105 protein-coding genes and 4 pseudogenes (1 of these 109 running past the window's edge) are annotated in these 111,572 nt (G+C 64.3%); 63 read left to right on the plus strand and 46 right to left on the minus strand.

Annotated features, from left to right (window positions below; translation table 11 throughout):
• Positions 1-180 precede the first annotated feature (180 nt).
• Complete coding sequence (locus tag B2U07_RS13215; RefSeq protein WP_197858528.1) at positions 181-522, plus strand: PilZ domain-containing protein; 342 nt, start codon at positions 181-183, stop codon at positions 520-522.
• Between the two features lie 114 nt (positions 523-636).
• Here the strand turns inward: B2U07_RS13215 and flhA are convergent, their stop codons facing one another.
• The 7 genes from flhA to B2U07_RS13250 are packed head-to-tail and all read right to left on the minus strand — an operon-like array spanning position 637 to position 6,905.
• Positions 637-2,733, minus strand: a complete 2,097-nt coding sequence (flhA, locus tag B2U07_RS13220) for a flagellar biosynthesis protein FlhA (RefSeq protein WP_275547787.1) — start codon at positions 2,731-2,733, stop codon at positions 637-639.
• Between the two features lie 3 nt (positions 2,734-2,736).
• A complete protein-coding gene (gene flhB / locus B2U07_RS13225; protein WP_197858530.1) occupies positions 2,737-3,870 on the minus strand; it encodes a flagellar biosynthesis protein FlhB in 1,134 nt (377 codons plus the stop codon).
• A complete protein-coding gene (gene fliR / locus B2U07_RS13230; RefSeq protein WP_275547786.1) occupies positions 3,863-4,657 on the minus strand; it encodes a flagellar biosynthetic protein FliR in 795 nt (264 codons plus the stop codon). The genes flhB and fliR overlap by 8 nt, the downstream gene beginning before the upstream one ends.
• A gap of 3 nt (positions 4,658-4,660) precedes the next feature.
• The gene (locus B2U07_RS13235; RefSeq protein WP_275547785.1) at positions 4,661-4,933 is read right to left on the minus strand and encodes a flagellar biosynthetic protein FliQ; all 273 of its coding nucleotides are present in this window, start codon (positions 4,931-4,933) and stop codon (positions 4,661-4,663) included.
• Between the two features lie 12 nt (positions 4,934-4,945).
• The gene (gene fliP / locus B2U07_RS13240) at positions 4,946-5,698 is read right to left on the minus strand and encodes a flagellar type III secretion system pore protein FliP (protein WP_197858533.1); all 753 of its coding nucleotides are present in this window, start codon (positions 5,696-5,698) and stop codon (positions 4,946-4,948) included.
• A complete protein-coding gene (fliN, locus tag B2U07_RS13245; RefSeq protein ID WP_197858534.1) occupies positions 5,698-6,069 on the minus strand; it encodes a flagellar motor switch protein FliN in 372 nt (123 codons plus the stop codon). Before fliN ends, fliP begins: the two co-directional genes overlap by 1 nt.
• Positions 6,066-6,905 (minus strand): FliM/FliN family flagellar motor switch protein, encoded by an 840-nt coding sequence (locus B2U07_RS13250; protein ID WP_197858535.1) that lies wholly within the window; start codon positions 6,903-6,905, stop codon positions 6,066-6,068. The genes fliN and B2U07_RS13250 overlap by 4 nt, the downstream gene beginning before the upstream one ends.
• 479 nt (positions 6,906-7,384) lie before the next feature.
• Between B2U07_RS13250 and B2U07_RS13255 the strand changes: the two genes are divergently transcribed.
• The 19 genes from B2U07_RS13255 (at position 7,385) to B2U07_RS13350 (ending at position 25,334) form a co-directional block, all read left to right on the plus strand.
• The gene (locus tag B2U07_RS13255; RefSeq protein ID WP_275547784.1) at positions 7,385-8,794 is read left to right on the plus strand and encodes a sigma-54 dependent transcriptional regulator; all 1,410 of its coding nucleotides are present in this window, start codon (positions 7,385-7,387) and stop codon (positions 8,792-8,794) included.
• Between the two features lie 13 nt (positions 8,795-8,807).
• Positions 8,808-9,143, plus strand: a complete 336-nt coding sequence (locus tag B2U07_RS13260; RefSeq protein WP_275547783.1) for a flagellar hook-basal body complex protein FliE — start codon at positions 8,808-8,810, stop codon at positions 9,141-9,143.
• 19 nt (positions 9,144-9,162) lie between these two features.
• Positions 9,163-10,857 carry a flagellar basal-body MS-ring/collar protein FliF gene (fliF, locus tag B2U07_RS13265; RefSeq protein ID WP_275547782.1) on the plus strand — a complete coding sequence of 565 codons (1,695 nt, stop codon included), beginning with the start codon at positions 9,163-9,165 and terminating at the stop codon, positions 10,855-10,857.
• Positions 10,832-11,896 (plus strand): FliG C-terminal domain-containing protein, encoded by a 1,065-nt coding sequence (locus B2U07_RS13270; RefSeq protein ID WP_197858539.1) that lies wholly within the window; start codon positions 10,832-10,834, stop codon positions 11,894-11,896. The genes fliF and B2U07_RS13270 overlap by 26 nt, the downstream gene beginning before the upstream one ends.
• Position 11,897: 1 nt before the next feature.
• Complete coding sequence (fliH, locus tag B2U07_RS13275) at positions 11,898-12,590, plus strand: flagellar assembly protein FliH (RefSeq protein ID WP_275547781.1); 693 nt, start codon at positions 11,898-11,900, stop codon at positions 12,588-12,590.
• A gap of 16 nt (positions 12,591-12,606) precedes the next feature.
• Complete coding sequence (gene fliI / locus B2U07_RS13280) at positions 12,607-13,923, plus strand: flagellar protein export ATPase FliI (RefSeq protein ID WP_013717781.1); 1,317 nt, start codon at positions 12,607-12,609, stop codon at positions 13,921-13,923.
• On the plus strand, positions 13,920-14,345 hold the full coding sequence (locus B2U07_RS13285) for a flagellar FliJ family protein (RefSeq protein WP_197858541.1): 426 nt from the start codon (positions 13,920-13,922) through the stop codon (positions 14,343-14,345). The genes fliI and B2U07_RS13285 overlap by 4 nt, the downstream gene beginning before the upstream one ends.
• Before the next feature lie 78 nt (positions 14,346-14,423).
• Positions 14,424-14,702, plus strand: a complete 279-nt coding sequence (flgM, locus tag B2U07_RS13290) for a flagellar biosynthesis anti-sigma factor FlgM (protein ID WP_161867928.1) — start codon at positions 14,424-14,426, stop codon at positions 14,700-14,702.
• Entirely contained in the window at positions 14,699-15,145 is a 447-nt protein-coding gene (flgN, locus tag B2U07_RS13295) for a flagellar export chaperone FlgN (RefSeq protein WP_275547780.1), read from the plus strand. The genes flgM and flgN overlap by 4 nt, the downstream gene beginning before the upstream one ends.
• A 781-nt stretch (positions 15,146-15,926) precedes the next feature.
• Positions 15,927-16,478, plus strand: coding sequence for a chorismate--pyruvate lyase family protein (locus tag B2U07_RS13305; protein ID WP_275547779.1), 552 nt, complete (start codon positions 15,927-15,929; stop codon positions 16,476-16,478).
• Between the two features lie 197 nt (positions 16,479-16,675).
• Entirely contained in the window at positions 16,676-17,566 is an 891-nt protein-coding gene (ubiA, locus tag B2U07_RS13310) for a 4-hydroxybenzoate octaprenyltransferase (protein ID WP_275547778.1), read from the plus strand.
• Between the two features lie 87 nt (positions 17,567-17,653).
• On the plus strand, positions 17,654-18,343 hold the full coding sequence (gene phoB / locus B2U07_RS13315; RefSeq protein WP_003242584.1) for a phosphate regulon transcriptional regulator PhoB: 690 nt from the start codon (positions 17,654-17,656) through the stop codon (positions 18,341-18,343).
• A 36-nt stretch (positions 18,344-18,379) separates the two neighbouring features.
• Complete coding sequence (phoR, locus tag B2U07_RS13320) at positions 18,380-19,699, plus strand: phosphate regulon sensor histidine kinase PhoR (RefSeq protein ID WP_275547777.1); 1,320 nt, start codon at positions 18,380-18,382, stop codon at positions 19,697-19,699.
• A 62-nt stretch (positions 19,700-19,761) separates the two neighbouring features.
• A complete protein-coding gene (locus tag B2U07_RS13325) occupies positions 19,762-21,102 on the plus strand; it encodes a hemolysin family protein (protein ID WP_197858546.1) in 1,341 nt (446 codons plus the stop codon).
• A 230-nt stretch (positions 21,103-21,332) separates the two neighbouring features.
• The gene (locus B2U07_RS13330) at positions 21,333-22,088 is read left to right on the plus strand and encodes an outer membrane beta-barrel protein (RefSeq protein WP_275547776.1); all 756 of its coding nucleotides are present in this window, start codon (positions 21,333-21,335) and stop codon (positions 22,086-22,088) included.
• 256 nt (positions 22,089-22,344) lie between these two features.
• The gene (locus B2U07_RS13335) at positions 22,345-23,493 is read left to right on the plus strand and encodes an NAD(P)/FAD-dependent oxidoreductase (protein ID WP_275547775.1); all 1,149 of its coding nucleotides are present in this window, start codon (positions 22,345-22,347) and stop codon (positions 23,491-23,493) included.
• 188 nt (positions 23,494-23,681) lie between these two features.
• Positions 23,682-23,954 carry an HU family DNA-binding protein gene (locus B2U07_RS13340; protein WP_003242571.1) on the plus strand — a complete coding sequence of 91 codons (273 nt, stop codon included), beginning with the start codon at positions 23,682-23,684 and terminating at the stop codon, positions 23,952-23,954.
• A 149-nt stretch (positions 23,955-24,103) separates the two neighbouring features.
• Positions 24,104-24,499: a helicase gene (locus tag B2U07_RS13345; RefSeq protein WP_296277115.1), complete on the plus strand. Its 396-nt coding sequence runs from the start codon at positions 24,104-24,106 to the stop codon at positions 24,497-24,499.
• Positions 24,500-24,581: 82 nt separating this feature from the next.
• Positions 24,582-25,334, plus strand: a complete 753-nt coding sequence (locus B2U07_RS13350; RefSeq protein ID WP_275547774.1) for a hypothetical protein — start codon at positions 24,582-24,584, stop codon at positions 25,332-25,334.
• A gap of 18 nt (positions 25,335-25,352) precedes the next feature.
• Here the strand turns inward: B2U07_RS13350 and B2U07_RS13355 are convergent, their stop codons facing one another.
• The 3 genes from B2U07_RS13355 to B2U07_RS13365 form a co-directional block, all read right to left on the minus strand.
• Complete coding sequence (locus B2U07_RS13355) at positions 25,353-26,759, minus strand: aminoacyl-tRNA deacylase and HDOD domain-containing protein (RefSeq protein WP_296277116.1); 1,407 nt, start codon at positions 26,757-26,759, stop codon at positions 25,353-25,355.
• A gap of 91 nt (positions 26,760-26,850) precedes the next feature.
• Positions 26,851-28,926 (minus strand): ATP-dependent DNA helicase RecG, encoded by a 2,076-nt coding sequence (gene recG / locus B2U07_RS13360; RefSeq protein WP_275547772.1) that lies wholly within the window; start codon positions 28,924-28,926, stop codon positions 26,851-26,853.
• A gap of 8 nt (positions 28,927-28,934) precedes the next feature.
• The gene (locus B2U07_RS13365) at positions 28,935-29,864 is read right to left on the minus strand and encodes a hydrogen peroxide-inducible genes activator (protein WP_017360510.1); all 930 of its coding nucleotides are present in this window, start codon (positions 29,862-29,864) and stop codon (positions 28,935-28,937) included.
• Between the two features lie 251 nt (positions 29,865-30,115).
• Between B2U07_RS13365 and B2U07_RS13370 the strand changes: the two genes are divergently transcribed.
• The gene (locus tag B2U07_RS13370; protein ID WP_275547771.1) at positions 30,116-30,973 is read left to right on the plus strand and encodes an NAD-dependent epimerase/dehydratase family protein; all 858 of its coding nucleotides are present in this window, start codon (positions 30,116-30,118) and stop codon (positions 30,971-30,973) included.
• A 1-nt stretch (position 30,974) separates the two neighbouring features.
• Positions 30,975-31,774 (plus strand): annotated as a pseudogene (locus B2U07_RS13375) (AraC family transcriptional regulator).
• On the opposite strand, the pseudogene B2U07_RS13380 reads toward B2U07_RS13375, so the two are convergent.
• A pseudogene (locus tag B2U07_RS13380) lies at positions 31,737-32,314 on the minus strand (AAA family ATPase). The pseudogenes B2U07_RS13375 and B2U07_RS13380 overlap by 38 nt on opposite strands.
• A 78-nt stretch (positions 32,315-32,392) precedes the next feature.
• On the opposite strand from B2U07_RS13380, the pseudogene B2U07_RS13390 reads away from it, so the two are divergent.
• Positions 32,393-33,010: pseudogene (locus tag B2U07_RS13390) on the plus strand (LysE family translocator).
• 37 nt (positions 33,011-33,047) lie between these two features.
• Here B2U07_RS13390 and B2U07_RS13395 read toward each other — a convergent pair.
• The 6 genes from B2U07_RS13395 to B2U07_RS13420 form a co-directional block, all read right to left on the minus strand.
• The gene (locus B2U07_RS13395; protein WP_296277117.1) at positions 33,048-33,773 is read right to left on the minus strand and encodes a hypothetical protein; all 726 of its coding nucleotides are present in this window, start codon (positions 33,771-33,773) and stop codon (positions 33,048-33,050) included.
• A gap of 56 nt (positions 33,774-33,829) precedes the next feature.
• Positions 33,830-34,210, minus strand: a complete 381-nt coding sequence (locus tag B2U07_RS13400; RefSeq protein WP_296277118.1) for a RidA family protein — start codon at positions 34,208-34,210, stop codon at positions 33,830-33,832.
• A gap of 68 nt (positions 34,211-34,278) precedes the next feature.
• Positions 34,279-36,390, minus strand: coding sequence for a bifunctional GTP diphosphokinase/guanosine-3',5'-bis pyrophosphate 3'-pyrophosphohydrolase (spoT, locus tag B2U07_RS13405; protein WP_143501953.1), 2,112 nt, complete (start codon positions 36,388-36,390; stop codon positions 34,279-34,281).
• 63 nt (positions 36,391-36,453) lie between these two features.
• Entirely contained in the window at positions 36,454-36,717 is a 264-nt protein-coding gene (rpoZ, locus tag B2U07_RS13410) for a DNA-directed RNA polymerase subunit omega (protein WP_003242550.1), read from the minus strand.
• 150 nt (positions 36,718-36,867) lie between these two features.
• Positions 36,868-37,488 carry a guanylate kinase gene (gene gmk, locus B2U07_RS13415; protein WP_296277119.1) on the minus strand — a complete coding sequence of 207 codons (621 nt, stop codon included), beginning with the start codon at positions 37,486-37,488 and terminating at the stop codon, positions 36,868-36,870.
• A 147-nt stretch (positions 37,489-37,635) separates the two neighbouring features.
• Complete coding sequence (locus tag B2U07_RS13420; protein ID WP_296277120.1) at positions 37,636-38,499, minus strand: YicC/YloC family endoribonuclease; 864 nt, start codon at positions 38,497-38,499, stop codon at positions 37,636-37,638.
• 175 nt (positions 38,500-38,674) lie between these two features.
• Here B2U07_RS13420 and rph point away from each other — a divergent pair, with 175 nt between their 5' ends.
• From rph to B2U07_RS13435, 3 genes are read left to right on the plus strand one after another with little or no spacing between them, the layout of a single operon-like run.
• Positions 38,675-39,394 carry a ribonuclease PH gene (gene rph / locus B2U07_RS13425; protein WP_296277121.1) on the plus strand — a complete coding sequence of 240 codons (720 nt, stop codon included), beginning with the start codon at positions 38,675-38,677 and terminating at the stop codon, positions 39,392-39,394.
• 27 nt (positions 39,395-39,421) lie between these two features.
• A complete protein-coding gene (locus B2U07_RS13430) occupies positions 39,422-39,793 on the plus strand; it encodes a DUF4870 domain-containing protein (protein WP_296277122.1) in 372 nt (123 codons plus the stop codon).
• A gap of 59 nt (positions 39,794-39,852) precedes the next feature.
• Positions 39,853-40,542 (plus strand): tetratricopeptide repeat protein, encoded by a 690-nt coding sequence (locus tag B2U07_RS13435; protein ID WP_232106471.1) that lies wholly within the window; start codon positions 39,853-39,855, stop codon positions 40,540-40,542.
• 242 nt (positions 40,543-40,784) lie between these two features.
• Here the strand turns inward: B2U07_RS13435 and B2U07_RS13440 are convergent, their stop codons facing one another.
• Positions 40,785-41,564 carry an exodeoxyribonuclease III gene (locus B2U07_RS13440; protein WP_197858561.1) on the minus strand — a complete coding sequence of 260 codons (780 nt, stop codon included), beginning with the start codon at positions 41,562-41,564 and terminating at the stop codon, positions 40,785-40,787.
• An 81-nt stretch (positions 41,565-41,645) separates the two neighbouring features.
• Between B2U07_RS13440 and pyrE the strand changes: the two genes are divergently transcribed.
• Together pyrE and B2U07_RS13450 are read left to right on the plus strand one after the other, a co-directional pair.
• Positions 41,646-42,287 carry an orotate phosphoribosyltransferase gene (pyrE, locus tag B2U07_RS13445; RefSeq protein WP_013717752.1) on the plus strand — a complete coding sequence of 214 codons (642 nt, stop codon included), beginning with the start codon at positions 41,646-41,648 and terminating at the stop codon, positions 42,285-42,287.
• 20 nt (positions 42,288-42,307) lie between these two features.
• Positions 42,308-42,910, plus strand: coding sequence for a DUF4124 domain-containing protein (locus B2U07_RS13450; protein ID WP_197858562.1), 603 nt, complete (start codon positions 42,308-42,310; stop codon positions 42,908-42,910).
• A gap of 11 nt (positions 42,911-42,921) precedes the next feature.
• Here B2U07_RS13450 and B2U07_RS13455 read toward each other — a convergent pair whose 3' ends face one another.
• From B2U07_RS13455 to ltrA, 6 genes and pseudogenes are all read right to left on the minus strand, one after another.
• Positions 42,922-43,368, minus strand: coding sequence for an acyl-CoA thioesterase (locus B2U07_RS13455; RefSeq protein WP_296277123.1), 447 nt, complete (start codon positions 43,366-43,368; stop codon positions 42,922-42,924).
• 222 nt (positions 43,369-43,590) lie between these two features.
• Positions 43,591-44,496, minus strand: a complete 906-nt coding sequence (gene argB / locus B2U07_RS13460; protein WP_197858564.1) for an acetylglutamate kinase — start codon at positions 44,494-44,496, stop codon at positions 43,591-43,593.
• A gap of 24 nt (positions 44,497-44,520) precedes the next feature.
• Positions 44,521-45,915: a phosphomannomutase/phosphoglucomutase gene (gene algC / locus B2U07_RS13465; RefSeq protein ID WP_296277141.1), complete on the minus strand. Its 1,395-nt coding sequence runs from the start codon at positions 45,913-45,915 to the stop codon at positions 44,521-44,523.
• Positions 45,916-47,147: 1,232 nt separating this feature from the next.
• Positions 47,148-47,603, minus strand: a complete 456-nt coding sequence (gene dut, locus B2U07_RS13470; protein WP_296277124.1) for a dUTP diphosphatase — start codon at positions 47,601-47,603, stop codon at positions 47,148-47,150.
• A gap of 2 nt (positions 47,604-47,605) precedes the next feature.
• Entirely contained in the window at positions 47,606-48,814 is a 1,209-nt protein-coding gene (coaBC, locus tag B2U07_RS13475) for a bifunctional phosphopantothenoylcysteine decarboxylase/phosphopantothenate--cysteine ligase CoaBC (RefSeq protein ID WP_275547762.1), read from the minus strand.
• A gap of 207 nt (positions 48,815-49,021) precedes the next feature.
• A pseudogene (gene ltrA / locus B2U07_RS13480) lies at positions 49,022-50,756 on the minus strand (group II intron reverse transcriptase/maturase).
• A gap of 1,137 nt (positions 50,757-51,893) precedes the next feature.
• Between ltrA and radC the strand changes: the two are divergent.
• The 3 genes from radC (at position 51,894) to rpmG (ending at position 53,359) form a co-directional block, all read left to right on the plus strand.
• On the plus strand, positions 51,894-52,568 hold the full coding sequence (radC, locus tag B2U07_RS13485; RefSeq protein WP_197858567.1) for a RadC family protein: 675 nt from the start codon (positions 51,894-51,896) through the stop codon (positions 52,566-52,568).
• 388 nt (positions 52,569-52,956) lie between these two features.
• Complete coding sequence (rpmB, locus tag B2U07_RS13490) at positions 52,957-53,193, plus strand: 50S ribosomal protein L28 (RefSeq protein WP_003242523.1); 237 nt, start codon at positions 52,957-52,959, stop codon at positions 53,191-53,193.
• Between the two features lie 10 nt (positions 53,194-53,203).
• Complete coding sequence (gene rpmG, locus B2U07_RS13495) at positions 53,204-53,359, plus strand: 50S ribosomal protein L33 (protein ID WP_003464575.1); 156 nt, start codon at positions 53,204-53,206, stop codon at positions 53,357-53,359.
• Positions 53,360-53,619: 260 nt separating this feature from the next.
• On the opposite strand, the gene B2U07_RS13500 is transcribed toward rpmG, so the two are convergent.
• Both B2U07_RS13500 and B2U07_RS13505 read right to left on the minus strand, forming a co-directional pair.
• Positions 53,620-56,499 carry an EAL domain-containing protein gene (locus B2U07_RS13500; RefSeq protein WP_296277125.1) on the minus strand — a complete coding sequence of 960 codons (2,880 nt, stop codon included), beginning with the start codon at positions 56,497-56,499 and terminating at the stop codon, positions 53,620-53,622.
• 158 nt (positions 56,500-56,657) lie between these two features.
• Positions 56,658-57,716: a fatty acid desaturase gene (locus B2U07_RS13505; protein ID WP_296277126.1), complete on the minus strand. Its 1,059-nt coding sequence runs from the start codon at positions 57,714-57,716 to the stop codon at positions 56,658-56,660.
• A gap of 103 nt (positions 57,717-57,819) precedes the next feature.
• On the opposite strand from B2U07_RS13505, the gene B2U07_RS13510 reads away from it, so the two are divergent.
• From B2U07_RS13510 to B2U07_RS13535, 6 genes are all read left to right on the plus strand, one after another.
• Positions 57,820-58,833: an AraC family transcriptional regulator gene (locus B2U07_RS13510; protein ID WP_296277127.1), complete on the plus strand. Its 1,014-nt coding sequence runs from the start codon at positions 57,820-57,822 to the stop codon at positions 58,831-58,833.
• Positions 58,830-59,906, plus strand: a complete 1,077-nt coding sequence (locus tag B2U07_RS13515) for an FAD-dependent oxidoreductase (protein ID WP_197858571.1) — start codon at positions 58,830-58,832, stop codon at positions 59,904-59,906. Before B2U07_RS13510 ends, B2U07_RS13515 begins: the two co-directional genes overlap by 4 nt.
• A gap of 414 nt (positions 59,907-60,320) precedes the next feature.
• The gene (locus B2U07_RS13520; protein ID WP_419096346.1) at positions 60,321-61,826 is read left to right on the plus strand and encodes a methyl-accepting chemotaxis protein; all 1,506 of its coding nucleotides are present in this window, start codon (positions 60,321-60,323) and stop codon (positions 61,824-61,826) included.
• A 436-nt stretch (positions 61,827-62,262) separates the two neighbouring features.
• Positions 62,263-63,630 (plus strand): glutamine synthetase family protein, encoded by a 1,368-nt coding sequence (locus B2U07_RS13525; RefSeq protein ID WP_296277129.1) that lies wholly within the window; start codon positions 62,263-62,265, stop codon positions 63,628-63,630.
• A 214-nt stretch (positions 63,631-63,844) separates the two neighbouring features.
• On the plus strand, positions 63,845-65,152 hold the full coding sequence (locus tag B2U07_RS13530) for an NAD(P)/FAD-dependent oxidoreductase (RefSeq protein WP_296277130.1): 1,308 nt from the start codon (positions 63,845-63,847) through the stop codon (positions 65,150-65,152).
• Positions 65,153-65,244: 92 nt separating this feature from the next.
• Positions 65,245-66,240, plus strand: a complete 996-nt coding sequence (locus tag B2U07_RS13535; protein ID WP_296277131.1) for a LysR family transcriptional regulator — start codon at positions 65,245-65,247, stop codon at positions 66,238-66,240.
• Here B2U07_RS13535 and B2U07_RS13540 read toward each other — a convergent pair.
• Positions 66,237-66,698: a RidA family protein gene (locus tag B2U07_RS13540; RefSeq protein ID WP_296277132.1), complete on the minus strand. Its 462-nt coding sequence runs from the start codon at positions 66,696-66,698 to the stop codon at positions 66,237-66,239. The two genes, B2U07_RS13535 and B2U07_RS13540, sit on opposite strands and share 4 nt — an antisense overlap.
• Before the next feature lie 262 nt (positions 66,699-66,960).
• Between B2U07_RS13540 and B2U07_RS13545 the strand changes: the two genes are divergently transcribed.
• From B2U07_RS13545 to B2U07_RS13560, 4 genes are all read left to right on the plus strand, one after another.
• Positions 66,961-67,647, plus strand: a complete 687-nt coding sequence (locus B2U07_RS13545) for a hydrolase (RefSeq protein WP_197858577.1) — start codon at positions 66,961-66,963, stop codon at positions 67,645-67,647.
• 65 nt (positions 67,648-67,712) lie between these two features.
• The gene (locus B2U07_RS13550; protein WP_296277133.1) at positions 67,713-68,291 is read left to right on the plus strand and encodes an antibiotic biosynthesis monooxygenase; all 579 of its coding nucleotides are present in this window, start codon (positions 67,713-67,715) and stop codon (positions 68,289-68,291) included.
• 137 nt (positions 68,292-68,428) lie between these two features.
• Complete coding sequence (locus tag B2U07_RS13555; RefSeq protein WP_296277134.1) at positions 68,429-70,270, plus strand: amidohydrolase; 1,842 nt, start codon at positions 68,429-68,431, stop codon at positions 70,268-70,270.
• A 77-nt stretch (positions 70,271-70,347) separates the two neighbouring features.
• Positions 70,348-71,970, plus strand: a complete 1,623-nt coding sequence (locus tag B2U07_RS13560; RefSeq protein ID WP_296277135.1) for an MFS transporter — start codon at positions 70,348-70,350, stop codon at positions 71,968-71,970.
• A gap of 87 nt (positions 71,971-72,057) precedes the next feature.
• Here the strand turns inward: B2U07_RS13560 and B2U07_RS13565 are convergent, their stop codons facing one another.
• Positions 72,058-72,963, minus strand: a complete 906-nt coding sequence (locus B2U07_RS13565; protein WP_197858580.1) for a LysR family transcriptional regulator — start codon at positions 72,961-72,963, stop codon at positions 72,058-72,060.
• 155 nt (positions 72,964-73,118) lie between these two features.
• Here B2U07_RS13565 and ycaC point away from each other — a divergent pair, with 155 nt between their 5' ends.
• Positions 73,119-73,748 carry an isochorismate family cysteine hydrolase YcaC gene (gene ycaC / locus B2U07_RS13570; RefSeq protein ID WP_017360479.1) on the plus strand — a complete coding sequence of 210 codons (630 nt, stop codon included), beginning with the start codon at positions 73,119-73,121 and terminating at the stop codon, positions 73,746-73,748.
• Positions 73,749-73,816: 68 nt separating this feature from the next.
• Here ycaC and B2U07_RS13575 read toward each other — a convergent pair whose 3' ends face one another.
• Positions 73,817-75,805 (minus strand): alkaline phosphatase family protein, encoded by a 1,989-nt coding sequence (locus tag B2U07_RS13575; RefSeq protein ID WP_296277136.1) that lies wholly within the window; start codon positions 75,803-75,805, stop codon positions 73,817-73,819.
• Between the two features lie 55 nt (positions 75,806-75,860).
• Complete coding sequence (locus tag B2U07_RS13580) at positions 75,861-76,544, minus strand: Crp/Fnr family transcriptional regulator (protein ID WP_296277137.1); 684 nt, start codon at positions 76,542-76,544, stop codon at positions 75,861-75,863.
• A 124-nt stretch (positions 76,545-76,668) separates the two neighbouring features.
• Between B2U07_RS13580 and B2U07_RS13585 the strand changes: the two genes are divergently transcribed.
• A complete protein-coding gene (locus tag B2U07_RS13585; protein ID WP_197858586.1) occupies positions 76,669-77,193 on the plus strand; it encodes a DUF962 domain-containing protein in 525 nt (174 codons plus the stop codon).
• Between the two features lie 80 nt (positions 77,194-77,273).
• Here the strand turns inward: B2U07_RS13585 and B2U07_RS13590 are convergent, their stop codons facing one another.
• Together B2U07_RS13590 and B2U07_RS13595 are read right to left on the minus strand one after the other, a co-directional pair.
• A complete protein-coding gene (locus B2U07_RS13590; RefSeq protein ID WP_296277138.1) occupies positions 77,274-78,020 on the minus strand; it encodes a hypothetical protein in 747 nt (248 codons plus the stop codon).
• A 130-nt stretch (positions 78,021-78,150) separates the two neighbouring features.
• A complete protein-coding gene (locus B2U07_RS13595) occupies positions 78,151-78,939 on the minus strand; it encodes a helix-turn-helix domain-containing protein (RefSeq protein WP_296277139.1) in 789 nt (262 codons plus the stop codon).
• A gap of 122 nt (positions 78,940-79,061) precedes the next feature.
• Between B2U07_RS13595 and B2U07_RS13600 the strand changes: the two genes are divergently transcribed.
• The gene (locus B2U07_RS13600; protein WP_296277140.1) at positions 79,062-79,463 is read left to right on the plus strand and encodes a hypothetical protein; all 402 of its coding nucleotides are present in this window, start codon (positions 79,062-79,064) and stop codon (positions 79,461-79,463) included.
• A gap of 7 nt (positions 79,464-79,470) precedes the next feature.
• Here B2U07_RS13600 and B2U07_RS13605 read toward each other — a convergent pair whose 3' ends face one another.
• Both B2U07_RS13605 and B2U07_RS13610 read right to left on the minus strand, forming a co-directional pair.
• Positions 79,471-80,208 (minus strand): sulfite exporter TauE/SafE family protein, encoded by a 738-nt coding sequence (locus B2U07_RS13605; protein ID WP_275547745.1) that lies wholly within the window; start codon positions 80,206-80,208, stop codon positions 79,471-79,473.
• The gene (locus tag B2U07_RS13610; protein ID WP_275547744.1) at positions 80,205-80,564 is read right to left on the minus strand and encodes an antibiotic biosynthesis monooxygenase family protein; all 360 of its coding nucleotides are present in this window, start codon (positions 80,562-80,564) and stop codon (positions 80,205-80,207) included. Before B2U07_RS13610 ends, B2U07_RS13605 begins: the two co-directional genes overlap by 4 nt.
• Positions 80,565-80,649: 85 nt before the next feature.
• On the opposite strand from B2U07_RS13610, the gene B2U07_RS13615 reads away from it, so the two are divergent.
• Positions 80,650-81,342, plus strand: coding sequence for an ArsR/SmtB family transcription factor (locus B2U07_RS13615; RefSeq protein ID WP_275547743.1), 693 nt, complete (start codon positions 80,650-80,652; stop codon positions 81,340-81,342).
• Between the two features lie 146 nt (positions 81,343-81,488).
• Here B2U07_RS13615 and B2U07_RS13620 read toward each other — a convergent pair whose 3' ends face one another.
• From B2U07_RS13620 to oscA, 5 genes are all read right to left on the minus strand, one after another.
• A complete protein-coding gene (locus B2U07_RS13620) occupies positions 81,489-82,481 on the minus strand; it encodes a sulfate/molybdate ABC transporter ATP-binding protein (RefSeq protein ID WP_275547742.1) in 993 nt (330 codons plus the stop codon).
• Positions 82,482-82,522: 41 nt separating this feature from the next.
• The gene (gene cysW / locus B2U07_RS13625) at positions 82,523-83,389 is read right to left on the minus strand and encodes a sulfate ABC transporter permease subunit CysW (RefSeq protein ID WP_275547741.1); all 867 of its coding nucleotides are present in this window, start codon (positions 83,387-83,389) and stop codon (positions 82,523-82,525) included.
• Between the two features lie 10 nt (positions 83,390-83,399).
• Positions 83,400-84,212 carry a sulfate ABC transporter permease subunit CysT gene (gene cysT, locus B2U07_RS13630; RefSeq protein ID WP_275547740.1) on the minus strand — a complete coding sequence of 271 codons (813 nt, stop codon included), beginning with the start codon at positions 84,210-84,212 and terminating at the stop codon, positions 83,400-83,402.
• A gap of 98 nt (positions 84,213-84,310) precedes the next feature.
• Positions 84,311-85,312, minus strand: coding sequence for a sulfate ABC transporter substrate-binding protein (locus B2U07_RS13635; RefSeq protein WP_275547739.1), 1,002 nt, complete (start codon positions 85,310-85,312; stop codon positions 84,311-84,313).
• An 88-nt stretch (positions 85,313-85,400) separates the two neighbouring features.
• Positions 85,401-85,580: a sulfur starvation response protein OscA gene (gene oscA, locus B2U07_RS13640; RefSeq protein ID WP_197858597.1), complete on the minus strand. Its 180-nt coding sequence runs from the start codon at positions 85,578-85,580 to the stop codon at positions 85,401-85,403.
• A gap of 243 nt (positions 85,581-85,823) precedes the next feature.
• Between oscA and B2U07_RS13645 the strand changes: the two genes are divergently transcribed.
• Together B2U07_RS13645 and B2U07_RS13650 are read left to right on the plus strand one after the other, a co-directional pair.
• A complete protein-coding gene (locus B2U07_RS13645) occupies positions 85,824-86,405 on the plus strand; it encodes an RBBP9/YdeN family alpha/beta hydrolase (RefSeq protein ID WP_275547738.1) in 582 nt (193 codons plus the stop codon).
• A gap of 184 nt (positions 86,406-86,589) precedes the next feature.
• The gene (locus tag B2U07_RS13650) at positions 86,590-87,414 is read left to right on the plus strand and encodes a sigma 54-interacting transcriptional regulator (RefSeq protein ID WP_275547737.1); all 825 of its coding nucleotides are present in this window, start codon (positions 86,590-86,592) and stop codon (positions 87,412-87,414) included.
• A 132-nt stretch (positions 87,415-87,546) separates the two neighbouring features.
• Here B2U07_RS13650 and modC read toward each other — a convergent pair whose 3' ends face one another.
• From modC to modA, 3 genes are all read right to left on the minus strand, one after another.
• Entirely contained in the window at positions 87,547-88,671 is a 1,125-nt protein-coding gene (gene modC / locus B2U07_RS13655) for a molybdenum ABC transporter ATP-binding protein (RefSeq protein WP_275547751.1), read from the minus strand.
• Entirely contained in the window at positions 88,671-89,351 is a 681-nt protein-coding gene (gene modB / locus B2U07_RS13660; protein ID WP_181563196.1) for a molybdate ABC transporter permease subunit, read from the minus strand. The genes modC and modB overlap by 1 nt, the downstream gene beginning before the upstream one ends.
• 227 nt (positions 89,352-89,578) lie before the next feature.
• A complete protein-coding gene (gene modA / locus B2U07_RS13665) occupies positions 89,579-90,331 on the minus strand; it encodes a molybdate ABC transporter substrate-binding protein (protein ID WP_275547736.1) in 753 nt (250 codons plus the stop codon).
• Positions 90,332-90,615: 284 nt separating this feature from the next.
• Here modA and B2U07_RS13670 point away from each other — a divergent pair, with 284 nt between their 5' ends.
• The 4 genes from B2U07_RS13670 (at position 90,616) to argE (ending at position 94,352) form a co-directional block, all read left to right on the plus strand.
• Positions 90,616-91,977 (plus strand): flavin-containing monooxygenase, encoded by a 1,362-nt coding sequence (locus tag B2U07_RS13670; protein WP_275547735.1) that lies wholly within the window; start codon positions 90,616-90,618, stop codon positions 91,975-91,977.
• A complete protein-coding gene (locus B2U07_RS13675) occupies positions 91,977-92,408 on the plus strand; it encodes a RidA family protein (RefSeq protein ID WP_197858603.1) in 432 nt (143 codons plus the stop codon). Before B2U07_RS13670 ends, B2U07_RS13675 begins: the two co-directional genes overlap by 1 nt.
• Positions 92,409-92,419: 11 nt before the next feature.
• The gene (locus tag B2U07_RS13680) at positions 92,420-93,094 is read left to right on the plus strand and encodes a DUF1028 domain-containing protein (RefSeq protein ID WP_275547734.1); all 675 of its coding nucleotides are present in this window, start codon (positions 92,420-92,422) and stop codon (positions 93,092-93,094) included.
• 100 nt (positions 93,095-93,194) lie between these two features.
• Positions 93,195-94,352 carry an acetylornithine deacetylase gene (gene argE / locus B2U07_RS13685; RefSeq protein ID WP_275547733.1) on the plus strand — a complete coding sequence of 386 codons (1,158 nt, stop codon included), beginning with the start codon at positions 93,195-93,197 and terminating at the stop codon, positions 94,350-94,352.
• A gap of 307 nt (positions 94,353-94,659) precedes the next feature.
• On the opposite strand, the gene B2U07_RS13690 is transcribed toward argE, so the two are convergent.
• Positions 94,660-95,577, minus strand: a complete 918-nt coding sequence (locus B2U07_RS13690; protein ID WP_197858606.1) for a LysR family transcriptional regulator — start codon at positions 95,575-95,577, stop codon at positions 94,660-94,662.
• 501 nt (positions 95,578-96,078) lie between these two features.
• Here B2U07_RS13690 and B2U07_RS13695 point away from each other — a divergent pair.
• From B2U07_RS13695 to B2U07_RS13725, 7 genes are all read left to right on the plus strand, one after another.
• Positions 96,079-97,572, plus strand: a complete 1,494-nt coding sequence (locus B2U07_RS13695) for an aldehyde dehydrogenase (RefSeq protein ID WP_275547732.1) — start codon at positions 96,079-96,081, stop codon at positions 97,570-97,572.
• Positions 97,573-97,637: 65 nt separating this feature from the next.
• Positions 97,638-99,062: an APC family permease gene (locus B2U07_RS13700; protein ID WP_275547731.1), complete on the plus strand. Its 1,425-nt coding sequence runs from the start codon at positions 97,638-97,640 to the stop codon at positions 99,060-99,062.
• 59 nt (positions 99,063-99,121) lie between these two features.
• A complete protein-coding gene (locus tag B2U07_RS13705) occupies positions 99,122-100,504 on the plus strand; it encodes an aspartate aminotransferase family protein (protein WP_275547730.1) in 1,383 nt (460 codons plus the stop codon).
• A 249-nt stretch (positions 100,505-100,753) separates the two neighbouring features.
• Positions 100,754-101,740, plus strand: a complete 987-nt coding sequence (locus tag B2U07_RS13710; RefSeq protein WP_275547729.1) for an ABC transporter substrate-binding protein — start codon at positions 100,754-100,756, stop codon at positions 101,738-101,740.
• 126 nt (positions 101,741-101,866) lie between these two features.
• Positions 101,867-102,670: an ABC transporter permease gene (locus B2U07_RS13715; RefSeq protein ID WP_275547728.1), complete on the plus strand. Its 804-nt coding sequence runs from the start codon at positions 101,867-101,869 to the stop codon at positions 102,668-102,670.
• Positions 102,658-103,491, plus strand: a complete 834-nt coding sequence (locus B2U07_RS13720) for an ABC transporter ATP-binding protein (RefSeq protein WP_275547727.1) — start codon at positions 102,658-102,660, stop codon at positions 103,489-103,491. The genes B2U07_RS13715 and B2U07_RS13720 overlap by 13 nt, the downstream gene beginning before the upstream one ends.
• Before the next feature lies 1 nt (position 103,492).
• A complete protein-coding gene (locus B2U07_RS13725; protein ID WP_275547726.1) occupies positions 103,493-105,079 on the plus strand; it encodes a GMC family oxidoreductase in 1,587 nt (528 codons plus the stop codon).
• A 7-nt stretch (positions 105,080-105,086) separates the two neighbouring features.
• Here the strand turns inward: B2U07_RS13725 and B2U07_RS13730 are convergent, their stop codons facing one another.
• A complete protein-coding gene (locus tag B2U07_RS13730; RefSeq protein ID WP_275547725.1) occupies positions 105,087-106,013 on the minus strand; it encodes a DMT family transporter in 927 nt (308 codons plus the stop codon).
• A gap of 101 nt (positions 106,014-106,114) precedes the next feature.
• Here B2U07_RS13730 and B2U07_RS13735 point away from each other — a divergent pair, with 101 nt between their 5' ends.
• Positions 106,115-107,026, plus strand: coding sequence for a LysR family transcriptional regulator (locus B2U07_RS13735; protein ID WP_275547724.1), 912 nt, complete (start codon positions 106,115-106,117; stop codon positions 107,024-107,026).
• Between the two features lie 286 nt (positions 107,027-107,312).
• On the opposite strand, the gene B2U07_RS13740 is transcribed toward B2U07_RS13735, so the two are convergent.
• Positions 107,313-108,086: an AraC family transcriptional regulator gene (locus tag B2U07_RS13740; RefSeq protein ID WP_275547723.1), complete on the minus strand. Its 774-nt coding sequence runs from the start codon at positions 108,084-108,086 to the stop codon at positions 107,313-107,315.
• 104 nt (positions 108,087-108,190) lie between these two features.
• On the opposite strand from B2U07_RS13740, the gene B2U07_RS13745 reads away from it, so the two are divergent.
• From B2U07_RS13745 to B2U07_RS13755, 3 genes are all read left to right on the plus strand, one after another.
• Positions 108,191-109,408, plus strand: a complete 1,218-nt coding sequence (locus B2U07_RS13745) for an MFS transporter (protein ID WP_197858617.1) — start codon at positions 108,191-108,193, stop codon at positions 109,406-109,408.
• A gap of 29 nt (positions 109,409-109,437) precedes the next feature.
• Positions 109,438-110,085, plus strand: a complete 648-nt coding sequence (locus B2U07_RS13750) for a DUF998 domain-containing protein (protein ID WP_275547722.1) — start codon at positions 109,438-109,440, stop codon at positions 110,083-110,085.
• Between the two features lie 129 nt (positions 110,086-110,214).
• On the plus strand, positions 110,215-110,520 hold the full coding sequence (locus B2U07_RS13755) for an NIPSNAP family protein (RefSeq protein WP_275547721.1): 306 nt from the start codon (positions 110,215-110,217) through the stop codon (positions 110,518-110,520).
• Between the two features lie 30 nt (positions 110,521-110,550).
• On the opposite strand, the gene B2U07_RS13760 is transcribed toward B2U07_RS13755, so the two are convergent.
• Complete coding sequence (locus tag B2U07_RS13760; protein WP_275547720.1) at positions 110,551-111,180, minus strand: class I SAM-dependent methyltransferase; 630 nt, start codon at positions 111,178-111,180, stop codon at positions 110,551-110,553.
• Positions 111,181-111,355: 175 nt separating this feature from the next.
• On the opposite strand from B2U07_RS13760, the gene B2U07_RS13765 reads away from it, so the two are divergent.
• Positions 111,356-111,572 carry the 5' portion of a hypothetical protein gene (locus tag B2U07_RS13765; protein WP_197858621.1) on the plus strand. The gene runs 68 nt beyond the window's last position, so 217 of the gene's 285 nt are visible here — the first part of the coding sequence; it begins with the start codon at positions 111,356-111,358; its stop codon lies off the right edge, out of view.

Genomic DNA, 111,572 nt, shown 5'->3' on the forward strand with positions numbered 1-111,572 from the left:
AGCAGAGCTCGCTCCTACAGGTGAAACAGCGTCTTAGGATTTAACTATCTGCACTTCGTGGTCGTCTTGCTGTGATGAGTCACAGGCTATCAATTGGCGATTACGTTTCGAATGATCTCGATTGATAACGACTGATCCTCGCGATCCCATCAGACGTGGCGAGCACTAAGGCATTCTCCTATGCGTCAATCGAGTCGAATTACCTTCCGTTCCACCTTTCGCATCAAGATCAGCGATCGAGATAGCGACACCCTGATCGGTTATGCCGGCGACGTTTCCGAGTGCGGGATGAAACTGCTGACCGACACCCCGGTAGAGCCGGGAAGCGAGCTGAAGCTGCGTGTGCGTATGCGTGACCGGCAGGGGGAGATGCGCCAGGTGGACGTGGATATGACTTGTCAGTGGTCGCAGGAGAATATCCGCACAGGCTTTTTCGAGGCTGGGCTCGCTCTGCAGGGGGATTCGGCCGAGTACGTCCGGCTGATCGAAGGGATGCGCAAGGTGCGAAAGGAGAAAGCTTAGGCGGGGCCAAAGCCGGTAACGCGGAGAGGAGGACGATCTGCTGCTGTAGCGATCTTTCTGAGAGGCAGGCAAGGCGCGGTGGATGCGAGAGCGCATCCACCTTTGGTGAATCGGTTAGCCCAGGGTGCCGAGAATATTTACACCTACTCGGTCAGGGATCTCGTTCTGCGACAGCACATGCAACCCTGGACTGAAGACCCGGGCGTAGCGGGCCAGCAACGGGCGTAGCTGCGGCATCACGGTCAGTATCGGGGGATGGCCGTCCTTGCGCAGTTTCTCCTTCACCACCGGCATGGTGTTCTGCAACTGGTTTAGCAGGCTCGGTTCCACCGGGATGTTATCCAGACTCACCGGGCCGGCCTGCTGGGCGATGGCCAGAGCATTGAGCAGGGTGTTCTCCAGCGCATTCTCAAGGATGAACACCGACAGCTCCTGACGCTCGCCGGCGATCATGCCGACGATGCTGCGTCGTAGCGCATAGCGCACGTCGGATGCCAGCAGCACCGGGTCCTTGGTCGACTCGCTGGCTTCCAGCAGCGTGGTGGCGATGGTGACGATATCCTTGAGCGGCACCTGCTCCTGCAGCAACTGGCGGTAGACGCGGTGCTGCTGGGTATAACTGAGCTGGTTCTTCAGGCTCTCGGCCAGCTTCGGCGCCTGAACCTGCAGGCGCTGCATCAGGTGGTCGACGTCATCGTGCTTGAACACGTCCGGCAGGTGCTCGCGGATTACCTTGTTCAGGTGCGTGGCGATCACGCTGGCGCAGTCGATCACCTGGTAGCCGAGGTTCAATGCCCGCGCCTTGTCCTCCGGCTGAATCCACACCACTTGCATGCGGTAGGCCGGGTCGACGCCCAGGATGCCGTCGATCTCGCCATAGAGCTCTGGTGAGGGAATGGCCATCATGCGGTCGGCGTGCAGCTCGGCACCGTCGATCTTCTCGCCGTTGATCTGGATACTGTACTGCGAGGCCTTCAGGCGCAGGCTGTCGCGGATATGCACTTCCGGCAGGAGGAAACCCAAGCTTTCCGAAAGAGTCTGGCGTACGCCACGCACGCGCTGGGTCAGCGGCGCGCCGGCGGCTTCGTTGACCAGACCCACCAATTTGTAGCCCAGCGACACGGACAGACGCTCCACCAGCGGAATGTCTTCCCACACCATGTTTTGCGCGCGTTCCTGTTCCATCGCCTTGCCCAGGGCTTCCACTTGCTCCAGGCTCGCTGCTTCTTTCGGCGGGCCATTGCGCGCTACCATCCAGGCGACGAAGGCCACCAGCGCGGCGAAGCTGATGAAGGCCAGGTGCGGCATGCCCGGCACCAGAGCCAGGACGAAGAGGATGCCGGCTACGGTGTAGAGCAGTGCCGGTTGGGCCAGCAACTGACGGTGTACCTGATCGGTAATCTCCGAGGATTCGTTGATCCGCGTGACGATGATGGCCGCCGCGGTGGACAGCAGCAGCGCCGGAATCTGCGCGACCAGGCCATCACCGATGGTGAGCAGGGCGTACTGCTGGAAGGCCTGACCCGCCCCCAGGTCGTAGACGAACAGGCCGATGGCGAAGCCGCCGAACAGGTTGATCAACAGGATCAGGATGCCGGCGATGGCATCGCCACGGACGAACTTCGAAGCACCGTCCATGGCCCCGTAGAAATCGGCTTCCTTGGCCACTTCCGAACGGCGGCGCTTGGCCTCGTTCTGTTCGATCAGACCGGCATTGAGGTCGGCATCGATGGCCATCTGCTTGCCCGGCAATGCGTCGAGGGTAAAGCGCGCGGTGACCTCGGAGATGCGCTCACCGCCCTTGGTGACGACGATGAAGTTGATGATCATCAGGATCACGAACACCACCAGGCCGACTATGAAGTTGCCGCCGATCACCACTTCACCGAACGACTCGATCACCTTGCCCGCCGCACCGGTACCGGTATGGCCTTCGAGCAGCACAACGCGGGTAGAGGCGACGTTCAGGCACAGGCGCAGCAGGGTGGTGATCAGGATCACCGTGGGGAACAGGGAGAAATCCAGCGGGCTCTTCGACGACACGCTGACCAGCAACACGAGGATGGCCATGGCGATGTTGAAGGTGAACAGGGCATCGAGCAGCACGGGTGGCAGCGGCAGGATGACCATGGCCAGGATCGACAGGATCAGCACCGGTATGCCGATACGGCCGCTGCGGAAGGTGGGCGCGAGTTGCTGCAGTAGGTTCATGAATCAGCCCCTGTTGGCCAAGCTGTCGGGAATCGGAAGGTTGCTCGCCAGTTGCGGCTTGCTTCTGCGGCCCTGGCGCCAGGCCTTGAGCTGCAGGATGTAGGTCAGCACATGGGCCACCGCGGTATACAGCGGCGCCGGGATCTGCTGGTTGATCTGGGTGGTGAAGTAGATGGCGCGTGCCAGCGGCGGAATCTCCACCACTTCAAGCTCATGCTTGGCCGCCATCTGGCGCATATACAGGGCGGTCTCATCGACCCCCTTGGCCAGCACGAAGGGCGCGGCGGCCTTCTTGCTGTCGTACTTGAGCGCCACGGCGTAGTGCGTCGGGTTGACGATGACCACGTCGGCGTTCTTGATCACCTTGCTGATCTGCCGCTGCAGCATCTGCCGCTGCAACTGCTTGATGCGCGCCTTGACCTCGGGGCGGCCCTCCTGATTCTTGTGTTCCTCCTTGCGCTCCTGCTTGGTCATGCGCAGTTTCTTGAGGAAGAAATAGCGCTGCAGCGGGATGTCGATAAAGGAGAACACGACGAAGATCAGCATCAGGCACAGGGTCAGATTGAAGGTCAGGTCAAAGGCTGCCGAGACCGCCTCGAGCACGCTGCTGCGCTGCAACGCGATCAGGTCCGGGAGGGCTGCGCGCACCAGAACATAGCCAACGCCGAGCAGTACCAGCACCTTGAGCACCGACTTGAGCAGCTCGCTCCAGTTCTGTGCCGAGAAGATCCGGCCGAGGCCGGTGATGGGGTTGAGCTTGCTGAATTTAGGCGCGAAGTTCTTTGCGGAGAATACCCAGCCGCCGGGTACCAGCGACAGCACCACGACCAGCAGGGAGGTGAGCAGCAGCGGTGCCAGCAGCTTGATGAACACCAGCATGTTGTAGCCAAGCAGGGTGTCGAGGTCATCCAGGCCAATCTCGCTATGGCCGAACTGGATATAGGACAGGCGGAAGCTGTCGCTGAGCCCTTCGAGGAACAGCCCGGCGCTGAACTTGAGAATGAACAGCGTGGCGATCAGCGAGATGGTGGTCGACAGGTCCTTGGAGCGCGCGACCTGGCCATCGTCCTTGCTCTTCTTCAGCTTGTGCGCGGAGGCCTCTTCCGTTTTTTCCTGACCGCTGTTCTGCTCAGACATCGCCGCCCTCGCGCAGGATCACGCCCATGCCGTTGAGCAGCTCGCGGGTCAGATGCAGGTAGCTGTCGGGCAGGTTCGGCAGGGTCAGGTAGATGCACAGCAGGCCCATCAGGATGCTGATGGGGAAGCCCAGGGAGAACAGATTCATCGCAGGCGAGATGCGGTTGAGCAGGCCGAAGCAGAACTGCACCAGGGTCAGGCAGAACACCACGGGCAGGGTTACCAGCACCGCCGCTGCCAGCACCCAGGCGAAGGCCTGGATGAAACTTTGCGCGCCCAGGTAGTGCAGGCCGCTGCCCACCGGCCAGAACAGGAAACTCTGATACAGCACGCTGACGGTGACCAGGTGGCCGTCGATGGCGAAGAACAGCAGCACCAGCAGGATGAAATACAGCTGGTAGATGATCGAAGACGACGACACGCCGTTCACCGGGTCGTTGTAGCGCGCCATGCTCATGCCCATCTGCGTCGACACCACCTCACCGACCAGCATGAAGATGGTGAACACCAGTTGCAGGGTCAGGCCCAGCAGCACGCCGAAGGCGATCTGTTCCAGAGCGGTCATCAGGCCTTTCAGCGATAGCGGATCGATCTGCGGCATGTCCGGCAGTGCCGCACCGAGGGCGACCGTCAGCGCCAGGGCGAGGAGGATGCGTACGCGCACCGACACCGCCTTGTGGTTGAACAAGGGCGCCATGCTGAGCAGCGCGACAATGCGGCAGAACGGCCACCAGTAGGCCTGTAGGCTGGTCAGATACTGGCTGGCATGGAGCACGGGTTCGGACATGCTTCAGCCCACCAGGTGACCGGCCTGCTTGAAAGTTTCGATGAACAGATCCCCCAGGGTGCGCAGGATCCAGTGGCCGGAGAACACCAGCATCGCCAGGGTGATCAGCAGGCGCGGGAGGAAGCTGAGCATCTGCTCGTTGATCTGCGTGGCCGCCTGGAAAATGCTCACCAAGAGGCCGCCGAGCAGGCTCGGCACCACCAATACGCAGACGATCAGGCCGGTAATGTAGACGGCATGGGCCACCAACTCGGCGGCGTGTTCGGGCGTGAACATCGCAAGGCCTCGCTAATAGGGCTGGATACTGGTGGTGAGGGTGCCGACCAGCAGCGTCCAGCCGTCCACCAGAACGAAGACCAGCAGCTTGAACGGCAGCGAGATCATCATCGGCGACAGCATCATCATGCCCATCGCCATCAGCACGCTGGCCACCACCAGGTCGATCACCAGAAAGGGCACGAAGATCATGAAGCCGAGCTGGAAGGCGGTCTTCAGCTCGCTCAGTACGAAGGCCGGCAGCAGCAGGGAGAAGTCCAGTTGGGCGAGGTCGTCGGGCATTTCCTCGCCGGCCAGGGCGACCAGGGTTTCCAGCGAGTTCTTGCTGGTTTGCGCCAGCATGAACTGGCTGATGATGCGCTTGCCTTCGCCCAGGCCCTGCTCGAGGCTGATCTGGTCTGCCTCGAACGGCACGTAGGCCTCCGTGTACATCTCCTGCCACACCGGGCGCATCACAAGCAGGGTGAGGCAAAGGGCGATGCCGATCAGCACCGGGTTGGGCGGGCTCTGCTGCAGGCCGATGGCCTGACGCAGAATCGCCAGGACGATGATGAAGCGGGTGAAGCAGGTCATCATCATCAACATGGCCGGGAGAAAGCCCAGCAGCGTCATGATCAGCAGGATCTGCAGCTTGACGCTCAGAGTCTGGCCGTCTTCGGTGTCGTTGAAGTTGAACAGGGTGATGTCGCCGCCCGCTGCCTGAGCCAGCAGCGGGCAGCACAGGGCCGTCAGCAGCAGGCCAAGTTGCAGCAGCCGGCGCAGCATCACACGCCCAGCCCGCTGAGGCCGCTACCGGACAGCTCGACGATGCGCAGGCCGTAGTTGCCGTTCATCACCACCACCTCGGCCTTGGCGAACAGCGCACCGTTGACCTTCACGTCCAGCGGCTCGCCGGCCAGCTTGTCGAGGGCGATCACGCTGCCGGCGTCGACATCCATCAGCTCCTTGAGGGTGATCTCCGTGGAGGCCACCTCCAGGGTGACGTTGACCGGGATCTTGCCGAAGAAGCTCAGGTCCTGCTGCGGCAATGCGGCGGGCGCCTGCTCGGGCAAGGAGTCGCTGACGGCCTCGTCGAGATTGAGGCCGGCGTCGTTGATCAGGCTGTCGAAATCGTTATCGGAAATGGGGCTGCTCATGGGGTCTTCACGCTCTCAAGAGAAGTCAGGAACAAGGAGCCGTCGTCTTCGAAGATGGCGCCGCGAAACAGCTTCTGCTGGTTGATCTGTACGTCGCAGCGCTCCAGCAGGCGCATCGGCAGGATGTCGCCGGGACGCAGGGCGAGAACCTGCGACAGGGGCATCTGCAGGCTGGCCACCACGCAGTCCAGGCGCACCGGCAACTGACGAATCTGATTGAGCGAATTACCGCTCTGGGCCACCGCAACCGGAGGCGTCAGGCGGCTGGTCAGCTCGTCGACCAGCTGTGTGTCCAGGTAGATGAAGATCGATGCCTGGCTGCCAGTGATATGGCTGGTGAAGTTGAACTCCGCCACGTACTCCCAGGCGGCCTCTTCATAGGCGTTGTCATAAGGTTCGAGCTTGCCGAAGGTCTGGCCGGCGAGGATCGAGCGGGCGAACAGCTGGCTCACGTCCAGGCCCAGGCGCGTACGCATACGCTGCTCCGAGGTGCTCACCGGTGGCGCTTCATGGTTGGGTAGGCAGGTGCCACCGTAGTAACACTCCAGCGCTTCGGTCAGCAGAGGGCGGTCCATGGCGAAGCCGACCTTGCCCAATGGCGAGCGATAGAGGCACTCGGCTTCTTTATTCACCTGCTCGTGAACATCCACCCGCAGCAACTCGAGATTGATTCGATAGTTGCGCAAAAAGTAATCACTGATGATTCGCGGATATTTGCTGGAAAGCTCGCGAATATAGTGCGGAATCTTGTGATAGTGCCGGCCAAGTTTCTGCGGTTTCAACCGGGTCAGACTGTCGGCGGGCACGCCATGAAGGACTTTTTTAATCCCCGTCATGTTGTGGGCTGTATTCCTGGTTGTAACTGCGCGAGCACCCACGAGGCATTCGAAGGGCGTGCAGAGGACGTTTTGATATGCCGGCAGGCCGCAGCAGCATCGCAGGGGCCATGGCGTCGAAAATCATCCGGGCACAGCGCTGCAGCCCAGTGATGACGAGAGGAAGTCTAGGCGGAGGGAGGGTGGGAAATTAAATCAATAGATATCAAATGCTGTTTTTGATGGCTGCTTGCCAGCATTGATAGGAAATAACAGCAAGTAATTCGGCGATTTTCTGTGCGCTTGTTAACGTCCGCGCCGTGATCCGTCGCGCATATAGATGCCACGCAGAAAAGTGCTGCTGAGTTGACCCATAAGGGCGACGGAAAGTTTCAAAAGATTAAGGGGCCCTGTGAAAAAAATCTGTCATCTGCTTGGCAGTTTTGAACACGCGGTCGAACGCCGCCGCCTGGCTCATGAAAGACAACGGGTGATTTACCTTGCAGCATTCAACTCAAACGGTAAGTTACGCCTGCGACGAGCTGTTCGATGAACAGCTGGGGCAGCAACATATAGTCGTGATCGGTCAGGCCGACGCCGCCAGCGAGCGCCTGCTTACCGGCGGCCTGCAGCGCCAGGGTTTCCCTGTTCGACGTTTTGCCAGTTGCCTGGAGCTGGATCCGGCCGTACTGGAAGATGCCAGTCTGGTGCTGGTGTTCGTCAGCAGCCTGGCCGGCAACACGCTGTATGCGCAGGTGGGCGCCATTCTGCGTCAGGCCGGCCGGGTCGGCGTGGTGCCGGTGGTGGAATATGCTGACCAGGAGAAAGCCGCCGCGCTGCTGGAGCTGGGCTGCGTCGATTATCTGCTGGCGCCTTTCAGCGAAGCCCAGCTCAGTGCCTTGCTGCGTCGCCAGGAGTCGGCCAGCTCCGGCGAAGAGGGTTTCGTGTCCTGCTCGCAGGCCGGCCGCCGCCTGCTGGCCATGGCCCAGCGCGTGGCCATGACCCGTGCGCCGATCCTGATTACCGGCGAGACCGGCACCGGCAAGGAACTGATGGCGCGCTACATCCACCGCTTCTCGGCGCAGGATGACGCGCCCTTCATTGCCGTGAACTGCGCGGCGATTCCCGAGCAGATGCTCGAATCCATTCTCTTCGGCCATGAGAAGGGCGCCTTCACCGGCGCCGTGAGCGCCCAACCGGGCAAGTTCGAACTGGCCAATGGCGGCACGCTGTTGCTCGACGAAATCGGCGAGTTGCCGCTGGGGCTACAGGCCAAGCTGCTGCGCGTGCTGCAGGAGCAGCGCGTCGAGCGCCTGGGTGGGCGCCGCGAAATCGCTCTGGATGTGCGCATCATCGCTGCCACCAACCGTGATCTGCAGCAGGAAGTGGCCGAGGGGCGCTTCCGTGCCGACCTGATGTTCCGCCTCGACGTATTGCCGCTGCACATCAGTCCGCTGCGCGAGCGCAAGGAGGACGTGCTGGCCCTGGCGCGCCGTTTCATTCGCCAGTACGCGCCGCAGGACGCGCGCCATGAACTGCTGACCGAAGATGCCTGCCGCGCGCTGCTGGCGCATGACTGGCCGGGCAATGTGCGCGAACTGGAGAATTGCCTGCAGCGTGCGCTGATCCTGCGCAATGGCCTGTACATCCAGGCCCAGGACCTGGGCCTGAGCGTTGCCGCCAGCAGCGCGGCAGAGCTGGCGCCACGCCTGCAGCCACAGGTGCTCGAGGGCGGCAAGGCAGCCTTGCGCGCCAGTGGCAAGTGGGCCGAGTACCAACATGTGATCGACACCATCCGCCGTTTCGGCGGGCACAAGACCAAGGCCGCCGAAAGCCTTGGCATGACCCCGCGCGCACTGCGCTATCGCCTTAACGCCATGCGCGAGCAGGGCGTTCAGATTCCCGTCTAGGAGAAACAAAAGGATGAATCCGATTAGCCAGGTGCAGCAGGACCTGCTGGGCCGCATGGAGCAGATGAAGAACCTCGGCGAAGCGTCGCCGATCAAGCCTGCGCAGGCCTTCGTCGGGCAGCCTGGCGAGGGCGGTTTCGCCACCGCTTTCGATCATGCGGTACGTGCGGTCGACGCACAGCAGCATCGCTCCGGCGAGCTGATGGCGGCCGTCGACAGTGGGCAGAGCGATGACCTGGTGGGCGCGATGATCGAGAGCCAGAAGGCCAGCGTTTCCTTCAGCGCGTTGATGCAGGTGCGCAACAAGCTCTCCAGCGCCTTCGACGACATCATGAAGATGCCGCTGTAAGCGGATCGGGGACTGACGCGTGCTGCAGACTATAAGAAGCAAGCTGCCCGAAACCGGGCTGAAACTCGACCCACGCATGACCCTGATCGGCCTCGCGCTGATCGCCGCCTTGCTGGCGGTTGGTGTGGTGTTCTACCTCTGGCGTGACCAGGGCTCTTTCCGCCCGCTGTACGGAGCCGGCGAGGCCTACCCGGCCGCCGAGGTGATGCAGGTGCTTGATGGCGACGCCATCAGCTACCGCCTGCATCCGCAGAGCGGTCAGGTGTTGGTACGCGAGGATCAGCTCGGCCGCGCGCGCATGCTGCTGGCGGCCAAGGGCGTGCAGGTCAAGGTGCCGGCCGGCTACGAGCTGTTCGACAAGGACGAGCCGCTGGGCACCAGCCAGTTCGTCCAGGACGTACGCCTCAAGCGTAGCCTGGAGGGCGAACTGGCGCGCACGGTGATGGCGCTCAAGGGCGTAGAAGGTGCCCGCGTGCACCTGGCGTTGCAGGAAAGCAGTTCCTTCGTGGTCGGCAAGCGCGAGCCGGGCAAGGCTTCGGTGATGCTGCAGCTGGCACCTGGTTACAAGCTGGCGCCGGAGCAGGTCAGCGCCATCGTCAATCTGGTGGCCGGCAGCGTGCCGCAGCTCGAGGCCGGCAACGTGCAGGTGGTCGATCAGTACGGCGCGTTGCTGTCGCGCGGCATCGATACCCTCGGCGGCCCGGTGCAGAACTGGCAGGTGGTCGATGACTACCAGAGCAAGGCGGTGGCCAATGCCGAAGCGGTGCTGGCGCCGGTGCTCGGTGGCGGCAATTATCGTATCAGCGTGTCGGCCGACATCGACTTCAGCCAGAAGGAAGAAACCTTCCAGGCTTATGGCGAGAACCCGCGGCTGCGCAATGAAGTGCTGCGTGACGAAAGCGTGCTCGACCAGCTGGCGCTTGGTGTGCCCGGTTCGCTGGCCAATCAGCCGCCGCAACCGGCCCCACCGGCCAATCAGGCCGCCAACCAGCAGGCGCAGGCGGGTGCTCAGGCGGACAACGCCAACCAGGCGGCGACCTCGCTGCGCAAGGAATCCAACCGCCAACTCGATTACGACCAGAGCATTACCCACGTCAAACATGCGCCGTTCAGCCTGCGTCAGCAGAGCATCGCCGTGGTGCTCAATGCCGCGGTGGCGCCGGAGGGTGGTTGGACGCCAGAGGCGCGCGAGGAGCTCGCGGCGATGGTCAAGAGCGCCGTGGGTTTCAACCAGGCGCGCGGCGACCTGCTGACGCTGAGCGTCTTCCCCTTTACCGATGCCAGCATCAATGGCGCGGGCGAGGACCTGCTGCCCTGGTGGGAAAACACCAAGGTGCACGACCTGGCCAAGCTTGGCGTGTTCGCCCTGATCAGTCTGCTGTTGTTGCTGATGGTGGTGCGTCCTGCGGTACGCAGCCTGAGCCAGCGCAACCAGGCGGCGCTGCCGGCGGTGGCCGAGGGCGATGATCAGCTGGCGCTGCATGCCGAGCGTGCGGCCGAGCGCCTGCTGGCCCGCGTTGGCGACGATGCGCCGGGGGCCACCATCCTCGGTGAACTCAGCCCTTTGTCGGAGATTCGCCTGCCGGCGCCTGGCTCGGGCCTGGAGCTGCAGATCGAACACCTGCAGATGCTGGCCAAGAACGATCCCGAGCGCGTCTCGGAAGTCATCAAACAATGGATAGGACGCAATGAGCGAGACCTCAACCCAGCCTGACGGCCGCGGTGGTTCCACCGCCAAAGAAATGCGCCTGCGCGTGCAGAAGCGTTCGCTGAGTTCTTCCGAGCAGGCCGCGATCCTCATGCTGAGCATGGGCGACGAGATTTCCGCCGGCGTGCTCAAGCACTTTTCGCGCGAGGAGATCGTCAGCATCAGCCAGGCCATGGCGCGCCTGTCCAACGTCAAGCAGCCGATGGTTTCCGATGTCATCGGCCGTTTCTTCGAGGACTACAAGGAGCAGAGCAGCATCAAGGGCGCCTCGCGTGGCTATCTCGATGGCATGCTTAGCAAGGCGCTGGGCAGCGAGATCACCCGTTCGCTGCTCGACAGCATCTACGGCGAGGAAATCCGCGCCAAGATGGCCAAGATGGAGTGGCTCGATCCGAAGCAGTTCGCCGCGCTGATCGCCAAGGAGCACGCGCAGATGCAGGCGGTGTTCCTCGCCTTCCTGCCGCCGGGCATGGCCAGCGACGTACTCGAGTGCATGCCCAAGGAGCGCCAGGACGAGCTGCTTTACCGCATCGCCAACCTCAGCGAAGTAAACAGCGACGTCATCGCCGAGCTGGAGCAACTGATCGAGCGCAGCCTGGCGGTACTCAGCACCCAGGGCTCGCAGGTGCGCGGAATCAAGCAGGCCGCCGACATCATGAACCGCTTCAAGGGCGACCGCGGGCAGATGTTCGAGCTGCTGCGTGCTCATGACGACCAGCTGGTCGAGCGCATCGAGGATGAAATGTACGACTTCTTCATCCTCTCGCGGCAGAACCAGGACGTGCTCCAGGCGCTGCTCGAAGCCGTGCCGCTGGAAGAGTGGGTGGTCGCCCTCAAGGGCGCCGAGCCCGAGCTGGTGCGCGCCATTCAGGGCGCCATGCCCAAGCGCCAGGCGCAGCAGATGGAGTCGATCAATCGCCGCCAGGGCCCGGTGCCGTTGAGCCGCGTCGAGCAGGTGCGCAAGGACATCATGGCCGTGGTGCGCGAAATGTCGGCCAACGGCGAGCTGCAGGTGCAGCTGTTCCGCGAACAGACGGTGGAATGAGATGACGGTCAAGGTAATCAAGGGCGACGCCCGCCAGTGGCGCGCCTACCGCTTCCCGCCGCGCAACAGCCAGCCGGCAGTGGACTGGAGCGGCGATGCCGCCGGTCTGCAGCGGGCCATGGCCGACGGCTTTCAGCAAGGCATCGAGAAGGGCTACCAGGACGGCCTGCAGCAAGGCGAGGAGGCCGGGCGCCAGGCCGGCTTCGAGCAGGGCCGTGACGAGGGGCTGAAACTCGGGCGTGAGGAAGGCCGCGAGGAGGGCCGTCGCGAATTCGAACTGGCTGCGCAGCCGCTGCAGCAGATCAGCGAGAAGGTCGAACAGTACCTCGGCGAGCTGGAGCACAAGCGCCGCCAGGAGTTGCTGGAGCTGGTGAAGAAGGTCTCGCAGCAGGTGATCCGCTGCGAACTCACGCTGCATCCGACCCAGTTGCTGGCGCTGGTCGAGGAAGCCCTGGCGAGCATGCCGGGCGAGTCCGAAGACGTGCAGGTACTGCTCAGCCCCGAGGAATACGCGCGGATCAAGGCCGTGGCGCCGGAACGTGCCGCCGGCTGGAAGCTGGTGGCCGACGAGCGCCTGGCGCTGGGCGAGTGCAGAGTAGTCACGCCGCAGGCCGAGGCCGACGTGGGCTGCCAGCAGCGTCTGGATGCCTGCATCGATACGCTGGCCGAGCACATGCACCTGGCCGAAGCCTGAGCGGGAGCGAACGCGGATGCTCGACTACAAACTCGACGAAGCGCTGCGCTCGCTCGACGGTGTGCAGCTGGCCAAGGTGGCCGGCCGCCTGGTGCGGGTTTCCGGCATGCTCCTGGAAAGCCTCGGCTGCCAGCGCAGCACCGGCCAGCGCTGCCGCGTCGAGCAGGCCGACGGCAGCCTGCTGGATGCGCAGGTGGTCGGCTTCAACCGCGATATCACCTATTTGATGCCATTCAAGAAGCCGGTCGGCCTGGCCGCCGGCTCGCGGGTATTCCCGGCCAAGGACGAGGCGTTGCTGCAGATCGATGAGTCCTGGCTTGGCCGTGTGGTCAATGGTCTTGGCGAGCCTTTGGACGAGCGCGGCAAGCTCTCCGGGCGCGACCCGCTGCCGGTCGAGCTGCCTTCGGTCAATCCGCTCAAGCGGCGCCCGGTGGAGGCCGCGCTGGATGTCGGCGTGCGCGCCATCAACGGCCTGCTGACCCTCGGCAAAGGCCAGCGTGTCGGCCTGTTCGCCGGTTCCGGGGTAGGCAAGAGCGTGCTGCTGGGGATGATCACCCGACAGACCAAGGCCGATGTGGTGGTGGTCGGGCTGATCGGCGAACGTGGTCGCGAGGTGCAGGAATTCATTCTCCATTCGCTCGGCGAGGAAGGCTTGCGCAAGGCGGTGGTGGTGGTGGCGCCGGCCAACGAGTCGCCGCTGATGCGCCTGAAGGCCACCGAGCTGTGCCATAGCATCGCCGCCTATTTTCGCGACCAGGGCCAGGACGTGCTGCTGCTGGTCGATTCGCTGACCCGCTACGCCATGGCACAGCGCGAGATCGCCCTGGCGCTCGGCGAGCCGCCAGCGACCAAGGGCTATCCGCCGTCGGTGTTCGGCATGCTGCCGGAACTGGTGGAGAGCGCCGGCAACGGCGAGAGCGGCAGCGGCAGCCTCAGCGCCATCTACACCGTGCTGGCCGAGGGCGATGACCATCAGGACCCGATCGTCGATTGCGCGCGCGCCATCCTCGACGGCCATATCGTGCTCTCAAGGCGCCTGGCGGATGTCGGCCACTACCCGGCCATCGACATTTCCGCCTCGGTCAGCCGCTGCATGAGCCAGGTCGGCGAGCCTGCGCACCTGGCTGCCGGGCGCCAGTTCAAGGAGTTCTACAGCACCTATGAAAAGATCAAGGAGCTGATCCCGCTGGGTGGTTACACCCCGGGCATGGACGCCAAGACCGACCGCGCCGTGCAGCTGGCGCCCAGCCTCGAACGCTTCCTGCGCCAGGAGGTCGGTGCCAGCGCCGAGCTCGGCGCCAGCATCGCCACCTTGCAGAGCATCATCAAATGAAAGAACAGCTGGAAATGCTCGGACGCCTGGCCAGCCTGCGCGGCAGCAAGGTGCAGCAAATGCTCGGCCGGGTCAGTTATCAACAGAACCTCTGCCAGCGCTACCGCAACAACATCACCGGCCTCAGCCGCTTGTGCGGCTTCACCGTGCCGATGACCACGCCTCTGCAGCGCGACAATCAGCAGCGCTACAAGGCGACCCTGTACAAGATGGTCGAACTGCAGCGTCGCGAGCTGGCGCTGGCCGAGGAGAACCTGGCGCGTATTCAGCGCGAGCTGCTGGCGGCGATGCGCAGCGAGAAGGTCATCACCCAGTTTCTCGAGGGCAAGATGGGGCAGTGGCAGGAGCAGCTTGCCCGCCAGGAGCAGAAGATTCAGGATGGTCTGGCCGCGCAGGCCTGGTGGCGCACCCAGGTCAGCTAATTTTCATTCGACGTGTTTAAGTTCTTGCCGTGCCCGGTCGCTCTTAGGCCATAACACCACGCGAGTTGGATTCGAATCATGGAAATCAGCAGGCATCTCAAGCCCAGCCTCAACCTGCCCAGCGACGCTCCGGCGCAGGTGCAGAGCGCCCGTCCGCAGCCAGGCGCCAATGCCCGCACCAGCACCAGCCAGGAACCGCGTCTGGAGCAGTTGCAGGACGCCCTGCGCAGCCTGCCGGACGTCGATCTGGACAAGGTCGCTCAGCTCAAGGCCGCCCTGGCGCGCGGTGAACTGAGCAGCGATCCGGCCGCACTGGCCGGCAGCATGCTGACCTACCACAGCGGTAGCGATGCGTGACCACTGCGCGTGAGCAACAGCTGTTGCAGATCGTCGAGCAGGACCTGCATCAGGACTGCGCCGACTATCTGACCCTGCGCGGTCTGATGCAGGAGCTGTATCAACAGTTGCTCAAGCGAGACAGCAGGCAGATCGACCTGCTCAACGAACAGATCCTGCCGCTGGTCGACCAGGCCAAGGCGCGCGCGGAACGCCGCAGCAAGGTGCTCGCCGCCTTCCAGCTGGGCAGTGGCAACAGCGCCATGCAAAAGCTGCTGGCGCGTTATCCACAGGCCCAGCGCAAGCACCTCGAACTCACTTGGGAACAGCTCGGCCAACTGGCCGGCCAGTGCAAGCGTCTCAACGAGCGCAACGGCAAGCTGCTGGCTATGCATAACGAGATTCTCGAGCAGTTGCTCGGCGAGCCGGGCGCCGGCCAGCTGTACACACCGCAGCCGTATTGAGCACTCAGCACCTCCTTGGCCCTTGTTGGAGCGGACTCGTCCGCGAGCTTTAGGCAGGCCAGCATTCGCGGACAAGTCCGCTCCCACGGCCTGGCGCCTGTATCTCCAGCGACGAACTGAAGGCACCTGCCGCAGCTGCTGGCGCGTTATCCACAGGCCCAGCGCAAACACCTCGAACTCACCTGGGAGCAGCTCGGCCAACTGGCCGGCCAGTGCAAGCGTCTCAACGAGCGCAACGGCAAGCTGCTGGCTATGCATAACGAGATTCTCGACCAGTTGCTCGGCGAACCGGGCGCTGGCCAGCCGTACACACCGCAGCCGTATTGAGTACTCAACACCTCCTCGGCTCTTGTGGGAGCGGACTCGTCCGCAAGCTTTAGGAAGGCCAGCATTCGCGGACAAGTCCGCTCCCACAGTCTGGCTCCTGTACCTCCAGCGGCGAACTGAAGGCACCTGCCGCAGCTGCTGGCGCGTTATCCACAGGCCCAGCGCAGACACCTCGAACTAGCGCAACGGCAAGCTGCTGGCCATGTACAACGAGATTCTCGACCAGTTGCTCGGCGAGCCGGGCGCCGGCCAGCTGTACACACCGCAGCCGTATTGAGTACTCAACCCCTCCTCGGCTCTTGTGGGAGCGGACTCGTCCGCGAGCTTTAGGCAGGCCGGCATTCGCGGACAAGTCCGCTCCCATGGTCTGACGCCTGTACCTCCAGCGGCGAACTGAAGGCACCTGCCACGCCGTGCTAGACTCGCGCGCTTTCGATCCGTGGTGATTCCTCCCGTGCCTCACGCTGCTCTCGCTCATCCGCCGCGCTGGCTGACCTGCGCCCAGTTGCATCCGCAGCCGGCTGCCGGTGTGCGCGACTGGTTGTTCAACGAAGACTCGCTGACCCGCCGCCTCACCGCGCTGTCGCATGACGGCTTCTCCGTCACGCCGCTGCAGGAAGGCTGGCAGCGCCTGCGCAGCGACGAATGCGCGCTGATCGGCGTCGCCGAAGGCAGCCAGGGCTGGGTGCGCGAGGTGTACCTGCGTGGTCACGGGCAGCCCTGGGTGTTCGCCCGCAGCGTCGCCGCGCGTAGCGCGCTGGAAGGCTCGGGGCTGAACCTGGCCGAGTTGGGCAGTCGCTCGCTGGGTGAGCTGCTGTTCAGTGACCGTGCCTTCGACCGCGGCGAGTTGCAGGCCTGTCGTTATCCGGCTGCCTGGCTGCCACCGGAGGTGCGCGAAGAGCGCCTGTGGGCGCGCCGCTCCTGCTTCAGCCGTGGTGCGCTCGGCGTGCTGGTGGCCGAGGTGTTTCTGCCGGCGTTCTGGCTGGCGGCGGGCATCGAGGCCTAGAGTTCGCAATACCGTCGCTCAGGCATGTTGGCCCATGGCGTGCTGCTTCGCGACGACTGCATGGATGCAAGGTAGAGCGACGCAGCAAGCCAAAGCCGAGTACGCCCTGGGCGCCTGTGGCAGTGAGCATCGCCGCTAAAGCGCCTCCCACACGCGCTTGCCCGTATAATCCGCGCAACCTGCACGGAGACGCTTCGATGTACACCCGCCTGCTGCAATCGACCACCCGCCTGCACCCGCGCGCCTGGGACTTCATCCAGCTGATGCGCCTGGAAAAGCCGATCGGCATCTACCTGCTGCTGTGGCCGACCTTGTGGGCACTGTGGGTGGCGGCCGAAGGCGTGCCGAGTGCGAAGAATCTGTTCATCTTCGTCGTCGGCGTGATCCTGATGCGCGCCGCCGGTTGCGTGATCAACGACTATGCCGACCGCAACTTCGACGGCCACGTCAGCCGCACCCAGGCGCGCCCGCTGGCCAGCGGCAAGGTCAAGCCGCGCGAGGCGCTGGTGCTGTTCGCCGTGCTGGTGGCGCTGAGCTTCGTGCTGGTGCTGTTCACCAACGCCACCACCATCTGGCTGTCGTTCGGCGGCCTGGCCCTGGCCGCCTGCTACCCGTTCATGAAGCGCTACACCTTCTACCCGCAGGTGGTGCTTGGTGCGGCCTTCTCCTGGGGCATGCCGATGGCCTTCACCGCCGAGACCGGCAGCCTGCCGCCTGAAGCCTGGCTGCTGTACATCGCCAACCTGCTGTGGACCGTGGCCTACGACACCTACTACGCCATGGCCGACCGCGAGGACGATCTGAAGATCGGGATTAAATCCACTGCCATCCTCTTCGGTGACGCCGACCGCCTGATCATCGCCAGCCTGCAGGGCCTGGCGCTGCTCTGCCTGTTGCTGGCTGGCGCACATTTCGAGCTGGGCCTGTACTTCCACCTCGGTCTGCTGGTGGCCGCCGCATGCTTTGCCTGGGAATTCCATGTGACCCGCCGCCGCGAGCCACTGGTGTGCTTCAACGCCTTCCTGCACAACCACTGGGCGGGGTTGGCGATCTTTGTCGGAATCGTGCTGGACTACGCATTGCGCTAGGCACTGCCGCTTACCTGTCATATCGCTGCAATAATTCCGTTATCTAATGCGGCGCAGACAGAGAAACGAATAGAGGCTAAGGCCCCCATGGTTGGCAAGAACATCCTGATCGTCGATGACGAAGCACCGATCCGCGAGATGATCGCGGTGGCCCTGGAGATGGCTGGCTACGAGTGCCTGGAAGCGGAGAATACCCAGCAGGCCCATGCCGTGATCGTCGACCGCAAACCCGATCTGATCCTGCTCGACTGGATGCTGCCCGGCACCAGTGGCATCGAGCTGGCCCGGCGCCTGAAGCGCGACGAGCTGACCAGCGATATCCCGATCATCATGCTCACCGCCAAGGGCGAAGAGGACAACAAGATCCAGGGCCTGGAAGTCGGCGCCGACGACTACATCACCAAGCCCTTCTCGCCACGCGAACTGGTGGCGCGTCTCAAGGCCGTGCTGCGCCGCGCAGGGCCAAGCGACAGCGAGGCGCCGATCGAAGTGGGCGGCCTGCTGCTCGACCCGATCAGCCATCGCGTGACCATCGACGGCAAGCCCGCCGAGATGGGCCCGACCGAATACCGTCTGCTGCAATTCTTCATGACCCATCAGGAGCGCGCCTATACCCGCGGCCAACTGCTCGACCAGGTCTGGGGCGGCAACGTCTATGTCGAGGAGCGCACCGTCGACGTGCATATCCGCCGTTTGCGCAAGGCCCTCGGCGATGCCTACGAAAACCTGGTGCAAACCGTGCGTGGGACTGGGTATCGTTTCTCCACCAAGGGTTAATCGCTGGCGCGAATTTGCGCCAGCCGCTCGACAAGGATGCGCTCCATCGTGAATCAAGACTGGCGTGGCGCCGTGGTGCGTCGGCTGTTGCTGCTGGTGGGTGCTTGCCTGCTGCTCGGTTTCCTCACCGGCGAGTACGCCTGGGTGCTGGCCCTTGGTCTGGCCATTCACCTGGGCTGGACCCTCAGCCAATTGCTGCGCCTGCACAAATGGCTGCGCGAGCACAAACCCGATGAACCGCCACCGGATGGCTACGGCCTGTGGGGCGAGGTGTTCGACAGCATCTATCACCTGCAGCGTCGCAACCAGAAGGCCCGCGGCCGTCTGCAGGCGGTGATCGATCGCGTGCAGGAGTCCACGGCGGCGCTCAAGGACGCCGTGGTAATGCTCGACAGCCAGGGCAATCTGGAGTGGTGGAACCGCGCCGCCGAGACCCTGCTGGGCCTCAAGACACCGCAGGACAGCGGCCAGCAACTGGCCAACCTGGTGCGCGACCCGCGTTTCAAGGAATACTTCGAGCGCGGCAGTTACACTGATGCGCTGGAGATTCCCTCGCCGGTCAACGACCGTCGTCGCCTGCAATTCCATATCACTCGCTACGGCAATCGCGAGCACCTGCTGCTGGTGCGCGACGTCACCCGTCTGTATCAGCTGGAACAGATGCGCAAGGACTTCGTCGCCAACGTCTCCCACGAACTGCGCACGCCGCTGACGGTGATTGCCGGCTATCTGGAGACCCTGCTGGACAATGTCGAGGCGGTCAATCCGCGCTGGCTGCGGGCGCTGCAGCAGATGCAGCAGCAGGGTGCGCGCATGCAGACCCTGCTCAACGATCTGCTGCTGTTGGCCAAACTGGAAGCCACTGACTACCCCTCGGACAACCAGCCGGTGGCGGCCGACCTGATGCTCTTGTCAATCAAGAATGATGCCCAGGCTCTTTCGGGCGATCAGCACCACCGCATCAGCCTAGAGGCCGATCCACACCTCAAGCTCAAGGGCAGCGAGGCGGAGCTGCGCAGCGCCTTCTCCAACCTGGTGTTCAACGCCGTGAAGTACACCCCGGCCGGTGGCGACATCCGCATTCGCTGGTGGGGTGACGAGAAGGGGGCGCACCTGGCGGTCAGCGACACCGGCATGGGCATCGACGCCAAGCATCTGCCGCGTCTGACCGAGCGCTTCTATCGCGTCGATTCCAGCCGCGCCAGCAACACCGGCGGCACCGGCCTCGGCCTGGCCATCGTCAAGCATGTGCTGCTGCGCCACCGCGGCAATCTGGAGATCAGCAGCGTGCCCGGCAAGGGCAGCACCTTCACCTGCCATTTCGCTGCGGCGCAGGTGGTGCAGCGCGCGCGCTGAGTGCTTGCATTCGCCACGACGAAGCTCCAACCTCTAGCGATCATTGGCCAATCCGAACCTTCATGGACCCCTCCACGAGTCTCCCCGCTTCTGCCTACTTTGCCGATTTCGGCCTCATGCTGTTCGCCCTGTTCCTGGTACTGCTCAACGGTTTCTTCGTCGCCGCGGAGTTCGCCATCGTGCGCCTGCGCGCGACCAAGGTCGATGCCCTGGCCGAGGCCCACGGCTGGCGCGGGCACATCCTGCGCACCGTACACAACCAGATGGACGCCTACCTCTCGGCCTGCCAGCTGGGCATCACCCTGGCCTCGCTGGGCCTGGGCTGGGTCGGTGAGCCGGCCTTTGCAGAATTGCTCACGCCGCTGCTGGTGGCGGTGGGCGTTGAGTCACCTAAGCTGATTCACGGTATCGCCTTCTTCACCGCGTTCTCGATCATTTCCTACCTGCACATCGTCATCGGCGAGCTGGCGCCCAAGTCCTGGGCCATCCGCAAACCGGAGCTGCTGTCGCTGTGGACAGCCGCGCCGCTGTACGCCTTCTACTGGCTGATGTATCCGGCGATCTTCGTGCTCAATGCCAGCGCCAACGCCATCCTGCGCATCGCCGGGCAGGGCGAGCCGGGGCCGCACCACGAGCACCACTACAGCCGTGAAGAGCTCAAGCTGATTCTGCATTCCAGCCGCGCCACCAGCGACAACGACCAGGACCTGCGCGTGCTGGCGTCGGCGGTCGAGCTGGGCGAACTGGAAGTGGTGGACTGGGCCAACTCGCGTGAAGACCTGATCTTCCTCGAGCTCAACGCTGGTCTGGACCAGGTGTTCGCCACCTTCCGCCGGCATAAGTACAGCCGCTACCCGATCTTCGACGAGAGCAAGGGCGAGTTCGTCGGCGTGCTGCACATCAAGGATCTGCTGCTGCATCTATCGCTGCTGGAGATGCTGCCGTCGGCGCTGAAGCTGGGGGACCTGATGCACCCGTTGGAGCGCGTCAGTCGGCATATGCCGCTGTCGCAGCTGCTCGAACAGTTCCGCCAGGGCGGCGCGCACTTCGCCCTGGTCGAGGAGGCCGACGGCAAGGTGATCGGCTACCTGACCATGGAGGATGTGCTGGAAGCGCTGGTGGGCGATATCCAGGACGAACACCGCAAGGCCGAGCGCGGCATTCTCGCCTACCAGCCGGGCAAGCTGCTGGTGCGCGGTGACACGCCGCTGGCCAAGGTCGAGCGGCTGCTCGGCGTCGACCTCGACCATATCGAGGCCGAGACGCTCGCCGGTCTGATCTACGAGACCCTCAAGCGCATGCCTGAAGAAGAAGAGGTGCTGGAAACCGATGGCCTGCGCATCATCGTCAAGAAGATGAAGGGACCCAAGGTGGTCCTGGCCAAAGTGGTCAAGCTGGACTGACGCCGCAGGGCGCCAGGCGACGGCGCCGCTGCGGTGAAAGGCCTCATGGCGATTGATCGCTGAGTCGGAACTTGACGACAAGTTCATGGACGTTAGCTGCTCGTTCAGCGCCTGTTCAGCTTGGCGACCGCTCATCGGGCGGGGCGAATCACTCCCTACAGGCTCAGTCTAGGTACTTGCGTCCCACCTCGCGCGGGGACGTTATCCACTCAATTGCCAAGGAAATCGTCATGCAGCTGTCCAGCATAACCCCCAAAGCAACACTCGCCCTTTGCCTGGCGGGCGCCTCGCAGGCCTATGCAGACTCGGTCACCGACCCCATCTCCACCTTTGGTGTCATCGCTTCGCACAATCAGTACAAGCTCACCGTGGACGATGAAAGCGACAAGGAACGCCTCAACCAGGGCGGCCTGTTCTACCACTTCGGCAACAAGCTGACCGGGCAGGAAGGCTTCATCTACCAGGCGGGCATCGAAGGCCAGTACCGTGACAAGGACGATGTGGAATACAAGTCCGCGCGTGCCGATATCGACCTCGGCCTGCGCGCCGCGCTGAGCACCAACAATTATGTCGACGTGATCGTCGGTGGTGGCTACGACTGGGGCCGCATCGAGCAGGACGACGTCGGACCGTTCGACAGCAACGTCAAGCTGACCAGCAAATCGCCCTTCGCCAAGGCCGGGCTCGGCTACAACTACCTGACGCCGGATTACACCCTGCGCCTGGAAGTGGGTGCTCGCTATTCGATCGACGCCGAAGCGCGCCTGAAGATCGATGGCGACAGTGATTCCGTGGACCTCAAAGACAAGGTCAATCCCTACGGTGAACTGACCGTGCTGTGGAACAAGGGCATCAATAACCTGCCGATCAGCACCAGCCTGTACTACACCCAGACCCGCTATGAGCTCGACAGCAACAGTGCCGTCGCCGAGCGCAGCAAGCTCAAGCAGGAGCAGGTCGGCCTGCGCGTCGGCCTGGCGTTCTAAGCCAAGCCGCATTCTAGAAACCGCCCGCGCTGTCGGGCGGCTCTACCTTCGCTACCGCGCCACTTCTGGCCAGTTGCTGCCTGATCCAGTAGGGTGTGGTGGCGCCACTTCCAGTGAGATCTCTCAGTCGACTGACCCAGGCCTGCAACGACTGCGGCCCAGTTCACTTCGAGCGTATCGAGCGCACCTGAATCTTTTGAATCAATGGTGACGGCCAGCGGGCCGTTGCGTTGTTTGTGTAGCGAGGAATCACAGCATGAGTGCACCAGTCGTCATCGTCGGGACCGGCCTGGCCGGCTACAACCTGGCCAAGGAATGGCGCAAGCTCGACACGCAGACGCCCCTGCTGCTGATCACCGCCGACGACGGCCGTTCCTACTCCAAGCCAATGCTGTCCACCGGCTTCGGCAAGAACAAGGATGCCGATGGCCTGGCCATGGCCGAAGCCGGCGCCATGGCCGAGCAGCTCAACGCAGAGATCCGCACTCATACCCGCATCACCGGCATCGACCCCGGCCACAAGCGTCTGTGGATCGGTGAGGAGGCCGTGCCTTATCGCGATCTGGTGCTGGCCTGGGGTGCCGAGCCGATTCGCATCCCGGTGGAAGGTGATGCCCAGGACGCGGTGTTTCCGATCAATGACCTGGAGGACTATGCGCGCTTTCGGAGCGCCGTGGCCGGCAAGCGGCGCGTGCTGATTCTCGGCGCGGGCCTGATCGGCTGCGAGTTCGCCAACGATCTGACTGCCGGCGGCTACCAGGTCGAGTTGCTGGCGCCCTGCGAGCAGGTGATGCCAGCTCTGCTGCATCCGGCTGCGGCATCTGCCGTGCAGGCTGGCCTGGAAGATCTGGGCGTGCGTTTTCATCTCGGCCCGGTGCTGGCCAGTCTCGACCGCCAGGGTGACGCGCTGCAGGCCACGCTGTCCGATGGTCGCCTGATCCCATGCGATGCTGTGGTTTCCGCAGTCGGACTACGCCCGCGCACCGCACTCGCTGCAGCAGCCGGTCTGGACATCAACCGTGGCGTGATGGTCGACCGCCACCTGCGCACCTCGCACGCCAATATCTATGCCCTGGGAGATTGCGCCGAGGTCGATGGCCTCAACCTGCTTTATGTCATGCCGCTGATGGCCTGTGCCCGGGCATTGGCCAAAACCCTGGCCGGCGAGCCGACAGCGGTGGGCTACGGGCCGATGCCGGTGACGGTCAAGACGCCGGCATGCCCGCTGGTGGTCTCGCCGCCGCCGCGTGGTAGCCAGGGAGAGTGGACCGTCGAAGGCAGCGGCCGCGATATCAAGGCGCTCTGCCGCGAGGCTTCCGGCGCACTGCTCGGTTATGCGCTGACCGGCGCCGCGGTGCAGGAGAAACTGGCCCTGAACAAGGAGCTGCCTGCGCTGCTGGCATGATTGCCTGCCGTTCTGTCGGATACGCCACGAATTTGCCTGGTTAAAGTGGCGGGCGAGACTGGCGCGGCGCGATGCGGCATGCCATTCTCCCAAGGGTCTGCCGCAGCGCAGAGCTGTTGCGGCGCCTTGGGCGCTGTTCTGGAAGAACAGCACGGACACAACAACAAAAAACCGTCAAAGAGGCATCTATGCGCAAACCGGAACTCGCCGCCGCCATCGCCGAAAAGGCTGATCTGACCAAGGATCAGGCCAATCGTGTACTCAACGCCGTACTGGAAGAAATCACCGGTGCACTGAACCGCAAGGACAGTGTCACCCTGGTTGGTTTCGGCACATTCGTTCAGCGCCACCGTGGCGCCCGTACGGGCAAGAACCCGCAAACCGGCCAACCGGTGAAGATCAAGGCCAGCAACACCGTTGCCTTCAAACCGGGCAAGTCCCTGAAAGACGCGGTCAACTGAGCCCGCTGCCCGGAGCCGCTCGGCTCCGGGATCCCCTACGCAGTCTGCTTACCTCACCAGCCATCGCAGGCATGCTTTCGCCAGGCTGTAGTCTTGCTGAAAAACCACTACAATGCGCGCCCATCATCTTCGATCACGAGGGCCTGTGCATGAAATTCCGTTTTCTTTTGTGGATGCTGGGCCGCCTGATGGCCAAGGCCAGCCGTGAAAATCCGGCATTCCGCCAGCAGCTCGAAGGTCGCGACATGGTCTTTCAACTGCATCCCCTGGATGGAAAGGTCGCCCGCCACTTCATCGTGGCCGGTCAGCGCGTCACCAGCAAACGCGGTGTGGCTCAAGAGCCCGCTTTCGCCATTGGTTTCAAGGACGCCGTCTACGGCTTCGAAACCATGACTGCGAAGAACAAGCAGCTGGCCTTCATGCAGGGTATCCAGAACAAGGACATCCAGATCCAGGGCAATCCGGCGCTGGTCATGTGGTTCCAGGGGCTTACCAAGTACCTGATGCCAAAGAAGAAGACCGAGGCACCCAAAAAGGCTGCCTGATAAGCACCAATTCGCGTCGCGGCTGGCCGCGACGCTGCGCTTTGGTTAGGCTGCCAGGCACGTTCCTGTGGAAAGCCTGAGCATGCGCCTTTTCCTCCTGCCCCTGCTGTTGCTGGCCGCCGTCACGGCGCGAGCCGAGCCAGCCTCCGCCAAGACCCTGTTGCCGTTGTTCGAGCTGGCGGGCATCCATCTACTCTGCGAGCAGAGTGCGCCGCTGCTGCAGCGCGGCCAGGGTGATGCCGAACAGAAACGCCTTGCGCGACTGTTCGCGAGCGAGGCGTTTTGTCTCGATTTGGCTAAACGGGTCGGATCCCGTTTCGATGCTACGCAAGCCGAGCAGGCTCATGAGCGTCTCGACAGTCCACTGGCGCAGCGCTTCACCGCTGCCGAGAGTGCGGTTGGCGAGCAGCCCGAAGGCCTGGCTGAGTATCGCCAACGGCTGCAGGCGCAACCGCCACGAGGCGCGCGCCTGGAGTTGATCAAGCGGCTCGATGCGGCTGCGCGCACCACCGAGTTGGCCAGCCTGCTGCGTTACGAAGTCGGCAAGACCCAGGCACTGCTGGCGCTAAGGGCGCGGGGCGAGAATCTCGCTGAGGCCGAGCTGCAGGCGCAGACGCAGAAGCAGGCCGATGCCATTCGCCAGTCCAGCGAGCAGGCAGTGGAAACCTTCATGTTCTATGCCTATCGGCAGATGCCCAGCGATCAACTCGCCGAGTATGCGGCGCTGTACGAGCACGCCAGCGTCAGCCAACTGCTCGCCATCAGCCTGGAAGTGGTGCCGCAGCTGTTCGCCGAGCGTCGTGAACAACTGCGCAAGCGGGCCGGCAAGCCGTAATGATCGAGCCGGGCGCTGTCAGAGTGGATGCTGATACTGCGCCGCCAGCTCGCGCAGGGCGACCTCGGCACTGAGCACCTTGCTGACTGCGTCTTCGGCTTTTTCCCGGCTCACGCCCAGGGCCTCGAACAGGTCATCTGGAATATCGCTCTGCGGCCCGGCGCCGATGCCACGGTTACGCAGCAGGCTGACCGCCAGGCACACCAGATTGGGGAAGGCCGCGCTGTCACCGGCATAGGACGGGTCGTGCTGGAAGCGCAGGGCGCTGGACAGCTCCTCCGGCATATCCCAGTGGCGCATCAGCCAGGCACCGATCTGCTCGCGGGTGATGCCCAGCAGGTGCTGCTCGATATGGCTGTGCGACAGATGCGGGTTGACCTCCAGATGACGGCAGATCAGCGAAAAGTGCGGCGGGAAGACGTGCGCCAGGACCAGATAACCGAAGTTGTGCAGGAGGCCGGCAAGGTAGGTCAGGCCGGCTTCCGGGCGTTGTGCGCGCGGCATGGCGCGGGTCAGGCCTTCGATCACCGCGGCGGTGTAGATCGCCTGTTGCCAGTAGGGCGTGGCGTGTTGCGGCTGGTCCTTGGGCAGGCTCAGGGTCTTGCCCAGGGCCAGGCCTAGCGCCAGGTTGATCACCAGGTCGAAGCCCAGCACGCGGACGATGGCATCTTCCACCGAGCGAATCCTGCCGGGCGCGGCGTAGTAGGGCGAGGCGGCCCAGCTGACCACCTGGGCCGCCAGTGCCGGGTCGGTCTCGACCACACCGGTGATATCGTCCACCGTGGCATTGGGATCGACCCGCAGCTTGATGATCTTCTGCGCGGTTTCCGGCAGTGGCGGAATCTCGATGGTTTCTTCCAGGCGCTGCTGGATGCGCCGCGCGGTAAAGGCCTGCACGGCCTGGGTAATCTCCGCGCGGTCATCATGCGGGCGATCCAGATTCGGTTTGATCGCGCTAACCGGCTCACCGAAACGCGCGGCGCTGGCCTTGCTCAGCAGCGTCTTGAAGGCTTCGGTGGGGACTTCCAGCAACACGCCGGGCTGGCCGGAGTCGATCAGTAGGCTGGGTACCTGCAGCAGGCGCTCTTCATAGAGGCAGGGCGAACTGGTCAGCGGTGGCAGGCCAGGCAGGGCGGCCAGGTTGTGCTTGCCGAGCATGCGCTCCAGGCGCTCGGGTTTGACCGCAGTGAGCTGACGCCCGGTCAGTTCCGCCAGACGCGACAGATCCAGCAGGTGGCTGCGCGGGTAGAGCACCAGCAGCGCGCCGACGGCATCGTCCACCAGTACGGCCTGCAGGCGCGCCTCGCTCGGCTGGCCTGGTCGCTCCGCACGCACCTGGTAGGGTACGGCGAGTTTCTCCAGCAGTTGCACGATCACGGCGGGCGGTTGCGCAGTGGCGTTGGCGGCGAGGGCAGCTTCAGTCATATCGATATCCAGCGTTGGCGCATATGCCTCGGAGTATAACCAGCGAGGATTTGCGCAATGGTTCGTGGCGACGGTTGTCCTGTGAACAGGTTCACACTTGACCGTATTGCTGGCCATGACGCAACCAGCGTTCCAGCAATGGAGCCACATGTTGTGGCCAATGTTCCAGAAGTGCCTGCGCGGCATCGCGAACCGCAGGTAGCAGATCGGCGTCGCGCATCAGATCGGCGACCTTGAACTGCAGCAGACCGGTTTGCCGGGTGCCGAGCATTTCGCCGGGGCCACGCAGTTCCAGGTCTTTCTCGGCGATAACGAAGCCATCGGTGGTTTCACGCATGATCGCCAGGCGTTCGCGGCCGAGCTGCGACAGCGGCGCGTGGTAGAGCAGCACGCAGTGGCTGGCCGCACTGCCCCGACCAACCCGGCCGCGCAACTGGTGCAACTGGGCCAGACCGAGGCGCTCGGGGTTCTCGATGATCATCAGGCTGGCGTTGGGCACGTCGACGCCCACCTCGATCACCGTGGTGGCCACCAGCAGCTGCAGGTGACCCTGCTTGAACTCGTCCATTACCGCGGCCTTCTCGGCCGGTTTCATGCGTCCGTGGATCAGCCCGACGCGCAGCTCGCCGAGCGCGGTGGAGAGTTCCTCGAAGCTGGTTTCCGCAGCCTGGCAGGTGAGCTCTTCGGATTCTTCGATCAGGGTGCACACCCAGTAGGCCTGGCGGCCCTGCTGGCAGGCGTTGCGCACCCGTTCGACGACCTCATCGCGGCGGCTGTCGGCGATCACCAGGGTATTGACCGGCGTGCGTCCGGGCGGCAGTTCGTCGAGGATCGAGGTGTCCAGATCGGCGTAGGCGCTCATCGCCAGGGTGCGTGGAATGGGCGTGGCGGTCATGATCAGCTGATGCGGGCTCAAGCGCCCGTCGATGCCTTTCCGGCGCAGGGCCAGGCGTTGCTGCACGCCAAAGCGATGCTGCTCGTCGATGATCACCAGGGCCAGGCGCTTGAACTTTACTTCCTCCTGGAACAGCGCGTGGGTGCCGACCACCATCGGGCAGCCGCCGGCGATCTGTTCCAGTGCGGCGGCGCGGGCCTTGCCCTTGAGCTTGCCGGCCAGCCAGGCCACTTCCAGGCCAAGTGGTGCCAGCCATTTGCTGAAGTTGAGGAAGTGCTGCTCGGCAAGAATTTCAGTGGGCGCCATCAGCGCCACCTGATAATCGGCTTCCAGCGCCTGCAGCGCGGCCAGGGCGGCGACCACCGTCTTGCCGGCGCCGACGTCGCCCTGCACCAGCCGCAGCATCGGCTCGCTTTGCGCCAGGTCGTATGCAATCTCGGCGCTGACGCGCTGCTGCGCGCCGGTGGGGGCGAAGCCGAGGTTGGCCAGGTATTGCTGCGGCAGCTTTTTCGCCGGCGGCAGCGCCGGCGCCTGTTGCGCGCGCACCTGTTCGCGCAGGCGCTGCAGGGATAACTGGTGAGTCAGCAGTTCTTCGAAGGCCAGGCGGTGTTGCGCCCAGTGACGACCCTCGGCGAGTTCTTCGACATCAGCGTCTGGCGGCGGCCTGTGCAGGTAGCGAATGGCCTCATCCAGGGGCGCCAGGCGATAGTCGCGGGCCAGCTCGTCGGGCAGCCAGTCCGGCAGGCTGCGCGGGCCGAGCCGCGCCAATGCCTGCTGGCTGAGCTGGCGCAGGCGCTGTTGGGTCAGGCCTTCGGTGGTCGGGTAGATGGGCGTAAGGCTCTGTTCCACCGGCGCCGCTTCGTCACCGCTCTGTGCGCGGTACTCCGGGTGGTAGATCTCCAGGCCGGTGGCGCCGGGGCGTACTTCACCGTAGCAGCGCAGGGCGGTGCCGCGCTTGAGGCCTTCCTTCTGCGCCTGGCTGAAGTGGAAGAAGCGCAGGCTCAGGGTGCCGCTGCCGTCCTGCAGGCGCACCAGCAGGCTGCGCCGGCGGCCCATGACCACGTCGGCACCTGCGACGATGCCTTCGACCACCGCATCCTGCCCGGGGCGCAGCGCGCCGATGGGGGTGATGCGGGTGCGATCCTGGTAGCGCAGCGGCAGGTGGAACAGCACGTCCTGCAGGTTTTCCAGGCCGACCTTGGCGAGTTTTTCCGCCAGCGCGGCGCCTACGCCTTTCAGCTCGGTGACGGAAACCGCTGACAGCTCGCTCACTTCCGGCCTCAGGCGCTCTTGGTCTGCGGGCTGCGGGCGACCGAGCAGAGGCGGATGGAGTCGGCCAGTACTTCGATGGCGTTGGGCCGCGGGAAGCTGGCGCGCCAGGCGATGGCCACGGTACGGAACGGCACTGGCGCGCTGAGCGGACGCACTTCGATCACGCCAGGCGCATAGTGATGGCTGTCCACCGCCGAGAACGGCAGGATCGACACGCCCAGGCCGGAGGCGACCATATGGCGGATGGTTTCCAGCGAGCTGGACTCCACCGTGGTGTGCTTGCCGTGGTCATCACCGCCCTTGCGCAGGGTCGGGCAGGCTTCCAGCACCTGATCGCGGAAGCAGTGGCCTTCGCCGAGCAGCAGCAGGCTCTTGTCGTTGAGCAGCTTGGTGTCGATGGTTTCCATCGCCGCCCAGGGGTGGCCGGCTGGCAGGAGAGCGTAGAACGGCTCGTCGTACAGCGGCTTGGTCAGTACATCGGCTTCCTGAAAGGGCAGGGCGATGATGATGGCGTCCAGCTCGCCGGTGCGCAGCTTGTCGCGCAGGATGTGGGTGAAATTTTCCTCGATGTACAGCGGCATGTCCGGAGCGACCCGGTGCAGCTGCGGAATCAGGTGCGGGAACAAGTAGGGGCCGACGGTGTAGATCGCGCCGATCTTCAGCGGCGCGGCCAACTGGTTCTTGCCGGCCTGGGCCAGCTCGCGAATGCCCTGGGCCTGCTCCAGCACCTTCTGCGCCTGGGTGACGATGCCTTCGCCGACCGGTGTCAGGCGCACGGCGCTCTTGCTGCGCTCGAAGATCAGCACACCGAGCTCGTCCTCCAGCTTCTTCACGCCGACCGACAAGGTCGGCTGGCTGACATGGCAGCGCTCGGCGGCGCGGCCGAAATGCTGTTCCTGGGCAAGGGTGACGATGTAGCGCAGCTCGGTGAGGGTCATAGTGTTTATCCATTAAGTTGCCGCCAAGCATAGCCTTTGCAAACAGATGAACCAACCGCGCTAATAGGCTGTTGCAAAACTATCTCGACTTTCTCGTTTGCGGCGCCCTTTTCCCTACAGCCGATGCGGTCCGCTAACTGCCTCGGCTCGGGTGTCCTGCTTCGCTCTACCTCTGCATCCATGCAGTCGTCGCCGAGGTTTTCAAGCGGCCTGTTACACTGCCCGTTCGCTTAAAAGTCAGGGAGAAAAGCATGTCGGGATGCAACAGCCTGCTGATCGCCGGGTGCGGGGACGTCGGTACCCGTCTTGGTCTGCGTATGGCCGAACAGGGCTGGCGCGTGCTGGGCATGCGCCGCAACGTGGCCGCGCTGCCGGCAGCCATCGAAGCGCTGGAGGGCGATCTGCATGCCGATGCCTGCCCGCGAGATTGGCCGCAGGGTCAGCTGGACTATCTGGTGTACTGCGCGGCGGCGACCCAGCACGATGAAGCGGGCTACCGCGCCGCTTATGTCGATGGCCTGCGCCGCGTGCTGGGCTGGCTGGCGCAGCATGGCCAGCGACCCCGGCGCATTCTGTTCGCCTCCAGTAGCGGCGTATACGGGCAGCAGGAGGGCGAATGGATCGACGAGGACTCTCCGGCCGAAGCCCAGAGTTTTTCCGCCGTGATCATGCGTGAGGCCGAGCGTGTGGCACTGGAAAGCGGCCTGCCGGCGACCACGGTGCGCCTGACCGGCCTCTACGGCCCCGGTCGCGAATGGCTGCTGAGCCAGGTGCGCGGCGGCTATCGGGTCAGCGAGACGCCACCGCTCTATGGCAACCGCATTCATGTCGATGACGCAGCGGGGCTGCTCGCCACGCTGCTGCAAGCCGACGCTGCGGGCATGCCCCTGGCTGATTGTTACCTGGGTGTCGACGACGAGCCGACGCCGTTGCACGAAGTGGTGGGCTGGTTGCGTGAGCAACTGGGCGTCAGCCATTGGAGCGATGAACAGCGCGTGCGCCGAGCCGGCAGCAAGCGTTGCAGCAACGCCCGCGTCCGTGCGCTGGGTTGGGCGCCGCAGTATCCCAGCTATCGCGAGGGTTATGCGGCGATCCTCGCCGAGCGCTGAGGTGGGCGCCAACAGCCTGTTGGCCAGCCCTGGTTGCCGGGCGTCGAGCTGTTTCACGCCGATTTCTCCGGGCAGGCGTTCGGCCGGCACAGCCACGATGCCTTTGCCATCGGCGCCATCGTGCAGGGTGTCGGGGGCTACCAGTGCCGTGGTCAGCGCTATGCGCTGCCTGCCGGCACCCTGTCGCTGATGAGCCCGGACGAGGCGCATACCGGGCACGCCGAGTCTGCGCGGGTGGTCTATCGCATGCTTTATATCGAGGAGTCGCGTCTGCCCGCGCTGCTCGGCCGCAAGCGTCTGCCCAATGGCTTCAGTACGCTCAACCCGCATGACGACGGTCAGGTCGCGACAGGCCTGGCGCGGCTGGCGGGCGAGTTCGAGCGGGGCGATGCGCTGGCGCTGGAGAGCGAGTTGCTGGCGCTGTTGGAGCTGGTGTTCGTGCGTCACGGCGGCTTGCGCCAGGCGCGGCCGGCATCACGCGACAGCGGAGTGATAGCGTATTTGCGTGATTACCTGGAAGCGCACTACACCGAGGCCGTCAGCCTGGAGCAACTGGCCGCGCTGGTGCAGCGTCATCCACGTCACCTGATCGAGGCGTTTCGTCGTGCCTATGGCGTGCCGCCGCATACCTATCTGCTGCAGCGCCGGGTGCGTGAGGCCAAGCGCAGGTTGATGAAGGGGCAGGCGCTGGCCGAGGTCGCGCTGGGCCTGGGCTTCTACGACCAGGCGCATTTCAACGGCGTTTTTCGCCGCTTTACCGGGGTCACGCCGGGGCGTTTTCGTGAGTTAGCGAAGGGTTGAGACCGCTGCACTGCAGCACGAAGTCGCGACGCTGCGCCAGGCTCATCCGCGGTACCTCGATGAGTTGATAACCGGCTTCTACATAAACCTCACGCATCACCGCGCAGGTTCGTTCGGCCTCGGCCGCATCCTGGCGGCGCTCGTTGTCGTTGCAGTAAATCTGCGACCAGTGCGGCAGCAAGAACACCTGCCTGTGGTAACGCAACTGGCGCACCGCTTGCAGTAGATGTTGGCCGACCGGCAGGTCGTTCAGGCGCAGGTAGCCGATGATATCGACCAGGCTACGGTCGAAGAACACCGGACCTTTCATCGTCAGTGCCTGGCGGTGAGCCCTGAGCTCCCAAGCCAGCATCAGTTCGGCGAACAGGCTCGGGTCGCGCCAGGGAAGCCCCGCGCCTGCGATGGACTGCTGATCGCGGATATCGCCCGACCGGCCTCCTCGGCGACGCTGTAGTCCGCCTGGGCCAGGACCGCCAGCAAGCTGCTCTTGCCGCTACCGGGGCCGCCGGTGAGGATATGCAAAGGTGGGTGACAGGGCATGTGGTGGGCTCCTCTGAGTTTTTTCCAATACAGCGCTACCGGTCATTGTCGACACTGCCTCCGCCAAACGGAGGTCCCATGTTCGCGTTGTTTATGCTGGTTGCCGGTACCCATTTCGCTGCCTTGCTGTCGCCGGGCCCGGACTTCTTTCTGTTGATTCGTACCGCGCTGACGAAAGGGCGGCGGCAGGCCGACGGTTGTGCCTGCGGCATCGCCCTGGCCAATCTGCTGAGCATGCTACTGGTGTTGTTCGTCATGGCGTTGTTGCCCGCCGAGGGCAGTTGGCTGTGGCGCGGACTGCAGGTTGTCGGCGGGCTGTATTTCGCCTGGATCGGCCTGCAGGCGCTGGCCTCACGGCGGGATCTGGTCCTGCCGCAGGGTGATCAGCTGAGGCTGGGCGGGGTGTGGAAGGGCATGCGTCAGGGTTCTTCTGGCCAGCAGCCTCAACCCCAAATTACCGCTGTTCTACGCCGGGCTGTTCGGGGTGCTGCGCGAGTCGGCGATGCCGGCATGGGGGTGGGCCTGGCGATGCTGTGGATGACCCTGGTGGTGCTGTTCTGGGATCTGGCGCTGGTGCGCCTGCTCGATCAGGCGCGTTGGCGCAGCTGGTTGCAGCGTAGGGTGCGCTGGCTGGACCGTGGCTGTGGCGGCTTGCTGCTGGCGCTGGGTGGCTGGTTGTTGCTGGGTGCCTTGTAGCGTGGCGCCGCTCCTTTTTCCGGGCGGCGCATTGCGATCAGCGGCGCTTGAGCAACCAGCGCTGCGGGCCGGGCTGGTACTCGGGCATTTCGTCGAACTGGGCGCGGTTCTGCGCTTCGAAGATGCGCAGCTGATTGCCTTCGTGAACGAACAGCCAGGGGCTGCCCTGCTCGCCGGCCTGCAGCCAGATGCTATCATGTTCGCCGCTCATGGCCGCGCAATCACCCGCCAGGCACAGGGCGAAGCGTTCGGCGCCAGGCAGGCCCTGGACTTGACCGTCGCTGTTGAAGCGCACCAGGCCGCCCTGGCCGAGGCCTTCTTCGATCAGCCAGTCGCCGCCCAGGTAGTCGCGGTACAGCGCCTGTTCGAAGCTGCTGCCCAGCGCTTTGGACTCGCCGGAAACACGGGCGAAGTGCTGTTCGGGCCAGTAGCCGCTGGCGATCTGCACCAGTTCGCCGTTCTGAATGGCAAGCTGCTCCTTGTAGTTGCCATAGAAGGTTACCTGCCAGCGGCCTTCCCCTGCGCTCTGCAGCCTGCCCTCGGCCAGTTCGAAGCCGTTGCTGTAGCTGGCCTGACGTTGTTCGGGGTCGATCTGCCATTCGAGGTTGGGGCCGTAGGCGAGCAGGGCTTCGCGCAGGCGACCGCTTTCGCGTGCGGCATCGATGGCCGCCTGGTTGATCCAGGTTCCGCTCGGGTCGTTGTTCGGCGCGCTGGCGCAGCCGCCGAGCAGGGCGGTCAATAACAGCAGAGCAAGCAGACGCATGGCGATCTCCATGCCGGGGAAGGGGAGAGCGGGGCCACGTGCCCCGCTCGAACGACTTATTCGATGACCAGGATGGCGTCCATTTCCACCTGTGCACCCTTCGGCAGGGCGGCCACACCGATGGCGGCGCGCGCCGGGTAGGGTTGCTCGAAGTAGCGGCCCATCACCTCATTGACCTTGGCGAAGTGCGAGAGATCGGTGAGGAAGATGTTCAGCTTGACGATGTCCTTGAACGAGCCGCCGGCGGCTTCGGCAACGGCCTTGAGGTTCTCGAACACCTGCACGGTCTGTGCTTCGAAGCCTTCGACCAGCTCCATGCTCACCGGATCCAGCGGAATCTGGCCGGACATGTAGACGGTATTGCCGGCCTTGATCGCCTGGGAGTAGGTGCCGATGGCGGCGGGGGCCTTGTCGCTGTTGATGACGGTCTTGCTCATGAATCGCTCCTTGTGAGAACTGGCTGGGTCGAGCGCCCAGCCTACAGGCTGGAAATAGGGGAATTGTGTCAGGCGCGTACTCGGGTGATACGCATCACGCCCTTGAGCGCGCGCAGTTTCTTGATCACCCGGGCCAGGTGCACGCGGTCATGCACGCTGACCACCAGCTGCACGACGCTGATGCGGCCGTCGCGTTCGTCCATGCTGATCTTCTCGATGTTGCCATCGGCGGCATTGACGCTGCTGGCCAGCAGGGCGATCAGGCCGCGCTGGTGCTCCAGTTCGACGCGCAGTTCGACGTTGAATTCGCCGGTGACGTCCTTGGCCCAATTGAGCTGGATGCACTTTTCCGGGTTGTGGCGGATGTCGACGATGTTCCGGCAGCTCTCCATGTGCACCACCATGCCCTTGCCGGCGGACAGGTAGCCGACGATGGGGTCGCCCGGAATCGGCGTGCAGCACTTGGCGTAGCTCATCACCAGGCCTTCGGTGCCACGGATCGCCAGCGGCCCTTCGCTGCTCGGCAGGGTCTCGTCGCCACTCTCGGCCAGCAGACGACGGGCCACGACATAGGCCATGCGATTGCCCAGGCCGATGTCTTCGAGCAGATCCTCGATGACTTCCTGGCGGTATTCGCCGAGCACCGCCTGTACGCGCTCGGGGGCAATCTTCTCCAGGTGCGTGTCGAAGCTGGCCAGGACCTTGTTCAGCAGGCGTTCGCCGAGGCTGATGGATTCCGAGCGGCGCTGCTGCTTGAGGGCGTGGCGGATGTGCGTGCGCGCCTTGCCGGTGACCACGAAGTTGAGCCAGGCCGGATTCGGCCGGGCGCCCGGCGCGGTGACGATTTCCACCGTCGAGCCGCTTTCCAGCGCCTGCGACAGCGGTGCCAGGCGGCGGTTGATGCGGCAGGCGATGCAGGTATTGCCGACGTCGGTATGCACCGCGTAGGCGAAGTCGACCGCGGTGGAGCCTTTCGGCAGCTCCATGATGCGGCCCTTGGGCGTGAACACGTAGACCTCGTCCGGGAACAGGTCGATCTTCACGCTCTCGATGAATTCCAGCGAGTTGCCGGCGCGCTGCTGCAGTTCCAGTACACCCTTGACCCACTGCCGTGCACGGGCATGGTTGCCCTTGGGCACTTCGTCGTCGTTGGACTTGTACAGCCAGTGCGCGGCGATGCCGTTGTTGGCCATCTCTTCCATCTCGCGGGTGCGGATCTGGATTTCGATGGGCACGCCATGCATGCCGAACAGCGTGGTGTGCAGCGACTGGTAGCCGTTGGCCTTGGGAATCGCGATGTAATCCTTGAAGCGCCCGGGCAGCGGCTTGTACAGGTTGTGCACGGCGCCGAGCACGCGGTAGCAGGTGTCGACCTTGTCGACGATGATGCGGAAGGCGTAGACGTCCATGATCTCGTTGAATGCCTTACGCTTGCCGCGCATCTTCTGGTAGATGCTGTAGAGGTGCTTCTCGCGGCCGATCACCTCGCCTTCCATGCCTTCGCGTTGCAGGCACATCTGGATCGATTCCTCGATCTTGGCCACGATTTCCTTACGGTTGCCCCGAGCGCGGCGCACGGCGGCGCGGATGCGCTCGGAGCGCATCGGGTGCATGGCCTTGAAGCCCAGGTCTTCGAATTCCACGCGCATGTTGTGCATGCCCAGTCGGTTGGCGATGGGCGCGTAGATTTCCAGGGTTTCCTTGGCGATGCGCCGGCTTTTCTCGTGCGGCATGGCATCGAGGGTGCGCATGTTGTGCAGACGGTCGGCGAGCTTGACCAGAATCACGCGGATGTCGCGGGCCATGGCCATGGCCATCTTCTGGAAGTTCTCGGCCTGCGCCTCGGCCTTGGTCTCGAAGTTCATCTGGGTCAGCTTGCTGACCCCGTCGACCAGTTCGGCCACGGTCTCGCCGAACTGCGCGTTGAGCGCTTCCTTGGCGATGCCGGTGTCTTCGATGACGTCGTGCAGCATGGCGGCCATCAGGCTCTGATGATCCATGTGCATGTCGGCGAGAATGCTGGCCACGGCCAGCGGATGGGTCACGTAGGCTTCGCCACTGCGGCGGCGTTGGCCATCGTGCGCCTGTTCGGCGTAGAAGTAGGCTCGGCGAACCAGGTTGACCTGATCATGGCCGAGGTAGGCCGAAAGTCGGTCGGCGAGAGCGTCTATGCCAGCCATGGGAGACTCTCCCGTTGGCAGCTGTGGCCCCGCGCCGCGCGACTTCGACCCGGCATCATCGACTTACAGAGGCTCGTTGGCCTCTTCCTCGAAGGCAGCGAACAGCGGTTCTTCTTCGACGATGTCTTCCTGGGCGACGACTTCATAGTCCACCAGGCCGGCAGCGATTTCGCGGAGAGCCACTACGGTGGGCTTGTCGTTTTCCCAAGCCACTTTCGGCTCTTTGCCGCCGGTGGCCAGCTGGCGCGAACGCTTGGTCGCGAGCATGACCAGTTCGAAGCGGTTATCAACGTTGTCCAGGCAATCTTCGACGGTAACGCGAGCCATGGTGTTCCTCGTAACTTGTGCGGATAAGCTTGGCCCGAGCGGGCGAGCGGACTGGATATTGTAAAGCAGCTTCAAGCTTCAATCTACAAGTAGGAGCCAAGCCGGCCTTGCTTTTACTTGCAGCTTGTGGCTTGAAGCTTGCGGCTGCTCTTATGCCAGCAGTTCGCTGAGCAGGCCGGCATGGCGCTGCTGCTGCTGAGTCTGCGCCAACTGGTTGCTGCGGAAGATGGCTTTCAGATCGCTCAGGGCGTGATTGAAGTCATCGTTGATCACCAGGTAGTCGTACTCGACGTAGTGGCTCATTTCGCTGACCGCCTCGCGCATACGGCGCTCGATGATCTCGCCGCTGTCCTGGCCGCGGTTGGTCAGGCGATGGCGCAGCGCTTCCTGGGTCGGCGGCAGGATGAAGATGGACTTGGCCTGAGGCATCAGTTTGCGTACCTGCTGCGCGCCCTGCCAGTCGATCTCCAGGATCAGGTCGAAACCTTCGGCCAGGGTCTGCTCGACCCACTTCTGCGAGGTGCCGTAGAAGTTGTCGAAGACCTGGGCGTGCTCGAGGAACTCGCTGCGCTCGATCATGGCGCTGAACTGCGCATGGTCGACGAAGTGATAGTTGACTCCGTCCTGCTCGCCCGGCCGCATGGCGCGCGTGGTGTGCGAAACCGAGACGCGAATCAGCGGTTCGCTTTCGATCAGCGCCTTGACCAGGCTGGTCTTGCCGGCGCCCGAGGGTGCGGAAACGATATAGAGGGTGCCGGTGGTGATGGCCATGAAAACATCCTGAGAAATCTTGCGGGATTTTAAAACGTAGCGAGCGACGGCTAGGCAAGGCGAAATCAGGTGAGAAAGCGGAGTTTACGGCTGTAAATGAGCATTTCGAACCTGATTTCAACGCGGCATAGCCTAGCGCAGTAGTTTTTACTCGATATTCTGAACCTGCTCGCGCATCTGCTCGATCAAAACCTTCAGGTTGACCGCAGCCTGCGTGCTGCGCGGGTCGAAGGCCTTGGAACCGAGGGTATTGGCCTCGCGGTTGAGCTCCTGCATCAGGAAGTCCAGGCGCCGCCCGGCAGCTCCGCCGGCCTTGAGCACGCGACGCACTTCGCTGACGTGAGTGCTCAGGCGATCCAGTTCCTCGGCTACGTCGCTCTTCTGTGCCAGCAGCACCAGTTCCTGCTCCAGGCGTTGCGGGTCGAGCTCGGCCTGCATCTCGGCGAAGCGGGTTTCGATCTTCTGGCGCTGGCCGGCGAGCATCTGCGGCACCAACTCGCGCAGGGCAGCGACTTCATCGAGGATGCTGTCGAGGCGCTCGTTGAGCAGCTTGGCCAGCTCGGCGCCTTCGCGGGCGCGGCTGGCCTTGAGTTCGCCCAATGCCTGGTCGAACAGCTTCATTGCGGCGGCGTTGAGCGCCTGCGGATCGTCCGAGTCGGCCACCAGTACGCCGGGCCAGGCCAACACTTCCAGCGGGTTGAGCGGCGCCGGTTGCTGAATCAGCGCAGCGACCTGCTCAGCGGCAGTGATCAGCTGGCGCGCGCGCTCGCTGTCGACCTGCAGTTGCTTGCCGGCACTCTCTTCGGCGAAGCGCAGGGTGCATTCCACCTTGCCGCGCGACAGACCCTGGCGCAGGGCTTCGCGCGCCGCGCCTTCGAGATCGCGGAACGCCTCGGGCAGGCGCAGATGCGGCTCGAGGTAGCGGTGGTTGACCGAGCGCAGTTCCCAGCTCAGTGTGCCGTGGGCGGTTGCCTGCTCGTTGCGGGCAAAGGCCGTCATGCTGTGAACCATGGGATACCTCGCGAAAGTCAGCTCGAAAAACGCAGGATTGTAGCTCACGGCGCCTGCCCATTTCATGTGCAGGCGATCAGGCCTGCCGTCAGTCGCTGCCAATTCGGCATGTCGCCGCGGTCGACCGCCCCCTATAATGCGCAGTGTTTTTATTTAATGAAGTAGGTATCGCTCAATGAAACGTCCCAGTGGCCGCGCCGCCGATCAGTTGCGCTCGATTCGCATCACCCGCAACTACACCAAGCATGCCGAGGGTTCGGTGCTGGTCGAATTCGGCGATACCAAGGTGATCTGCACCGTCAGCGTCGAATCCGGCGTGCCGCGTTTCCTCAAGGGCCAGGGCCAGGGTTGGCTGACTGCCGAATATGGCATGCTGCCGCGCGCCACCGGCGAGCGTAATCAGCGTGAGGCCAGCCGCGGCAAGCAGGGTGGCCGCACTCTGGAAATCCAGCGCCTGATCGGCCGTTCGCTGCGCGCCGCGCTGGACATGAGCAAGCTGGGCGAGAACACCCTGTACGTCGATTGCGACGTGATCCAGGCTGACGGCGGTACCCGCACTGCCTCCATCACCGGCGCCATGGTGGCGCTGATCGATGCGCTGAAAGTGCTGAAGAAGCGCGGTTCGCTCAAGGGCGAGCCGCTCAAGCAGATGATCGCTGCCGTATCGGTCGGCATCTATCAGAGCGAGCCGGTGCTGGATCTGGACTACCTGGAAGATTCCGCCGCCGAGACCGACCTCAACGTGGTGATGACCAATGCCGGCGGCTTCATCGAGGTGCAGGGCACGGCTGAGGGCGCACCGTTCCAGCCTGACGAATTCAACGCCATGCTGGCGCTGGCGCAGAAGGGCATGAACGAGATCTTTGAACTGCAGAAGGCCGCACTGGTCGACTGAAACCCTTAGCGAGCAAGGAGCATCAGGATGAACGACGATATGCAAAGCCCGCTTCCGACGCCCAGTCAGGAAGCGCGTCAGTGGGCCATGTTGTGCCACTTCGCCGCGTTTCTCGGCCTGGTGTTCCCCTTCGGTAATCTGCTCGGCCCGCTGATCATCTGGCAGATCAAGAAGGATCTCGATCCCTTCGTCGACGCCCAGGGCAAGGAAGCGTTGAACTTCCAGATCAGCGTGGCGCTGGCAGCGATCGTCTGCTTCATCCTGATGGTGGTGGTGATCGGCTTCCCGCTGCTCATGCTGCTGGGTCTGGCAGCGCTGGTGCTGACCATCATCGCCGGGATCAAGGCCAACGAGGGCCAGGCTTATCGCTACCCGTTCAGCTGGCGGCTGATCAAGTAATTCAATCGAGTTGGACGGCGGGGGCGACCTCCTCCGCCATGCCAGGGAAGGACAGTTTGATGAAAGTGCGAATGTTGATGCTGGCTCTGTTTCTGACAGCGCTAGTCGGCTGCGGTGATGCTGCTAGGACGCTAGCCGAGCAGGCGAAACTGCAGGCCTTGAGGGTCGAGGCTGCGCAATTGCACGACGCGGGGCAGTCGCGGCAGGCGATTGCCAAGTTCGAAAAGGTAGTCGACAGCCCGGTCGCAACGGATGCGGAGAAGGCTCATGCGCTGCGCTTCATCTCGCTGGGCTATTACGAGCTGAATGACTTTCCGCGCTCGGGCGAGTACGCGGCCAAGGCTGCAGCCTACTATCCGCAGGGTTCTTACGATTACCTGGTGAATATGGCTGACGCCGACCTCATGCAGGGCAAGGTGCCGGAAGCCGCCACCAAGCTCGAGCAGGCACATGCGCTGGAGCCCCGCGGTCTGGCAGCCAATAACGTGCTGGGCCTGCTCTATCTGGGCGATAACGGCGAGCAGTACTCCGATCATCGCAAGGCGCTTGCCTATAACCGGGCTGCTTTCGAGATCGAGCCGGGTCGTATTACCGGGATCGCCCTGGCGCGCAACTATGTAGCGTTGCATGAGTACGAGCAGGCTCGTGCCCATCTGCTCGATCTGAGCCAGCGCTATGCCGATGATGCGTACATACGCAACTTGCTGGTGCAGACCGAGAACGGTTTGACGCCGGATCGCGGGCAATAAAACCCCACGACAAGCCTAATGTCAGCCAGATAAGAAAAACACCAGTGATGCTGTGCAGAATCGCAGCATTTTCACTTGACTAGGCAGCGGCGGATGCCCTGCGTGAATCAAAGCGTTATCGCGGACAAGTCCGCTCCCACGGTCAGCGTTTGCAGCGCTGGTAAGGTTGGTGGGAGCGGACTTGTCCGCGAAGCCTTGTGTCCTGGATGACGACAGGCATCATACGCTTTCGTACCTGTCGATCAGACGCTGAGAATCCAGTCGTAATCGACGATCAGCGGCGCATGCTGGGAGAAGCGCGGCTGGCGAGGCAGACGTGCGCTGCGCACGCTGCGGCGCATACCGGGCGTCAGTATCTGGTAGTCGAAGCGATACCCCAGATTGAGCATTTCCGCCTGCTCGCTATCCGGCCACCAGCTGAACTGGTCACCTTCGCGGCTGACTTCACGCAGGGCGTCGACATAGCCCATGTTGCCAACCACCTCGTCCATCCAGGCGCGCTCGGGCGCCAGGAAGCCCGGTGATTGCTGGCAGTCACGCCAGTTCTTCACGTCCATTTTCTGGTGCGCTACATGCAGCGAGCCACAATAGATGTACTCGCGACGCTTGCGGCGTTGCTTGTCCAGATAATGGGTGAAGTCGTCCATGAACTTGAATTTCTGATTCAAGCTCTCGTCACCGTCCCGTCCGCTTGGCAGCAGCAGGGTGGCGATACTTACCTTGTCGAAATCGGCCTGCAGGTAGCGCCCGTAGCGATCGGCCATCTCGAAGCCGAGGCCGCTGATCACCGCCTTGGGTTGCAATCGCGAGTAGAGTGCCACGCCACCTTGGCTGGGCACTTCACCGTCGCATGCATAGAGGAAATAACCATCCAGCTGGAAGGCTTGGTCGTCCATTTCAAAGGCAGAGGCACGGGTGTCTTGCAGGCAGATCACGTCGGCATTCTGGGCTTGCAGCCAGCTGAGCAGACCTCGCTCGGCCGCAGCCTGAATACCATTCACGTTCACACTGATGATCCGCATAAATGGCCCCCAAAAACACGTGCGTGTATGATACCCGAGCTCACCTCAATTAGCTAAATCCGTGCCGTCCGGGACTTTTTCATGCAAGCGTACCAGCGCGATTTCATTCGCTTTGCCATCGAACGCGGGGTTCTGCGTTTCGGTCAGTTCACCCTCAAGTCCGGGCGTACCAGCCCCTATTTCTTCAACGCCGGCCTGTTCGACAGCGGCCTGGCGCTGGCCCAGCTGGGGCGTTTCTATGCCGCGGCCATCGTCGACAGCGGTATCGATTTCGATGTGCTGTTCGGCCCGGCCTACAAGGGCATCCCGCTGGCCGCGACCACAGCGGTGGCGCTGGCCGAGCATCATCAGCGCGATCTGCCCTGGTGCTTCAACCGCAAGGAAGCCAAGGACCATGGCGAAGGCGGCACCCTGGTCGGCGCACCGCTCAAGGGGCGCGTGCTGATCGTCGACGACGTGATTACTGCCGGCACCGCCATTCGCGAAGTGATGCAGATCATCCAGGGTCAGGGCGCTCAGGCCGCCGGCACCCTCATCGCGTTGAACCGTCAGGAGCGTGGCCAGGGCGAGCTTTCCGCGATTCAGGAAGTCGAGCGCGACTTCGGCATGCCGGTAGTGAGCATCGTGTCACTGGAACAGGTACTGGAATATCTGGCAGGGGATGCTGAACTGAAGCAATATCTGCCGGCTGTCGAAGCCTATCGCGCCGAGTACGGAATCTAGCCCTAGCACAAGGTAGTCCTATGCCTGCACCGCTCCTGACCCGCTGTACGCTGCTCTGTAGCTTGCTGCTGCCGTTGTCCGGAATGGCTGCCGAGCTGTATCGCTACGTCGACGACAAGGGCGTGACGGTGCTCAGCCGTCAGGGCGTACCGCCGGAGTTCATCGGCAAGGGTTATGAAGTGCTCAATGACCAGGGGCGTGTCGTGCGGGTGATTCCGCCGGCGCCGACGCCGGAAGAATTTGCCCGCATGCAGGCGGACAAGGCGCGCGCCAGCAGCGATGCGCAGCTATTGCGCCTGTACACCAATCTCGATGACGTCGACCGCGCCCGCGAACGCAAGCTGGCCGAGCTCGACAGCGTCACCAGCGTGGCTCGCGGCAATCTGCAGTCGGTGCGCACTCAGCAGGCCAACCTGCAGAGCCAGGCCGCCGATCACGAACGTGCCGGGCGCCCGGTGCCGGAGCATTTGCTTGTGCAGATCAACAACCTCAAGGAAGAACAGCAGCGTCTGCAGCGCGACATCGCCCGCTACAAGGAGACGCGTACCCAGGCCGAAGCGGGTTTCGCCGCTGATCGCGCACGTCTGGCCGAGCTGTTTGGCGAGCCGCAGAAAAAGCCTTAAGGCTCGGTCATTCAGCTCTGCGGCTGAGCCTTCTCGAAACTTTCGATCTTTTCCCTGAGCCACTGCGGCAGCGGTGCGCTGCTGCGTGTCGCGCCGTCGGCATGCACGTAGACGATTTCGCCGCTGGTCAGCAGTTCATCGTCACGCCAGATGCCGAGGGCAAAAGTCAGGCTGGAGCGGCCCAGGCGAGCGCTGCGGATACCGATCTGCAACTGGTCGTCGAAGCGCGCCGGTGCGCGGTATTCGAGCAGCGTGCGGATGGCGAAGAAGTCGCCGCCATCCTGTGCCAGATCAGCTGGGTAGGCGACGCCGAGGGCGCGGAAGTATTCGGTAATGGCGACGTCGGCGTAGGTCAGATAGTGGCCGTTGAAGACGATGCTCTGCGGATCGACCTCGGCCCAGCGCACGCGCAAGGTGTGAAAGAAGGTGAACTGGCTGGCTTCGGGGAGGCTGCTCATGGGCGGTCCTTTATCAAGGTTGCCTGGCGAGCGTGCTGGTTGGGCGGGATTGCGGCAAGTTCGAGTCGCCACATGGATGGGGGGAGATAAGCGGGTTCGATGGCTGGTGGCGCTGGCCGGCTCTCACCCTAGTCGTGTGGCGGTCGCAAAGCCCTCTCCCGCCCTGCGGGCACCCTCTCCCTGAGGGAGAGGGTCATCAGAAGGCCGCGTGGCGGCCGCTGTTCAGGGGCGCTTGCGATTGCTGATCATGGTGCCGTTGCCAACATCGGTGAAGATTTCCAGCAGCACGGCGTTAGGCACGCGACCATCGATGATGTGCGAGCTGGTCACGCCACCCTGCACCGCTTCCAGCGCGCATTTGATCTTCGGCAGCATGCCGCCGTAGATGGTGCCGTCGGCGATCAGCTCGTTGACCTGCTCGGTGTTCAGACCGGTCAGCACGTCACCCTGCTTGTTCATCAGACCGGCGATGTTGGTCAGCAGCATCAGCTTCTCGGCTTTCAGCGCTTCGGCCACCTTGCCGGCTACCAGGTCGGCGTTAATGTTGTAGGACTCGCCATCCGGGCCGACGCCGATGGGCGCGATGACCGGGATAAAGTCGCCCTTGACCAGCATGTTCAGCAGGTCGGTGTTGACCCCGGTGACCTCGCCGACATGGCCGATGTCGATAATCTCGGGCTGGGTCATCTCCGGCGTCTGGCGGCTGACCTTGAGCTTGCGCGCGCGGATCAGGCCGGCGTCCTTGCCGGTCAGGCCGATGGCGCTGCCGCCGTGCTGGTTGATCAGGTTGACGATGCTCTTGTTGACCTGGCCGCCGAGCACCATCTCCACCACGTCCATGGTGGCGGTGTCGGTGACGCGCATGCCGTCGATAAAGTGGCTTTCGATGGACAGCCGCTTGAGCAGATCACCGATCTGCGGGCCGCCGCCATGTACCACCACCGGGTTGATGCCGACCGCCTTCATCAGCACGATGTCGCGGGCGAAGCCCTGCTTGAGCTCCTCGCTCTCCATGGCGTTGCCGCCGTACTTGATCACCAGGGTCTTGCCGACGAAGCGGCGGATGTAGGGCAGGGCTTCGGATAGTACCTTGGCAACCTGGGCGGCGGCGTCACGCTCGAGGGTCATGCAGGGGGCTCCTGGAACAATCGATCAAAAGGGCAGTTGCAGGTCGGGGGCGACCTTGAGCAGTTGGGCGCGGAAGACATCCTGGATGCGCTCCAGCTCTTCCTGGGAGTCGGCCTCGAAGCGCAGTACCAGCACCGGCGTGGTGTTGGAGGCGCGGATCAGGCCCCAGCCCTTGGGATAGTCGACACGTACACCGTCGATGCTGGTGATGTTCGCTTCGCCCCATTGGCCTTCACGCTGCAGGCGTTCGATCATGCCGAACTTGGTCTGCTCGGTGACCTTGATGTTGATTTCCGGCGTGGAAATGTCGCTGGGGAAGGCGCTGAACACCTGCTCGGCGTTGCGTTTCTCCAGGCTGAGAATTTCCAGCAGGCGCGCGGCGCTGTAGATGCCGTCGTCGAAACCGTACCAGCGCTCCTTGAAGAAGATGTGGCCGCTCATTTCGCCGGCCAGCAGGGCGCCGGTTTCCTTCATCTTCTTCTTGATCAGCGAGTGGCCGGTTTTCCACATCACCGGGCGGCCGCCGTAGCCGCTGATCAGCGAGGTCAGGCGGCGGGTGCATTTGACGTCGAAGATGATGTCGGCGCCCGGGTTGCGCGAGACCACGTCCTTGGCGAACAGCATCAGCAGGCGGTCGGGGTAGACGATGTTGCCGGTGTTGGTCACCACGCCGACGCGGTCGCCGTCGCCGTCGAAGGCCAGGCCCAGGTCGGCATTCTCGGATTTGACGCGGGCGATGAGGTCGACCAGGTTCTCCGGCTTGCCCGGGTCCGGGTGGTGGTTGGGGAAGGTGCCGTCCACTTCGCAGAACAGCGGAATCACGCTGCAGCCCAGCGCCTCGATCAGTTGCGGAGCGATCACGCCGGCGGCGCCGTTACCGCAGTCGACCACCACCTTGAGCGGCTTGGCCAGGGCGATATCGTTGCGGATGGTCTTGAAGTAGCGCGGCAGCACGTCGACCTGCTGCACGCTGCCGACGCCAGTGGCCAGGTCGTTGTCGTCCAGGCGGGTTTTCAGCGCCTGGATCTGCTCGTTGGCCAGGGTGTCGCCGGCGATGATGATCTTGAAGCCGTTGTAGTCCGGCGGGTTGTGGCTGCCGGTGAGCATCACGGCCGAACGGCCCTCGAGCACGTTGGCGGCGAAGTACACCACCGGGGTCGGCACCATGCCGATGTCGGTGACTTCGCAGCCGCAGTCGAGCAGGCCCTGGACCAGTTGCTGCAGCAGCTCGGGGCCGGACAGGCGGCCGTCACGGCCTACGATGACCTTGGATTCGCCCTGGGCGAGGCTCTGCGAGCCGATGGCGCGGCCGATCCAGTAGGCGTATTCGGCGGTCAGGGTGTCACCCACCACGCCACGGATGTCGTAGGCGCGGAAAATATCGGCGGGAAGTTTCGGGGCGCTTTGGCTAGTGGTCATTGCGGGGCTCTGCTCCAGTCCCAGGAGATCCTGGTCTTCATCGAGAATGTCGATATCGAGGATATCGGTGTCCTGAAACAGCGGGTCGACCAGCTCGGCGGGCTTTGTGACCGGCTGAGCGGCTGGGGCCGCGGCTGTTCCTTTAACGGGGGTACTGCTGCCTTCAGGGCTACTGCGGCGCGGCAGGCGCGCCAGACTCTGGGCCAACGTATCGAGTGCCGGTACGCTGAGGCTGAAGGCTTTGACGTTCTTGCCGGCAGAGAGTTCTTTCAGCATTTGTCCGAGCTGCTGGGCATCGAGGTTGACGCGCCGCTGCAAAGCACCCTGCACCAGGATCAGGCCGATCAGGGCACCACCCAGGGCCAGCAGGAGCGCCAGGCCGAGCATGGTCACTGGAACGCTACCCTGAACCAGGGCTGGACCGGGGGTAAAGCTGATCTTCCAGTGTGGATTGCCGGTGGCGAAGGTCTGCGCCGCGCCGTCGCCCGCCTGGCCGCGTTGCAACAGCACCTGCTCGGGGGTGTTGGCGAACTGCTGGATCAGCTGCACCTGGCCATATTCGGCAGGCAGGGCCGGCAGAGCCGCGAGCATGCGTTGCAGGTCGAAGGCCAGCAGAAGCGTGCCCTGTGCCGGCTGGCTGTCGCCGACGCGCAGGGCCACGGCGCTGTAGGCCAGCCAGCGTTGGCCGACCCGGTAGGCTTCGACAGCTGGCTGCTGGCCGCTTTCGGCGCGGCGCAGCATGTCCAGCCCGGCGAAATTCATCGGTGCAGTGCGGCTGGTGTTCTGTACGGCTTCGCCACGACGGTTGAGATGGGCATCGATTACGCCGTCCCGATAACCCAGGCTGCGTTCGGCCTCGCTGATCTGAAGACTGTCGCCGCTTTGCAACGCCTGCAGCAGCTGCGGGTTACGCGCGGCGGCCAGGCTGTCCGCTTGCAGTTGCTTGAGCGCCTGCTGCACGGCGGCAGCCTGATTGCTGCCGAGGGCCTGGGTCAGCTCGGCCTGGCGAGACTGGCTGCTGGTGCTATCGGCAAACCACAGCAACGCGCCGCCGGCACCGACGCCGATCAGCGCAGCCAGCAGGCCTGGCAGCAGCGTCCCCAGCGAGGGACTGGTCGCCTTGCGCTTGGGCTGGTCCGCTACCAGGCTGGCAGCGCTATCGACTTCCTTGGCAGTACGCTTGAAGAGTTTCACGTAGGCGCTCCTCGGCGGTTCGTCCTGTGGGGGGAGGGTCAGTGGCTACCGGAATGGCCGAAGCCGCCAGCGCCTCGTTGGGTCTCATCGAACTGCTCGACCAGCTCGAAATGTGCCTGCACCACCGGCACCAGCACCAACTGCGCGATGCGCTCGCCGATGGCGATGGTGAAAGGCGCCTGGCCGCGGTTCCAGCACGACACCATCAGCTCGCCCTGGTAGTCGGAGTCGATCAGGCCGACCAGGTTGCCAAGCACGATGCCATGTTTGTGGCCAAGGCCCGAGCGCGGCAGGATCATCGCCGCCAGGCCGGGGTCGCCGATATAGATCGACAGGCCGGTGGGAATCAGCACGGTCTGGCCCGGCTCGAGGACAATGTCTTCCTTGAGCATGGCGCGCAGGTCGAGGCCGGCCGAACCGGGCGTGGCGTATTGCGGCAGCGGGAAATCCTGGCCGAGGCGAGGATCGAGGATCTTGGCTTGCAGAGCGTGCATGGTCAGTTCTTGTTCAGTCGTTCGGCGATAAGGGTGATCAACTGGCGGGCGATCTTGCCCTTGCTGGTCTGGGCGAAGCTGAATTGCTGCAGCCCGCGGTCGATCACGGTGATGGCGTTCTCTTCACTATTGAAGCCGATGCTGGGGTTGGCCACATCATTGGCGACGATCAGGTCGAGATTTTTGTCGCGCAGCTTGCGCGAGGCGTATTCGAGCAGGTTCTCGGTCTCGGCAGCGAAGCCCACGCTGAAGGGGCGATCCTCACGGCCGGCGATGGTGGCGAGGATATCCGGGTTACGCACCATTTGCAGGAGCATCCCTTCGCCGCTGGTGGGGTCTTTCTTCAATTTGTGCTGCGCGACCACTTCCGGGCGGTAGTCGGCCACGGCGGCAGCGGCGATCAGTACGTCGCAGGGCATGGCGGCTTCGCAGGCGGCGAGCATATCGCGGGCGCTGACCACGTCGATGCGACTGACCCGATCCGGCGTCGGCAGATGCACCGGGCCACTGACCAAAGTGACCTTGGCGCCGGCCTCGGCAGCTGCTTCGGCCAGGGCGAAGCCCATCTTGCCGGAGCTGTGGTTGGTGATGTAGCGCACCGGGTCGATGTTTTCCTGGGTCGGGCCGGCGGTGATGAGAACGTGCAGGCCTTCGAGCGCCTGACGCTGGAAGCAGTCGGCGGCCAGGTTGGCCAGGTCATTGGGTTCGAGCATGCGGCCGAGGCCGACGTCGCCGCAGGCCTGGCTGCCGGAGGCCGGTCCGAACAGGCGCATGCCGCGCTGCTGCAACAGATCGAGATTGGCCTGGGTGGCCTCGTCGCGCCACATTGCCTGGTTCATCGCCGGCGCCAGGGCGATCGGCGCGTCCGTGGCCAGCACCAGGGTGGTCAGCAGGTCGTTGGCGATGCCCTGGGCCAAGCGCGCGATCAGGTCGGCGGTGGCCGGTGCGATGAGGATCAGGTCGGCCCAGCGCGCCAGCTCGATATGGCCCATCGCCGCTTCGGCGGCCGGATCGAGCAGGTCGAGATGGACGGGGTGGCCGGACAGCGCCTGCAGGGTCAGCGGGGTGATGAATTCTCGTCCGCCCTGGGTCATCACCACGCGGACTTCGGCGCCCTGATCCTTGAGGCGGCGAACCAGTTCGGCGCTCTTGTAGGCAGCAATACCGCCCCCCACGCCGACGATGATGCGTTTGCGATACAGCCGCTGCATAGGCTTGCCTTTTATATACCGGTGGATGTGCGCCACGTGACCAACGCCTCCCCAGGCCGGCCCCGTGTAAAGTCGGGTAGGGATAGGCCATTGCTGGCCCATCCCCCCCTAAGAACCGTACGTGCGGCTTTCACCGCATACGGCTCAAGCCTACGTGAAACCAAGTAGCTTGGCCGGCAACGTACGGAGGTGCGTCGGATTCTACAGCTATAAACCACTAAACCGTAGAGGTGTATCTTTTTGCTGGCTATGAAGCCGCGCGTGGCAGTTGGGATGAAGCAGTACACGGTTGTGCAGATTGTCCGAACCGCCGTCCACACGCCTGATGACGTGATGGTCATGCCATCCGGTTTCCTTGCTCACCGTTTGCCCGCACGAGGCGCAAACACCCCGCTGTCTGCGGAAGAGACTGAGAATTTGTCCTCGATAACGCAGTTTGTGCTGCATTCGCTGGACTCTCAGTGCCTCCCACTTCAGTTCGTGTTCCACGTCGTAAGGGTTGTAGTCCCCCGGAAGACGTTTGTGGCGCACGATTGCGGTTTTCGCCATCTGGTACAACTGGCGATATTGTTCTTCTCCTTTGCCATTTTTGTAGGGGTACGCAAACACCCATTTCTGCCCGCTTATGGATCGGAAGTATTTATTCCTGATCCAGTCAGCTGACTTCCTCGAATGCCTACGTTTCACCCACCTCCAGATTCGCCAAAAGATCAGGTGATCCAGCTTGCTGAAGGTTTGTTTCGCTACGACCGGGGAGTGATATTGCGCCCACCCCTTCAGTACCGGGTTCAGTTGGCCGATTAACGCTTCCTGCGTCATGGCCCCGCTGCTTTTGATGATCTCGCGTACTTTTCGGTAAAACGCCGAGGCGTTCTTCTTTGAGGGCTTGATCAGCAGCTTGGCCTTCCTGCGTGTTGATTTCGGCACGTACTTCCTGAAATTCCAACCCAGGAAATCGAATCCCTGGTGAATGTGCGTGATGTGCGTTTTCTCCCGGGACAGCTCAACCCCTCGTACCGACAGGAATTGCTCTACCCAGGGTTTAACCTCTTCCTCCAACAGCTCTTTCGAGGCTGCCAGGATCACGAAGTCATCTGCATACCGTACACATTGCACCTTGGTCTTCTCGGCCTTCTTGATTCCCAGCTTCTTCGCCAGATGGCGTTTCAACTGAGTTTCCAGACCGTTCAGGGTGGCGTTGGCCAGGCAGGGGGGAAATGATCCCGCCCTGCGGTGTCCCGGCTTCCGTAGCCATGAGTTGTCGCCGGTCGATGACCCCGGCTCTCAACCATTTGCGCAGCACCTTAGTGTCCATCGGGACATTTCGGCACAGCCACTCGTGATTGATGTTGTCGAAGAAGCCTTTGATGTCCCCCTCCAGAATCCAGGTCGGCGCCACGGTGGGCGACAACAGGTGGAAGAGTTCAACCATGGCGTCAGCGGTCGAGCGGTCAGGCCGGAAGCCATAACTTTTCGGATCGCTGGTGCTTTCTATTACAGGCTCCAACGCTTGCAGATACAGCGGTTGCATGGCCCGATCCAACATCGTCGGGATACCCAGTGGGCGCTTTTCCTGCTTGCCGGGCTTCGGTATCCAGACCCGCCGGAGCGGTTTGGGCCGATAGCCTCGTTGTTTCGACAGACGTTTCACGGCATGGAACTTGGCTAGGGGTGTACCCCAGGTTTCTCCATCGACGCCCGGAGTCTTGCGACCCCGGTTCTCCGTGACTCGCCTTACAGCCAAGCAGCGACCGTAAAACGAGCGGGTCAGCATCCGTTGCAGGCGTTTAACCCTGCGCCAGTTACCTTCCCGTGTTGCCTGCGCAATCTTCAGCTGCGTTCTCCGAACGGATTGTTGAACTTTGGCCCAATCGAGATCGTGCCAGTTCGCCCCTCCGCCTGAGGACGCAGACGCTTCCGGCGTTGCTGGTTGCGTTTTCATACAGTCCTCCCGAGATGAACGACACTCAGGACGGACTACTCCCCTATGGGCAGTAGTTCGCCCATAGGGTCGTTTTTGGTTATCGCTGGAATCAGCGGCTGTTTTTGCGCTCGTAGACCAGATGCACGTCAGCCAGAGTTATCCCCTGCCGGTAATGTTCCAACCGGTATGCCACCCGTTACAGGCGACCGTTCGCTTCTTGCATCCTCCCATTCCCCACACCCATCAGCGCCCCTTGCGGTTTGCCTGCCTGCCCGATGTTGCTGGGCAGGCGAGTGGTCGGGATTGCCACGTTCCCCGAATCGCATCAATTACCCGTTTAGGCTTCGTCTTTCCCCCGGTAGTCGTATTGGTACCGCAGCGCATCATCCCACTGCGCTGTCCGACTACATGCCGATTTTGGCTAAGGCCAATAATTGCCGTAGGCCTATCCGTAGTTACGAGGGTTCTGCCGACGATTCACATGGGTTAGCCATGCGGGTTGGGTCATTAGCCTCGGCGCGTCCGTGCAATTCGGACACATAGTGTTCTCCGTCACCGGATAACACCCCTTGCGAGCGAGACATTGTCGATCGTGCTTCACACCCCAGGGTTGGCCCCTGACGCATGTCGATCTAATGAACTGGCAGGTACATGCCAGGCTCGGTACTCCCTTTACTAGCAGAGCTGAGCAATGCGATTAGGAGCTTGACGCTCCGTGCTTGGACAAGGCACCTCCAACGTCTCACGACGGCGGTATAGGCTGAGACAGCCAAATAACCTTTGAAGATGAATGCCGCCCCAGAGGGCGAGTTCACCCTATGGGTATTTGAAATGTCTTGTAACAATCCTGAGGCCAGAATTGCACTTTGACAGCTTTTGACGACCCAATCACGGCCCCTAAAGGCTGTGTTGGTGACGTATTTCTTCCTCGACAACGAGGATTCTATACATCCCCGCGCGGGTCGTTTTGAGCGAGTCAAAACCAGGTTCTTGTGCTTTATTTCGACTTCAACCCCCTGATAGCAAAGGATTTGGCGCCGAGGAGAAAGCTCTCCGACCAAGCACGACACGATCATACGTGTCGCACAAGATGGGCTACGATAGCACAGCGCCCGCAGCGGAACAGCGGACGCCTGGCTCAATAGGGAGGTGTATATGAGCATTCGCGACTGGCCCGCGGCAGAGCGCCCGCGGGAGAAATTGCTGGAGCAGGGCGCGGCGTCGCTGACCGACGCCGAGCTGCTGGCGATCTTCCTGCGCACCGGCGTGACCGGCAGAAGTGCGGTGGATCTGGCGCGCCATCTGCTGAGCGAGTTCGGCAGCCTGAGGGCGCTGCTGGAAGCCGACCTGGCTGGCTTCAGCCAGCACTTGGGTCTGGGGCCGGCCAAGTACGCACAATTGCAGGCCGTGCTGGAAATGTCGCGGCGGCATCTGGCTGAGCGGCTGCGCCGCGATTCGGCGCTGGAGAGTCCGCAGGCCGTGCGCGACTACCTCAAGGCGCAACTGCGCCACGAACCGCATGAGGTGTTCGGCTGCCTGTTTCTCGATGCCAAGCACCGTGTACTGGCCTTCGAGGTGCTGTTTCGCGGCAGCATCGACAGCGCCAGCGTTTATCCCAGGCAGGTGGTCAAACGCTCGCTGGCCAACAATGCCGCGGCGGTCATACTTACCCACAATCATCCATCCGGGGTTTCCGAACCCAGCCAGGCCGACCGCGTGCTGACCCAGCGGCTCAAGGATGCCTTGGCGTTGGTCGAGGTGCGCGTGCTGGATCATTTCATCGTCGGTGACGGCGAGCCGCTGTCGATGGCCGAGCTGGGGTGGATGTAACTCAGGTCGGTTCGACCTGGGCCTCGAGGCTGTTCAGCAGGTGCCGACTGTGGCCGATGACAAAGCCGGCAGGCCAAGCGTGCGACCCTGGCCGATTTGCCGGGCGCCGCACCTGATCGAGGCGACGAGCGGTCGAATGCTGAGCAGGCCACAAAGGCCCTGCTTCCGGCCGGTCTGCGTGCGGAGCTTTGAGTTTTATCCTACGGTTTCCCTTGTTGCTCCCAGGGCTTTCTGGTATAAAGCAGCGCTCTTTTCTAGGGGCCCGGTTCTTGCGCTATTCAGTGCGCCCGGTAAGACCCTCGAGAAACGCGGCGCTGAGCGCCAATGACATTGAGTTTAAGCGGCCAACCCATGCCGGGTTGGGCATGTGGTTTTAGAGGGCTGAGGCATGTCGAGAGTCTGTCAAGTTACCGGTAAGGGTCCGGTAACCGGGAACAACATTTCCCACGCAAACAACAAAACCCGTCGTCGTTTCCTGCCGAACCTGCAGCACCATCGCTTCTGGGTCGAGTCCGAGAAGCGCTTCGTGCGTCTGCGCGTTTCTGCCAAGGGCATGCGCGTCATCGACAAGCGTGGCATCGACGTAGTGCTGGCTGAGCTGCGCGCTCGCGGCGAAAAGGTTTAAGGAGAGAGTCATGCGTGAACTGATCCGTTTGGTGTCCAGCGCCGGTACCGGCCACTTCTACACCACCGACAAGAACAAGCGCACCACCCCCGACAAGATCGAAATCAAGAAATTCGATCCGGTCGTACGCAAGCACGTGATGTACAAGGAAGCCAAGATCAAGTAATTGATCGGCTACCTGTCGAAGAAGCCCGCCTTTATGGCGGGTTTTTTTATGCCCTCGACATTTGCGCCATTTTTCGCGCAATTCGTTATGTCTTCCAGGGGGGCGCGACTGTACTGCGCGGTTGCCGCGGAAATGAGCTTTGCTGATTGGGGATGGGGCGGGTAGCCTTCGTTCGTCATTCGCCTTGGGGTCGCACAAGCGCTACGGCTCATTGTGTGGACGTTCTGCTCGCCGCAGCGGCGCCTGCCGGCCGAGCTCTATCAGGCTTGCTGAGTGCCGTGGTGGAGTGCCTCGTCAGCCAGTTGGCGCAGAGGCTGCGGGCGTCCGACGAAGTAGCCCTGGGCGTAGTCGATGCCCAGACGGCGCAGGCAGTCCAGACTGGCCTGGGTCTCGACGAATTCGGCGACAGTGACCAGGCCGAGTTGCGCGGCGATCTGGCGCATCGAGCCGACCATGGCCTGGTTGATCGGATCGTGCTCGATGCCGCTGATGAAGCTGCCGTCGATCTTCAGGATATCCAGCGGCAGGTGGCGCAGGTAGGCGTAGGAGGCGAAGCCGCTGCCGAAATCGTCCAGCGCGACCTTCAGGCCTTTGCCGCGCAGTTTCTCGATCCACTGTGCGGATACGCCCAACTCGCCGAGGGCGACCATTTCCGTGACCTCGATGCACAGCTTGCCGGGCGGCAGGCCATGGTGGGCCAGTTCCTGCTCGAGCAACTGGTGAAAATCCCGATCGAGCAGCGAGCTGGCGCTGAGGTTGACGTTGACCTGGGCCAGTTGCGCCAGGTGGCGCGGGTTGGTGGCGAGCCAGGCGCACAGGTGCTGGATCACCCAGCGGTCGATGGCGCCGAGAAAGTCGTAGCGCGCCGCCGCATCGAGAAACTGCGCCGGGCTGATCCACTCGCCGCTGTGTGGGTCGCGGTAGCGCAGCAGCACCTCGTAGTGCAGCTCGGTGGCGGCGCTCTGCAGCGCCTGTACCGGCTGAAAGAACAGCTCGAAATGACCGCGCTCGGTGGCCTCGCGCAGACGGGTAATCCACTGCAGCTGGCGTTGGTGTTCGAGTAGCGCGCCGTCATCCGGGTTGAACTGCTGTACGCGGTTGCGCCCCTGGTGCTTGGCCAACTGGCTGGCGCTGCTGGCCCAGTTCAACGCGGTTTCCCAGTCGCGTACGCCTGAGCCCAGGGCAAGCATGCCGATACTGACGTGCAGACGGAATGGCCGCCCCTGCCAGGTGAAGACGAATTGTTCGACGGCCCGGCGCAACTGCTCGGCCTGGTCCAGCGCGGCGTCGTCGTCGACCTCGCGCAGCAGCACGGCGAACTCGTCGCCGCCGACACGCGCCAGCTCGGCATGGCGCGGCAACTGGTGCTGCAACTGACCAGCCAACTGGCGCAGCAACTGGTCGCCAGCCGAGTGACCGAACAGGTCGTTGACCTGCTTGAAGCGATCCAGCCCCAGCAGCAACAGGTGGCTGAAGCGCCGTTTGGCGGTGCTGCCGAGGGTTTCCGCCAGCAGCCGCTCCAGTTCGCGGCGATTGAGCAGGCCGGTCAGGGCATCGTGGGCCGCCAGGCGTTGCAGACGTTCTTCCAGAACACGACGCTCACTGAGATCGACCACGATGCCCTCGATGCAGTCTCGCTGAGCGCGCAAGTGCAGCGACAGGTAGACCCAGCGCGGGCGCTGCGCCAGGTCGTACAGCTCGCACTCGCAGCTGACCGCGCCGGCCTGCTCGTCGAGCTGGTACAGCAGCGATTGCCACTGCGTTTCTCCCACCAGTCGCTGCAGGGACAGGTTGCCGAGGTCATCGGGCACGGCTTCGCTGCCGAGCAGGCGCGCCAGGCTCGGGTTCACCTCCAGCAGCCGGCCGTCGCGCTGGCAGCGGAAGATGCCCTCGCCGCTGTGGCGAAACAGCGCCTGGTATTGCTCCAGGTTATCGATGGCCTGCGCCTGGCTGCTCAGCAGCACGCGGCGCACACGCTCCAGCTGTTTGTCGAGCAGGGCGCCGAACAGCAGCATGCTCAGCGCAGGCAGGTAGGCGTACAGCGCATAGAAACCGGCTGGCAGTGCAATCAACCCGGCGCGGCCCAGTGGCACCAGCAGCATCAGCACCAGGGCCGCGCTCCAGCACAACAGGTAACCGGGTGCATAGGGACGGCGCTGGGCGATGCCGAGCCCCATCAGCAGCAACTGATAGAGCCCGCTGGCAAGAATCAGCAGGTTCAGCGTCTGGTAGGTGTAGGGATGCTCGACCAGCAAGCCGCCGACGCTGACCAGCAGGGTGCCGGCGAACAGCGCGTCGCGCAGCCAGCGCAGGCGCCCCAGTTGCAGGCCGAGCGCGCTGGCGATAAACAGCGAGCTGAAGATCATCATGCCCGCGGTGGGCAGGTTGATCAGCAGCTTGGGCAGCAGCGGCCACTGCGGCCAGAGCAACCCGGCCAGGTTGTACAGGCTGGTGTTGTACAGGGCCACGCACAGCGAGGTGAGGCTGAAGTAGGCCAGTTGCGCTTCGCGCAGGGTGCTGTACTTGACCAGATAGAACAGCGCCAGGGCGATCAGCACGCCGATCAGCAGACCGCTTCGCAGCCAACTGTGGGCGATCAGCTGCTGACCATGTTCGGCACCGACCAGCTGCAGCGGCAGATTGATCGCCGAATCACTCTGCACACGCAGTAGCAGGCTGTGCGGGCCATCGCCCAGGCGTGGCAGGTTGAGCAGAAACTGTGGATAAGGCTCGCCACGCTCGGCGAACGCACGTTGGGCGCCGCTGTACAGCGGGCCGAGCGATTGCTCGCCGTCGAACAGCCAGACCTCCAGATCATCCAGAAAGGCCTGGCCGATGATCAGTTGCAGGCGCTCGCTTGCTGGCGCCTGCAACTGCACGGCGAGCCACCAGGCGCTGCGTGTATAGCCGATGCGCGCGGTGCCTCGAACCTGCCGGCCCTCTGCCTCGATGCGCTGCAGCACCTCGCTGGCGCTGAGCTGCCTGCTTGGGTCTTCCAGCAGCAGGCTGTGCTCGATGCTCACCGGCCTGGCCAGGTCGTCAGCGCTGAGCTTCATTAGCGGCAGCCCGCTGCCTGCCCAGGCCCGCACGGCACCGGCCAGGCAGAGCAGCAAGATCAATGCGCGAAGCGGTCGAAGCATCCTGGGCGCCTCATGGCTACTACGAGGGCGCCGATGTCCGGTGGACGCTGTCGGGTCTGAGGAGCGGTCGGGCGCAGGTGAAGTCTAGCCGACTACTGGCGCGATGATTGCGCGGCGAGTCTCATCCCTCGGGATCGCGTGAGGCGTTAGTGGCTCGATCACGCAGTCTGCGTACGCTCCTCTGCGGCCTTTTCAGAGCGGGTCCAGCGATTGGCCCGGGCGAAGGTGCCAAAGTCGTTGAAACGCACGCCCATCTCGCGCATCACCCGATGGGCGAAGGGCACGGTCAGCTGACGGATGTAGAACGGCTCCTTGACCACGAAATGGTGGATCGCATGGCTGCTGCCGAAGTTGAAGCAGAACGCCTGCAGCGGCCACAGCCACCAGGGGTTGAGCACCTGGGTCTGCTGGATCACGTTGCCCGGCTCGACGTCGCCGTAGTAGTGCATGTTGGAGCTGACGAAGTGCAGGCAGAAGGTGCGCAGTACGTTGGGGCCAACCAGCACCACCACGGCGATGTTCACCACTGCCATCACGTTCAGCGTAGTGGCCGACCAGGCGATCGGGGCGCCTAGTGCGGCGCTGGCCCAGTCCAGCAGATGAAAACCGAGGAACAGGTACCAGGTCGCCCAGTTGAGCAGCCCCAGCGGCGCGTAGACCTTCAGCGTGCGGCTGAGGATCAGCTGGCGGTGCGCGGGGTTCTTCGCCCGCAGCCAGCGGATGAACGAGCTCATCATGTTGTCGCCGACCATCAGCAGGCGCGCGATGCCCCAGGGCTCGCCGTTGGTGATGGCGCGCTCCTCCATGTCGGCTTCGCTGCCGGAAACCTTGTGATGGTTCAGGTGCAGATGGCGGCGTACCCAGGGATTGATGGTGCTCGGCCGCGCCAGCCAGACCAGCGCCAGCATCAGGTTGTGCGGCAGCGGCCGCTTGCGAAAATACATCGAGTGGATCAGGTCGTGCTCCAGCTCGTGGGTCAGCGAGGCGAAGAAGGCGTTAAGCAGCAGGCAGGCCCACCAGGCCAGATGGCCACTGATGTACAAGGCTGCCGAACCGATCATGCCGAGCAGGGCGAAGGCCAGGATGCCGGCGCCGAGCGCGTCCTGATGCTGCAGAACCGGGTAGCGCTGGCGCAAAGCGTTGCCGTGGGCCATCACCTGTTCACGGATATAAGCGGCGCGTTGCTGGTCATTAAGGCTTGCGGGAGAAGGGGACATGCCGACATCCTCTTGTTATCGGGTTGTGACTTCACTGTGCCGTGACGGTCGTCAGAGCGCCCGACCGTGCACGCCAACCTGCCTACCGGATACGCCAATCTGCATGACCGCCGAACCCACCACCCTGGCCAGCTGGACCCGCGCCCTGCGCAAGCAGCTCGATGCCCTCGGGCTCGATAGCGCTGCCCTGTGTCGCGAGGCAGGGCTCGACCCGGCACTGCTCGACGACCCCAACGCACGCTGCCCGCTATCGCTGACCACGCGCCTGTGGCAACTGGCAGTGGCCGCCAGCGGTGACCCGGCGCTGGGCCTGAAGACCTCGCAGTACGTCAGCCCGACCACCTTCCATGCCCTGGGCTATGCGCTGATCGCCAGCAGCAGCCTGCGTGAGATGTTCGAGCGCATCGTGCGTTACCACCGGGTGGTCAGCGATGCGCTGCAGCTGGAGCTGTGCGAGGTGGGCGATGTCTACGAGTTTCGCTTCCGCGTACCACCAGGCAGCCCGGCACCGGCGCCCGAAGCGCTGGACGCCTTCGCCGCGATCTACGTGCGCAGCTGTCGCAACCGCCTGAACCGGGAGTTCTCACCCTTGCTGGTGCAGCTGCAGCGCCCACGGCCGGCGGACCTGACGCCCTGGCAGGCGGTGTTTCGCGCGCCGCTGCAGTTCGATGCCGACGAGAGCCTGTTGCGTTTTCCCCGTGCGGCGTTCGAGCAGCGCCTGGATGACGGCAACCCGGAACTGGCCGAGCACAACGAGACGGTACTGCGGCGCAACCTGGAGCAATTGCAGGCGGCCAGTTGCAGCGAACGAGTGCGCAGCTGCCTGGAGGCGCAATTGCCCGATGGCGAGCCCTCCGCCGAGCGCATTGCCCAGACCCTGCACCTGAGTCTGCGCAGCCTGCAGCGGCACCTGGCCGAGGAGGGCACCAGCTACGAAGCGCTGCTCGGCGAGACGCGACACGCCCTGGCACTGCGGCACATGCGCGACCCGCGCTGCTCGATCAGTGAAATTGCCTACCTGCTCGGCTTCAGCGACAGCAGCAGCTTTGGCCGCGCCTTCAAACGCTGGACCGGGCAGACGCCGAGCCAGTACCGCGATGGATGCAACGACGCATGAGTCAGTACGACCTGATCCTGGCCGGGGCTGGCCATGCCCATCTTGGTGTGTTGCGACGCTGGGCGCTGGTGGAGCGCCCGCCGGGGCGCATCGCCCTGCTCAGCCTTGGCCCTGAGGCCTGGTACGCCGGCATGTTGCCGGGGCTGATCAGCGGCCGCTTCAGCGCGGCGGACTGCCGCGTGGAATTGCAGCCGTTGTGCCGCGCGGCCAAGGTCGATCTGATCGAGGGCGAGATCGCCTCATTCGATGCCGATGCGCGGATCCTGCAACTCGAAGACGGACGCCGCCTGCACAGCGAGTGGTTGTCGCTCAACGTCGGTGCCGGCATGGCCATTCCGCCGCAGCAGGGCGATGCCATGCAGGTGCTGGCCGCCAGGCCCATCGACAAGCTGCTCGAAGGCTGGCAGCAATGGCAGGCCGAGCCACGGCGCATGGCCATTCTCGGTGGCGGTGCCGGCGGTGTGGAACTGGCGCTGGCGTTGGCCGACCAGGTGCCGGCGCTGGCGCTGTTCTGTGGCGGTACCTTGCTCGATGGTTTGTCGCCGGGGTTGCGCCTACGTGCATTGGGCCATTTGCGTCAGCGCGGCGTGCAGGTGCGCGAGCATTGTCCGATCGGGCGCATCGAGGATGACTGGCTGCTCAGCGGCGACGAGCCGGTATGGCGCGGGCGGCGCCTGCTGCTGGCCAGTGGCGCACGACCCTGGCCATGGCTGACCGCCAGCCAGCTGGCCAGCGATGCAGCGGGCTTCATCGCCATTCGCCCGACCCTGCAGAGCGAATCCCATGCCCAGATTTTCGCCGTCGGCGACAGCGCCAGCCTCGACGGCATGCGTCGCAGCGGGCGTTTCGCGGTGCGTCAGGCGCCGGTACTGGCTGCCAACCTTCAGGCCGCGCTAGAGGATCGCCCGCTGCGTCAGTACCGTGCGCAATGGCAGAGCCTGGCGCTGCTCGCCACTGGCGACGGCGGGGCGCTGCTCGGCTGGCATGACTGGAGTGCTGGCGGGCGGTTGTACGGGCATTGCAAGGACTGGCTGGATCGGCGTTTCGTGAAACGCCATCGTATGGTCGGGTAGCCGACCATCGAGGCCGAGGCCGAGACAGAGTGGTTTTTCGGCCGTTCGCTAATGCCATCCGGTCAGGCGTCGATACAGTGGATGGCGCTCTTACGAAACGGCCCGCCAAGAGGGCTGACCGTCCAAATTCATGGCAGGGTGCTACCAAAGTTTTATGGTGCTGGTGCTTCCAAGCTGCTCGAATCGCGGTCATGGTGCCCGGCCTGCATACGCTGATTTTTCGCCGGGCCTGTCGTACACGTAGCCTGCTGCCCAGGTTGCGTGGGATATTCCAGGAGGGAACCCGTCGTGACCCCGTCCGCCTACAGCGCCTCGTCGCGCACCAGAACAAGAACTCTGAGGTCGGTCATGCAAGCTGCCTTTGTCCGTTCACCCGTTGCCTGTCTTCTTCACGCCCTGGGGCTGGCCGCGCTGATGCTGGTCTACCAGCAGGTGCAGCTGCCGGTCTACGTCAGCGTGCCGTCCTTCCTGTTGCTGGCGCTGTGGCCGTGGCTCGGCCCCTGGCAGCGCCGTGACGATGCCGCGCCCGCCGCGAAACAGGCTGTCGCTACCGATTTCGTCGAACTCAGCCGCGGCCTGTCGCGGCATACCTGCCACAACGCGTTGTCCGCGGCCAGGGTGGCCCATGCCGTCAAGCACCTGGCCGAGCGCCTGCAGTCGCAACTGGCGGCGGTGCAGCAGGTCAGTCAGGCGTCTGAGGCCATTACCCATACCGAGCAGGACAGCGCCGCCCGTGCCGAGCACACCCTGGCAGCCGCGCAGCATGTGCGTGAAGCCAGTGCCAGCGGCCAGGCCGAGCTCAACCAGGCCATCGAGCGCATGCAGCAGCTCAGCGCGCAGACCCTGGCCAGCCGCGAGCTGATCGACGGTCTGGGCAGCCGTACCGAACAGATCGAGCAGGTCACTCAGGTGATCCAGTCCATCGCCAGCCAGACCAACCTGCTGGCGCTCAACGCCGCCATCGAGGCCGCGCGCGCCGGTGAGATGGGCCGTGGTTTTGCCGTGGTCGCCGACGAGGTGCGCAACCTCGCCGCGCGCACCGCCAGTGCCACCGAGGAAGTCAGCCAGATGATCGCCGACATCCGCCAGCAGAGCACGGCGGTGGTTGCCCACATTCAGCGTCAGAGCGTCGAGCTGGAGCAGGCCGCGCAGCAGATCGAGACGGCCGGCAGCCGCCTGCACGGCATTGCCGATCAAGCCGAGGAGGTCGAACAGCAAGTGGCGCAGATCAGCGCCGGCACTGCCGACAATCACCAGCGCCTGGCCAGCCTGTCGGCGGCCGCGCTGCAGCTGCAGGATGACGTGCAGGGCAGCGAGGGGCAGACGCGGCAACTGGCCGCTGCCGCCGATCACCTGGTCGGGCAGGCCGAGACGGTCAGCGAACAGCTCGCCGAAGTGGGCCTGGACGACTATCACCAGCGCGCCTATGACCTGGCCCGCGAAGGCGCGGCAGCCATCGCCGCACAGTTCGAGCAGGACCTGCAGGGTGGTCGCATCAGCCTCGACGACCTGTTCGACCGCCACTACCAACCCATCGCAGGTACCCAGCCGCAGAAATACCGTACGCGCTTCGACCAGTACGCCGATCAGGTACTGCCGGCGCTGCAGGAGCCTCTGCTCAAGCGCCACGAAGGGCTGGTATTCGCCATTTCCACTACGCCGGAAGGCTACGTGCCGACCCATAACGCCGCATTCAACCACCCGCCCAGCGGCGACCCGGCGCTGGATGCCACCCGCAGCCGTGGCAAGCGCCTGTTCAACGACCGCACCGGCATCCGTTGCGGCAGCCACACACAGGCGCTATTGCTGCAGACCTACATGCGCGATACCGGCGAGCTGATGCACGACCTGTCGGTGCCGATCATGGTGCGTGGGCGGCATTGGGGTGGTTTGCGTCTGGGCTATCGGCCGGAGCCGTAGGATGCGCTGTCTGTCGTGTGATTAATGGTGCGCACACGGCGCACCCTGCGGTCCGATTTGGTTTGCATGGGCAGGATTGTTTAGCCAGCGCATAACCAAGCGTATGAAAAACCCGATTTAACGCACGTCAAACCCTGTGCGACGCTGCCAAGCCATGAGCTCCCTGGCCTGCCAAGTCCATGTTCCGCTGTACCGCGCGCCTGCGCGGCGGCGCCTGTTGGAGCGGCTCAACCCGCTGCTGACGATCATCCTCGCCTTCTGGGCGCTGTGGCATTGTCGCCACGCGCGCCCGCCGGACGCCGTCCCCACCCGCTGACACCGATGGCTGCGCCATGTCCGCAGCCGCTGATGCCTATTTGTCTGCCTGCGCCACCTGTTCGAGAGTCGAACGGGCCGTGCGGACACCGAGCGCCCAACTGGCGCAAGCGAGTGCGATATGACGACTTTCGCTGCTGTACAGGAAGCCCAGGAATTCCTGGCCAGCAATCCCGATATCGAATTGATCGAGTTGTTTATCCTCGATGCCAACGGTGTGCCGCGCGGCAAGCTGCTGCACCGCGAGGAACTGCTGGCGCTGTACCAGAGCGGCCGGCCGCTGCCGAGCACCATGCTCGGCCTGTCCATCCAGGGTGAGGATGTCGAGGATTCCGGCCTGGTCTGGGAGGTGGGCGATATCGACTGCCGCGCCTATCCTCTGCCCGGCAGCCTGGTGCGCCTGCCCTGGCGGCAGATCCCCACCGCCGCCGTGCAGGTGTCGATGCACCCCACCGAAGGCCTGCCGGCCACGCCGGCCGATCCGCGGCAGCTGCTGGTGCGGGTGATCGAGCAACTCGAGGCCGACGGCTATCATCCGGTGATGGCCTGCGAGCTGGAGTTCTACCTGCTCGACCAGAAGCGTGATGCCCAGGGGCGCCCGCAGCCGGCGTTGGACGCCGATGGCGGCCGCCCACGACAGACCCAGGTCTATGGTTTGCGCGAGCTGGAGCAGATCGAACCCTTCCTGCGTGACCTTTACGCGGCGTGCAAGGCGCAGGGCATCCCGGTGCGCACGGCAATTTCCGAATACGCCCCCGGCCAGGTGGAAATCACCCTGGAGCATGGCCCGGCGCTGGCGGCCATGGACCAGGCGGTGCGCTACAAGCGTCTGGTCAAGGGCGTGGCTCACGCCCATGGCATGCAGGCCTGCTTCATGGCCAAGCCATTTGCCGAGATCGCCGGCACCGGCATGCATATGCACGTGAGCCTGGCCGACGTGGCGGGTACCAACCTGTTCGCCAGTGACGACCCAGCCGGCACGCCGCTGCTGCGCCAGACCGTCGGTGGCATGCTTGCTAGCCTGCTCGACTCGCTGCTGCTGTTCTGCCCCAACGCCAATTCCTACCGCCGTTTTCAGGCCAACAGCTATGCGCCGCTGGCGCCCACCTGGGGTGTGGATAACCGCACCGTCAGCCTGCGTGTGCCCGGTGGCCCGGCCAATACCCGACACATCGAACACCGCATCTGCGGCGCCGATGCCAACCCCTATCTCGCCGCCGCGGCGATTCTGGCCGGGATTCATCGTGGCATTCGCGAACAGCTCGATCCCGGTGCGCCGATCGAGGGCAACGGTTATGCCCAGGCCACAGAACATTTGCCCACCCAATGGTCGGCCGCGATCCACGCGCTGGAGCATTCCGAGTGGGCGCGAGAGGCTTTCGGCGAGCCATTTCTCAAGGTCTTTCTTGCGGTCAAGCGTGCCGAGTATCGCCAGTTCATGGGTGAGGTCGGCGAGCAGGATTGGCGCTGGTACCTGAGTAACGCCTGAGTCGAGGGATAACAGCTTCGCGGCCAAGGCCGCTCCCACAGGGCGCAGCAGGGGCTTGTGGGAGCGGACTTGTCCGCGAATACGGATTCTGAACAGCATCGCGGCTGAAGCGGAGTGCCCCCAGCCGTTCCTACGGGTTAAGCATGGTAGGAGCGGCTTCAGCCGCGATCCCAGATTCATCGGTGCATGCGCACCGCAAGGACATGCAATGAACATGATCGAGCAACCCGTCAAACCCGCCGCCGAGCGCGCGCCGTCCTACTACTCGGCCTCGCTCAATTTCGAGAGCGACTACCCGACGCTGCAGGGCAGCGTAACCGTCGACGTGGCCATCATCGGTGGCGGCTTCACCGGCATCGCCACGGCGGTGGAGCTGGCCGAGCGCGGCCTCAAGGTCGCCGTGGTGGAAACCAACAAGGTCGGCTGGGGTGCCAGCGGGCGCAACGGTGGCCAGGTCACCGGCAGCCTCTCCGGCGACGAGGCCATGCGCAAGCAGATGCGCAACACGCTGGGCGAGGAGGTGGACGACTTCATCTGGCACCTGCGCTGGCGCGGCCACGAGATCATCAAGAGCCGCGTGGCCAAATACGGCATCGACTGCGACCTCAAGCACGGTCACCTGCATGCGGCGATGAAACCCAGCCATATGGACGAGCTCAAGGCGACCTACGATGAAGCGCTGCGCCGTGGCATGGAGAGCGATGTCACGCTGCTCGACGGCGCCGGCGTGCGTGCTCAACTGGGCAGCGAGCTGTACTGCGGGGCGCTGAAGAACACCCGCAACATGCACCTGCACCCGCTCAACCTGTGCCTCGGCGAGGCCAGGGCCGCCGAGAGCCTGGGCGCGCTGATCTTCGAGCATTCCGAGGTGCTGGAGATCGTTCACGGCGCGTGTCCCGCGGTGGTTACCACGGGCGGGCGGATCGAGGCCAAGCAGGTGCTGCTGGCTGGCGACGTCTACCACAAGCTGGAGCGGCGCAAACTCAAGGGCCTGATCTTCCCGGCCATGGGCGGCATCGTCACCACTGCGCCGCTGGGAGAGCTGGCCCGCGAGATCAACCCGCAGGACCTGGCCGTATACGACTGTCGCTTCGTGCTCGATTATTACCGCCTGACCGCGGACGGCCGTCTGCTGTTCGGCGGTGGTGCCAACTATTCCGGGCGTGATTCGCGAGACATCGCCGGTGAACTGCGTCCGTGCATCGAGCGCACCTTCCCGCAGCTCAAGGGCGTGCCGATCGACTTCCAATGGAGCTGCGCCATGGGCATCGTGATGAACCGCATCCCGCAGCTGGGCAAGCTCTCGTCCAACATCTGGTACTGCCAGGGCTACTCCGGCCACGGCATCGCCACCAGCCACATCATGGGCGAGATCATGGCCAAGGCCATCACCGGCGACCTGGAGCAGTACGACACCTTCGCCGCCTGCAAGCACATCAAGGTGCCGCTGGGCGATCAGCTCGGCAACCCGATGCTGGCGGCCGGCATGTGGTACTACCAGATGCTGGAGAAGCTGCGCTGAAAGTCCAGCGTTGGCCCGGATGACGGGGCTGCCTTGGTTCGCCGATAGCCTTTTCGTATGATGGGCGCACACCGTATTTGGGATGCCCTGGCGTGAGTTCGTCATCTAGAAGTGCTTCATCGAGCCCGAGCGTACCTGCTGGCAAATGGGATGCGGGCGAAGCGGTAAGCCAGCTTTCCTGGGACGATCTGCGCATCATCAAGACGCTGAGCGAGTGCGGCAATCGCGCCGCCACGGCGAAGAAGCTCGGCATCAACGTCTCGACCGTGTCGCGCCGCCTGGCGCAGGTGGAGAAGACGCTCGGTGTGGCGATGTTCGACCATCGCCGCTCCGGCTACATGCTCACGGCCGAGGGTGAAGAGTTGCGCGCCCTCGGCGAGCGGGTCGAACTGGATATCGTTAGCGTCACGCGGCGTGTGTCGCGAGCGGGGCAGGGGCCACAGGGCAAGCTGCGCATCACCACCAGCGACTCGTTGCTGCTGCATTTTCTCACTCCCATCATCGCCGACTTCAAGGTCGTCAACGAAGGCATCGCGGTCGAGGTGCTGGTTGGCAACCAGACCCTGAGCCTGGCCCGGGACGAATCGGATATCGCCGTGCGCGCTACGAGAAAACCGGGGGAAAGCCTGGTCGGGCGCAAGCTGGCGATCATTGCCTGGGCGTCGTACGGGCGCGCTGGAAACGTGTCGGGCACCGACCCGTTCGACGGCCACGCCTGGGTGTCGTATTCCGGCGCCTTGTCCGGCCTCAGAGCGGCGAGTTATCTGGAATGCCGGGTGGCGGCCGAGTGCATTGCCTACCGTACCGACTCGGTCGCGGCGGCGAGCGCCGCCATTGCCGCGGGGCTGGGTTTCGGCTTTCTGCCCTGCATGCTGGGCGATATCACGCCCGGGCTGGTGCGCGTCGGGCCGGTGGTGCCCGAGCTCCATGATGAGCTGTGGCTGCTCACCCACCAGGACATTCGCAAGTCGTGGCGGGTCAAGGCGTTCATGGCGTTCTGCGCCGCTGCGGTGGCCGAGCAGAAGGCGCTGATCGAAGGGCAGCGGGCTCTCCCGGTTGCGTTGGACGAAACCGGGAGCGGGACTTAGTCGGCGCGTGCACCGATCACCGCCCGGCAGGCGATCTCGATCAGTTGCGGCCGCTGCGCCAGCCGAGATACGCCGATAATGTTGCTGGCGCATTGTGGCCGCTCGGTGCCATAGGCCGCCTTGCGCACTTTGCCAACCACGGCGAATGCCGCATCCATGTCGAGGACGAACAGCGTCTCTTCGACGACGTCTTCGAGCGTCGCGCCATAGAGCGCCAGCAGCTTGGCGATGTTGTCGTAGGCGCTACGCATCTGGTCGCCCATGGTCGAGAAATCGCTGGGTCGGCCTTCGTTATCCAGCGGCGCCGGCGCGACCAAATTGCCTTTTTCGTCGTGGTTGAACTGGCCTGAGACGAAGATTTCGTTACCCACCTTCCTTGCCTGCGGATAGCCGTAAGCGTCTTCCCATGGAACGCCCCAGTAGGCGGTGTTTTCGTTGTACGGACGTGAAGCTGCCATTGCCTTCTCCTTGAGTGTAAGGACCGCCTATTTCGCGGCTTCCCGAGTAGTCGGGAGGAAAATGCTAGCACCGCCCGGTCAATTGCAAGGGTGCATTTTTGCACTCATGGAGGCGCAAAAATGCACAAACGAAACGCCTGTCGATCCGCTAACTTGAGCACCTGTTCCGGTCGTGACCAGCTAGTCAACGACGCTAACGGGGCAAAGACGAGCACCCGGATATTTTCCCAACAACAATCAGTTCAACAGACAGGTAACCGCCATGAGCAACGTCAAAACCGAAGTCCTCACTCCCTTCAACAGCCAGCTGATCTTCATCGATCAGCAGCCGCAGATGGCCTTCGGTGTGCAGAGCATCGATCGCCAGACCCTGAAGAACAACACCGTTGGCCTGGCCAAGGCGGCGAAGATTTTCAACGTGCCGACCGTCATCACCACGGTCGAGACCGAAAGTTTCTCCGGCCACACCTACCCTGAGCTGCTAGCCGTATTCCCCGATGCGCCGATCCTCGAGCGCACCTCGATGAACTCCTGGGACGACCAGAAAGTGCGTGACGCGCTGAAGAAGAACGGCCGCAACAAGATCATCGTCTCCGGCCTGTGGACCGAGGTATGCAACACCACCTTCGCCCTGTCCGCCATGCACGACGCGGGCTACGAGATCTACATGGTCGCCGACGCTTCCGGCGGCACCACCCAGGCGGCGCACGACTACGCCATGCAGCGCATGATCCAGGCCGGCGTGGTGCCGGTGACCTGGCAGCAGGTGTTGCTGGAATGGCAGCGCGACTGGAAGAACCGCGATACCTACGATGCCGTCATGAACCTGGTCAAGGAGCACTCCGGTGCCTACGGCATGGGCGTCGACTACGCCTACACCATGGTCCACAAGGCGCCCGAGCGCGTGCAGCACGGCCCGACCCTGGCCCCTGTCGCCGCACCTATCTGAGCCGATGCCAGCCTCTGCACGGCGGAGGCTGGCCCCAACTCGCAGCAGATGCGGAGACAGCCGAAATGAACCCGATGCAAGCCGATACCGTCACGCTGGTGGTGCGTCACCAGGTGCAGCAGCAACATGAGCAACGTTACGAAACCTGGCTGCGCCAGATCATCGATATCGCCGGCGCTTGCGCTGGCCACCTGGGTGTCGACGTCGCGCGCGAGCGCCAGGGTGGCCTGGTGCACTTCACCTGCGTTTTGCGTTTTGACCAGCTGCAGCACATGCAGGGCTGGCTCGACTCCGAGGCGCGCAAGCAACTGGTCGCCGACGTGCAGCCGCTGTTGCGCGCTGGCGACGACACCGAGGTGTTGCTGGGCAAGGATTTCTGGTTCGTGCCGCGTGACGCCGTGCAGCCGCCGCCGCGCTGGAAGCAGGCGATCGTCACCTTCCTGGTGATCATGCCGCTGAGCCTGCTGGTGCCGGCGCTGTGGCAGCCGGTATTCACTATGCTTCCATGGCTTGCAGGCTCGCTGCTGAGCAAAGTGTTGATCACCCTGAGCATCGTCCTGCTCGTGGTGTATCTGTTCATGCCCATGGCCACGCGGGCATTTGCCGCCTGGCTGAGGCCTCACGGCCAGGAGCCACTTCGATGAGCACCGATTCATATGATGAAAAGCGCCGGCGCATCTTGGCTGCCGGTGGCGTATTGGGCGCCGCCGCGGCCGTGTACTCTGCCCTGCCTTTTTCCGCTTTCGCCAGTACCTCTTCCATCCGCTCCCAAGGAGGCTCCATGAGCGCCGATCTCATCCTGTTCAACGGTCGTCTGCACACGGTCGATCCCGAAAAGCCACATGCCAGCGCCGTTGCCATCAAGGACGGCCGCTTCATCGCCGTTGGCAGTGACGCCGAGGCCATGGCCATGCGCGGTGACGCGACCAAGATCGTCGATCTGCAAAAGCGCACGGTGATCCCGGGCCTCAACGACTCGCACCTGCACCTGATCCGCGGCGGGCTGAACTACAACCTGGAGCTGCGCTGGGAAGGCGTGCCGTCCGTGGCCGAAGCGCTGCGCATGCTCAAGGCCCAGGCCGACCGTACGCCGACGCCGCAGTGGGTGCGTGTGGTCGGTGGCTGGACCGAGTTCCAGTTCGCCGAAAAACGCATGCCGACCCTGGAAGAGATCAACCGCGCGGCGCCGGATACGCCGGTATTCATCCTCCATCTGTACGACCGTGCGCTGCTCAATCGCGCCGCACTGCGCGCCGTGGGCTACGACAAGAACACCCCCAACCCGCCGGGCGGGGAGATTCAGCGCGACGCTAACGGCAACCCGACCGGCATGCTGATCGCCCGCCCCAACGCGATGATCCTCTACGCCACCCTGGCCAAGGGGCCGAAGCTGCCGCTGGAATACCAGGTCAACTCGACCCGCCAGTTCATGCGCGAACTCAATCGCCTGGGCGTGACCAGCGCCATCGATGCCGGCGGTGGTTTCCAGAACTATCCGGACGACTATCAGGTGATCCAGGAACTGGCCGACAAGGACCAGCTCACCGTGCGCATCGCCTACAACCTGTTCACCCAGAAGCCCAAGGAAGAGCTGACCGACTTCAAGAACTGGACCGGCAGCGTCAAGTTGCACCAGGGCGATGACTTCCTGCGCCACAACGGCGCTGGCGAAATGCTGGTGTTCTCCGCTGCCGACTTCGAGGATTTCCTCGAGCCGCGCCCGGACCTGGCGCCGAATATGGAAGCCGATCTGGAGCCGGTGGTGCGTCATCTGGTCGAGCAGCGCTGGCCGTTCCGCCTGCATGCCACTTACGACGAATCCATCTCGCGCATGCTCGACGTGTTCGAGAAGGTCGACCGCGACATCCCCTTCAATGGCCTGCCCTGGCTGTTCGACCACGCCGAGACCATCAGCCCGCGCAACATCGAGCGGGTGCGTGCCCTCGGCGGCGGCATCGCCATCCAGCACCGCATGGCATTCCAGGGCGAGTACTTTATCGACCGCTACGGCGCCAAGGCGGCGGAAGCCACGCCGCCGATCCAGCGCATGCTGGCCGAGGGCGTGCCGGTCGGCGCCGGCACCGACGCCACCCGTGTGGCCAGCTACAACCCTTGGACCGCGCTGTACTGGCTGGTCAGCGGCAAGACCGTCGGCGGCACCACGCTCTACCCGCAGGGCCTGCCACGCGCCACCGCGCTGCAGCTGTTCACCCACGGCAGCGCCTGGTTCTCCAGCGAGCAGGGCAAGAAAGGCCAGATCAAGGTTGGCCAGCTCGCCGACCTGGTGGCACTGACCGCGGACTTTTTCAGCGTCGAGGAAGAGCAGATCAAGTGGCTGGAATCGGTGCTCACCGTGGTCGGCGGCAAGGTGGTGCACGCCGCCAGCGAGTTCGACAAGCTGGCGCCGCCGACCGTGCCGGTGATGCCGGACTGGTCGCCGGTGGCCCTGGTGCCCGGCCACTGGAGCCCGAATGCCGCGCCGCTGAGCGCGAGCATCCACCAGTGCATCGGCTCCTGCGCCGTGCATGAGCACCAGCATGACCGCGCGCGCCGCAGCAGCGTGCCGGTCAGCGACCATCAGGGCTTCTGGGGCGCGTTCGGCTGCTCCTGCTTCGCCTTCTGAACCCGCTGCGGCCAGCTCGTCCGGGCTGGCCGCAGTGCGCCGAATTCTAAAATACCCACGACAAGGCCTGCTCTGACATGAACACCGCCAAGCCGTCGCCCTGGGGCGCGCTCAATCACAAGACCTTCCGCTGGCTGTGGCTGGCCAGCATCGCCTCGAACATCGGCACCTGGATGCATGAAGTCGGCGCCGGCTGGCTGATGACCAGCCTGTCGGCCAACCCCATGCACGTCGCGCTGGTGCAGGTCGCCGGCTCGGCGCCGATGTTCCTCCTGGCACTGCCGGCCGGCGCCATGGCCGATATCGTCGACAAGCGCCGCTACCTGCTGGGTGTGCAGCTGTGGATGGCCGCCGTGGCCACTGCGCTGGCGACGCTGACCCTGCTCGGGCTAACCAGTGTCTGGTTGCTGCTGGGCATGACTCTGGCCATGGGCGTCGGCACCGCGCTGATGATGCCGGCCTGGTCGGCGCTGACCCCGGAATTGGTGAACAAGCGCGACCTGCCCTCGGCCATCGCCCTGTCCAGCCTCGGCATCAACGTCGCCCGCGCGCTCGGCCCGGCCATCGCCGGCGTGCTGGTCAGCCTCAGCGGCCCCTGGGCGACCTTCGCCCTCAATGCCCTGTCGTTCTTCGCGGTCATGACCGTGCTGCTGACCTGGAAACGCGAGCGCCAGGTCGCTACCTTCCCGGCCGAACGTCTGCTGGGCGCGATGCGCGCCGGTTGGCGCTACAGCCGCGCCTCGAAGCCCTTGCAGGCGGTATTGGTGCGCGCGGCGGCGTTCTTCGTCGGTGCCAGCGCCGGCATGTCGCTGCTGCCACTGATCGTGCGTGGCGAGTTGCAGGGCAGCGCCAGCGACTTCGGCCTGATGCTCGGCAGCGTCGGCGTCGGTGCCGTTCTCGGCGCCACCCTGTTGCCGCGTATTCGCGAGCGCATCAGCAGCGATCGCCTGGTGCTGCTGGCCAGCCTGCTCTACGCCCTGGTGCTGCTGGCCCTGGCCAGCGTGCGCCACTTCGCCGCCTTGCTGCCGGTGATGCTGCTCAGCGGCGCGGCGTGGATCGCCGTGCTGTCCAGCCTCCAGGTCGCTGCGCAGACCTCTGTGCCGGACTGGGTGCGCGCACGGGCGCTGTCGGTGTACATCCTGGTGTTTTTCGGCAGCATGGCTGCCGGTGGCGCGCTCTGGGGTTTCGTCGCCAGCCATGCGTCGATTCCGCTGGCGCTGTTCGCGGCCGCCGGCTGCCTGGTGCTGGGCCTGCTGCTGAGCGCCAGGTTCCCGCTGCCGGTCACCGAAAGCGAAGACCTGGCACCCTCGCTGCATTGGCCAGCGCCGATTCTGGCCGACGAAGCCGATCTCGAGCGCGGTCCGGTGATGATTACCCTGCACTACGACATCGCTGCCGAGCAGGTTGCCGCCTTCCGCCAGGCGATGAACGAGGTGGCGCGCATGCGTCGGCGCAACGGCGCGTTCTCCTGGGGGCTGGTGCAGAACAGCGAGAACCCGCGGCACTGGCAGGAGTTCTTCTTCGACGAGTCCTGGCTCGAGCATCTGCGCCACCACGGCCGGGTGACGCGCGCCGAGCAACGCATCGAGGCTGCCGCCCGGCAGTTCCAGACCGCCGGTGTGGCGATCCGCATCGACCACTTCCTGATGCCGGCCCGGCAGGCCGCTCAGTCTGCCGAGGTTGGCCAGGCCGCGTCGTGACACCATGGCCGTCCTGCACCCGCTGGGCGGCTTATCTTTATGCGCCGAAGGCGCCGTTAGCCCTGGCTGACGGCGCCTTCGGCATTTCTAGGCCATGTCGCTCTGGCTGAATTCCTCGGCGAGGAAATCGATCAGGGTGCGCACCGAGGGCAGCAGGCCGCGCCGTGAGGGGAAGATGGCGTGGACGATGCCGCACTTCGGCGCCCAGCCCGGCAGCATCTCCACCAGCTTGCCGGCCGCGACGTCTTCGCGCACGGCTACACAGGGCAGGTGGACGATACCCACGCCGGCCAGCGCGCCATTGCGCAGAGCGCGCAGGTCATCGGTGATCATCCGCGGCTGGTGCGCGATCACCAGTTTGCCGTCGTCCGGGCCGAGCAGCTCCCACTGGTAGTCGCGCTGCGCGCCGCCCCAGTGCAGGCTCGGCAGGCGTCCCAGTTCCTCGGGCTGGAAATCTTTCGGCAGCGAAGCCAGCAGATCCGGGTGACCGACCAGGCACTGGGTGCTGGCGGCGAGCACCTTCATCACCATGTCGGTGTTTTCCAGCGGGGGAAAACGTACCCGCAAGGCCACGTCGAAGCCTTCATGCAGCAGATCCACGCGGCGGTTGGTGCTCTCGATGTACAGCTCCACCAACGGGTACTTGAGCATGTAGCGGGTCAGCATCGGCCCCACCCAGGAATTGAGCAGCGTCGTCGGGCAGGCCAGGCGCACCAGGCCGCGCGGCTCGGCGCGGTTGCGCTCGATCACCTCCGCCGCGCCTTCGGCCTCCACGCGCATGGCCAGGCAGCGCTGGTAGTACGCCTGGCCGATCTCGGTGAGCGACAGGTGCCGGCTGGTGCGGTGCAGCAGGCGCACGCCGAGGCGCTCCTCGAGTTGGGCGATACGCCGGCTAAGCTTGGACTTGGGTATGTCCAGCGCGCGCCCCGCCGCGGCGAAGCCGCCTTGCTCCACCACTTGGGTGAAGTAGTAGAGGCTGTTGAGGTCTTCCATTGATCGTTCTCCAAATGGAACGCTAGAGGCGAATTTCGCAGTCTAGTCGAGAAGGGTCTCGAATTTAATCTTTCTTCCATGCAGTGACGCACTGCTGAACGAAAACCCACTCACCGGTGCAGCCGGCACATTGAAAACAATTCGAGGACTTCACCATGACCAACGCCACCTATAATCGCCTGGACAAAGACAACGCCGTCGTTCTGCTGGTCGACCACCAGGCCGGCCTGCTCTCGCTGGTGCGCGACATCGAGCCGGACAAGTTCAAGAACAACGTGCTGGCGCTGGCTGATCTGGCCAAGTTCTTCAACCTGCCGACCATCCTTACCACCAGCTTCGAAACCGGCCCCAACGGCCCGCTGATGCCGGAGCTGAAGGAAATGTTCCCGGACGCGCCGTACATCGCCCGCCCTGGTCAGATCAACGCCTGGGACAACGAAGACTTCGTCAAGGCGATCAAGGCGACCGGCAAGAAGCAACTGATCATCGCCGGTGTGGTGACCGAAGTCTGCGTGGCGTTTCCGGCGCTGTCGGCCATCGAGGAAGGCTTCGACGTGTTCGTGGTCACCGATGCTTCCGGCACCTTCAACCAGATCACCCGTGACTCGGCGTGGCAGCGTATGACCCAGGCCGGCGCGCAACTGATGAACTGGTTCGCCGTTGCCTGCGAGCTGCACCGCGACTGGCGCAACGACGTGGAAGGCCTGGCCAAGATCTGCACCGATCACATCCCGGACTACCGCAACCTGATGACCAGCTACAACGCGCTGACCGCTGGCAAGTGATCCAAGCCTGAAACCGAACCGGAGCCTGCAAAGGCTCCGGTTTTTTTATGGGCGGTTCTTTCGTTTGCTCAGCGCAGATGCTCGTCCCTGGTCACAGTGCCACGATTTCCGGGGCTGGCCTGCGCCGTCGTTGCCGGAGCGGATTCGCGCTCGGCGACGAAGGTGGCGGGCGGTGAGCCATCGGCATTGAGCTGCATGATGCGCGTGGGCCGGCCCTGGTCGTCGAAGAACACCTGGCCGAGGCCGGCGCCGTTCCACAGGCGTTCGCCGGCACGGCTGCGGTCGGGAATCAGCGGGGTGACGCGCATGCGCCGGCGCTTGGTCAGCCAGTTGAGCGGCGACCATGGCGCGTAGAGCCAGCGGTTGAGGCGGTCGAACCAGTCCAGCAGCCTGGGCGGAAATTCGTTCTTGATGCCGCTGCTGGTGATCTGCCAGATGGTCGGGCTGGCGCGTTTGTGGCGGATGCTCACGCGGTAGACGAAGGAGTAGTGCACGTCGCCAGAGAGGATGACGAAATCCCTTGGCGTGCGCGAGTGGCGGAAGATGTTCATCATCACCCGCGCTGCGCCGCGATGGGCCATCCAGTTCTCCGCATCGACCATCAGCGGGTGGCCGGCGTAGGTGAACAGCTTCTGAATGCCCTCGATCAGCTTCACGCCAAACATCGGTGCCGGCGAGACGATGATGCAGCTGGGGTGGTCGAGCAGCGCCTGCTGGAAGTCGCACAGCGCTTCCCAGTCCATCAGTCCCGAGGGTTTCGACAGGTGCCCTTCGCTGCGCCAGCGGCGCGTGCGCGTATCGAGCACCAGCAGCGCCGGAGTGGTCGGCAGCACGTAGTGCCACTGTTCGAACTGTTGCAGTTGGTCGATCAACGCGTCCTGCATCTCGGCCTGAAGGTGGTCATCCTGGCGCTGCTGCAACAGGTCGCTGAAGGCTTGCAGCGGCTGCTCGAACACGTCCGGGTTGTTGCCCCAGCCCTGGCACAACAGGTAGGCGAGCAGGGCGTTGCCGATGATGCGCTTGGAGAAGGGGTGGCCGTAGGCGGTCTGCTCCCAGCGCGCGGAGAGGTTCCAGTCGTCGGTGACGTCGTGGTCGTCGAAGATCATCAGCGTCGGCAGGTGGGCGAACGCCCGAGCCGCCTGGCCGAGGGTCTGGCGAAAAGCGTCGATGCGCAGGCGCTCATCGGCGTAACGCTGCTGTTGTTGCTCGTCCAGCGGCGGCTGGTCTTCCGTGATCAGGGTCCAGGGCACTGGCGACCAGACCAGCAGGTACATGGCGATCATCTCGGCGAAGGTCACCAGGTGGTTGTCGGCGCTGCTGGTGGTGAATACCGGCTTTTCCACACCGCCGAAGAACTTGTCGCGCAGGGTCTGATTGCTCTTCACCGCCGGCAGCAGTTCAGCGCGCTGGTAGTAGCCAACCGAGTGGCCGTAAAGCGCCTGGCTGTCCTCCACCACGGCGCCTTCGAGGAACTCGTCAAACAGACCGAGGCGGGCGATCAGTTGGTGAATGGCGCACAGCATCGGCCCGGCGACGTCGTCGACGTACACCTGGTCGCCACTCATCAGCAACAGGGCAGGGCGCTGGTTGGCTTCGGGCTGCTCGGCCAGCAGACGGTCGGCGCACAGCAGGCCGTCAGTGGCGGCGTGGTGCGGTCTGCGACAGGAGCCATGCAGGAGCTGGTCGACCCGTGAGCGCAGGACGAAATCGGCATGTTCGGCGCCCTCGTAGAGCAGGTGCGGCGCCCAGTCGGCCATGCCGCGAGTGCCTTGGTCCGCAACGATCTGCAGGTCATAGGCGATGCGCACGTCCTGCCGCAGCGCCTGCTCAAGCGGCAGGTCGATCAGGTGCAGCACGGCGTGGCGGCCCAGCGGCAGGCGCTGGCAATGGGCGTCGAGGCTCAGAGTGCGCGGCTGTTCGCCATCGGCTTGCAGCCACAGTTGCAGGTCCAGCGCCCGACTGGCCACCAGCCAGAGCACCAGCCGGCCAGGCTCCATGCGCCGCAGCAGCGGGCCGGCGAGAACATCGGGTGACGAGTGGTGGGGGTTATCGGACATGCAGGTGGCTACCGGAAAAAATACAGGCCTTGGACAGTGGCAGGGCGCCAGCAGTTCAGGCGGCCAGCTGGCGCAGGCGCTCTAAGTCGAGAATCTCGATCTCGCCGTAGGTCAGCTGGACCACGCCCTGCGCCTGCAACTCCTTGAGAATCTGGTTGGTGGTCTGGCGCGACAGCGAGAGCATCAGCGCCAGCTGTTCCTGGGCCAGGTGCAGCACGCGGCGAGGTTCGCTCTCGCCGTAGTTCTCGGCGATCAGCAACAGGCGCCGGGCCAGGCGTGGTGCGGCCGGCAGCAGGCTCATGTCCTCCAGGGCGACGAAGGCCAGACGCAGCTTGTGGCTCATCAGCAGGGCGAAGTCGCGCCAGTACTGCGGCTCGCGCTCGAGCAGCGCGAGCAGTTCATGCTGGGGCAGCAGCAGCAGGGTGCTGGCGCTTTCGGTGAAGGCATCGTGGGTGCGCGGCAGGCCATCGAACAGGGAAATTTCGCCGAACCAGTAAGGCGGCTCGATCAGGGTCAGCAGCGCCTCCTTGCCGTTCTCGCTGACGGCGCCGACGCGCACCGCCCCTTCCACCACCGCATAAAGCCCGCTGGGCTTGTCGCCACGACGAAACAGCCGCTGACCGGCGTCCAGACGCTGCACCTGGGCCATGTCCAGCAGGCTCTGGCTCAGCGCCGGAGGCAGTGCGGCGAACCAGTGGCCCTGGTTCAACTGGCTGAAGTAATGATGCGGATCGGGCATTACGGTTCCTGGACGGTTGCGCGGTGGTGCGGCGATCCCTGCCATTTGTCGGCTAGCCGACAGTGCGACGAGCGGCGGCGAGGTGATCATGCTCGGGCCTGTTTCACATATGAGGACGATAACAATGAAAACCCTCGTCGATCACCTGGCGCAGTATGCCGCCTACCACCGCGACCGACGCAACATCGCCAGCCATTTCATCGGTATCCCGATGATCGTGCTGGCCGTCGCCGTGCTGCTGTCGCGCCCTGGTTTCCAGCTGGCCGGCCTGTGGCTGGCCCCGGCGACGCTGGTGGCGCTGGCTTCGGCCTGGTTCTACCTGCGCCTGGATGCCCGCTTCGGCCTGGTCATGAGCGCGTTGCTGGCACTGAGCCTGTGGCTCGCGGCCAAGCTGGCGGTGGCGAGCACCGGCCTGTGGCTGGCGGCAGGGCTTGGCCTGTTCGTGGTCGGCTGGGTCATCCAGTTCGTTGGCCATTATTACGAAGGCCGCAAGCCGGCGTTCGTCGACGACATCATGGGGCTGATCGTCGGCCCGCTGTTCGTGGTCGCTGAACTGGCCTTTCTGCTCGGCCTGCGCAAGGAAGTCGAGCATGCCGTGGTGGAAATCGCCGGGCCGACCTGCATTCGCGAGAAGAAAGCGCTGGCCTGAGCGCGTGCTGCTTCTTCTGTTCGTCGCGGCTGAAGCCCCTCCCACAGATTCCGTGGGAGGGGCTTCAGCCGCGAGCCTTTCTAGTACATCGCCATCCACTGGCTCGTCATCGAGCGTGCATGGCGATCCACGGTGATCGGGGCGAAGGGGCGGCCGGAGACGCTCTGCAGGGCATTGCTCTGGCTGTTCATGTCGGCCAGTGCGGCGCGTAGATAGCTCCAGCGCGTCTGCAACTTGCTCACCTGCGGATCAGCTTGCTCCTCGAGCGCCTGCAATTCACCGTCGATCGCCGGCAACAGCAGACGTTCGTCCTGGCCGAGGTAGGTGCCGGGTTGTTCCCGGGCGATCTCGAAGGTGCCCAGGTAGGAGCGACTGAGGTACTGCACGCTGAGGTACTCGACCTTCGCCGCCAGCTCGCTCTGGCCCTCGGCGCCGGGCAATGCGCGGGCCGCGCTGAGGAAGTCGCGCAGGGCGCGGCTGAGGTCTTCGGGGAAGCGCCAGGGGACATTCTCGTCACCGGGGCCATAGGAAACACCGTTGCGCAATTGGGTAACGAGTGCCTGATGGGCGCTGGTGAGTTCGGCGCTGCCCTGCGGCAGGCTCTGCATGGCGCCGGCCAGAGCGGCCAGATCGGCTTCCAGGCGCTGCTGATGGGTCTTCTGGAAACCTTCGCCGCGTAACAGCATCAGGCTGCTGGTGGCGCGGCTGGCATGTATCTGAATCTGTTCCTGCGGGCTGACGGCTTCGGCGAAGGCCAGGGGCGAGAGCCCGACGAAGAGTCCGAGCGACCAGAGAAAAGCATGGCGCAACAGTGCTTTACAGCGCATCCGGGGTGCTCCTTGTTATTGTTTTGAGCAGGTATGCATTGGCAGCGTCGACGACGCAGCGCCAAGACTACTGCGCCAAGCGTAGCGGAGCATGACCCGAAAGAGTGATTTCGTCGGAAATCGCCACCGTTCAGAGGCTTTTCATCAGATTGCTCAGGTACTCGGCGGTGAAGGCGTCGGCGGGGAAGAAGGTTTCCAGTGCCAGTTCGGCGAGGGTCACGTCATTCGGCGTACCGAACACCGTGATGGTGCTGATCAGGCTGAGCACGCCCTGCTCGCTGTGCAGTTGCAGCGGCACCAGCACGGCGTCGCTCGGTGGCGCAGGGACTTCCGCCGGTGCCGGGTAGTCGCGCAGCTCATCGAGTAGGGCGAACAGGGCGTCGTCGCCGCTGATCTCCGCATCGCGCTGCAGGCGCATCAGCAGGTGCGCGCGCCACAGCGCCAGGTTGGCGATGCGCGGGGCCAGGCCCTCGGGGTGCAGCGACAGGCGCATCACGTTGAGCGGCGGGCCGAGCAGGAAATCCGGCATGCCGGCGAGGAAGGCGGTGGCCGCCGCGTTGGCGGCCAGCAGGTTCCACTGCCGATCGATGGCCAGCGCCGGATAGGGCTCATGGGCCTTGAGCAATTGATCGATGGCCTGGCGCGCGGGGGCCAGTGCCGGGTCGGTCAGATCATGCTGGCTGTACAGCGGGGCGAAGCCGGCTGCGCTGAGCAGGCGATTGCGCTCACGCAGGGGAATGTCCAACTGCTCGGCCAGATGCAGCAGCATGTCGCGGCTGGGCTGAGCGCGGCCGGTCTCGACGAAGCTCAGGTGACGCGTGGAAATCTCGGCCTCGAAGGCGAGGTCGAGCTGGCTCAGGCGGCGCCGCTGGCGCCATTGGCGCAACAGGGCGCCGGCGGTCTGGGATTGGCTGTTCATGGTCTGCACGATAGTGCAGTCAGGTCATGTCAGCCATTACCTGGCAGGTAATCGACGCCCTGATGGTTTCGGCGAAATCTGTAGGCCAGGCACCACCCCGGTGCCCTTACGGAGAATTCGTCATGAACGTACTGCAACCTTCCCCGATGCTACGCAACGCCCTCATGCTCGATGGTCTGCTCAGCGGCGTCACCGGCCTGCTGCTGGTCCTGGCAGCAGGCTGGCTGGGCGCCTTTCTCGAATTGCCGCGTCTGCTGTTGCTGGTCGCCGGCAGTGCCCTGCTGCCCTTCGCGGCGATGCTGGTGTGGCTGTCCAACCGCGCAGAAATCAGCCGCACGGCCATCTGGGCGGTGATTGCGGTCAACGTCGTCTGGGTGGTCGACAGCTTGCTGTTGCTGGTGGTGGGTTGGGTGTCGCCGAACCTGTTCGGCCATGCCTTCGTCATTGCTCAGGCTTTGGCGGTCGGGTTGCTGGCCGAACTGCAATGGTTCGGCCTCAAGCACTCGCAGGCTGCCGTGGCCTGAGGTCGGCTCAGAGGCCACGCAACGCCAGCTCGGCGCCGAGTAGCAACAGGCCGATGAAGAACCAGCGCTTGAAGCGCTCCGCGCTGATGCGCTTGCGCAACCACTGGCCGGCTGCCATGCCCAGCAGGGCAGGCAGCAAGGCCAGGGCAGACAGCCCGAGCACCGCCGGTTGCAGCAGTTCACCGCTGTGACCGAGTGCTGCCGCCAGGGCCAGGGTAGAGACGCTGAACGACAGCCCCAGCGCTTGCACCAGGTCGTCCTTCTCCAGGCCGATGGCCTGCAGGTAGGGTACGGCGGGAATCACGAAAACGCCGGTAACCGCAGTAATCGCACCAGTAATGGCGCCGATCACCGGGCCTAACCACGCTTCCTTGGCCCGCTCCACGCGAAAGTGCACCCTGGCCAGGCCGAGCAGTGCGTAGAGCACCAGGGCTGCGCCCAGCCAGCGGGTTGCGCCGGGCAGGTCGAGGCTCTGCAGCAAGCCGGCGACCAGCAGCGTGCCGAACAGGATGCCCAGCAGCATCGGCCACAGGCGGCGCGCCATCGGCAGCGGGCTGCGGCCGTCGCACAGTTGCCAGATGTTGGTCACCATCGACGGAATGATTAGCAGCGCAGCGGCATGCAGTGGCGCCATCACCAGGCCGAGCAGACCGACGGCTATGGTCGGCAGACCGAGGCCGACCACGCCCTTGACCATGCCGGCGAGCAGAAAGGTGACGAGGATCAGCGGCAGATGGTCGGTCATCGCGCCGCCCCCTGTTCGTGGATCGCCCGGCTGTCGGCAGGCGCCTCGTCGCGTTCGTGCATGCCGTAGTCACGCAGCACCTGGGCCACGCGCAGACGATAGTGACCGAAAACCTCCTCGCGTCCTGCCGTCTGTGCGCGTCGGTGTTCATCGCGCTGGCGCCAGGCCTGGACCGAGGCTTCGTCCTGCCAGAACGACAACGACAGGATCTTCCCCGGCTGGGTCAGACTCTGGAAGCGCTCGATGGAGATGAAACCCGGCTGTTCGGTGAGCAGCGGGCGCAGCTCTGCGGCGAGGTCGAGATAATCCTGCTGTTGGTCCGGCTTGGCCTCGACTTCGAAGATCACGGCGAGCATCGGCTTTCTCCCTGGCTGGCTCTGGCTGAAGTTGCCTGCCAGTATCCACATTTGCTGCACGCCATGTTTCGTCATGAGGTGAATTATGGAATACGCACCGGGTTTCAGTTCGATCGCCGCCCTGCTCGCCGATGCCGGGCGTGCTGCCATGGTCTGGGCACTGATGGACGGCAGCGCGCGGCCGGCCGGTGAGCTGGCCATGCTGGCGGGGCTGTCGCCGTCGTCGACCAGTGCGCACCTGGCCAAGCTGGTGGAGGGTGGCCTGCTGGCGCAGCAGCGGCATGGGCGCAATCGTTACTACCGCCTGGCTGGGCCGGAAGTCGGGCAACTGGTCGAGGCGCTGGCCAGTGCTGCACTGGCTGCACAGCCCCGGCAAGCTCGCGCCATACCAAGCTCGCGCGGCACGCCGCAGCCCATGCGCGAGGCGCGCACCTGCTATGACCATCTGGCCGGCGAGCTGGCGGTCGGCATATTCGCGCGCATGCGTGCAGCCGACTGGCTGAGCGAGGAGGGCGGTGCGCTGAAGCTGACCGCAAGCGGCGAGCAGGGGCTGCAGGCGCTGGGTATCAATCTGCAGCAGGTAGGCCGTCAGCGCCGCCAGCGTTTGTGCGCCTGCCCGGACTGGAGCGAGCGCAAGCCACACCTGGGCGGTGCGCTGGGCGCGGCGTTGCTGACTCTGTGCGAAGGCGAGGGTTGGCTGCGGCGCAGCAAGGAGTCGCGTGCGTTGCAGGTGTCGCCGCAGGGACGCAGGGCGATCATGGCGATCGCGGCTCCTTAGCTTCGTAGGGTAGGCCGGGCGGCGATCCGCTTTAGATTCGTAGGGTGGGCTTTAGCCCACCAATAAAGGTTGAGCTCTGTTTCGGTGGGCTGAAGCCCACCCTACGCCCACCCTACGTCCTACCGCACGGCCCATTCTACGAAGTGCTACGCCTGGGCGCTGACCGGCTTGCCGCCCTTGGGCTTGAAGTACAGGGTGGTGCCGCGGGCGAGGTTGTTCAGGCTGACGTGATCCTTGGCCACCTCGGCCTCGATCAGTTCGTCCTGGCCTTCGACTTTCAGCGTGATGCGGGTGATCGCGCCGAGCAGGCGGATATCACGTACTTCACCGGCCTTGTGCTCCGGGCTTGGCTCGCTGGACAGGTCGACCTCGTGCGGGCGGAACAGCACGTGGTGATCGTTGCCGACGTAGAGGCGGTTGGCGTCACCGAGGAAGTGGTAGACGAAGTCGTTGGCCGGATGCTCGTAGACCTCGGCCGGGGTGCCGATCTGCTCGATCACGCCCTTGTTCATCACCACGATGCGGTCGGCCACTTCCATGGCTTCTTCCTGGTCGTGGGTGACGAATACGCTGGTCAGGTGCACTTCCTCGTGCAGGCGCGCCAGCCAGCGGCGCAGCTCCTTGCGCACCTTGGCATCCAGCGCGCCGAAGGGTTCGTCGAGCAGCAGCACTTTCGGTTCTACCGCCAGGGCGCGGGCCAGGGCGATACGCTGGCGCTGGCCGCCGGAGAGCTGTTCCGGATAGCGGTCGCCGAGCCAGTCGAGCTGCACCAGGTTGAGCAGCTCGTGCACCTTCTGCTTGATCACCTCTTCGCTCGGGCGCTCGCGCTTGGGCTTCATGCGCAGGCCGAAGGCAACGTTGTCGAACACCGTCATGTGGCGGAACAGCGCGTAGTGCTGGAACACGAAGCCGACGTTGCGATCACGTACGTCGTGCTCGGACACGTCCTCGCCGTGGAAGCCGATGCTGCCGCTGTCCGGGGTTTCCAGGCCGGCGATGATACGCAGCAGGGTGGTCTTGCCGCAGCCGGACGGGCCGAGCAGGGCGACCAGCTCGCCGCTCTGGATGCTCAGGTTGATCTCGTTCAGCGCCTTGAACTGGCCGAACTGCTTGTTGACGCCTTTGACTTCGATACTCATGGCTTATTCCTGGTGGTTCCGTGGGCCGTGCCTCACGGCTGTCAGTCTTCTCGGTTGGCTTGCAGCTGGCGGCTCAGACGCGCTTCGCTCCATTGGCGAAGCAGCAGCACCACCAGGGCCATGACGAGCAGCAGGATCGCCACGCTGAAGGCAGCGACGATGTTGTACTCGTTGTAGAGAATCTCGATGTGCAGCGGCAGGGTGTTGGTGTAACCGCGGATATGCCCGGAAACCACCGAAACTGCGCCGAATTCGCCCATCGCACGGGCGGTGCACAGCACCACGCCGTAGATCAGCGCCCATTTTACGTTAGGCAGCGTGACATGCCAGAACATCTGCCAACCGTTGGCACCGAGCAGGCGCGCGGCCTCTTCCTCGGTGGTGCCCTGTTCCTCCATCAGCGGGATCAGCTCGCGGGCGACGAAGGGGAAGGTGACGAAGATGGTCGCCAGGACGATGCCGGGCACGGCATAGACGATCTGCAGGTTCTGCGAGTCGAGGTACGGCGCGAGAAAACTCTGTGAGCCGAACAGCAGCACGTAGATCAGGCCGGCGACCACCGGCGACACCGAGAAGGGCATGTCGATCAGGGTGATCAGGATGCTCTTGCCACGGAACTCGAACTTGGTCACCGCCCAGGCCGCGGCGACGCCGAACACCAGGTTCAGCGGCACCGAGATGGCGGTCGCCAGCAGGGTCAGCTTCAGCGCCGAGATGGCGTCCGGCTCGCTGATCGCCTGCCAGAAGAAATCCAGGCCGCGGCTCAGGCCCTGGGTCACCACCATGTACAGCGGTAATACGAGAATCGCGGCGAACACCGCCCAGGCGATGACGATCAGGGCGATGGCGCCGACGGAGCGGCTGGCCGGGCGCGCAGCCGCGCTCTGGCCAAGGGTTGCAAGGCTCATGACGGGCTCCTCAGAGTTGCGGCTGGATGCGGCGCTGCAGGATGTTGATCAGCAGCAGCAGGAGGAACGACACCACCAGCATGATCACGCCGATGGCAGTGGCGCCGGGGTAGTCGTACTGGTCGAGTTTGGACACGATCAGCAGCGGCAGGATCTCGGTCTTCAGCGGGATATTGCCGGCGATGAACACCACCGAGCCGTACTCGCCGACGCCGCGGGCGAAGGCCAGGGCGAAGCCGGTCAGCCAGGCCGGCAGCAGGCTCGGCAGCAGCACATGGCGGAACACCTGCAGCGGCTTGGCGCCCAGGCAGGCGGCGGCTTCCTCGACTTCCTTGGGGATGTCGGCCAGTACCGGCTGCAACGTGCGCACCACGAACGGCAGGGTGACGAACACCAGCGCCAGGGTGATGCCCAGCGGGGTGTAGGCGATCTTGAAGGGGAACAGCGAGCCGATCAGGCCGGTTGGCGCATACAGCGCGGTCAGGGCGATGCCGGCCACGGCCGTGGGCAGGGCGAACGGCATGTCGACCATGGCGTCGATGATGCGCCGGCCGGGGAAGGTGTAGCGCACCAGCACCCAGGCGATGATGGTGCCGAGAATGCCATTGAGCAGGGCGGCGGCCAGCGCGGTGCCGAACGAGAGTTTCAGCGAGAACTGCAGCTGGCGGTTGTTCAGCAATGCCCACCACTGTTCGCCGGTCAGCTGCAGCGAGAAGAGGAACATCGCCCCCAGCGGAATCAGCACGATCAACGCCAGGTAGGTGATGGTGTAGCCCAGGGTCAGCCCGAAGCCGGGTATGACCGGGGAAGTTCGACGAGACATGGAGTGTCCTTTTACCCAAAGACAGCGATCGGGAGCCGCGCCCCGCAGGCGCGGCTCCAGTGGCGAATCTCGCGAGGCAATCGCGAATGAATTCGCTCCTACTGGTTGATCTTGGTGAAGATCTGGTCGAACACGCCGCCGTCGTCGAAGTACTTCGGCTGGGCCTGTTTCCAGCCACCAAAGTCCTTATCGATGGTCACCAGCTTGAGGTCCTGGAACTGGTCCTTGAACTCGGCGGCGACTTTCTCGTTGCGCGGGCGGTAGAAGTTCTTCGCGGCGATGCGCTGGCCTTCTTCGCTGTACAGGTGCTCCAGGTAGGCCTCGGCCAGGGCACGGGTGCCCTTGCGCTCGACGTTGGCATCGACCACCGCTACCGGCGGCTCGGCGAGGATCGACAGCGACGGGGTGACGATCTCCAACTGGTCGCCGCCTTCTTCGGCCAGCGACAGGTAGGCTTCGTTTTCCCAGGCCAGCAACACATCACCCAGGCCACGCTGGACGAAGCTGATGGTCGCGCCGCGCGCGCCGGTATCCAGCACCGGGGCGTGGCGATAGAGCTCGGTGACGAACTCCAGGGCCTTGTCTTCGCTGCCGAACTTCTCGCGGGCATAGGCCCAGGCGGCGAGGAAGTTCCAGCGCGCGCCGCCGGAGGTTTTCGGGTTCGGGGTGATGACTTCCACGCCGTCCTTGACCAGGTCGTCCCAGTCCTTGATGCCTTTCGGGTTGCCCTTGCGTACCAGGAACACGATGGTCGAGGTGTACGGCGTGCTGTTGTCCGGTAGGCGTGCCTGCCAGTTTGGATCGATCAGCTGCTGGTTGAGATTCAGCGCGTCGATGTCGCCGGACAGTGCCAGAGTCACCACGTCGGCGCGCAGGCCATCGATCACTGCGCGGGCCTGCTTGCCCGAGCCACCGTGGGACTGCTGGATGGCGACGGCCGGGTTGCCTTGCGCTTGCCAGAATTTGTTGAAGGCGGCGTTGTACTCGACGTACAGCTCGCGGGTCGGGTCGTAGGACACGTTGAGCAGAGGCTGGGCGATGGCCGGGCCGGCGATCAGGGTGCTGGCCAGCGCGGCCAGGGCGAAACGGCGAATGGACATGGTGCAGCTCCTAAACTGGATAGGTTCTTGTGTTGGCGGAGGCGTTGGGGTTGTGGCCCTCTGGTGGTCCAGTCGGGCTGCAGCATGGTTAGTTCTTGGTGTTCGGTTGTTGCAGGCGGATCTTTTCCTTGCGCTCGATCTGCACCACCTGGCCGTTGTGTACGGTGATTTCCACCGAACCGAATTTCAGGCCATGCAGTGCGGTCTGGATCTCGCGCAGGATGCTGGCTTCATCCTGGCCTTCGAGGTTTCTCAGCGTCGCGGTCATTTCCAGGCTCCTTGTGAATAGGTCGCCACGGCGGCGTAACGAGTGCCGACGCTGGCGTGGAGCGGATAGTAGAGAGGCTGAAATATTCTTAAAAATACTGTTTCAGAACATTTATATGCTTTTTGGAAATATAAAACCGCGCGATATGGATACGTCAATGGAATAAGCAAAGAAATTCTTATTCTTTTTGTATTTGATTCGAGCTGCCTAGACTGGCGCCATTCGATTCAAGGAGGCGCCGTCATGGCCAGCGAAGCAATCCGTTATCTGATCCTGCCGGGCTGGCAGGGCTCACCCGAAGCGCACTGGCAAAGCCACTGGCAACGCAGCCTGCCGGGTACCGTGCGCGTCGAGCAGAGCGACTGGCTCAATCCGCAGCGCGCAGACTGGGTCGCGGCGCTGAATCAGGCGCTGGCAGCCGATCCGCGGCCCGCGATCCTTATTGCCCACAGCCTGGGCTGCGTGACGGTGGCGCATTGGGCCGCACAGGCGCCGGTCGAGCTGCTGCGCCGGGTGCGCGGTGCGCTGCTGGTGGCGCCGGCTGATGTCGAGCGGCCGGGTTGCCCCGAGCCGCTACGCAATTTCGCGCCGATGCCGCGTGATCTGCTGCCGTTTCCCAGCCAGCTGGTGGGCTCCGACAACGACGCGGCGGCCAGCGCCCTGCGCGCGCTGGAGCTGGCGCGGGCCTGGGGTAGCGAGGCGGCGATCCTGACCGGTGCCGGGCATATCAATGTGAAGTCCGGACACCGCCATTGGGAGCAGGGATTCGCCTATCTGTATCGCCTGCAGAGTCGCATCGAACAGCAGGCGCGCTTGCGCGCCTGAAAGCCCTTAACGGGCCAACACCTTCGGAGCGGGGTCGGGCCAGGCAGCCGCCCGCTCTTTTTTATCGCCCGCCAGCCATGGCGGCCACTCTTCGAGCCGTTGTGGAGCACGGTTGAGAATTGCTCCAGCCCATTTATTTGCATACAGGCCGCGCTGATGAGGTGCGGCTCAGGAGCTGCACGTCATGAGTTTTCCACCCGGCTTCCCACCGCCCCTGACCTTTGCCGATTCGGACAAGAGCCCGCTGAGCATTCGGGCCAAGGCGCTGGTATTCGTCGATGCGCGTTCGCGCCAATTGCGCGAGCGCGCCGAGGCGCTGGCGGGCAATGGCCAGCCGCTGCTGATCCTTGGCGAGACCGGCACCGGCAAGGAATTGCTGGCGCGCTATATCCATCGTCAGAGCGAGCGCGCTGGCCTGTTCGTGGCGGTGAGCTGCGCGGCGATCAGCCCGCAATGGGGTGAGGCCGAGCTGTTCGGGCATGTCGGCGGCGCCCATGTCGGGGCCGCCAGCAGCCGCGCCGGCTGGTTTGGTTCGGCCAATGGCGGCACGCTCTACCTCGATGAGATTGCCGACCTCGCGCGGCCCTTGCAGAGCAAACTGCTGGCCGCCCTGGAAACTCGCGAGGTATATCGCGTCGGCGCCAGCCAGGCGTTGCCGGTGGACGTGCGCCTGGTGGCGGCGACTAGCATCGATCTGGCCCGCGCGGTGGCAGCCGGCACGTTCGACGAGCGCCTGTACGCCTACCTGTGCGACGGCCAGCTGCTGTTCCCGGCGCTGCGCCAGCGGGTTGGCGACATCCTGCCGTTGGCCGAGTACTTCCTCGGCATCCACGCCTCGCGCCTGGGCCTGGCCATCCCGCCGATCAGCCCGGCAGCGCAGGCTGTACTGGAGTCCCATCGCTGGCCGGGCAATACCCGCGAGCTGGAGAACGTCATTCACTTTGCCCTGCTGCTGGCCGGCCATGACGAAATCGGACCGGAGCATCTGGAGTTGCCAGGGTGCGTGTAATCGCCCCGGATTGCATCCGGGCTACGGACTGGAGCTGCCCGGTACTGCGAGACTGATCGTTCCTCACGCTCCGCGCGGAAATGCCCTCGGGACGCTCTGCGTCCGTTCGGGTTTTGCCTAGCTATCAGATAGCTACGGCGCCAGTAGCGACACCGACTTGATCTGCGCCCAGAGCGCCTGGCCGGCATGAATGCCCAACTGATCGAAGGAGTAACGGGTGATCCGCGCCAGCAGGCGCTGTTCGCCCAGGCGCAGGGTCAACAGCATCTGCGCGTCGAGTGCCTGCCAGCTCTCCACCGTCGCCGGCAGCAGGTTGAGTAGGCTGCTGCCCTCGGCGCGTTGCAGGCTGAGGCTGACGTCGCGCGCCTTGATCTTCACCCGCACCGGATGGCCGTTGGGCAATACCGCGTGAGGCAGGCGCAGGCGCGCCTCGCTGCCGGGCAGGCGCAGTTGCAGCAGGTCGTAGGCGGCAGCATGGCCGCAGACCTCGCCGTCGATCACCGCCTCGGCATCGTCATCGCTGGCGAAGGGCAGGTCGGCGCGTAGCAGGGTTTCCTTGAGCGGGCCGCTGGCGCGCACCTGGCCTTCGTCGAGCAGCACCAGATGATCGGCCAGGCGCGCCACTTCGTCCGGCGCATGGCTGACGTAGAGCACGGGGATGTCCAGCTCTTCGTGCAGGCGCTGCAGATAGGGCAGCACCTCCTGCTTGCGCTTGAGATCGAGCGAGGCCAGCGGCTCGTCCATCAGCAGCAGGCGCGGGCTGGTCACCAGCGCGCGGGCAATGCCGACGCGCTGGCGTTCGCCACCGGACAGCGCCGACGGCTTGCGCTCGAGCAGATGACCGATGCCCAGCAACTCCAGCGCCTGATCCAGCGCCACCCTGCGCTGCGCGGCGGGGATGCGTTTCTGCCCGTACTCCAGATTGCCGCGCACGCTCAGGTGCGGGAACAGGTTGGCATCCTGAAACACGTAGCCGATGGCGCGCTGGTGGGCGGGGAGGAAGAAGCCGCGCTCGCTGTCCTGCCAGAGTTCGCCGGCCACTTGCAGATAACCCTGCTGTGGACGATCCAGCCCGGCGAAGCAGCGCAGACAACTGGTCTTGCCCGAACCGGAATGCCCGAACAATGCGCTGACGCCCCGCGCCGGCAGGTCGAGATTCACATCCAGGCGAAACTCGGCGCGCTGCACCAGAAAGCGCGCGCGGATACGCCCGTCGTCACTGACGACAGGCGCCTTGGCCTTGCCGAATCCGAACATCACAGAGCCCTCACCCTGGTGCTGCGGCCGCCGTATAGCGCCAACAGAACGATGAAGGAGAATGCCACCATGCCGCCGGCCAACCAATGTGCCTGGGCGTAGTTCATGGTTTCCACATGGTTGTAGATCTGCACCGACACCACCTGGGTCTTGCCGGGGATATTGCCGCCGATCATCAGCACCACGCCGAACTCACCGACCGTATGGGCAAAGGCCAGGATCGCGGCGGTGACGAACCCCGGGCGCGCCAGCGGCAGTACGACGCTGAAGAACGTATCCCAGGGGTTGGCGCGCAAGGTTGCGGCGGCCTCCAGCGGGCCGCGGCCAATGGCCTCGAAGGCGTTCTGCAAGGGCTGCACGACGAAGGGCAGGGAATAGAAAATCGAACCGATCACCAGGCCGGTGAAGCTGAAGGTAAAGGTGCCCAGGCCGAGGCTTTGCGTCAGCTGACCGAAGAAACCGTTGGGGCCCATGCTCACCAGCAGGTAGAAGCCGATCACCGTCGGCGGCAGTACCAGCGGCAGCGCCACCACGGCCCCGACCGGACGTTTCAGCCAGGAGTCGGTACGGGTCAGCCACAGCGCGATAGGCGTGCCGATGATCAGCAGCAGCACGGTGGTCAGCGAGGCCAGCTCCAGGGTCAGGAGGATGGCGTCGAGGTCATTCTTCGACAGCGGCATGGGTGGATTCCGATGATGGCAGACAGAGCCCGGGCTGCAGCCGGGCTACGCGGTTTGCCTGATCTTCTGCAGGGAAAGAGCCCAGCATAGTGGCATTACAGGCAGGCCTGCCAAGACGCTCGATAGCAGAAAGCTCGCGGACAAGTCCGCTCCCACAACAGCTGCAACTTGTGGGAGCGGACTTGTCCGCGAATGATCCGAACCATCGAGCGCGATCGCTGCAGGCATCACTGGTTGTAGCCGTAGGCCTCGATGATCCTGGCGGCCTGCGGGCCCTTGAGAAATTCCACCAGCGCAGCAGCGGCGGGGTTGTCGGCGCCCTTGTTGAGGATCACCGCGTCCTGCCTGATCGGCTCGTGCAGCTCGCCAGGAACGATCCACGCAGAACCGCTGCTGAGCTTGCCGTCCTTGTACACCTGCGACAACGCGACGAAGCCCAGTTCGGCATTGCCGGTGGAGACGAACTGGTGCGCCTGGGTGATGTTCTGGCCCTCGACCAGCTTGGCTTTCACCGCTTCGCCCAGGCCCAGCTTGTCCAGCACCTGGGTCGCGGCCAAGCCATAGGGCGCGGCCTTCGGATTGGCGATGGACAGGTGCTTGAACTGCCCGGCTTTCAGCGCGGCGTCCGTGCCGTCGAGGTAGCTGGCGTCGGCCGACCACAGCACCAGGCTGCCGATGGCGTAGGTGAAGCGCGAGCCCGGCACGCTCGCGCCTTCGCCCTCCAGCTTGGCCGGCGTGGTGTCGTCGGCGCTGAGGAATACATCGAACGGCGCGCCGTTGTTGATCTGCGCGTAGAACTGCCCGGTAGCGCCGAAGGAAGCCACCAGCTTATGCCCGGTGGCCTTCTCGAACTCAGGCGCGAGGACCTGGATCGGCGCGGTGAAGTTGGCGGCCACCGCAACCTTGACTTCGTCGGCGATGGCGCCGCTGGCGAATACCAGGGTCAGGGCGAGCAGGCTGTGCTTGAGCGGCTTGAGCATGAGGATTCCTTGCTGTTCTGGCGACGCAATCGGTCTTGGCGGAATGGCGAATGCGGCAATCCTACATCGTTATGTTGTTTTGTATATAGCGTGCGATCGAAGCGTGTCGCCGTGCCCGATCTTCGTGCATGTCCGCTCCTGCCTGCACCGTCAGTGCCTCAGGCAGTTTTTACCTTGCCAGCGACTACAAAAAACATAATTTCGCTAATGCCCCGCTCTGAACAGAATGCCCTCAACGAACCGCCGCGGCGGATCAGTCACGAGCAGAATCAGAGCAGGCAACCATGACCGACCTGAAGCAGACCGCCTTTCCCACGCCCGCTGGTCGGGCCCCCGCAATTCTCGAAATCGATACCCTGGTCGTTGGTGCTGGCCAGGCTGGCGTCGCCATGAGCGAGCACCTGGGCAAGCAGGGCGTACCGCACCTGGTGCTGGAAAAGAACCGCATCGCCGAAGCCTGGCGTACGGTGCGCTGGGACTCGCTGGTTACCAACGGTCCGGTCTGGCATGACCGTTTTCCGGGGATGGAATTTCCCGATCTGGGGCCCGATGACTTCGCCCACAAGGATCAGGTTGCCGATTACTTCGAGGCCTACGCCAGGATGATCGACGCGCCAATTCGCACCGGCGTCGAGGTGAAGAAGGTGGTGCGCAACGCCGACCGCCCCGGCTTCACCGTGGAAACGTCCGAAGGTGTGATTCAGGCCAATCGCGTGGTGGCGGCCACCGGGCCGTTCCAGCGTCCGGTCATTCCGGCCATCGCGCCGCAGGACGAGTCGCTGCTGCAGATTCACTCGGCGAAGTACCGCAACCCGCAGCAACTGCCGGAAGGTGCGGTGCTGGTGGTAGGTGCCGGCTCCTCCGGCGTGCAGATCGCTGACGAGCTGAACCGCGCCGGGCGTCGGGTCTACCTGTCCGTAGGGGCGCATGACCGGCCGCCGCGCGCCTACCGCGGTCGCGACTTCGTCTGGTGGCTCGGTGTGCTTGGCCTGTGGGATCTCGAGAGCGTCGAGCCGGGCAAGGAACACGTGACCATCGCCGTAAGCGGCGCCCACGGCGGTCGCACCATCGACTTTCGTGAGCTGGCCGGACAGGGCATCACTCTGGTTGGTCTGACCCGCTCCTTCGAAAACGGCGTTGCCAGCTTCCAGGACAACCTGGCCGAGAACCTGGCCCGTGGCGACGAGAACTACCTGTCGCTGCTCGACGCGGCCGATGCCTACATCACCCGCAATGGCCTCGACCTGCCCGAGGAGCCCGAAGCGCGCAAACGCTTTGCCGAGCCGGCCTGCGTCAGCGATCCGCTGCTGCAGCTGAACCTGGCCGAAGCCGGCGTCACCTCGATCATCTGGGCCACCGGCTACGCCACGGATTTCAGCTGGCTGCAGGTCGATGCCTTCGATGATGCCGGCAAACCGCAGCACCAGCGCGGCGTCTCCAGCGAGCCGGGCGTTTACTTCATCGGCCTGCCATGGCTGTCGCGACGCGGCTCCACCTTCATCTGGGGCGTGTGGCACGACGCCCGGCATGTCGCCGATCACATCGCCATCCAGCGCAAGTACAGCGCTTACCGCGCGGCCGCTGACCGTGACACTCAGGCCATCGAGGCCACCCCTGCGAAAACCAGCCTGACGGGAGCTCGCTGATGCCCACGCATACTCGCATTCGCATGTTCAATACCAAGGACACCTACCCCAACCAGTCGCTGGACAACGACCTGTGCCAGGCCGTGCGCGCCGGCAATACGGTTTACGTGCGTGGCCAGGTCGGCACCGATTTCGACGGCAAGTTGATCGGCCTTGGCGACCCGGCGGCGCAGGCCGAGCAGGCGATGAAGAACGTCAAGCAGCTGCTCGAAGAGGCCGGCAGCGACCTCTCGCACATCGTCAAGACCACCACCTACATCATCGACCCGCGCTACCGTGAGCCGGTGTATCGCGAGGTCGGCAAGTGGCTCAAGGGTGTGTTCCCGATCTCCACCGGCCTGGTGGTATCGGCCCTGGGCCAGCCGCAGTGGCTGATGGAGATCGACGTGATCGCCGTCATTCCGGACGACTGGCAAGCCCCGCAAGCCTGAGGAGCACGCGCATGACTTTCTCCATCGTCGGACGTTGTCCGGAAACCGGCCAGCTCGGCATCGCCATCAGCTCCTCCAGCATCGCCGTCGGCGCGCGTTGCCCCTGGCTGCGCGCCGGGGTGGGTGCGGTGTCGACGCAGAACATCACCCTGCCGGCACTCGGCCCGCAGATCCTCGACCTGCTGGAAGCCGGCCTCGATCCCCAAGCCGCGCTGGACAAGGCCCTGGGCAGCAATGGCTACGGCCAGTACCGTCAGGTGACGGTGATCGACAGCCACGGCGCCAGCGCGCAGTTTTCCGGCAGCGAAGCGCTCGGCATCCACAGCGCCCGGGCGGGCGAGCAATGTGTCGCGGCAGGTAATCTGCTGTCGAGCACGACGGTGATCGATGCCATGGTCGAGGCCTTCGTGCAGGCCGCTGGCGGTCTGCCGGATCGCCTGCTGGCCGCCATGCACGCGGCCATGGCCGCTGGGGGTGAGGCCGGGCCGGTGCATTCGGCAGCGATGTCGGTGGTCGGCGATCTGGTCTGGCCGGTGGTCGACCTGCGCGTGGACTGGGCCGAGCACGATCCCATCGGCGAGCTGGACAAACTCTGGCGTGCCTACGAGCCGCAACTGCACGACTACATCACCCGTGCGCTTGATCCGACCGCCGCGCCGAGCTACGGCGTGCCGGGTGACGAGTAGGCACAGCGACGTATGGGAGGGGCTTTAGCCGCGACCTGGGAGTTGTCGCCGCTAAAGCGCCTCCCACGGTTCATCGATCAATCTTTCACGGTAACCGCTCATGCCCACCAGCCGCGACCTGCTCGCCGACCTGATTGCCTTCGACACCACCAGCCGCCTGTCCAATCTGGCATTGATCGAGTACGTGCGCGACTACCTCGCCGGCTTTGGTATCGACAGCGAGTTGCTGTTCAATGACGACGGTAGCAAGGCCAACCTGCATGCGCGCATCGGCCCGAGCGGATCGGGCGGGGTGATGTTGTCCGGTCACAGCGACGTGGTGCCGGTCGACGGTCAGGCCTGGACGGTGCCGCCATTCGCCATGAGCGAGCGTGAAGGACGCCTCTATGGTCGTGGTGCTGCCGACATGAAGGGCTTCATCGCCTGCGTACTGGCGGCTGTGGCGGCCTTTCTCGAACAGCCACTGCGTCTGCCCCTGCATATCGCCATTTCCTATGACGAAGAAGTGGGTTGCCTCGGCGTGCGCAGCCTGGTCGAGCGCCTGCGCGCCAGCCCCGAGCGCCCGGCTATCTGCCTGATCGGCGAGCCGACGGAAATGCGGCCGGTGCTGGGCCACAAGGGCAAGCTGGCCATGCGCTGCGAGGTGCATGGCGCGGCCTGCCATTCGGCCTACGCGCCGCAGGGCGTCAATGCCATCGAATACGCGGCGAAGCTGATCGGCCGTCTCGGCGAACTCGGCACACGCCTGGCCGCGCCGGAGCGCCATGACGAGCGCTTCGATCCACCCTACTCGACGGTGCAGACCGGGATGATCCAGGGCGGCCGGGCGTTGAATATCGTCCCCGCCGAATGCCGCTTCGATTTCGAAATGCGCGCGTTGCCGGCCGATGATCCGCAGCAGGTCGCCGCCGAATTGCGTGACTACGCGGAGCACGAACTGCTGCCACGTATGCGCGCGGTCAGCGCTGCCAGCGATATCCGTTTCAGTGAACTGTCCAGCTACCCTGGACTGCTTACCGATCCGGCCAGCGATGCGGCGCAGTTACTGGCAACGATCGTTGGGCGTGAGGACTTCACCACCGTGGCCTTCGGCACCGAAGGTGGGCTGTTCGACGCGGCCGGTGTGGCCACCGTGGTCTGCGGCCCCGGCAGCATGGAGCAGGGACACAAGCCGGACGAATTCGTCAGCCTGGAACAGCTCGAGCGCTGCGATGCCATGCTGGCACGCCTGGCGCAGTGGATGCAGGCGGAGCGCTGAGAAGGGCTGTGGGGGCGCTTTGTTACGAGCGCAGTCGCTTGCGGCCCCTCTTCGAACAAGGTGCTGCCCCGGATCGGAGTTCGCCAGCGCCGCAAAGCCGCTGTAGCAGCGAGCTCTGCTCGCGAAGCTCTGGCCTGCCTCGATCCCGTGCGTTCGCGAGCAGAGCTCGCTCCTACCTAATAGGCGTGGGCAATTCGGGATGCCTCTTGGAACATCAGGGTCTCCAGGTTGGGCGAACTGCCGTAAACGTCGCGGACAAGTCCGTGCTTACTCAGGCGAGTACCGCGGATGCAATCCGGGGAAGCCATCAGGCGCCTGGCGCCGCCTCGCCCAACTCCGCCTTGCAGTAATCGACGAACAGCTGTGCCGGTTTGGTCAGCTGCGCGCGCTTCAGCCAGGCGGCCACCAGGCCGGAGCCGGTCACGGCTTCGCTGATGTTCACGCACACCACCTGCTTGCCGTCGTAGGTCATGTTGCAGTGCGGGCGGGTGACCAGCACCGAGAAACCGAAGCCCTGGCCGACCATGCCCCGCACCATCTCGATCGACGGCGAGCTGAAGACGATATTCGGCGACAGGCCCAGCTCCTCGAAGATGCTCACGAAATAGTTACGGCTGGGCAGAACATCGAGCAGGATCATCGGATCGAGCACCAGGTCGCGCAATGACACCTGCGCCTGGGCAGCGAAACGATGGCCCTCGGGCAGCAGGGCGTATGGGCGCTGTGGCGGCATCAGCGGCTCGGTCTCGATGGTGCCGTCCAGATCGTGCTCGTAGAAGATCGCCAGGTCGAAGCGGCCACTGGTCAGCCCTTGCACCAGCTCGTGCTGCTCGCCGTCGTGCAGGCGGATTTCCACACCGGGGTAGCGCTGACGAAAGCCGGCGATCAGCCGCGGCAGGTAGAGCGGGGCGACGGTCTCGAAGCAGCCAATGTCGATCTGCCCGGCCACCACGTCGTTGTCGGCCAGCGCGTTCTGTTCGAACTCGTGCGCCATGCGCAGCAGTTCCTGCGCCTTGCGGTAGAAGCGTCCGCCGCCGGGGGTGAGCGAAACGCCCTGGGCGTGATGGCGAATGAACAACTGCACGCCGAAGCTTTCCTCCAGCCCCTTGATCGCGGTGGAGATCGACGGCTGGGCGATGTACAGCTTGCGCGACGCCTCGGCGACGCTGCCGCATTCGACGGTGGTAACGAAGTATTTGAGTTGACGCAGAGTGTAGGCAGCCACGCAAGGAACCTCGAACGATCTTGTTTTGGCTCTCACCATACCCGCAGATTAGGGTGCGGTAGGCGAGCATCTTGTTTGCCAGTGGCCATATTTTTTATGGCCCTGGGCGGGGGATGCCTTGCAAGAGTCGTACGCGGGCAGCGAGGAGGGACAGTGTCGGAGCAACTGATGGTGGGCTGAAGCCCACCCTACGCCACTGCGTCCGCTGCCCGGGCGGCAAGTCGGTTCCCTGTCGGGATTCGGTATGGCGGTGAGGCGCCCGCTGGGTGTGCGCAGAAAGTGTGCGTCCGTCAGGCCGGGTCCGTGGCGCTCGTGTCTCGGCGCCGCCAGCATTTGCGCTGTGCGGGCTGTGGTCTGCACAAATAATTGGCGGCTCGCACGCTTTTGGTGCGCTCGTGACCATCTTTTTCGTATGTCCCGGCGACATTTTTAATATTTTTCCTATCTTCGGGCTTGCGCCACCATCAGTCCGCAACAGCCAAACGGCAGAAGGGGACAGAGGTGTACGAACTCAGCGACTGGCAGCAACGCGCCCGCAATCAGGGCTTCATCGAACATGCGCTCATTCAGGGGCGTCGCGTCGCGGCGCAGTCCGGTGCCACCTTCGCCGCCGTCAACCCGGCCACCGGTCAGGTGCTGGCGCAGGTCGCCGCGTGTGGCGAGGCCGAAGTCGACCAGGCCGTACGTAGTGCCCGCCAGGCATTCGAGGCCGGCGTCTGGTCGCAGCGCAGCCCGGCCGAGCGCAAGCAGGTGCTGCTGCGCCTGGCTGAGCTGATCATGGCCAATCGTGACGAGTTGGCGTTGCTCGACTCGTTGAACATGGGCAAGCCGGTGATGGATGCCTGGAATATCGACGTGCCCGGCGCAGCCGGCGTCTTCCGCTGGTATGGCGAAAGCCTCGACAAGCTCTACGACGAGGTCGCCCCCTCTGCGCCCAATGTTCTGGCCACCATCACCCGCGAAGCGCTGGGCGTGGTCGCCGCCGTGGTGCCGTGGAACTTTCCGCTGGACATGGCCGCCTGGAAGCTGGCGCCGGCCCTGGCAGCAGGCAACTCGGTGGTGCTCAAGCCCGCCGAGCAGTCGCCATTCTCCGCCCTGCGCCTGGCCGAGCTGGCCTTGGAAGCCGGCCTGCCGGAAGGCGTGCTGAACGTGGTGCCGGGCCTCGGCGAGCACGCGGGCAAGGCCCTTGGCCTGCACATGGACGTCGACTGCCTGGCCTTCACCGGCTCGACCGAAGTGGGCAAGTACTTCATGAGCTACTCGGCACAGTCGAACCTCAAGCAGGTCTGGCTGGAGTGTGGCGGCAAGAGCGCCAACCTGGTCTTCGCCGACTGTCAGGACCTCGATCTGGCCGCCGAGAAGGCCGCCTTCGGCATCTTCTTCAACCAGGGCGAGGTGTGCTCGGCCAACTCGCGCCTACTGGTGCAGCGCTCGATCCATGACGAGTTCGTCGAGCGCCTGCTGGCCAAGGCGCGCGAGTGGACGCCGGGCGATCCGCTCGATCCGGCGAGCCGTGCCGGCGCCATCGTCGATTCGCGGCAGACCGCGCGGATCATGGATTTCATCCGTGGCGCCGAAGCGGAAGGCGCGCGACTGGCCTGTGGGGGCCGGCAACTGACCTTCAATGGTTCGGACAACTTCATCGCGCCGACCCTGTTCACCGGCGTTGCGCCGAACAGCCGTCTGGCCCGCGAGGAAGTCTTCGGCCCGGTGCTGGCGGTGATGCCCTTCGATAGCGAAGACGAGGCCGTGCAACTGGCCAACGACAGTGTCTATGGCCTGGCAGCCTCGCTGTGGAGCGACGACCTGCACCGCGCCCATCGCGTCGCTCGGCGCCTGAAGGCCGGTACCGTTTCGGTCAATACCGTCGATGCGCTGGATGTCACTGTGCCTTTCGGCGGCGGTAAGCAATCCGGTTTCGGCCGGGACCTGTCGCTGCACTCGTTCGACAAGTACACCCAGCTGAAAACCACCTGGTTCCAGTTGCGCTCCTGATGGGGCGAGCTGGCTGCGTGCACGCTTTCCTCCATGCACAACAACAAGATCGCAGGAGATTTGCCATGACTGATGCCGATATTTCTCTCGGTTCGCGCCCCGTCGAAATCACCCCGGCCTCGGGCAGGCTGAGCCGCAAGCTGGGCCTGGTCGCACTGCTGTCGGTTTCCGTCGGCCTGGTCATCTCCCAGGGCGTGATGGTGCTGATGCTTCAGGGCGTCGGCATCGCTGGCCCGGCGTTTCTGATACCGCTGTCGCTGGCCTTCCTGCTGGCGCTGACTTACGCATGCTCGTTCTCCGAGCTGTCGCTGATGATTCCGCGCGCCGGCAGCCTGAGCAGCTACACGGAAGTGGCCCTTGGACATTTCGCGGCGATCGTCTCGACCTTCTCCGGCTACGTGGTGGTGGCGATGTTCGCCCTGTCCGCCGAATTGCTGTTGCTCGATCAGATCATCAGTCATGTCTATCCGGGCCTGTTCCCCGGCATGAGCGTTGCGGTCGGCGTGCTGGTGCTGTTCACCCTGCTCAATCTGCTTGGCATCGACATCTTCGCCCGCCTGCAGACCGCACTGGCCACGGTGATGCTGATCATCCTGCTCGCGCTGGGGCTTTCGGCAATCAGCGGCAGTGGCAGCGAACCGGCGTTGAGCGGCGGTCTGCCCGACGAGTGGAACCCGATGGGGGCGGGTGTGCTGACCCTGGTAGCGTTGGCCATCTGGGGCTTCGTCGGTGCCGAGTTCGTCTGCCCGATGGTGGAGGAGTCGCGGCGTCCCGAGCGCAACATCCCCTGGGCGATGATCCTCGGCATCACGATCATCTTCGTGGTCATTGCCTTGTACGCCATCGGTGCTTTGTATTACGTGTCGCAAGACGAGTTGGCCAGCTCTGCGCTGCCGCACTACCTCTACGCCACGGCGATGTTCGGTGAGTCCGGCAAGCACGTGCTGGTGATCGCCGCGACCATGGCCACCTGCAGCACATTGAACACCTCTCTGGCCGCTATTCCACGGATGCTTTACGGGATGGCGGACAATGGCCAGGCCTTTCCGCAGTTCAAGCTGCTCAGCCGGCGTTTCAACACGCCCTGGGTCGCGGTGCTGTTCGTGGCCGCGATCACCGGGCTGCCGATCCTGTTCATGGGCGATGATCCGGGTGTGGTCGGCATGCTGCTGATTGCCGCCGCGATCGCCTGGCTGCTGGCCTACATCGTCTGCCACCTGGACGTGATTGCCCTGCGCCGTCGTTACCCCGATCTCAAGCGTCCCTTCCGCACGCCGTTCTACCCGTTGCCGCAGCTGCTGGGCATCGTGGGCATGCTGATCTCCATCTACTACGCCTCGCCGACGCCGGAAATGACCGAGGCGATTTTCACCAGCGCCGGCGTGGTGCTGGGGCTGGTTTCAATAATCGCCGTGGTATGGATCAAGCTGGTGATGCGCAAGCCACTGTTCACCCCGGAACCGCTGGAAAACGTACTTAACCGTCAATGAACTCCGTCCGGGGCCGGACCCCGGACATTTGCTCACATGTACAAGGCGAGGCGACTGCCATGACTCTTCCTAAAACTGCCGAACGTTCCACCCGCGACTACCAGACCCTGGATGCGGCCCACCACATCCATGCCTTCCTCGACCAGAAAGCCCTCAACGAGAAGGGCGCCCTAGTGATCGCCAAGGGCCAGGGCCTGAACCTGTGGGACACCGACGGCAAGCGCTACCTCGATGGCATGTCCGGCCTGTGGTGCACCGCGCTGGGCTATGGCCGCGCCGACCTCAACGCTGCCGCCGCGCGCCAGCTGGAAGAGCTGCCGTACTACAACCTGTTCTTCCACACCACCCACCCACGGGTGGTGGAGCTGTCCGAGCTACTGTTCAGTCTGCTGCCCAAGCACTACAGCCACGCCATCTACACCAACTCCGGCTCCGAGGCCAACGAGGTGCTGATCCGCAGTGTGCGCCGCTACTGGCAGGTGGTCGGCAAGCCGCAGAAGCGCATCATGATCGGCCGCTGGAACGGCTACCACGGCTCCACCCTGGGCAGCACCGCACTGGGCGGCATGGGCTTCATGCACGAGATGGGCGGCATGCTGCCGGACTTCGCCCATATCGGCGAGCCGTACTACTTCGCCGAAGGCGGCGAGCTTTCCGAAGAGGCGTTCGGCCTCAAGGCGGCCCGCGAGCTGGAGGCGAAGATTCTCGAACTGGGCGCCGAGAGCGTCGCCGCCTTCGTTGCCGAACCCTTCCAGGGCGCCGGCGGCATGATCTTCCCGCCGGCCAGCTACTGGGCCGAGGTGCAGCGCATCTGCCGCCAGTACGACGTGCTGCTGTGCGCCGACGAAGTGATCGGCGGCTTCGGCCGCACCGGTGAATGGTTCGCCCACGAGCATTTCGGCTTCCAGCCCGACACCCTGACCATCGCCAAGGGCCTGACTAGCGGCTACATCCCCATGGGCGGTCTGGTGCTGTCCAAGCGCATCGCCGATGCCCTGGTGCAGGAAGGCGGCGTATTCGCCCACGGCCTGACCTATGCAGGGCATCCGGTGGCGGCCGCCGTGGCCATCGCCAACCTCACCGCGCTGCGCGACGAGAAGATCGTCGAGACGGTGAAGGCCGACACCGGCCCATACCTGCAGAAGCTGCTGCGTGAGACCTTCGCCGATCACCCGCTGATCGGCGATATCCAGGGCACCGGCCTGGTGGCTGCGCTGCAGTTCGCCGAAGACAAGGCCACCCGCAAGCGTTTCGCCAACGAGAACGACATCGCCTGGCACTGCCGCACGGCCGGTTTCGACGAGGGTCTGATCATCCGTTCGACCCTGGGCCGCATGATCATGGCGCCAGCGCTGGTGGCCACGCATGCCGAGCTGGATGAACTGGTGGAAAAGACCAAGCGCGCAGTGGACCGCACCGGGCGCGAGTTGAACCTGCTGTAACCCCAGGGTGATGGGGCTCCTTTCTGTAGGCGCGGATTGATCCGCGAATTCGCGGCTGAAGCGGTACGCCGCGCGGCCGCTCCTACAGAAACGGCCATGCGCCGCGCCCCATCGCCTACCAACCGCCCCGCAGAGGGCGGGCAAGAAACCAGGAGCCGGCCCGCAGAGGCCGGCCCTGATTGCCCTTCAGGCCTATGGCCAATCCCTGCCTCACACCAGCAATGCACCAACAGGTTGTGGGAGCGCTTCATGAAATCATCCTTGCGTCATCGTCTCGCCCGTTCGTTCGCCTGCACCGCTCTGGCTGCCAGCCTGGCCGCCACCGCCCAGGCCGGCACGCTATCGATCGGTCATACCACCTGGGTCGGCTACGGCACCCTGTACCTGGCCCGTGACCTCGGCTACTTCAAGGAAGCCGGCCTCGATCTGCAACTGACCACCATCGAAGAAGCCTCGATGTACATGGCCGCACAAGCCTCGGGCAAGCTGTCCGGCTCGGCCTCGACCATCGACGAGATCCTCAAATACCGCTCCAAGGACTTCTGCTTCAAGGCCGTCGCGGCGCTGGACGAGTCCCACGGTGGCGACGGTATCGTCGTGCACAGCGACATCGCCGGCATGCAGGACCTCAAAGGCAAGGCCGTGGCCGTCAATGAAGGTTCGGTATCGCAGTTCTGGCTCAGCTACCTGCTGAAGAAGGCCGGCATGAGCATGGCCGACATCGAAGTGCAGAACATGACTGCCGACGATGCCGCCTCGGCCTTCATCGCCGGCCACGTTCCGGCTGCGGTGACCTGGGAGCCGAACCTGACCATGGTCAAGCAGAAGGGCAGCGGCAAGGTGCTGGTCGATAGCAGCGAAACCCCCGGTGTGATCGTCGATGTGGTCGCGCTCGATTGCGACGTCATCGAGAAGCAGCCGGAGGACGTCAAGGCGCTGGTTGCCGGTCTGTACAAGGCGGTCGAGTTCACCAAGACCAATCCGGAAAAAGCCTACGAGATCATGGCCAAGGGCGTCGGTGGCTACCTGTCCAATCCCAAGGATCTGGCCGAAGCCGCCAAGGGCGTGACCTTCTACGACCAGGCCATGAGCGAGAAGCTGCTCGGCACCCCCGGCCAGGCCGGCGATATCGCCGAGATCATCAAGCTGGCCAACGAGACGTGGAGTTCGCTGCAGGGCAAGCCCTACACGGTGAGCTACGAGGACCTGGTGGATACCTCGTTCGTCACTCCCTAAGCCTTCGACCCAGCCTTGTAGGAGCGGCTTTAGCCGCGAAGCTCGCGGATAAATCCGCTCCTACAACGGCCGTGGTAACCCATACGGCTTGGCGGTCTTTTCAGCATTCGCAACACGAGGTGGTTAATGGCCACGCAAAAATCCTGGGTGCAGCGTTGCCTGACCCCGAAAGTCGACTTGCCGAGACCACTGGTTCTCGGCTTCGCCAGCCTGTGCTGGCTGCTGGTGCTTGGCCTCTGGGCTTTGCTTTCCTACGGCGGCGTGGTGCCGTCGATGTTCCTGCCAACGCCGGGCGATGTGATCGCTGCCGGTGTGCGCCTTGCCGGTGACGGCACCCTGAGCAAGCACGTGCTGGCCAGTCTTGAGGTGGTGCTGATCGGTTTCGCCATTTCCTCGGCGGTCTCGGTGCCGCTGGGCCTGCTGATGGGCAGCTTTCGTATCGTCCAGGCGTTCCTCGAGCCGCTGGTCAACTTCATCCGCTACCTGCCGGTCACCAGCTTCGTGCCGCTGTTCATCCTGTGGATCGGCATCGGTCTGGAGCAGCGCGTGGCGGTGATCATCTTCGGCGTGTTCTTCCAGCAACTGGTGATGATCGCCGACGTCTCCAAGGGCGTGTCCAAGGATCTGTTCAACGCCAGCTACACCCTCGGCGCCAGCCGTCGCGACGTGGTCCTGCACGTGCTCGGCCCGGCTTCGCTGCCGGGGATTCTCGACACGCTGCGGGTGACCATGGGCTGGGCCTGGACTTACCTGGTGGTGGCCGAACTAGTCGCTGCGAGCAGCGGCCTGGGCTACATCAGCCTCAAGGCCATGCGTGGCTTTCAGGTGGACGTGATCTTCCTCGCCATCGCCATCATCGGCCTGCTCGGGCTGATGACCGACCAACTGTTCCGTCTGCTTCGACTGAGGATTGCCGCATGGGCGCAGTAGCCAAGAAACCCTACATCATGCCGGCGCTCAGCGCGTACGCCGAGGTCGCCGCGCGGCTCAAGGTGGACAACGTCAGCCTGCGCTACCGCTCGCCCAAGGGCGAGACCTTCACCGCGCTGGATCGCGTCTCCTTCGAGGTGCCGGATCAGCAGTTCGCGGTGATCGTCGGCCCGTCCGGCTGTGGCAAGTCGAGCCTGCTCTACCTCACCGCCGGGCTCAACGAGCCGACAGAGGGCGATATCTACGTCGGCGGGCAGAAGGTCATCGGTCCCGGCGCCGACCGCGGCATGGTGTTTCAGGGTTACACCCTGTTTCCCTGGCTGACCGTGCGCGAGAACATCGAGTTCGGCCTCAAACGCCGCGGCCTGCCGGCCAGCGAAATCCGCACCATCGTCGAGTTCTATCTCAATGAAGTGGGCCTGGCGAAGTTCGCCGAACATTACCCCAAGCAGCTCTCCGGCGGCATGATGCAGCGCGTGGCCATCGCCCGAGCGCTGGCCAACGACCCGCAGATCCTGCTGATGGACGAACCCTTCGGCGCTCTCGACAGCCAGACCCGTCTGCAGATGCAGCAACTGCTGCTGCAGGTGTGGGGCAACGCCAAGAAGACCGTGGTGTTCGTCACCCATGACATCGACGAAGCGATCCTGCTCGCCGACCGCATCTACGTGATGGGCGCGCGCCCCGGCCGCATCAAGGAAATCCTCGACGTGCCGATCGAGCGCCCGCGCAACCTTGACGTGGTCATGGAGCCGGAATTCATCCGCATGAAACGGCACATCCTCGGCCTGCTGCACGACGATATGGAAGAGGTGCACTGAGATGAGCGAGAGCTTCGACTACCTGATCGTCGGCGCCGGCTCGGCTGGCTGCGTACTGGCCAACCGCTTGAGTGCCGACTCGACCGTGCGCGTGTGCCTGATCGAGGCCGGCGGCAGCGACGCCAGCCCACGGGTGCAGGTGCCGGCCGGCACCATCACCCTGTACAAGAGCAAGATCTTCAGCTGGAACTACTTCTCCGCGCCGCAGAAGCACCTCGCCGGGCGCCGCTTGCACACCCCGCGCGGCAAAGCGCTGGGGGGCTCCAGCTCGATGAACAGCATGATCTACATCCGTGGCGACGCCAGCGACTATGATCGCTGGGAAGCCGCCGGCTGTCCCGGCTGGGGCTGGAGTGACGTGCTGCCGTACTTCAAGAAATCCGAAGGCAACTGCCTGGGCCAGGCGTTGCAGTACCACGGCACTCAGGGCGAACTGCTGGTGGACAGGCCGCGCGACCCCAATCCGCTGTCCGAGCGCTATATCCGCGCGGCGGAACAGATCGGCCTGAAGCGCAACGACGACTTCAACGGCGGAACTCTGGAAGGCGTCGGTCTCTACAACGTCACCCAGAAGAATGCTCGGCGCCTGTCCAGCTATCGCGCCTTCGTCGCCCCGGTGCGCCAGCGTGACAACCTCACCGTGCTCACCGGCTGCGAAGTGGAACGCCTGCTGCTCGACGGCGAGCGCGTCACGGGTCTGGAGCTGCGCCAGGACGGCCAGTGGCGCACTCTGCACTGCACACGCGAAGTGATCCTCTGCGCCGGCGCGCTGGGCTCGCCGCATATCCTGCTCAAGTCCGGCATCGGCCCGAAAGCCGAGCTGGAGGCCGCCGGCGTGGCCTGCAAGATCGACCTGCCCGGCGTCGGCAAGAACCTGCAGGATCATATCGACGGCACGCTCACCGTGCGCTCGAAGAGCCCACTGTCGCTGGGTTTCTCCCTCGGTGCGCTGCCGAAGATCATCGCCTCGCCGTTCAAGTATCTGGCGCAGAAGATGGGCTGGCTGACCACCAACTACGTCGAGGCCGGCGGCTTCGCCCGTACACCTCTGGCTGACAGCCTGCCGGATGTGCAGATGCACTTCGTGCCGGGTTATCGCAGCCACCGTGGGCGCCTGTTCGAGTGGGGTCACGGCTATGCCATCCACACCTGCGTGCTGCGCCCGAAAAGCATCGGTGAAGTACGCCTGGGGGAAGGCCGAAGTCTGAGCATCGACTTCAACTTCTTCAGCGACGAGCAGGACGCCCGCGTGCTGGTAGAGGGCGTCAAGCTGGCGCGACGCATTCTCGCCCAACCCGAGTTCGACGATATCCGTGGCGAGGAAATGCTGCCGGGGCCGCAGGTGCAGAGCGACGAAGAGCTGCTGGCGCATCTGCGCGAGCACGCCGCCACCGTGTTCCACCCGGTGGGCACCTGCAAGATGGGCGCGGACGAGGCGGCGGTAGTCACACCGGATCTCAAGGTGCGTGGCGTGACCAACCTGCGCGTGGCCGACGCCTCGATCATGCCAACGCTGATCAGCGGCAACACCAACGCGCCGTGCATCATGATCGGCGAGAAGGCGGCCGATCTGATCCGCCAGGGCTGAGTTTGGCTCAGCCCGTCTTGCGCTTGCCCGACAGGCGCGAGACACCTAGGAGCACCAGCGCCAGGCCGCCGATCTGGTACAGGGTGATGGCTTCGCCAAGCAGCGCCCAAGCAGCGAACAGCGTCAGCACCGGGCCCAGGTTGCCGAACAGGGCGGCGTGGCTGGCGCCCATGCGCTGCACGGCCAGCGCCATCCAGTAGATCGGCAGCACTGTCGACAGCAGCGCCATCAGCGAGCCGTGCAGCCATAACTCGGCCGGCAGGTTAAGCAATTGCGCGGGGTCACGGATGAGGCCGTAGTGCACCAGCACCATGAGCGCCGAGGCGCCGCCAGCCAGCCCTGCCAGGCGCATCGAGCCGACCCGGCGAATCACCACGCCGGTGCCCAGGTAATACAGGGCGTAGGTCACCGCGCTGGCAAAGACCCAGGCGGCGCCCAGCAGGATCTGCTCGCTGTCGCCCTCGACGCGAATGTCATGCACCAGCGCGATGCCCAGGCCCAGGTAGCACAGTCCCATTGCCAGGAAGGTGCGCGGCCCTGGTCGCTCGCCCATCGCCAGCATCTGCAACAGCACCACCAGCGTCGGGTAGGTGAACAGGATCAGCCGCTCCAGTCCGGCGCTGATGTACTGCAGGCCATAGAAGTCGAACAGGCTCGACAGGTAGTAACCAAACATCCCCAGCAACAGGACGTGCGCCCAGTCCTTGGCCGACAAGCGCGCTTGCCCGGTGCCTCGGCTCAACCACAGCAGCCAGGCGAACAGCGGCAGCGCCAGGCCCATGCGCAGGCTAAGGACCGTGACGGCATCCACCGGCGCCGCGGCATAGGCAAGTTTGACGAATATGGCTTTCAGGCTGAAGCCGGTGGCCGAGAGCACGGCGAACAGCACGCCGTTGTCCAGGCTGCGTCGGTAGGTGGCGGTCAAAGCATTCATGAGCAAGGCTACGGCGGGGATCGAGCTGTTATTCTGAGCGGAAAGCCACATCGCTAGAATCGCAATTTCAAGAAGATGGCTTTCTGATTTGGAGAAGGCCTATGTATTTCGATCTGCCCGACTTGCGCCTGATCGCCGCGATCGCCGCCACCGGTAGCCTGAGCAAGGCAGCGGCCACTTTTCCCGTCGCCGTGTCGGCAGCCAGCACTCGCCTGCGCCTGTTCGAGGAGCGCTGCGGCCTGACGCTGTTCGTGCGTAGCAGCGACGGCATGAGCCTGACGCCGGCCGGGCGCCTGGTACTGGAGGCCTGCCAGGGCGTGCTGAAGGAGGCCCGCCAGCTCAGCGATACCCTGCAGGAGCTCAAGGGCGAGCGGCGTATCACCCTGCGCCTGGCGGCTTCCACCGTGGCCAACAGCACCTTCCTGCCGGCGGCGCTTGGGCCATTCCTGGCCGATTACCCGGAGGTGGACCTGCAACTGGCCGAGTACAACAGCAAGGATGTGCTGCATGCGGTCAGGGATGGCGGCATCGATATCGGCGTGTACGACGGCAACCTGCCCACCGATGGTCTGCTGTCGCTGCCGTTTCGCAACGACCGCCTGGTGCTGCTGGTGCCACAGGGGCACGCGCTGATCGGGCAACGTCCGGCGTCACTGCGCAGCGCGCTGAACTTCCCTTTCGTCTGCCTGCCGGCCGAGCGCGCGATGCAGCGCTTCATCGAGTACATGGCGGTGCGCAACGCGCTGCCATTGAAGGTTCGGGTGCGCGCGCCGAGCTTCGACGCCATCGCCCAACTGGTAGCGCAGGGCGTCGGGGTTGCCATGCTGCCCGAGGTGGCCGCGACCCGTTTCGCCCAGGAACTGCCGGTGGCGGTGGTGATGCTGGAGGATGTCTGGGCCACCCGCGAGCTGCGCCTGTGCGTGCGCAGCTGGGAGGCGCTGTCGTCCCATGCGCGGCAACTGGTCAGCTATCTCTCGCCCGAGCGGTCATCCGGCGACAACCTGAGTGGGTGACGTAGGAGCGGCTTCAGCCGCGAAAGAGCTCGCCGCTGAAGCGCCTCCCACAGCGCGTGGTTCGACCGACTGCGCTCCGGTGTTGACGTGTGCGATGTGAGAGGGGTTTTCGGCTCTGGCATCCTGCTTCGCGCTACCTCCTGCATCCATGCAGTCGCAGCCGCGACAAAGGCTCGCCGCTGAAGGCTCCTACAGTGCGTGGTTGAACGGCTGTGCCCCGGTGTTGACGCGTGCAGTGTGGGAGGGGCTTCAGCCGCGACAATCGCCGCGCAAGAACCTCCGGCCATCACTTGAAAAACTGGCTGGGCGTCAGGCCGAACTGCTTCTTGAACATGGTGGTGAAGGCGCTGGGGCTGTCGTAGCCCAGCTCCCCGGCGATGTCGATGATCTTCTCACCCAGAGCGATGCGTTCCAGGGCCAGCAGCAGGCGCGCCTGCTGGCGCCACTGGCCGAAGGTCATGCCGGTGCCCTTCTGAAACAGGCGCTGGATGGTTTTCTCGTCCAGGCCCAGGCGGGCGCTCCAGTCGGACAGGGTGGAGGCGTCGCCGGGGTCGTTCTGCAGCGTTGAACAGATCGGCTGGATGCGCGGGTCGGCCGGCTGCGGCAGATGCAGCGGCAGGGTCGGCAGGATGCGCAGTTCATCGAGGATCAGGCGCATCACCCGCGCTTCGCGCGAGTCTTCGGCGTAGGGCTGGGGAATGTCCACGGCAGCGCGGATCAGCTCGCCGAGCAGCGGCGAAATGGCCACCGCGCGGCACTCGTCGGGCATATCCGGCAGGCTGTCGGGGCGCACGAACATGCTGCGCATCTTTACGCTGCCGACGCAGCGGATGGCATGCACCTGGCCGCAGGGCATCCAGATGCCGCGGCTCGGCGGCACCGTCCACTGGTTCATCGCCGAGGTCACCACCATCACCCCGGAAATGGCGTAGATCAGTTGGTGCTTGTTGCGATGCGAATGTGCCTCGATCAGCGTGTCGACCGGGTAATCGGTGGCGCTGCTGCTGACCAGCCAGGGGGCAGCATCGATCTCGGCCAGTCGTTTATCAGGGAGACGCATGTAGATGCCTTTTTTGCGAGGGTTGCTGTCCTTTCTTCGTGAGACAGGCGATGGGGCGGAGCCTAGCATAGCGCCGTTTCTCATCTCGCCCGGAAGCTTCAAGCATGTCCAGCAGTCCTGCCGCTACCTCCCCGGCCGGCGCCTCGCCCGTCACTCAGGCCGATACCTTGGTGATGCGGGTGATCGGCGCCTGCGCCCTGGCGCACCTGATCAACGACCTGATCCAGGCGGTGCTGCCCGCCATCTACCCGATGCTCAAGCTCAACTACGGCCTGAGCTTCGCCCAGATCGGCCTGATCACCCTGACCTTCCAGCTCACCGCCTCGCTGCTGCAGCCATGGGTGGGCTACCACACCGACCGCCATCCCAAGCCCTGGCTGCTGCCGGCTGGTTCGCTGTGCACTCTGGTCGGCATCCTCATGCTGGCTTTCGTCGGTAGCTTTCCGGCGATCCTCCTGGCTTCGGCGTTGGTGGGCATCGGCTCCTCGACCTTCCATCCCGAGGCATCGCGTATCGCCCGTCTGGCCTCGGGCGGGCGTTATGGCCTGGCGCAGTCCACCTTCCAGGTCGGCGGCAATGCCGGCACCGCCTTCGGCCCGCTGCTGGCGGCGGCGATCATCATTCCCTACGGCCAGGGTAACGTCGCCTGGTTCGGCTTGTTCGCCGCCTTCGCCATCGTCGTGCTGTACGGCCTGAGCCGCTGGTACCGCCATCACCTGACGCTGTTCAAGCTCAAACAGGGCGGGGTGGCTACCCACGGTCTGTCGGCCGGACGGGTGAAGTTCGCCCTGCTGATCCTGGCGTTGCTGGTGTTCTCCAAGTACTTCTACATGGCCAGCTTCACCAGTTACTTCACCTTCTTCCTGATCGAGAAGTTCGACCTGTCGGTGGCCAGCTCGCAGCTCTATCTGTTTCTGTTCCTCGGCGCGGTGGCCGCCGGCACCTTCTTCGGCGGGCCAATCGGTGACCGTATCGGGCGCAAACAGGTGATCTGGTTCTCCATCCTTGGAGTGGCGCCGTTCTCCCTGCTGCTGCCGCACGTCGACCTGTTCTGGACGGGCGTGCTGAGCATGGTGATCGGCTTCATCCTCGCCTCGGCGTTCTCCGCCATCGTGGTCTTCGCCCAGGAATTGATGCCGGGCAACGTCGGCATGATCGCCGGGCTGTTCTTCGGCCTGATGTTCGGCTTCGGCGGCATCGGCGGCGCGCTGCTGGGCTACCTGGCGGATATCCACGGCATCGAGGAGGTGTTTTTGCTTTGTTCCTTCCTGCCGCTGCTGGGCATCCTGACCGCGTTGTTGCCGTCGCTGAAGACGCGTTAATAATCCGTAAGAAAAAGGAACAGGGACGAATGAAAGACATCGATCGGATGCTGCTTGGCCTGGGCGTATTGATACCGTTCTGGCTGTTCTTCGGGGTGTTGCTGACCGCGCTGGTCTATCCCGGTTACAGCCATCTGGACCAGGCCATGAGCCAGCTGGGCGCGCAGGGTTCGCCCACCCACGGCTTCTCGGCCTGGGTCAACAACCTGCCGCTGGGCGTGTTCTTCGTGCTCTTCGCCGTTGGGGTCATGCGGCAGGTGCGCGGCTCGCGGCTGGCGTCGTTCAGCGCCGTACTGATCCTCGTCCATGGGCTGGCCAGCTTCGCCACTGGCTACTTCGCCTGCGACCAGGGTTGCGCGCCGGCACAGCCATCCTTCTCGCAGCAGATGCACAACCTGGCCGGCCTGCTGATGTTCCTCTCGCTGACCCTGGCCAGCCTGCTTTGGGGATTCCTGAGCAAGCGCCTGCTGGGGTCGCGTGGCTTCGGCCTGTTCTCCCTCGCCTGCACCGTGCTGGCCGTGGCCACCGTGGTGCTGATGGCCCGTGCCGTCGAAGCCGGGCAGTGGTTCGGCCTCTATCAGCGGATCAACTATGGTATCTCGGTGGCCTGGGTCGCAGGCCTGGCGCTGATGCTGTCGCGAGGTCGTGCCGAGTCCCTCAGATTCGTTAAAGCTTGAGGCTCTTCGCCCACGCCCGGTAGGTGGTCGGTATCTGCAGCTGCTGGCCGGTCGGTGCCAGATGCACGCGCTTGCCGCGTCGTGTTTATATCGCGCGCTTATCGAACTAACCCGCAAGGAAGGACTGCCATGATCACCTGCTACCTGCGCTACATCGTCGACCCTTACAAACTCAAGGAATTCGAGCACTACGCCAAGCTGTGGATTTCCTTGGTAGAGCGCTTCGGCGGCACGCACCACGGTTATTTCCTGCCGTCCGAAGGCGCCAATGACGTGGCCCTGGCGCTGTTCAGCTTCCCCAGCCTGGCCGACTACGAGCGTTATCGTCAGGAGTCGTTCACCGACGCCGAGTGCCAGGCGGCCTTCCGCTACGCCGAAGAAACGCGCTGCATCCTCAGCTACGAGCGCAGCTTCTTCCGACCTGTGTTCGAGTAAGTCGAGACGGCGCTGCCGGCCTTCTGCGCGTTAACCGACTCGTCGCCACACGCTGGCCAGCCAGGGCTGTTGGTCGCGTGGCAGGCCGGCGGGGCGGTAGTAGTGTTCCAGCTCGACGAAGCCGGCCGCGGTGAGCCGCGCGCGCCAGCGTTCGAGGTCGTGATAGCTGCCGTAGCGCGGGCCGTTCCAGCCTTCCTGGTTCTCGCCGCGCGGGTTGGAGCTGAACAGCACGCCGCCAGGTTTCAGCGCCGCATGCAGCTGACCGAGTACGCGCGGCAGCTCCTGATCGGGGACATGGAACAGACTGGCGTTGGCGAAGATGCCATCGAATTGCCCGGCCGGTAGGTCCAGTTCGAGAAAGCTCTGCTGCCACACCTCGCAGCCACTATCGGCACGCGCCATGGCAACGAATTCGGCGCAACCATCGACGCCGATGGCCTCGTGGCCAAGGCCGCTGAAAGTGCGCAGATCACGCCCCGGGCCGCAGCCGAAGTCGAGGATGCGCCAGGGCTTTTCACCCTCGATATGACGCAGCAGGGCGGCGATGTTCTGGCTCACGTCATGGTCGCGCGTGCCCTCGCGAAAATCCTCGGCGCTGCTCTGGTAGTGGGCCAGGGTGAGGGCGCTGATCTGCGCGAGTTCGTCGGGGCTCAGGGGCATGGCGATGTTCCGGCAAAAAGTAGGCATTAAACCCGCTAGCGGGGGCCGGTGACCAGCGAGGCGGGTGATGCCACATGGCCGCCAGTGAACCAGCGCTGCGCTTTGATAGTCCCATTTCCCGAGGGGTGTAGACCGGCTGGCTGCAGTCGGGCACCCACGATCAGGAGATAATGCGATGGTTACGCACTACAAGGTCTCTGGCCACCTCGCCTGTGGCTCTCATGGTGAAAAGCTGGCCTCTACCACCGATCTGGCCAAGGTCAAATGCCGCAATTGCCGCAAGACCGAAGTATTCACCGAAGCGCGCCGTAACGCCCGCAATGCCGCCCGACGCGCCGCGCGCCGGGAAAAGGCGACCAACGCCGGGAACGACTGGCGCACCTCCTGGCAGG

This window comes from Pseudomonas sp. UBA7530, assembly GCF_002479365.1.
Classification (GTDB): domain Bacteria; phylum Pseudomonadota; class Gammaproteobacteria; order Pseudomonadales; family Pseudomonadaceae; genus Aquipseudomonas.

What these genes read in the sequence shown, in the direction of transcription:
- B2U07_RS13215 (WP_197858528.1), top strand. Translation starts at nt 181, where the DNA reads ATGCGTCAATCGAGTCGAATTACCTTCCGTTCCACCTTTCGCATCAAG.
- flhA (WP_275547787.1), bottom strand. Translation starts at nt 2,733, where the DNA reads ATGAACCTACTGCAGCAACTCGCGCCCACCTTCCGCAGCGGCCGTATC.
- flhB (WP_197858530.1), bottom strand. Translation starts at nt 3,870, where the DNA reads ATGTCTGAGCAGAACAGCGGTCAGGAAAAAACGGAAGAGGCCTCCGCG.
- fliR (WP_275547786.1), bottom strand. Translation starts at nt 4,657, where the DNA reads ATGTCCGAACCCGTGCTCCATGCCAGCCAGTATCTGACCAGCCTACAG.
- B2U07_RS13235 (WP_275547785.1), bottom strand. Translation starts at nt 4,933, where the DNA reads ATGTTCACGCCCGAACACGCCGCCGAGTTGGTGGCCCATGCCGTCTAC.
- fliP (WP_197858533.1), bottom strand. Translation starts at nt 5,698, where the DNA reads ATGCTGCGCCGGCTGCTGCAACTTGGCCTGCTGCTGACGGCCCTGTGC.
- fliN (WP_197858534.1), bottom strand. Translation starts at nt 6,069, where the DNA reads ATGAGCAGCCCCATTTCCGATAACGATTTCGACAGCCTGATCAACGAC.
- B2U07_RS13250 (WP_197858535.1), bottom strand. Translation starts at nt 6,905, where the DNA reads ATGACGGGGATTAAAAAAGTCCTTCATGGCGTGCCCGCCGACAGTCTG.
- B2U07_RS13260 (WP_275547783.1), top strand. Translation starts at nt 8,808, where the DNA reads ATGAATCCGATTAGCCAGGTGCAGCAGGACCTGCTGGGCCGCATGGAG.
- B2U07_RS13270 (WP_197858539.1), top strand. Translation starts at nt 10,832, where the DNA reads ATGAGCGAGACCTCAACCCAGCCTGACGGCCGCGGTGGTTCCACCGCC.
- fliH (WP_275547781.1), top strand. Translation starts at nt 11,898, where the DNA reads ATGACGGTCAAGGTAATCAAGGGCGACGCCCGCCAGTGGCGCGCCTAC.
- fliI (WP_013717781.1), top strand. Translation starts at nt 12,607, where the DNA reads ATGCTCGACTACAAACTCGACGAAGCGCTGCGCTCGCTCGACGGTGTG.
- B2U07_RS13285 (WP_197858541.1), top strand. Translation starts at nt 13,920, where the DNA reads ATGAAAGAACAGCTGGAAATGCTCGGACGCCTGGCCAGCCTGCGCGGC.
- flgM (WP_161867928.1), top strand. Translation starts at nt 14,424, where the DNA reads ATGGAAATCAGCAGGCATCTCAAGCCCAGCCTCAACCTGCCCAGCGAC.
- ubiA (WP_275547778.1), top strand. Translation starts at nt 16,676, where the DNA reads ATGTACACCCGCCTGCTGCAATCGACCACCCGCCTGCACCCGCGCGCC.
- phoB (WP_003242584.1), top strand. Translation starts at nt 17,654, where the DNA reads ATGGTTGGCAAGAACATCCTGATCGTCGATGACGAAGCACCGATCCGC.
- phoR (WP_275547777.1), top strand. Translation starts at nt 18,380, where the DNA reads ATGCGCTCCATCGTGAATCAAGACTGGCGTGGCGCCGTGGTGCGTCGG.
- B2U07_RS13325 (WP_197858546.1), top strand. Translation starts at nt 19,762, where the DNA reads ATGGACCCCTCCACGAGTCTCCCCGCTTCTGCCTACTTTGCCGATTTC.
- B2U07_RS13330 (WP_275547776.1), top strand. Translation starts at nt 21,333, where the DNA reads ATGCAGCTGTCCAGCATAACCCCCAAAGCAACACTCGCCCTTTGCCTG.
- B2U07_RS13335 (WP_275547775.1), top strand. Translation starts at nt 22,345, where the DNA reads ATGAGTGCACCAGTCGTCATCGTCGGGACCGGCCTGGCCGGCTACAAC.
- B2U07_RS13340 (WP_003242571.1), top strand. Translation starts at nt 23,682, where the DNA reads ATGCGCAAACCGGAACTCGCCGCCGCCATCGCCGAAAAGGCTGATCTG.
- B2U07_RS13345 (WP_296277115.1), top strand. Translation starts at nt 24,104, where the DNA reads ATGAAATTCCGTTTTCTTTTGTGGATGCTGGGCCGCCTGATGGCCAAG.
- B2U07_RS13350 (WP_275547774.1), top strand. Translation starts at nt 24,582, where the DNA reads ATGCGCCTTTTCCTCCTGCCCCTGCTGTTGCTGGCCGCCGTCACGGCG.
- B2U07_RS13355 (WP_296277116.1), bottom strand. Translation starts at nt 26,759, where the DNA reads ATGACTGAAGCTGCCCTCGCCGCCAACGCCACTGCGCAACCGCCCGCC.
- B2U07_RS13365 (WP_017360510.1), bottom strand. Translation starts at nt 29,864, where the DNA reads ATGACCCTCACCGAGCTGCGCTACATCGTCACCCTTGCCCAGGAACAG.
- B2U07_RS13370 (WP_275547771.1), top strand. Translation starts at nt 30,116, where the DNA reads ATGTCGGGATGCAACAGCCTGCTGATCGCCGGGTGCGGGGACGTCGGT.
- B2U07_RS13395 (WP_296277117.1), bottom strand. Translation starts at nt 33,773, where the DNA reads ATGCGTCTGCTTGCTCTGCTGTTATTGACCGCCCTGCTCGGCGGCTGC.
- B2U07_RS13400 (WP_296277118.1), bottom strand. Translation starts at nt 34,210, where the DNA reads ATGAGCAAGACCGTCATCAACAGCGACAAGGCCCCCGCCGCCATCGGC.
- spoT (WP_143501953.1), bottom strand. Translation starts at nt 36,390, where the DNA reads ATGGCTGGCATAGACGCTCTCGCCGACCGACTTTCGGCCTACCTCGGC.
- rpoZ (WP_003242550.1), bottom strand. Translation starts at nt 36,717, where the DNA reads ATGGCTCGCGTTACCGTCGAAGATTGCCTGGACAACGTTGATAACCGC.
- gmk (WP_296277119.1), bottom strand. Translation starts at nt 37,488, where the DNA reads ATGGCCATCACCACCGGCACCCTCTATATCGTTTCCGCACCCTCGGGC.
- B2U07_RS13420 (WP_296277120.1), bottom strand. Translation starts at nt 38,499, where the DNA reads ATGGTTCACAGCATGACGGCCTTTGCCCGCAACGAGCAGGCAACCGCC.
- rph (WP_296277121.1), top strand. Translation starts at nt 38,675, where the DNA reads ATGAAACGTCCCAGTGGCCGCGCCGCCGATCAGTTGCGCTCGATTCGC.
- B2U07_RS13430 (WP_296277122.1), top strand. Translation starts at nt 39,422, where the DNA reads ATGAACGACGATATGCAAAGCCCGCTTCCGACGCCCAGTCAGGAAGCG.
- B2U07_RS13435 (WP_232106471.1), top strand. Translation starts at nt 39,853, where the DNA reads ATGAAAGTGCGAATGTTGATGCTGGCTCTGTTTCTGACAGCGCTAGTC.
- B2U07_RS13440 (WP_197858561.1), bottom strand. Translation starts at nt 41,564, where the DNA reads ATGCGGATCATCAGTGTGAACGTGAATGGTATTCAGGCTGCGGCCGAG.
- pyrE (WP_013717752.1), top strand. Translation starts at nt 41,646, where the DNA reads ATGCAAGCGTACCAGCGCGATTTCATTCGCTTTGCCATCGAACGCGGG.
- B2U07_RS13450 (WP_197858562.1), top strand. Translation starts at nt 42,308, where the DNA reads ATGCCTGCACCGCTCCTGACCCGCTGTACGCTGCTCTGTAGCTTGCTG.
- B2U07_RS13455 (WP_296277123.1), bottom strand. Translation starts at nt 43,368, where the DNA reads ATGAGCAGCCTCCCCGAAGCCAGCCAGTTCACCTTCTTTCACACCTTG.
- argB (WP_197858564.1), bottom strand. Translation starts at nt 44,496, where the DNA reads ATGACCCTCGAGCGTGACGCCGCCGCCCAGGTTGCCAAGGTACTATCC.
- algC (WP_296277141.1), bottom strand. Translation starts at nt 45,915, where the DNA reads ATGACCACTAGCCAAAGCGCCCCGAAACTTCCCGCCGATATTTTCCGC.
- dut (WP_296277124.1), bottom strand. Translation starts at nt 47,603, where the DNA reads ATGCACGCTCTGCAAGCCAAGATCCTCGATCCTCGCCTCGGCCAGGAT.
- coaBC (WP_275547762.1), bottom strand. Translation starts at nt 48,814, where the DNA reads ATGCAGCGGCTGTATCGCAAACGCATCATCGTCGGCGTGGGGGGCGGT.
- radC (WP_197858567.1), top strand. Translation starts at nt 51,894, where the DNA reads ATGAGCATTCGCGACTGGCCCGCGGCAGAGCGCCCGCGGGAGAAATTG.
- rpmB (WP_003242523.1), top strand. Translation starts at nt 52,957, where the DNA reads ATGTCGAGAGTCTGTCAAGTTACCGGTAAGGGTCCGGTAACCGGGAAC.
- rpmG (WP_003464575.1), top strand. Translation starts at nt 53,204, where the DNA reads ATGCGTGAACTGATCCGTTTGGTGTCCAGCGCCGGTACCGGCCACTTC.
- B2U07_RS13500 (WP_296277125.1), bottom strand. Translation starts at nt 56,499, where the DNA reads ATGCTTCGACCGCTTCGCGCATTGATCTTGCTGCTCTGCCTGGCCGGT.
- B2U07_RS13505 (WP_296277126.1), bottom strand. Translation starts at nt 57,716, where the DNA reads ATGTCCCCTTCTCCCGCAAGCCTTAATGACCAGCAACGCGCCGCTTAT.
- B2U07_RS13510 (WP_296277127.1), top strand. Translation starts at nt 57,820, where the DNA reads ATGACCGCCGAACCCACCACCCTGGCCAGCTGGACCCGCGCCCTGCGC.
- B2U07_RS13515 (WP_197858571.1), top strand. Translation starts at nt 58,830, where the DNA reads ATGAGTCAGTACGACCTGATCCTGGCCGGGGCTGGCCATGCCCATCTT.
- B2U07_RS13520 (WP_419096346.1), top strand. Translation starts at nt 60,321, where the DNA reads ATGCTGGTCTACCAGCAGGTGCAGCTGCCGGTCTACGTCAGCGTGCCG.
- B2U07_RS13525 (WP_296277129.1), top strand. Translation starts at nt 62,263, where the DNA reads ATGACGACTTTCGCTGCTGTACAGGAAGCCCAGGAATTCCTGGCCAGC.
- B2U07_RS13530 (WP_296277130.1), top strand. Translation starts at nt 63,845, where the DNA reads ATGATCGAGCAACCCGTCAAACCCGCCGCCGAGCGCGCGCCGTCCTAC.
- B2U07_RS13540 (WP_296277132.1), bottom strand. Translation starts at nt 66,698, where the DNA reads ATGGCAGCTTCACGTCCGTACAACGAAAACACCGCCTACTGGGGCGTT.
- B2U07_RS13545 (WP_197858577.1), top strand. Translation starts at nt 66,961, where the DNA reads ATGAGCAACGTCAAAACCGAAGTCCTCACTCCCTTCAACAGCCAGCTG.
- B2U07_RS13550 (WP_296277133.1), top strand. Translation starts at nt 67,713, where the DNA reads ATGAACCCGATGCAAGCCGATACCGTCACGCTGGTGGTGCGTCACCAG.
- B2U07_RS13555 (WP_296277134.1), top strand. Translation starts at nt 68,429, where the DNA reads ATGAGCGCCGATCTCATCCTGTTCAACGGTCGTCTGCACACGGTCGAT.
- B2U07_RS13560 (WP_296277135.1), top strand. Translation starts at nt 70,348, where the DNA reads ATGAACACCGCCAAGCCGTCGCCCTGGGGCGCGCTCAATCACAAGACC.
- B2U07_RS13565 (WP_197858580.1), bottom strand. Translation starts at nt 72,963, where the DNA reads ATGGAAGACCTCAACAGCCTCTACTACTTCACCCAAGTGGTGGAGCAA.
- ycaC (WP_017360479.1), top strand. Translation starts at nt 73,119, where the DNA reads ATGACCAACGCCACCTATAATCGCCTGGACAAAGACAACGCCGTCGTT.
- B2U07_RS13575 (WP_296277136.1), bottom strand. Translation starts at nt 75,805, where the DNA reads ATGTCCGATAACCCCCACCACTCGTCACCCGATGTTCTCGCCGGCCCG.
- B2U07_RS13580 (WP_296277137.1), bottom strand. Translation starts at nt 76,544, where the DNA reads ATGCCCGATCCGCATCATTACTTCAGCCAGTTGAACCAGGGCCACTGG.
- B2U07_RS13585 (WP_197858586.1), top strand. Translation starts at nt 76,669, where the DNA reads ATGAAAACCCTCGTCGATCACCTGGCGCAGTATGCCGCCTACCACCGC.
- B2U07_RS13590 (WP_296277138.1), bottom strand. Translation starts at nt 78,020, where the DNA reads ATGCGCTGTAAAGCACTGTTGCGCCATGCTTTTCTCTGGTCGCTCGGA.
- B2U07_RS13595 (WP_296277139.1), bottom strand. Translation starts at nt 78,939, where the DNA reads ATGAACAGCCAATCCCAGACCGCCGGCGCCCTGTTGCGCCAATGGCGC.
- B2U07_RS13600 (WP_296277140.1), top strand. Translation starts at nt 79,062, where the DNA reads ATGAACGTACTGCAACCTTCCCCGATGCTACGCAACGCCCTCATGCTC.
- B2U07_RS13605 (WP_275547745.1), bottom strand. Translation starts at nt 80,208, where the DNA reads ATGACCGACCATCTGCCGCTGATCCTCGTCACCTTTCTGCTCGCCGGC.
- B2U07_RS13610 (WP_275547744.1), bottom strand. Translation starts at nt 80,564, where the DNA reads ATGCTCGCCGTGATCTTCGAAGTCGAGGCCAAGCCGGACCAACAGCAG.
- B2U07_RS13615 (WP_275547743.1), top strand. Translation starts at nt 80,650, where the DNA reads ATGGAATACGCACCGGGTTTCAGTTCGATCGCCGCCCTGCTCGCCGAT.
- B2U07_RS13620 (WP_275547742.1), bottom strand. Translation starts at nt 82,481, where the DNA reads ATGAGTATCGAAGTCAAAGGCGTCAACAAGCAGTTCGGCCAGTTCAAG.
- cysW (WP_275547741.1), bottom strand. Translation starts at nt 83,389, where the DNA reads ATGAGCCTTGCAACCCTTGGCCAGAGCGCGGCTGCGCGCCCGGCCAGC.
- cysT (WP_275547740.1), bottom strand. Translation starts at nt 84,212, where the DNA reads ATGTCTCGTCGAACTTCCCCGGTCATACCCGGCTTCGGGCTGACCCTG.
- B2U07_RS13635 (WP_275547739.1), bottom strand. Translation starts at nt 85,312, where the DNA reads ATGTCCATTCGCCGTTTCGCCCTGGCCGCGCTGGCCAGCACCCTGATC.
- oscA (WP_197858597.1), bottom strand. Translation starts at nt 85,580, where the DNA reads ATGACCGCGACGCTGAGAAACCTCGAAGGCCAGGATGAAGCCAGCATC.
- B2U07_RS13645 (WP_275547738.1), top strand. Translation starts at nt 85,824, where the DNA reads ATGGCCAGCGAAGCAATCCGTTATCTGATCCTGCCGGGCTGGCAGGGC.
- B2U07_RS13650 (WP_275547737.1), top strand. Translation starts at nt 86,590, where the DNA reads ATGAGTTTTCCACCCGGCTTCCCACCGCCCCTGACCTTTGCCGATTCG.
- modC (WP_275547751.1), bottom strand. Translation starts at nt 88,671, where the DNA reads ATGTTCGGATTCGGCAAGGCCAAGGCGCCTGTCGTCAGTGACGACGGG.
- modB (WP_181563196.1), bottom strand. Translation starts at nt 89,351, where the DNA reads ATGCCGCTGTCGAAGAATGACCTCGACGCCATCCTCCTGACCCTGGAG.
- modA (WP_275547736.1), bottom strand. Translation starts at nt 90,331, where the DNA reads ATGCTCAAGCCGCTCAAGCACAGCCTGCTCGCCCTGACCCTGGTATTC.
- B2U07_RS13670 (WP_275547735.1), top strand. Translation starts at nt 90,616, where the DNA reads ATGACCGACCTGAAGCAGACCGCCTTTCCCACGCCCGCTGGTCGGGCC.
- B2U07_RS13675 (WP_197858603.1), top strand. Translation starts at nt 91,977, where the DNA reads ATGCCCACGCATACTCGCATTCGCATGTTCAATACCAAGGACACCTAC.
- B2U07_RS13680 (WP_275547734.1), top strand. Translation starts at nt 92,420, where the DNA reads ATGACTTTCTCCATCGTCGGACGTTGTCCGGAAACCGGCCAGCTCGGC.
- argE (WP_275547733.1), top strand. Translation starts at nt 93,195, where the DNA reads ATGCCCACCAGCCGCGACCTGCTCGCCGACCTGATTGCCTTCGACACC.
- B2U07_RS13700 (WP_275547731.1), top strand. Translation starts at nt 97,638, where the DNA reads ATGACTGATGCCGATATTTCTCTCGGTTCGCGCCCCGTCGAAATCACC.
- B2U07_RS13705 (WP_275547730.1), top strand. Translation starts at nt 99,122, where the DNA reads ATGACTCTTCCTAAAACTGCCGAACGTTCCACCCGCGACTACCAGACC.
- B2U07_RS13710 (WP_275547729.1), top strand. Translation starts at nt 100,754, where the DNA reads ATGAAATCATCCTTGCGTCATCGTCTCGCCCGTTCGTTCGCCTGCACC.
- B2U07_RS13715 (WP_275547728.1), top strand. Translation starts at nt 101,867, where the DNA reads ATGGCCACGCAAAAATCCTGGGTGCAGCGTTGCCTGACCCCGAAAGTC.
- B2U07_RS13720 (WP_275547727.1), top strand. Translation starts at nt 102,658, where the DNA reads ATGGGCGCAGTAGCCAAGAAACCCTACATCATGCCGGCGCTCAGCGCG.
- B2U07_RS13725 (WP_275547726.1), top strand. Translation starts at nt 103,493, where the DNA reads ATGAGCGAGAGCTTCGACTACCTGATCGTCGGCGCCGGCTCGGCTGGC.
- B2U07_RS13730 (WP_275547725.1), bottom strand. Translation starts at nt 106,013, where the DNA reads ATGAATGCTTTGACCGCCACCTACCGACGCAGCCTGGACAACGGCGTG.
- B2U07_RS13735 (WP_275547724.1), top strand. Translation starts at nt 106,115, where the DNA reads ATGTATTTCGATCTGCCCGACTTGCGCCTGATCGCCGCGATCGCCGCC.
- B2U07_RS13740 (WP_275547723.1), bottom strand. Translation starts at nt 108,086, where the DNA reads ATGCGTCTCCCTGATAAACGACTGGCCGAGATCGATGCTGCCCCCTGG.
- B2U07_RS13745 (WP_197858617.1), top strand. Translation starts at nt 108,191, where the DNA reads ATGTCCAGCAGTCCTGCCGCTACCTCCCCGGCCGGCGCCTCGCCCGTC.
- B2U07_RS13750 (WP_275547722.1), top strand. Translation starts at nt 109,438, where the DNA reads ATGAAAGACATCGATCGGATGCTGCTTGGCCTGGGCGTATTGATACCG.
- B2U07_RS13755 (WP_275547721.1), top strand. Translation starts at nt 110,215, where the DNA reads ATGATCACCTGCTACCTGCGCTACATCGTCGACCCTTACAAACTCAAG.
- B2U07_RS13760 (WP_275547720.1), bottom strand. Translation starts at nt 111,180, where the DNA reads ATGCCCCTGAGCCCCGACGAACTCGCGCAGATCAGCGCCCTCACCCTG.